This window comes from Flavobacterium sp. MAHUQ-57 (assembly GCF_051908335.1).
Taxonomy (GTDB): domain Bacteria; phylum Bacteroidota; class Bacteroidia; order Flavobacteriales; family Flavobacteriaceae; genus Flavobacterium.
In genome coordinates this window covers 1153972-1269314 of record NZ_JBPZTE010000007.1, presented here as the reverse complement: position 1 = coordinate 1269314, position 115343 = coordinate 1153972, and the positions used below count along the sequence as shown (strand labels likewise).

90 protein-coding genes, 1 tRNA gene and 1 riboswitch (2 of these 92 only partly in view) are annotated in these 115343 nt (G+C 35.7%); of the genes, 49 read left to right on the top strand and 42 right to left on the bottom strand.

Translation table 11 applies throughout. From position 1 onward, the window contains the following. The 4 genes in view from ACS8MM_RS13745 to ACS8MM_RS13730 are tightly spaced (at most 17 nt apart) and all read left to right on the top strand, a layout consistent with a single transcriptional unit that may run on beyond the window. A protein-coding gene (locus tag ACS8MM_RS13745; protein WP_379717899.1) for a hypothetical protein crosses the window boundary here: on the top strand, positions 1-3094 show its 3' portion. 1574 nt of this gene lie to the left of the window's left edge; the window shows 3094 of its 4668 coding nt (coding positions 1575-4668); its start codon lies off the left edge, out of view; the stop codon is at positions 3092-3094. A gap of 17 nt (positions 3095-3111) precedes the next feature. Then, the gene (locus ACS8MM_RS13740) at positions 3112-3483 is read left to right on the top strand and encodes a hypothetical protein (RefSeq protein ID WP_379717897.1); all 372 of its coding nucleotides are present in this window, start codon (positions 3112-3114) and stop codon (positions 3481-3483) included. Then, positions 3470-5524, top strand: a complete 2055-nt coding sequence (locus ACS8MM_RS13735; protein ID WP_379717895.1) for a hypothetical protein — start codon at positions 3470-3472, stop codon at positions 5522-5524. The genes ACS8MM_RS13740 and ACS8MM_RS13735 overlap by 14 nt, the downstream gene beginning before the upstream one ends. Before the next feature lie 6 nt (positions 5525-5530). Further along, on the top strand, positions 5531-6418 hold the full coding sequence (locus ACS8MM_RS13730; RefSeq protein ID WP_379717893.1) for a hypothetical protein: 888 nt from the start codon (positions 5531-5533) through the stop codon (positions 6416-6418). Between the two features lie 126 nt (positions 6419-6544). On the opposite strand, the gene ACS8MM_RS13725 is transcribed toward ACS8MM_RS13730, so the two are convergent. Further along, a complete protein-coding gene (locus ACS8MM_RS13725) occupies positions 6545-6841 on the bottom strand; it encodes a hypothetical protein (protein WP_379717891.1) in 297 nt (98 codons plus the stop codon). 182 nt (positions 6842-7023) lie between these two features. Here ACS8MM_RS13725 and ACS8MM_RS13720 point away from each other — a divergent pair, with 182 nt between their 5' ends. The 4 genes from ACS8MM_RS13720 to ACS8MM_RS13705 all read left to right on the top strand — a co-directional run bounded on the left by ACS8MM_RS13720 (position 7024) and on the right by ACS8MM_RS13705 (position 9990). Beyond that, on the top strand, positions 7024-7896 hold the full coding sequence (locus ACS8MM_RS13720; RefSeq protein ID WP_379717889.1) for a hypothetical protein: 873 nt from the start codon (positions 7024-7026) through the stop codon (positions 7894-7896). A gap of 316 nt (positions 7897-8212) precedes the next feature. Beyond that, entirely contained in the window at positions 8213-8626 is a 414-nt protein-coding gene (locus tag ACS8MM_RS13715; RefSeq protein WP_379717887.1) for a hypothetical protein, read from the top strand. 3 nt (positions 8627-8629) lie between these two features. Then, on the top strand, positions 8630-8950 hold the full coding sequence (locus ACS8MM_RS13710) for a hypothetical protein (RefSeq protein ID WP_379717885.1): 321 nt from the start codon (positions 8630-8632) through the stop codon (positions 8948-8950). Positions 8951-8952: 2 nt separating this feature from the next. Further along, on the top strand, positions 8953-9990 hold the full coding sequence (locus tag ACS8MM_RS13705; RefSeq protein WP_379717883.1) for a patatin-like phospholipase family protein: 1038 nt from the start codon (positions 8953-8955) through the stop codon (positions 9988-9990). Positions 9991-10014: 24 nt separating this feature from the next. Here the strand turns inward: ACS8MM_RS13705 and ACS8MM_RS13700 are convergent, their stop codons facing one another. Further along, positions 10015-10611 carry a hypothetical protein gene (locus tag ACS8MM_RS13700; protein ID WP_379717881.1) on the bottom strand — a complete coding sequence of 199 codons (597 nt, stop codon included), beginning with the start codon at positions 10609-10611 and terminating at the stop codon, positions 10015-10017. A gap of 54 nt (positions 10612-10665) precedes the next feature. Further along, positions 10666-12075, bottom strand: a complete 1410-nt coding sequence (locus tag ACS8MM_RS13695) for a hypothetical protein (RefSeq protein WP_379717879.1) — start codon at positions 12073-12075, stop codon at positions 10666-10668. Between the two features lie 76 nt (positions 12076-12151). Here ACS8MM_RS13695 and rnpA point away from each other — a divergent pair, with 76 nt between their 5' ends. Continuing rightward, positions 12152-12529, top strand: a complete 378-nt coding sequence (gene rnpA / locus ACS8MM_RS13690) for a ribonuclease P protein component (RefSeq protein WP_379717877.1) — start codon at positions 12152-12154, stop codon at positions 12527-12529. Positions 12530-12638: 109 nt separating this feature from the next. Here rnpA and pckA read toward each other — a convergent pair whose 3' ends face one another. Both pckA and ACS8MM_RS13680 read right to left on the bottom strand, forming a co-directional pair. Continuing rightward, on the bottom strand, positions 12639-14264 hold the full coding sequence (gene pckA / locus ACS8MM_RS13685; protein ID WP_379717875.1) for a phosphoenolpyruvate carboxykinase (ATP): 1626 nt from the start codon (positions 14262-14264) through the stop codon (positions 12639-12641). A gap of 68 nt (positions 14265-14332) precedes the next feature. Then, positions 14333-14719 (bottom strand): DUF423 domain-containing protein, encoded by a 387-nt coding sequence (locus ACS8MM_RS13680; protein ID WP_379717873.1) that lies wholly within the window; start codon positions 14717-14719, stop codon positions 14333-14335. 118 nt (positions 14720-14837) lie between these two features. Between ACS8MM_RS13680 and ACS8MM_RS13675 the strand changes: the two genes are divergently transcribed. Further along, positions 14838-16190 carry a saccharopine dehydrogenase family protein gene (locus ACS8MM_RS13675; RefSeq protein WP_379717871.1) on the top strand — a complete coding sequence of 451 codons (1353 nt, stop codon included), beginning with the start codon at positions 14838-14840 and terminating at the stop codon, positions 16188-16190. A 36-nt stretch (positions 16191-16226) separates the two neighbouring features. Here the strand turns inward: ACS8MM_RS13675 and ACS8MM_RS13670 are convergent, their stop codons facing one another. After that, on the bottom strand, positions 16227-16832 hold the full coding sequence (locus ACS8MM_RS13670) for a hypothetical protein (protein ID WP_379717869.1): 606 nt from the start codon (positions 16830-16832) through the stop codon (positions 16227-16229). 269 nt (positions 16833-17101) lie between these two features. Here ACS8MM_RS13670 and ACS8MM_RS13665 point away from each other — a divergent pair, with 269 nt between their 5' ends. Continuing rightward, positions 17102-17572 (top strand): Lrp/AsnC family transcriptional regulator, encoded by a 471-nt coding sequence (locus ACS8MM_RS13665; RefSeq protein WP_379717867.1) that lies wholly within the window; start codon positions 17102-17104, stop codon positions 17570-17572. A 71-nt stretch (positions 17573-17643) separates the two neighbouring features. Here ACS8MM_RS13665 and ACS8MM_RS13660 read toward each other — a convergent pair whose 3' ends face one another. Next, positions 17644-18342 carry a zinc metallopeptidase gene (locus tag ACS8MM_RS13660; protein WP_379717865.1) on the bottom strand — a complete coding sequence of 233 codons (699 nt, stop codon included), beginning with the start codon at positions 18340-18342 and terminating at the stop codon, positions 17644-17646. A gap of 139 nt (positions 18343-18481) precedes the next feature. Between ACS8MM_RS13660 and ACS8MM_RS13655 the strand changes: the two genes are divergently transcribed. Then, positions 18482-21964, top strand: coding sequence for a T9SS type B sorting domain-containing protein (locus ACS8MM_RS13655; RefSeq protein WP_379717863.1), 3483 nt, complete (start codon positions 18482-18484; stop codon positions 21962-21964). A gap of 75 nt (positions 21965-22039) precedes the next feature. On the opposite strand, the gene ACS8MM_RS13650 is transcribed toward ACS8MM_RS13655, so the two are convergent. Then, entirely contained in the window at positions 22040-25036 is a 2997-nt protein-coding gene (locus tag ACS8MM_RS13650) for a leucine--tRNA ligase (protein ID WP_379717861.1), read from the bottom strand. Between the two features lie 136 nt (positions 25037-25172). Then, on the bottom strand, positions 25173-26558 hold the full coding sequence (fumC, locus tag ACS8MM_RS13645; RefSeq protein WP_379717859.1) for a class II fumarate hydratase: 1386 nt from the start codon (positions 26556-26558) through the stop codon (positions 25173-25175). 147 nt (positions 26559-26705) lie between these two features. Between fumC and ACS8MM_RS13640 the strand changes: the two genes are divergently transcribed. The 5 genes from ACS8MM_RS13640 to ACS8MM_RS13620 all read left to right on the top strand — a co-directional run bounded on the left by ACS8MM_RS13640 (position 26706) and on the right by ACS8MM_RS13620 (position 30049). After that, positions 26706-27581 carry a cell division protein FtsX gene (locus ACS8MM_RS13640; RefSeq protein ID WP_379717857.1) on the top strand — a complete coding sequence of 292 codons (876 nt, stop codon included), beginning with the start codon at positions 26706-26708 and terminating at the stop codon, positions 27579-27581. A gap of 72 nt (positions 27582-27653) precedes the next feature. After that, entirely contained in the window at positions 27654-27884 is a 231-nt protein-coding gene (locus tag ACS8MM_RS13635; RefSeq protein WP_379717855.1) for a DUF3098 domain-containing protein, read from the top strand. A gap of 59 nt (positions 27885-27943) precedes the next feature. Then, positions 27944-28753: an undecaprenyl-diphosphate phosphatase gene (locus ACS8MM_RS13630; protein WP_379717853.1), complete on the top strand. Its 810-nt coding sequence runs from the start codon at positions 27944-27946 to the stop codon at positions 28751-28753. Positions 28754-28761: 8 nt separating this feature from the next. Continuing rightward, positions 28762-29466 carry a tRNA pseudouridine(55) synthase TruB gene (gene truB, locus ACS8MM_RS13625; protein WP_379717851.1) on the top strand — a complete coding sequence of 235 codons (705 nt, stop codon included), beginning with the start codon at positions 28762-28764 and terminating at the stop codon, positions 29464-29466. After that, positions 29456-30049, top strand: a complete 594-nt coding sequence (locus ACS8MM_RS13620; RefSeq protein WP_379717849.1) for a hypothetical protein — start codon at positions 29456-29458, stop codon at positions 30047-30049. Before truB ends, ACS8MM_RS13620 begins: the two co-directional genes overlap by 11 nt. Here the strand turns inward: ACS8MM_RS13620 and ACS8MM_RS13615 are convergent. Then, the gene (locus ACS8MM_RS13615; RefSeq protein WP_379717847.1) at positions 30046-30669 is read right to left on the bottom strand and encodes a thioredoxin family protein; all 624 of its coding nucleotides are present in this window, start codon (positions 30667-30669) and stop codon (positions 30046-30048) included. The genes ACS8MM_RS13620 and ACS8MM_RS13615 overlap by 4 nt on opposite strands. Before the next feature lie 67 nt (positions 30670-30736). On the opposite strand from ACS8MM_RS13615, the gene ACS8MM_RS13610 reads away from it, so the two are divergent. Further along, positions 30737-31294, top strand: coding sequence for a DNA-3-methyladenine glycosylase I (locus ACS8MM_RS13610; RefSeq protein ID WP_379717845.1), 558 nt, complete (start codon positions 30737-30739; stop codon positions 31292-31294). Positions 31295-31342: 48 nt separating this feature from the next. Here the strand turns inward: ACS8MM_RS13610 and ACS8MM_RS13605 are convergent, their stop codons facing one another. Then, complete coding sequence (locus tag ACS8MM_RS13605; RefSeq protein ID WP_379717843.1) at positions 31343-32692, bottom strand: LamG-like jellyroll fold domain-containing protein; 1350 nt, start codon at positions 32690-32692, stop codon at positions 31343-31345. 380 nt (positions 32693-33072) lie between these two features. Next, positions 33073-33180: riboswitch (TPP riboswitch) on the top strand. 65 nt (positions 33181-33245) lie between these two features. Between ACS8MM_RS13605 and thiS the strand changes: the two genes are divergently transcribed. The 9 genes from thiS (at position 33246) to ACS8MM_RS13560 (ending at position 40250) form a co-directional block, all read left to right on the top strand. Continuing rightward, the gene (gene thiS, locus ACS8MM_RS13600) at positions 33246-33452 is read left to right on the top strand and encodes a sulfur carrier protein ThiS (protein WP_379717841.1); all 207 of its coding nucleotides are present in this window, start codon (positions 33246-33248) and stop codon (positions 33450-33452) included. A gap of 202 nt (positions 33453-33654) precedes the next feature. Beyond that, the gene (gene thiC / locus ACS8MM_RS13595) at positions 33655-35478 is read left to right on the top strand and encodes a phosphomethylpyrimidine synthase ThiC (RefSeq protein WP_379717839.1); all 1824 of its coding nucleotides are present in this window, start codon (positions 33655-33657) and stop codon (positions 35476-35478) included. Between the two features lies 1 nt (position 35479). Beyond that, positions 35480-36046 (top strand): thiamine phosphate synthase, encoded by a 567-nt coding sequence (locus ACS8MM_RS13590; protein ID WP_379717837.1) that lies wholly within the window; start codon positions 35480-35482, stop codon positions 36044-36046. Then, complete coding sequence (locus tag ACS8MM_RS13585; protein ID WP_379717835.1) at positions 36019-36777, top strand: hydroxymethylpyrimidine/phosphomethylpyrimidine kinase; 759 nt, start codon at positions 36019-36021, stop codon at positions 36775-36777. The genes ACS8MM_RS13590 and ACS8MM_RS13585 overlap by 28 nt, the downstream gene beginning before the upstream one ends. Next, positions 36767-37402, top strand: a complete 636-nt coding sequence (locus ACS8MM_RS13580; protein ID WP_379717833.1) for a thiamine phosphate synthase — start codon at positions 36767-36769, stop codon at positions 37400-37402. The genes ACS8MM_RS13585 and ACS8MM_RS13580 overlap by 11 nt, the downstream gene beginning before the upstream one ends. Further along, positions 37377-38147: a thiazole synthase gene (locus ACS8MM_RS13575; RefSeq protein WP_379717831.1), complete on the top strand. Its 771-nt coding sequence runs from the start codon at positions 37377-37379 to the stop codon at positions 38145-38147. The genes ACS8MM_RS13580 and ACS8MM_RS13575 overlap by 26 nt, the downstream gene beginning before the upstream one ends. 1 nt (position 38148) lies before the next feature. Next, positions 38149-39261 carry a 2-iminoacetate synthase ThiH gene (gene thiH, locus ACS8MM_RS13570; RefSeq protein WP_379717829.1) on the top strand — a complete coding sequence of 371 codons (1113 nt, stop codon included), beginning with the start codon at positions 38149-38151 and terminating at the stop codon, positions 39259-39261. A gap of 29 nt (positions 39262-39290) precedes the next feature. Beyond that, positions 39291-40001, top strand: a complete 711-nt coding sequence (locus tag ACS8MM_RS13565) for a HesA/MoeB/ThiF family protein (RefSeq protein ID WP_379717827.1) — start codon at positions 39291-39293, stop codon at positions 39999-40001. Between the two features lie 30 nt (positions 40002-40031). Then, the gene (locus ACS8MM_RS13560) at positions 40032-40250 is read left to right on the top strand and encodes a VF530 family DNA-binding protein (protein ID WP_379717825.1); all 219 of its coding nucleotides are present in this window, start codon (positions 40032-40034) and stop codon (positions 40248-40250) included. On the opposite strand, the gene aat is transcribed toward ACS8MM_RS13560, so the two are convergent. The 4 genes from aat to ACS8MM_RS13540 form a co-directional block, all read right to left on the bottom strand. Beyond that, on the bottom strand, positions 40247-40888 hold the full coding sequence (gene aat, locus ACS8MM_RS13555; RefSeq protein WP_379717823.1) for a leucyl/phenylalanyl-tRNA--protein transferase: 642 nt from the start codon (positions 40886-40888) through the stop codon (positions 40247-40249). The two genes, ACS8MM_RS13560 and aat, sit on opposite strands and share 4 nt — an antisense overlap. A gap of 111 nt (positions 40889-40999) precedes the next feature. Continuing rightward, positions 41000-41377 (bottom strand): DUF3127 domain-containing protein, encoded by a 378-nt coding sequence (locus ACS8MM_RS13550; protein ID WP_379719025.1) that lies wholly within the window; start codon positions 41375-41377, stop codon positions 41000-41002. Between the two features lie 11 nt (positions 41378-41388). Next, positions 41389-42264, bottom strand: a complete 876-nt coding sequence (locus ACS8MM_RS13545) for a flavin reductase family protein (protein WP_379717821.1) — start codon at positions 42262-42264, stop codon at positions 41389-41391. Between the two features lie 53 nt (positions 42265-42317). Then, positions 42318-43205, bottom strand: a complete 888-nt coding sequence (locus tag ACS8MM_RS13540; protein ID WP_379717819.1) for an SH3 domain-containing protein — start codon at positions 43203-43205, stop codon at positions 42318-42320. Positions 43206-43270: 65 nt separating this feature from the next. Here ACS8MM_RS13540 and ACS8MM_RS13535 point away from each other — a divergent pair, with 65 nt between their 5' ends. The 5 genes from ACS8MM_RS13535 to ACS8MM_RS13515 all read left to right on the top strand — a co-directional run bounded on the left by ACS8MM_RS13535 (position 43271) and on the right by ACS8MM_RS13515 (position 48854). Beyond that, positions 43271-44416: a sensor histidine kinase gene (locus ACS8MM_RS13535; protein WP_379717817.1), complete on the top strand. Its 1146-nt coding sequence runs from the start codon at positions 43271-43273 to the stop codon at positions 44414-44416. After that, positions 44413-45525, top strand: a complete 1113-nt coding sequence (locus ACS8MM_RS13530) for an NAD(P)/FAD-dependent oxidoreductase (protein WP_379717815.1) — start codon at positions 44413-44415, stop codon at positions 45523-45525. The genes ACS8MM_RS13535 and ACS8MM_RS13530 overlap by 4 nt, the downstream gene beginning before the upstream one ends. A 4-nt stretch (positions 45526-45529) precedes the next feature. Then, positions 45530-46279, top strand: coding sequence for a monofunctional biosynthetic peptidoglycan transglycosylase (gene mtgA, locus ACS8MM_RS13525; RefSeq protein WP_379717813.1), 750 nt, complete (start codon positions 45530-45532; stop codon positions 46277-46279). A gap of 86 nt (positions 46280-46365) precedes the next feature. Next, on the top strand, positions 46366-47226 hold the full coding sequence (locus ACS8MM_RS13520; RefSeq protein ID WP_379717811.1) for a DUF4349 domain-containing protein: 861 nt from the start codon (positions 46366-46368) through the stop codon (positions 47224-47226). Between the two features lie 2 nt (positions 47227-47228). Further along, positions 47229-48854, top strand: coding sequence for a S41 family peptidase (locus ACS8MM_RS13515; RefSeq protein WP_379717809.1), 1626 nt, complete (start codon positions 47229-47231; stop codon positions 48852-48854). A gap of 74 nt (positions 48855-48928) precedes the next feature. Here the strand turns inward: ACS8MM_RS13515 and ACS8MM_RS13510 are convergent, their stop codons facing one another. The 10 genes from ACS8MM_RS13510 to ACS8MM_RS13465 all read right to left on the bottom strand — a co-directional run bounded on the left by ACS8MM_RS13510 (position 48929) and on the right by ACS8MM_RS13465 (position 76055). Further along, positions 48929-51043, bottom strand: a complete 2115-nt coding sequence (locus tag ACS8MM_RS13510) for a T9SS type A sorting domain-containing protein (protein WP_379717807.1) — start codon at positions 51041-51043, stop codon at positions 48929-48931. A gap of 137 nt (positions 51044-51180) precedes the next feature. Further along, positions 51181-51669 (bottom strand): GNAT family N-acetyltransferase, encoded by a 489-nt coding sequence (locus ACS8MM_RS13505; protein WP_379717805.1) that lies wholly within the window; start codon positions 51667-51669, stop codon positions 51181-51183. Positions 51670-51684: 15 nt separating this feature from the next. Beyond that, on the bottom strand, positions 51685-53724 hold the full coding sequence (locus ACS8MM_RS13500; RefSeq protein WP_379717803.1) for a LysM peptidoglycan-binding domain-containing protein: 2040 nt from the start codon (positions 53722-53724) through the stop codon (positions 51685-51687). A 106-nt stretch (positions 53725-53830) separates the two neighbouring features. Further along, on the bottom strand, positions 53831-55018 hold the full coding sequence (locus ACS8MM_RS13495; protein ID WP_379717801.1) for a phosphoglycerate kinase: 1188 nt from the start codon (positions 55016-55018) through the stop codon (positions 53831-53833). Positions 55019-55041: 23 nt separating this feature from the next. Beyond that, entirely contained in the window at positions 55042-56034 is a 993-nt protein-coding gene (locus ACS8MM_RS13490) for a PorP/SprF family type IX secretion system membrane protein (RefSeq protein ID WP_379717799.1), read from the bottom strand. 14 nt (positions 56035-56048) lie between these two features. Further along, on the bottom strand, positions 56049-69344 hold the full coding sequence (locus ACS8MM_RS13485; RefSeq protein WP_379717797.1) for a T9SS type B sorting domain-containing protein: 13296 nt from the start codon (positions 69342-69344) through the stop codon (positions 56049-56051). 107 nt (positions 69345-69451) lie between these two features. Beyond that, a complete protein-coding gene (locus tag ACS8MM_RS13480) occupies positions 69452-72625 on the bottom strand; it encodes a PorP/SprF family type IX secretion system membrane protein (protein WP_379717795.1) in 3174 nt (1057 codons plus the stop codon). 1 nt (position 72626) lies between these two features. Beyond that, complete coding sequence (locus ACS8MM_RS13475) at positions 72627-74162, bottom strand: gliding motility-associated C-terminal domain-containing protein (protein ID WP_379717793.1); 1536 nt, start codon at positions 74160-74162, stop codon at positions 72627-72629. 124 nt (positions 74163-74286) lie between these two features. After that, the gene (locus ACS8MM_RS13470; protein ID WP_379717791.1) at positions 74287-75567 is read right to left on the bottom strand and encodes a hypothetical protein; all 1281 of its coding nucleotides are present in this window, start codon (positions 75565-75567) and stop codon (positions 74287-74289) included. A 50-nt stretch (positions 75568-75617) separates the two neighbouring features. Then, on the bottom strand, positions 75618-76055 hold the full coding sequence (locus tag ACS8MM_RS13465) for a hypothetical protein (protein WP_379717789.1): 438 nt from the start codon (positions 76053-76055) through the stop codon (positions 75618-75620). Positions 76056-76438: 383 nt separating this feature from the next. On the opposite strand from ACS8MM_RS13465, the gene ACS8MM_RS13460 reads away from it, so the two are divergent. The 5 genes from ACS8MM_RS13460 to ACS8MM_RS13440 all read left to right on the top strand — a co-directional run bounded on the left by ACS8MM_RS13460 (position 76439) and on the right by ACS8MM_RS13440 (position 82517). Continuing rightward, positions 76439-77587, top strand: a complete 1149-nt coding sequence (locus ACS8MM_RS13460) for a DNA polymerase III subunit (RefSeq protein WP_379717787.1) — start codon at positions 76439-76441, stop codon at positions 77585-77587. Between the two features lie 4 nt (positions 77588-77591). Then, a complete protein-coding gene (locus ACS8MM_RS13455; RefSeq protein ID WP_379717785.1) occupies positions 77592-77975 on the top strand; it encodes a DoxX family membrane protein in 384 nt (127 codons plus the stop codon). A 205-nt stretch (positions 77976-78180) separates the two neighbouring features. Then, entirely contained in the window at positions 78181-78345 is a 165-nt protein-coding gene (locus ACS8MM_RS13450) for a hypothetical protein (RefSeq protein WP_379717784.1), read from the top strand. A 100-nt stretch (positions 78346-78445) separates the two neighbouring features. Continuing rightward, on the top strand, positions 78446-79597 hold the full coding sequence (locus tag ACS8MM_RS13445; protein WP_379717782.1) for a lanthionine synthetase LanC family protein: 1152 nt from the start codon (positions 78446-78448) through the stop codon (positions 79595-79597). Positions 79598-79634: 37 nt separating this feature from the next. Then, positions 79635-82517: a lantibiotic dehydratase gene (locus ACS8MM_RS13440; RefSeq protein ID WP_379717780.1), complete on the top strand. Its 2883-nt coding sequence runs from the start codon at positions 79635-79637 to the stop codon at positions 82515-82517. Positions 82518-82578: 61 nt separating this feature from the next. On the opposite strand, the gene ACS8MM_RS13435 is transcribed toward ACS8MM_RS13440, so the two are convergent. The 7 genes from ACS8MM_RS13435 to ACS8MM_RS13405 all read right to left on the bottom strand — a co-directional run bounded on the left by ACS8MM_RS13435 (position 82579) and on the right by ACS8MM_RS13405 (position 92896). Then, positions 82579-84873: a helix-turn-helix domain-containing protein gene (locus tag ACS8MM_RS13435; protein WP_379717778.1), complete on the bottom strand. Its 2295-nt coding sequence runs from the start codon at positions 84871-84873 to the stop codon at positions 82579-82581. A gap of 118 nt (positions 84874-84991) precedes the next feature. Next, positions 84992-85570, bottom strand: coding sequence for an OmpH family outer membrane protein (locus ACS8MM_RS13430; protein WP_379717776.1), 579 nt, complete (start codon positions 85568-85570; stop codon positions 84992-84994). 251 nt (positions 85571-85821) lie between these two features. After that, positions 85822-86670: a class I SAM-dependent methyltransferase gene (locus ACS8MM_RS13425; protein WP_379717774.1), complete on the bottom strand. Its 849-nt coding sequence runs from the start codon at positions 86668-86670 to the stop codon at positions 85822-85824. Between the two features lie 26 nt (positions 86671-86696). Next, a complete protein-coding gene (locus tag ACS8MM_RS13420; RefSeq protein ID WP_379717772.1) occupies positions 86697-87050 on the bottom strand; it encodes an SH3 domain-containing protein in 354 nt (117 codons plus the stop codon). Positions 87051-87134: 84 nt separating this feature from the next. Beyond that, positions 87135-89006, bottom strand: a complete 1872-nt coding sequence (mnmG, locus tag ACS8MM_RS13415) for a tRNA uridine-5-carboxymethylaminomethyl(34) synthesis enzyme MnmG (protein WP_379717770.1) — start codon at positions 89004-89006, stop codon at positions 87135-87137. A gap of 139 nt (positions 89007-89145) precedes the next feature. Then, positions 89146-89565 carry an rRNA maturation RNase YbeY gene (ybeY, locus tag ACS8MM_RS13410; protein ID WP_379717768.1) on the bottom strand — a complete coding sequence of 140 codons (420 nt, stop codon included), beginning with the start codon at positions 89563-89565 and terminating at the stop codon, positions 89146-89148. Next, a complete protein-coding gene (locus ACS8MM_RS13405) occupies positions 89552-92896 on the bottom strand; it encodes a hypothetical protein (protein ID WP_379717766.1) in 3345 nt (1114 codons plus the stop codon). The genes ybeY and ACS8MM_RS13405 overlap by 14 nt, the downstream gene beginning before the upstream one ends. A gap of 90 nt (positions 92897-92986) precedes the next feature. On the opposite strand from ACS8MM_RS13405, the gene ACS8MM_RS13400 reads away from it, so the two are divergent. Together ACS8MM_RS13400 and gltX are read left to right on the top strand one after the other, a co-directional pair. Then, on the top strand, positions 92987-94009 hold the full coding sequence (locus tag ACS8MM_RS13400) for an alkane 1-monooxygenase (RefSeq protein ID WP_379717765.1): 1023 nt from the start codon (positions 92987-92989) through the stop codon (positions 94007-94009). A 97-nt stretch (positions 94010-94106) separates the two neighbouring features. Then, entirely contained in the window at positions 94107-95609 is a 1503-nt protein-coding gene (gene gltX / locus ACS8MM_RS13395; protein ID WP_379717763.1) for a glutamate--tRNA ligase, read from the top strand. A 31-nt stretch (positions 95610-95640) separates the two neighbouring features. Here the strand turns inward: gltX and ACS8MM_RS13390 are convergent, their stop codons facing one another. Together ACS8MM_RS13390 and ACS8MM_RS13385 are read right to left on the bottom strand one after the other, a co-directional pair. Continuing rightward, positions 95641-96222 carry a hypothetical protein gene (locus ACS8MM_RS13390; RefSeq protein WP_379717761.1) on the bottom strand — a complete coding sequence of 194 codons (582 nt, stop codon included), beginning with the start codon at positions 96220-96222 and terminating at the stop codon, positions 95641-95643. Between the two features lie 152 nt (positions 96223-96374). After that, on the bottom strand, positions 96375-97031 hold the full coding sequence (locus tag ACS8MM_RS13385) for a PorT family protein (RefSeq protein WP_379717759.1): 657 nt from the start codon (positions 97029-97031) through the stop codon (positions 96375-96377). A 106-nt stretch (positions 97032-97137) separates the two neighbouring features. On the opposite strand from ACS8MM_RS13385, the gene ACS8MM_RS13380 reads away from it, so the two are divergent. After that, positions 97138-98124 carry an SPFH domain-containing protein gene (locus ACS8MM_RS13380; protein WP_379717757.1) on the top strand — a complete coding sequence of 329 codons (987 nt, stop codon included), beginning with the start codon at positions 97138-97140 and terminating at the stop codon, positions 98122-98124. 949 nt (positions 98125-99073) lie between these two features. On the opposite strand, the gene ACS8MM_RS13375 is transcribed toward ACS8MM_RS13380, so the two are convergent. Continuing rightward, entirely contained in the window at positions 99074-100759 is a 1686-nt protein-coding gene (locus tag ACS8MM_RS13375) for a glutamine--tRNA ligase/YqeY domain fusion protein (protein ID WP_379717755.1), read from the bottom strand. A gap of 110 nt (positions 100760-100869) precedes the next feature. On the opposite strand from ACS8MM_RS13375, the gene folB reads away from it, so the two are divergent. Then, positions 100870-101226 (top strand): dihydroneopterin aldolase, encoded by a 357-nt coding sequence (folB, locus tag ACS8MM_RS13370; protein WP_379717753.1) that lies wholly within the window; start codon positions 100870-100872, stop codon positions 101224-101226. A 78-nt stretch (positions 101227-101304) separates the two neighbouring features. Continuing rightward, a tRNA-Cys gene (locus ACS8MM_RS13365) sits at positions 101305-101375 on the top strand. Between the two features lie 131 nt (positions 101376-101506). On the opposite strand, the gene ACS8MM_RS13360 is transcribed toward ACS8MM_RS13365, so the two are convergent. The 5 genes from ACS8MM_RS13360 to rnr all read right to left on the bottom strand — a co-directional run bounded on the left by ACS8MM_RS13360 (position 101507) and on the right by rnr (position 106765). Next, positions 101507-102172 carry a hypothetical protein gene (locus tag ACS8MM_RS13360; protein ID WP_379717751.1) on the bottom strand — a complete coding sequence of 222 codons (666 nt, stop codon included), beginning with the start codon at positions 102170-102172 and terminating at the stop codon, positions 101507-101509. 52 nt (positions 102173-102224) lie between these two features. Then, positions 102225-102911 carry a LysE family translocator gene (locus ACS8MM_RS13355; RefSeq protein ID WP_379717749.1) on the bottom strand — a complete coding sequence of 229 codons (687 nt, stop codon included), beginning with the start codon at positions 102909-102911 and terminating at the stop codon, positions 102225-102227. A 67-nt stretch (positions 102912-102978) separates the two neighbouring features. After that, the gene (locus ACS8MM_RS13350; RefSeq protein WP_379717747.1) at positions 102979-103650 is read right to left on the bottom strand and encodes a head GIN domain-containing protein; all 672 of its coding nucleotides are present in this window, start codon (positions 103648-103650) and stop codon (positions 102979-102981) included. A gap of 221 nt (positions 103651-103871) precedes the next feature. Beyond that, complete coding sequence (locus ACS8MM_RS13345; RefSeq protein ID WP_379717745.1) at positions 103872-104555, bottom strand: head GIN domain-containing protein; 684 nt, start codon at positions 104553-104555, stop codon at positions 103872-103874. Positions 104556-104584: 29 nt separating this feature from the next. After that, the gene (rnr, locus tag ACS8MM_RS13340) at positions 104585-106765 is read right to left on the bottom strand and encodes a ribonuclease R (RefSeq protein WP_379717743.1); all 2181 of its coding nucleotides are present in this window, start codon (positions 106763-106765) and stop codon (positions 104585-104587) included. Positions 106766-107544: 779 nt separating this feature from the next. Here rnr and rpiB point away from each other — a divergent pair. Genes rpiB through ACS8MM_RS13320 form a run of 4 tightly spaced genes read left to right on the top strand, consistent with a single transcriptional unit; the run spans position 107545 to position 110943 of the window. Next, on the top strand, positions 107545-107976 hold the full coding sequence (gene rpiB, locus ACS8MM_RS13335; protein ID WP_379717741.1) for a ribose 5-phosphate isomerase B: 432 nt from the start codon (positions 107545-107547) through the stop codon (positions 107974-107976). 7 nt (positions 107977-107983) lie between these two features. After that, entirely contained in the window at positions 107984-108967 is a 984-nt protein-coding gene (locus ACS8MM_RS13330; protein ID WP_379717739.1) for a hypothetical protein, read from the top strand. Beyond that, positions 108960-110021, top strand: a complete 1062-nt coding sequence (locus ACS8MM_RS13325) for a hypothetical protein (protein WP_379717737.1) — start codon at positions 108960-108962, stop codon at positions 110019-110021. The genes ACS8MM_RS13330 and ACS8MM_RS13325 overlap by 8 nt, the downstream gene beginning before the upstream one ends. 7 nt (positions 110022-110028) lie before the next feature. Further along, complete coding sequence (locus ACS8MM_RS13320) at positions 110029-110943, top strand: cation diffusion facilitator family transporter (protein WP_379717735.1); 915 nt, start codon at positions 110029-110031, stop codon at positions 110941-110943. On the opposite strand, the gene ACS8MM_RS13315 is transcribed toward ACS8MM_RS13320, so the two are convergent. Continuing rightward, a complete protein-coding gene (locus ACS8MM_RS13315; protein WP_379717733.1) occupies positions 110940-111620 on the bottom strand; it encodes a trimeric intracellular cation channel family protein in 681 nt (226 codons plus the stop codon). The genes ACS8MM_RS13320 and ACS8MM_RS13315 overlap by 4 nt on opposite strands. Before the next feature lie 27 nt (positions 111621-111647). On the opposite strand from ACS8MM_RS13315, the gene ACS8MM_RS13310 reads away from it, so the two are divergent. Next, positions 111648-112691 (top strand): hypothetical protein, encoded by a 1044-nt coding sequence (locus ACS8MM_RS13310; RefSeq protein WP_379717731.1) that lies wholly within the window; start codon positions 111648-111650, stop codon positions 112689-112691. Here ACS8MM_RS13310 and ACS8MM_RS13305 read toward each other — a convergent pair. Further along, positions 112688-112948: a DUF1294 domain-containing protein gene (locus tag ACS8MM_RS13305; RefSeq protein ID WP_379717729.1), complete on the bottom strand. Its 261-nt coding sequence runs from the start codon at positions 112946-112948 to the stop codon at positions 112688-112690. The genes ACS8MM_RS13310 and ACS8MM_RS13305 overlap by 4 nt on opposite strands. 54 nt (positions 112949-113002) lie before the next feature. Between ACS8MM_RS13305 and ACS8MM_RS13300 the strand changes: the two genes are divergently transcribed. Next, positions 113003-115126, top strand: a complete 2124-nt coding sequence (locus ACS8MM_RS13300; RefSeq protein ID WP_379717727.1) for a Tex family protein — start codon at positions 113003-113005, stop codon at positions 115124-115126. A gap of 195 nt (positions 115127-115321) precedes the next feature. Beyond that, positions 115322-115343 carry the start of a GNAT family N-acetyltransferase gene (locus ACS8MM_RS13295; protein ID WP_379717725.1) on the top strand. 551 nt of this gene lie beyond the right edge of the window, so 22 of the gene's 573 nt are visible here — the first part of the coding sequence; it begins with the start codon at positions 115322-115324; the stop codon falls past the right edge of the window.

Below are 115343 nucleotides of genomic sequence, written 5' to 3'. Positions count from 1 at the left end.
GTTACGTGCTTTGAAGACGGTTTCTGCTGTTATCCGTTTTGAAAATGGTCAAGTAGCAAGGGTGGCTTTCAACCCAACAAGCTTAAGCTTTCTGGTAGGAACTACTTATCAAAACACTTTGGTATTCGACATCTTAGATACGGGAGGAAATTCAACCCCAATTTTAGTTCCACTTCAATATACTTTGTGTCCTGTAAATGTATCGCAAGGCACGCATAAATTGGAATTGACGTTAAACATGCCTGATCCAAATTGGGAAGTAACATCTATGACCTATACCCTATCTAAACCCAACAGTATAGCTATGATAGATGATTATTATGTGTTGACTAAATCTGGTAACCAATTACTCTTCAAAGATTTATTTGGAACAGGACTACCGGACACATCACTTATCAATGGAATTGTAAATTTCTCTATTGTATTTAATAACGGTAAAAAAATTACTTTTAAAACGGCTACGATCAATTTAAATGCTTGTATTAACGGAAATTTTATAGTGATTGACAACCCTGGTAGCGGATCTTCAGGTTCCGGAACAACTTCGGGCACAGGTAACACTGCAACTACACCTAAAAGCTTCATTCCTAAAGGATTTGGAATAAAGAGATTGGGTATTGCTGATTATCTTAAAGTAGAACAAAGTATCCAAGGGTATGTTGAAGGTGAAGTAGCACATATTGAAAATGTCATGGCTAGGGAACGCAGAGAAAAATCAACGCGTAAAACTACAAAAAGCGAAATTTCATCATTAGAATCTACAGATACCGAAAAAGAACAATTACGAGATACGGCTTCTACAGACAGATTTGAAATGCAATCTGAAATTGCTAAAGCGATACAACAAACGAAAGACATGAATATTTCGGCTCATGTTGACGGTTCGTATGGCCCAATTAGCTTTGGTGTTGCCGGAAGTTATGCTACACATTCTTCTAAAGAAGAAAACACCAAACAAGCGCTAACGCAAGCGAAAGAAGTAACACAAAAAGCGTCTGATAAAATCGTAACTAAAGTTCACAAAGAGCGAACAGAAAAAATGATCGACGAATTTGAAGAGAATAATCTTCATGAATTCGACAACAGAAAAGGAGACAAACACGTCGTGGGTGTTTATCGATGGGTAGATAAAGTATTCAAAAACCAAATTTACAATTTCGGGAAACGCATGATGTTTGAATTCATGATTCCAGAACCCGCTAAATTACACAAACTGGGCATGGAGGTTTCACAAAAAGACAGTAAATCGTTCTTGGTTAAACCAGTCGATCCACGTACTGAAGGATTATTCCGCTTGAACGATTATACAGATGTTTCTGATCCGAACAAATTAAAACATTGGCTGAAAGAGTACAATGTTAAAATTGAAGATATGTTGGAAAATAACATTACTGTTGGTGCTTCAATGAAAATGAAGTACGAAGGGAAATCCATCGGTAATTATGAAGGAAACTCAGATAAAATTGAAGTCGAAATCCCAAAAGGGTATAAAGTAAAAAAAGCGGTAGGAAACGTATTTGCTGCAAAAGATTATGATGCTGCAGTTTTCAGTGGTGTGAATGTTACTCTGGGAGCCAAAAGTTATATGATTGCTCCGAAAAGTCACTATGCGGTTACGCAAACCACACACGGTTGGTGGATATTCAGTCATACGCACTATAATGTAATTTATTATACGGATGGAAATGTTCAAATGACATTTGAAAATGTTGATTCAACCAATTATAACACTACGTTCCCAGTATCGTATACAATGTCGAATTTCTTCGATGGAAATTTAAATATTGAATTGTACTGTGAATTAACACCAGAAGGAAAAATCCAAGAACAACAACGTATTTTCAATTTAATCATTGAAGGATATGAAAAAGCATTGGCAAAATACGAACAAAAAGTAGCCGCTGAAGAAGCTAAAGGAGTTCGAATTTCAGGCGAAAATCCAGGTTTTTACCGCCAAATTGAAAACATGGTTTTACGAAAAAACTGTATTTCTTACTTGATTTCTCAAAATCAAAATGACGATTTGACCTTTGGAAAAGACCATTATTACAACCAGAACAATCAATTGGTGGAAAGTTTTACCGGAACCGATATTAAAGTAACCGACAAATTGGATCAATATGCTGAATTGGTAAAATTCATGGAACAAGCCTTTGAGTGGAACATCATGAGCTACTTCTTCTATCCTTATTATTGGGGTAACAGAAACAATTGGTCCAAAATGTATCTAAATGACAACAATGATCCAATTTTCCGTTCCTTTTTACAAAGTGGAATGGCTAGAGTAATTGTAACCGTAAAACCTGGTTTCGAAAATGCTGTACAATTTTACTTAGCTACGGGTAAATTATGGAATGGTGGTGAAGTTCCGGTAATTGGCGATCCAATGTACTTGTCTATTGTTGATGAATTACGTGAACCGGAAGGACAAAAACAAGGAAAAGCGTGGCCAACGAGAATCCCAACTACGCTGACAATTTTACAAGCGGAAAGTATCGGATTGAAAGTGGATAAGGCATTGCCGTTCAATGAAGATTTATCTGATTTTGAGAACCCGGCAGCAGTACCTCAAGGTAGTAATTTCATTCTGAATGACGCTCAAATCGGTCAAAGCGAGGAAATGACCGGAAAGAAAATACAGTTTGCTTTCAAAGGATGGGATAGTTACCAGACCATAGAAGAATTCGACGCTGATGTGTCCTTCCCTATAGTTTATGAATGTATGGGTGAAACGATTGAAGTAGATCGCGATGCAGCCTGGTTATCAAGTAGCTCTTCTCAGGTAATTTATCAGGAATTGGCAGAACAGCTTTCCGGTATAGATGGTGTAAAGGCAGATGCCTTGCCGGAAAACCAAAACGGTATTTTATTCACTGTTGATACCGATAAAATCAAAACTTTCCAATTCCGAAAACCTGGAGGTAATGATGCTTTCGATTTCTTAAAGATTGTGACCGATGGCAAAAGCTATGTGAAATTAATCTCACCGAACGATACACAGTACATTAACGTGAGATTGACAGACAAATTCGGACAACATTTAGTGGCAAACGAAATCAACAAACCTTTGAACTTCAACCGTTTTGCAGTTTAATTCTAACAAAAATCCCTATGAGTACAATAAAAAGGGAGTTTATATGGCAGCACGATCAAGTGCTGCCGTATATTCTTCATGACTTAAAAGAAGAAATAGAAAAAATCACTCCAATAGAAAAAATTTACCTTTTTGGAAGCCGCGCCAGAAAACCATTCGAAGAATGGAATACACTGGAAGGCAAAGACTGGGACATCATCATACAAACAAAATACAAAATCATCAATACTGCAGTTTGGACTTCCGCAAGAAACTACCACATTGATTTGTTTGTGCTCAATGAAAATGATACAAACCGTCTTTTGAAAAGTTCCAAATGTTGCAAAGAACTTTATCCTAAATACGAATTGGAGGTAACCTTAAACACCGAGAAACATGGCAACAATTGATAGAATCGACTTATATACACTCAATTCCAATTCCCCATTAAATCATATCATCTATCCGGTTGTCAAAAAATTTGACGCCAACAAACACCGAATTCTTTTGCGAGTGGAAAATATAATTTATGATGTTTTGGATAATAATTCATCCAAAAAAATATACCTCCCAATGGATTCCAAAAAAGGATTCCAAAACGCCATGAGTTTTAGTAAGCCGGAATTGAAAACTGTCACCATTTATGCACAGTTGTACGATTATCAGAAGGATGTCATTTTAGACACCAAAAAACAGGATTTTACTGAAGCGTCCTTCTTCAAAATGTACAATAAGACTGGAGTAATCACATCCACCTTAGCCAACACTTTCAGCACCTACTGGAATAAAACACGCAGAGTCGAAAAAGTGGAAGGTCCTTTCACAACAGCTGAATGCACCACTTTGGCCACCGATATCAAAACGGATGTCAAATACTATTTTGCCGCAACTCCCAAACAGTTTTTAAGCCAAACGGAATTACTTCTTATGAAATGGCAATATCGTTATAACGACGGAGAGTTAACCGATTTCAATCATGACATTGAAAGCACATCAATAAATCAGAATGTGATGAGCTGTGTTTTTCACAAAAACCCTTTACACATTCAAGTTTATGCATTCTTTAAAGAACCAACTGATGCTGTATCGGTGGAATTTGATACGAACAATCAACAAACTGCTGCGCCAGTCAATGAAACACCAAATACACCAAATGCAAACAAGCCTGAAACAACAGTCGAATCACCTAAAGATTGCGTTTGCAAGGATTTGTATTGGGGAAATAAATTCACCTGCGAAGAGAGAAATAAAATTGTAGCAATTTCTAAAAGACTGAATTGTAATCCAAATTACCTGACTTCAGCAATGGCTCTAGAAACAGGGGGTACTTTTGACCCTTCGATTGTTAATAGTTTAGGTTATACTGGATTAATACAAATAGGTTCGGATGCTGCCAAAGACATAAACAGAAGGAAGGGCACTAAAGTAACAGCAGGAAAAACAGGTAATTTAAGGAAAATGTCAGTCCTTAAACAATTGACTTACGTCGAATATTACTTAGAACCCTTCAAAGGAAAATTAAACACCTTGGCCGATTTCTATTTAGCGATTCTAATGCCTGTAGATTGCGGGAAAGGAAATATACCGAATCATGTGGTTTTTGATAAATCCCTTACCTTGGATTACAAATCCAATGGAGAGGTTATAGAAAACACAAAATGGGTGAGAAAAAGAGGATACAAACAAAATCCTGCCTTTTTCAAAGAAGAAAGAGAGAAAGGAAAAACGTATGTTTGGGAAATCGCCAAAGTAATCCAAAAATGGTATGAAGAAGGTAAAAGTAATAAAGAAAATAAGTATGTTTGTAATGTTTTGAATGAAAATTCTGATACCGAAAACACAAAACCAGAAACAAAACCAGAAACAAAACCAGACACTAAAAGTGAAGCGTCTGAATCAGAAACAGTCAAAAATGGAAGTGTTTTAACTGAAATGAAAAAACTTGTCGACAAGCACATCCCTTACAGTCAAGATGGAATTAGGAATAAATTGAATGAAAAAGGACTTGCAGCATTGGATTGTTCCGAAACTGTAGCCATTTATCTGTATAAATTAGGTGTAATTAAAAAACCTATGGAACTATACACCGGAACTATGACAACTCAGAAAGATTTCAGAAACGCCATAGGAAACAATAATATTGATTTTGTTGAAAACAGCAATAAAAAAGATTTCAAACCTCAAAAAGGAGATATTTTTGTTTGGAGAAATTCAAAAGCAGGACACACTGGAATTGTTTATAATTATGACGAGAAAAAAGACCTGGTAACTATTTTGGAAGCCATTGGAAAAGTTGGGAGTGCTGATGAGTCAACTAATAAAAATAACGGAGGTTATTCCGGAAAAGGCTGCTCCAGAACCGCAGTCTATAAAAGATCTGGAAAGGCTTTAGCAAGTCACGATGGATGGAAAGGTTATTTCAGACCAAAAAACTATACTAATCAATTATAATTAACCATGAAAAGTAATTTCAGATGTTTACTTCTTTTGCTCTTTGTTTCACTCGCCAATTGTAAAGAAAATCAGGTGAAAGAAAACCAAGTTGACAATATTGCTGAGTCAAAAATTAATTTTGACGATTATTTAAAATGTTCAGAATATAGTCCGGATGATAAATATTTCTTAACGGCAGATTATGGCTGTTTATATGATCCAAAGGGAAAAAATCCAAAGGGAAATCTTGCCATTTATCTTATTCCAAAGGGAAATTTCAAAGCCAAAATTGACGATCAGTACCCTATAAACAAACTCAGCAATGACGAAATAAAGGGGAATTTCAAAATTCTATTGTTTCTTATCGAACCCAACCATTTGAATTACAACCCAAAAGGCGATCCCAATTATTACCAAAAGGATACTTACGAAGAAATTTGCTATACTTTTGATAATGATAAAAAAGAATGGATTAAACTGAGCTCATTTCACAAACAGAAAAATGATACTGAAGAAAAAAACATTCAATGGAGAGATCATTTGATTAATCAAAACCTTTCAATAACGGCTAAAGATACTGACAAAACAGATAAAAATCCTAAAAATTGGATCGGTAAGTATGAAGCTATTATTGAACTGGACAGGGCTGAAGGAACTTTTAAGCTCAACTACACTTTCTTATTTTCTAGTCCAGAAGAAATCAAATTACTTACAGTCATAAACGGAGAAAAAAGCGAGTATGAACTAAAAATTAAGGAAACAAAAGAAAGCGCTATCGTTCTTATTACTGAGGACGAATACGAGGACGAATACGAAATTGTTAAAGAAAATAATAAGTACTTCCTGACCGGAAAAGCCGCTTACCAAATAAATCCTCCCAATGAAAAATACGATCTTGAAAAAGTTAAATAGCTCCTGGGATAATTCTAAATTAACTCCCGATAGCGCGGATTTGCACTCGAGCGTAGCGACAGCCGAAGGAATCCGTGCTCATTAAAACAAAAAAACCTTGCAACTAACAATTGCAAGGTTTTTTTATCATGAAATCTGTTTCAATATCTCCCGTTCCGAATGCCGTACCAAAAGCTTGAATTTCTCATACCATTCCTTCCAGGCCTGCGCACTCATTTCCCGAGCTAAATCAGTCTCAAAAGCCGCCAATGACGCATAAGGCGATTCCAGTATAAATCGGTACCCTTCTCCCGTAAAATCGGTTAGAACTCTTCCTCCTGGAGGCAATGTAATCAAACCTGATTTAGTGGCTTCATCCACTAAGGCTTTGGCCTCTTTGAAACGGCCAAACTGCAAATAAAAAATTTCCCGGACTATAAACATGGTGCTAAAAATTAAGTGAACAAAAAAAGAATGGCAACCAAACGGCGCGAAATGTATCCGTAAATTTATGGATAAAAAACTTTAAATCAATGACTTAATTTAAATCAAGAAAAATAAAGTATTGCATCACGCAACCTTTTTCATTTTTATTTACTTAATCGTATAACCTTTAAACTATAAAAATGAAAAAAATCCTGACTTGTTTCATCACACTTATAATCGCTTCCTGTTCTTCCGAAGATTCCGGAAATCAAGAAAGTGAATTAATTTCCATATCCAGAAATTATTATTCTGGAAGAAGCCAACAGCCCTACTATTTCCATAAATTGAACTTTTGCAACAATAAACTAATGAACATTCAGGAAAAAAACGGTGACCACACTGATTTTGAATACAATGACCAAAACCTGGTTTCAAAATACCAGTCGTTCAACGCTAATCCCGATTTACAGGAAACCAGAACATACCAATATGATGAGCGGGGAAGAATAACAGCCATAGACCGGAAAACACAATATCAAAACCAACATTACACCACCAATTTTGAATTCATCTATGAGCCAAACCGAATAATGATATTCCAGGACGGTGAAGCGGTAAATGAACTGGGGCTAGACAAAAACTACAACATCATAACTAATAAATTACTATCAATAAACTTAAACTATCACACCGTTTTTTCATACACTAACGGTAACTTGATGCATTTTGAACCGAATACCGAAGTTTCTCCAAACCTGATTCCTTCAACATGTACCTATTCTTATACCAAACACAAAAACAATTTCAACTATCAAAAATACCTCTTCGGAAAGGAATGGAAAAAAAACGTTTGCCTTGATTATTTCACCGGAACCAATAACATTACACAACTCCTTGACACCACTTCTGATAATGCAATAGCTGAATCCCTTTTGACAATTGGACAAACTTGGCACAAAAATAAATACTCCTATTATTTTAAAAAAAACGGGGAAATACTGAAAGAAATAACCGAAACAACCTTAAGTTTTGGCCCGATTGTACGAACCGAACTGACCTACGAATACAAATAAATAAAATAATGTCTGTACAGCCAATTATAAAACGCTATTGGTCTGTATTGACGACTTGTTCATAAAACTTAGTTTTCAATAAGTTTAAAAGCTGCCTGAGGGTGGCTTTTTTTGTAATACCACTTACAACTTTGGCAACAAACAGTGAAAAGTAAATAGTAACTATTGCAAACCCTCTCAACCATAAAGAATCAATATAAATAAGATTATTTTCTTAATATATAATTGTAAATAAGATTATTTTCAATTATATTTGTATTGTAAATGCGAAGAACTGGTAAGAAAACCCAATATACTCTAAGAAAAAAATCACGTTATGAAAACATTATTTAAAATTACTGCCGTCTTTTTGATCCTTACCTCCTGCCAAATCACAAAAATAGCAGCATACGACAGTTACTCGCACCAAAAGACAGTGGCGTTAAAAGTCAGGACCTATCAACTAATTTCGAAATCACAGGAAAACTATGCAATCCATCAAACCGAAGCCACAGCTTTATTACTGGAACTGCAACAACAGTATGCCTACGAAAAAAGTAAACCCAACAATGCTATTACGGTTGCCATGTGGTCTAGAGTCATAGGAAGCGAAAAAACATTGCTGTCACAATTATTCGCGCTCTGGCATCAAAAAGAAAAACTCCATCCTGATTTTTCCAAAGAAGCCGCAAAACAAATCAACGAAACTTTCGATCAAATCATCACCCTTGAAACTCAAAAAATAAAATAAGCCATGCACACTCCTCCATTTATCGCCGAAATTAAAACAAATATTTTACTGTCATTTGACGAAAATCATCTAACTTTTCCTCCAAAAATTGAAAGGGAAATCAACCGCTATTTGGAACAGTCGGAAGATAAACTCAACAAATGGCAGGCGTTGTACCAAGAAGGTCTATTGTCTTTGGAAGAAATCGAATGGTTAATCATCAGCCAAAAGGAATTGATCAACCTCGAAGCCTTGAAAGAAGCAGGATTGAGCCAAATTAAAATCAATGCGATACAAAACAGTATCCTTAAAATTATTTTAAAATCGATTATTATTAGAATATAAACATGACTAAAAAAATCAGAATATTAAGTTTGGATGGCGGTGGTATCCGGGGAATTATCACCTGCGTCATCCTAAAATACATCGAGGAACAACTCCAGCGAATCGACAATCCCAATGCTAAAATTGGCGATTATTTCGATTTGGTGGCAGGTTCCAGCACGGGCGGACTCATCACTGCTCTTATACTCTTCCCGGACAATAATAAAAAAGCGAAATACTCCATCACCGAAGCGCTTGAATTGTATGCTAAAAAAGGGGATTCTATCTTCAATGTTTCGTTCTGGGAACGATTAATCAATCCTTTTGGTTTATTCAATGAAAAAATCTCCCAAAAGAACCTCGAAAAACAACTCGATGAGGTATTTGGTCAATTGGAGCTTAAAGACCTTATAAAACCCTGTTTAATTACGTCATACGACATTAGTTCGCGCAAAGCCAAGTTCTTCTGTAGCCATGAAGCAAACGCACCTTTGGAAAATTTCTACATCAAGGATGTTTGTCGAGCAACCAGCGCCGCGCCAACCTACTTTGAACCTGCCAAAATCAAATCGCTTTACGGCCAGGAATACACTTTCGTTGATGGCGGTGTCTACGCCAACAATCCTGCAATGTGTGCTTATGCTGAAGCTAGAAAAATTCCGTTTTCGAAAAAAATACAGGAAAGTGACAAACCCGACTACCCGAGTATCAAAGACATGATCATAGTTTCCATTGGAACCGGACAGGTATTAAAACCTTACTCTTTTAAAGAATTTGAAAATGCCGGAAAAATCAAATGGGTGTCTCCGTTAATTGATATCTTACTAACCGCCAATGCCGAAACCGTAGACTATTACCTCACCAAAATGGCACAGACTTTAGGGCCAAGAAACCGTAAAAACTATTACCGTATCATGCCAGATCTAAAAAATGCTTCTTCGGAAATGGATGATACTTCCAAAATGAATATTTACGAACTCATTCAAGCAGGCTTGTTTTATATCGATAACAACAGAGAACAACTCAATGAAATCGCAAAGAAACTGGTTAAAAACAAATAAGAGGCTCAATTGAGCCTCTTATTTTTAAAGTAATTTAATACCTCTGATCGTATAAAATACGCGGTACGTGTTTGTTTTGTTATCGAAGAAAGTCTCTTCAGCAAAAGAAATTTCAACTTTATCGCCTTTGGCCACTTTGTTTTTCAATAGTAAAGAATCTCCTTCAAACTGTGTCAACCAAATGAAATCTCTAGACATATTGCTTTCATCTTTCAATTTGATGGTTTTAAATTCATTCGCAACTACGTCTTCAATTACTCCTGAAGCAGTAAAAGTAGAAGCTCCTCCATCTTCAAAAAGAGGCTTTCCTTCATCATCTTTCATGTTTTTAAAAACTTGAGGACATGTTAATGCCATCTCGATACCCACACCTTCAGCAATTTTTTCAATGGATTCCATTTTTTTGTTAGGGTTGATTCCCATGATTTTTTGCTCTTTCTCATCCAAAGTACCTACCGCTTCGAAAATACAAAGCCCTAATTCCATATCACCGATATTAGGTCCTTTCTTAATGGAACAATCACACGTTTTCTCTGCTAATTTTTTATAGATAGCGTCTTTCTTTTGAGCTGAAACAGTTACAGATCCCATAACTGCTAATAAAAATAATATTTTTCTCATGTCAATTTTTTAGATGGTCGAAAGTAATTATAAATTCTAGAATAAAAAACTATTTTAAAGCTTTTCAAAAGATATGTTAATTGTTTTTGATTCTTTATCCATGTACATATATCTGAGTTCATTTTTCACAAAACCAAAAGAAAGTTTCTTTTTCCCTTGATCATCTTTATACTTATCAGTGTATTTTTCTCTTTTTATTTCTGGAAAAACCGTTTCTTCTGTAGCCGATTCCATAAGATTGAGATTGGGGTCAATTACAATTTGTATCGATTCGTCTTTTGTTTCTTCATTATAAAAATAACTGTCCTTTTCTTCATCATGTAAACCTGGACCAAATCCTCTGCCTGGCATCATATTCCTGTTCATGTCAATCATCTGCTGACGGAACATCTGTTGATGAAACATCTGTTGTTGAAAAAACCAATGGTGGAGCCACCAATTATTATAATAGGTATATGTATTGGCGTCTACATTATCCAGGCGCAATACATAATTCCCCTTTGCACCTTTATTTGCAGTAAGGGTTGATTTAAAATTTACTTTCGAAGATATTTTAAGAAATTGCTTTAGTTTGACAGCATCTACAAACTGCGAAAAGGAAAAGTGCTTTAAGGCTTTTAATGTGGTAATATCATAAACAGAAACGATGGCATCTTCTTTCAGAGTGCCCAATATTGCAATCTTATCATCGAAAACAAAATTCGAAAAATCCCTTATGGAAGTAGCCGCTTTGGCAATCGACAACTTGTTATGCGTAAGAGAAGCTGTTTTTAAATCAAACTTCAATAGCTCTATTTCTTTATTTTCGTCTTCATAAGTCACAATATAGTTTTCTCCAATAAGATAACTTTTTGCTTTGGCAATTGAACCATTTCTCACAAATTCATTCTGGTTCACGGCATCAGGCGATGCGTTAACAATTGTTTTAAATAACTTTAAATCTTCTGCCGGAACTTCTATTTTTTGGGTCGCAATGTTCGAAGAGTTTGTTATCTCTTTAACTGAAACTCCACTTTTCTTGTCAAGAAAAATTAAAGTTGTTTTATCGTTAGATCTAAAAACATTGTTGGGTCTCTCATCAGTTTTTAAATAAGATTTCACACTCTGCCCAGTTTTCAAATCAAAATCTAAAATACATAACAATTTTCCTTCTTCATCATAATTCACAAGAGTAACTAAATTATTATTCAGATGGTGTGATAATAATGCTAATTTCTGAACATATCCGAAAACTTCGCATTTCAAAACCTTACTGTCAGCATCCACCAAAAAAGGAGTATAAAAATACCTGTTGTCACCACTTTTCTTAGTGATGGCAATATGCATGGTCATATCAGAATGGAATTCAATGGTTTGGGTTGCTTCTAGTTTTTCATTCTTTTCCAATTTCAATTGAAATATTTCATTGGAAAAACTCAGCACAGAACTCAATAAAGCCAGTGTTGTAATAATTATTTTATTCATATGGGGTAATTTTTTTGTAAAACTACAACATAAACTTAGAATTTATATATTGATCAGATTATTTACCTTTGCGGTAATGAAAAACACTTACCCCAAACACGAAAAGCTGAAAAGCAAAAACACGATCGACTTACTTTTCTCGGAAGGAAAGTCGGTATCAAAATATCCTTTGCGTTTGGTGTATGCGGCAACTCCACTAGAAGACGGTGCCAAAATTAAGATGGGCGTATCCGTATCTAAAAAACATTTCAAAAAGGCAGTAGATCGAAATTATTACAAACGTGTCTTACGTGAAACGTATCGCTTGAATAAACAAATCATTATAGAGAATTTGGACCAATCGTATGCCGTCATGTTTTTTTATCAAACCAAAGACCGATTGACCTACCAGGAAATCAATGAAAAAACAATCCTCTTATTCGAAAAATTTATTGCGGAAATCAAAAAGGAATAACGTTGAGGTTCGCAATCGATTCCTTTATCCTAAAACTAAAGAAGTAGTATAAAAACAAAAAAGAGTTGCCTTATGAGCAACTCTTTTTCTAACAATAATAATAACCGTATTATAATTGCGGTCCAGCTTTAACTAAGCTTTGACCTTCTTCATTGTCAGTATATTGAACGAAGTTCTTAATAAATCTTCCAGCAAGATCTTCTGCTTTTGCATTCCATTCAGCAGCATCTGCATAGGTATTTCTCGGGTCTAGAATGTTAGTGTCTACGTTCGGTAATGCAGTCGGTACATTAAAATTGAATACCGGTACAATAGCTGATTCTGCATTTTCAATAGAACCATCCAAAATCGCATCGATAATCGCACGGGTATCTTTAATGGAAATACGTTTTCCAGTACCGTTCCAACCTGTATTTACCATATAGGCTTTTGCATTGTGCTCTTCCATTTTCTTCACTAACTCTTCACCATATTTGGTAGGGTGTAATGATAAAAACGCCTTACCGAAACATGCTGAGAAAGTAGGCTCTGGTTGCGTTACACCTCTTTCTGTTCCTGCTAATTTAGCTGTAAATCCAGACAAGAAATAGTATTTAGTTTGCTCTGGTGTCAATTTAGAAACCGGTGGCATTACACCAAAAGCATCTGCCGTTAGGAAGATTACTTTCGTAGCATGTCCCGCTTTCGATACCGGAGTCACAATATTATTAATGTGATGAATTGGGTAAGAAACTCGTGTATTTTGTGTTACCGAACCATCTTTGAAATCAATTTTACCATTCGCATCAACCGTTACGTTTTCTAGCAACGCATCTTTTTTAATGGCTCCGTAAATATCAGGCTCGTTTTCTTTACTTAAATCAATTGTTTTCGCATAACAACCACCTTCAAAGTTGAAGACACCATCATTGTCCCATCCGTGCTCATCGTCACCAATCAATTCACGTTTAGGATCTGTTGATAAAGTCGTTTTTCCTGTACCAGATAATCCGAAGAATACTGCTACATCACCATCTTTACCTTTATTTGCCGAACAGTGCATTGAAGCCATTCCTTGTAATGGCAAGTAATAGTTCATCATTGAGAACAATCCTTTTTTCATCTCACCACCGTACCAAGTACCACCAATCAATTGGATTTTTTCAGTAAGATTGAACGCAATATATACTTCCGAATTCAATCCGTGATTTTTAAAATCTGCAAACCCTTTTTTCGAAGCATTCATTACCACGAAATCAGGCTCACCATATGTTGCTAATTCAGCTTCTGTCGGACGGATGAACATGTTTTTAACGAAATGCGCCTGCCAAGCTACTTCAACAATAAAACGCACTTTCAAGCGGGTGTTTTCGTTAGCACCACAAAAAGTATCTACAACAAACAATCTCTTTTCAGACAATTGCGATACTGTGTTTTCTTTTAATGCATTCCACGTATCCGTAGAAATGGGTTTGTTATCGTTTACTGCTTTTTCAGAAGTCCACCAAATCGTGTTTTCTGTAACGGCATCTTTAACAATGTATTTGTCTTTAGGGGAACGACCAGTAAATTCTCCAGTCATTACATTTACAGCACCAAGCTCGGTTAACTGTCCTCTTTCAAATCCTTCTAAGTTAGGATTTAGTTCTTCCTGATATAATAGCTCGTATGAAGGATTATATACAATTTCTTTAACGCCTTTGATTCCGTACTTTTCCAACGAAATCGTTTTCGTAGTTGGGGTGTATGTTTCCATAAATTACTAGTTGTGTTGCACTATAATATTTGCGCAAAAGTATAAATTTATTTTTAATGCTTAACAGATTACGCTCTTTTTGTGATAATGTAATAGAAAAGCATTGACCATGAAAGGATTAACAATAATCCGCCAATAGGCGTAATCGGACCCAAGAACTTTAAATTCAAACCTGTTATTGCTGTTGTAGAAAGTAAGAAAATAGACACAGAGAAGAACAAAACGCCAAACAAGGTCAGTGTAAATACTATGTTTTTTTGTTCCGGTAAAATCAGTTGTGTGGTACCCAAAAACAACAAAAACAAAGCATGGTACATCATATAACGTACGCCTACTTCAAAAGAGTTCAATTGATCTGCATTCAATACTTTTTTTAAAGCATGCGCCCCAAAAGCACCCAATACAATCGAAACCATACCAAAAACCAAAGCGGTTAATACAATCTTCTTTTCCATTAAGATATTTTTCTTCAAAAATACGACAGGATCATTAATTTATTTGCTTTTCTAACAACAATACTTTCATAAATATAACATTTTGCTACTTTTGTGTGATTTTTTATAGCAACCAACCATGAGAAACGTATTAATTATTGGAGCAGGACGCTCGGCGTCGTCGCTTATTAAATATCTTTTAGAGAAGTCGGAAAGTGAAAACCTACATCTTACCATTGGCGATTTGTCACAAGAATTGGCCTTACGCAAAACAAACGGTCACAAAAATGCCACTGCCATTGCATTGGACATTAACAATGAATCACAACGTCAAGCCGAAATCCAAAAAGCCGATATCGTAATATCCATGCTTCCGGCTCATATGCATATTGAAGTAGCTAAAGATTGTATTACTTTCAAAAAACATATGGTCACTGCATCATACATCAGTGATGCCATGCAAAGTCTGGATGAAGCAGCCAAGGAAAACGGATTGGTTTTTATGAATGAAGTCGGTCTTGATCCAGGTATAGACCACATGAGCGCCATGAAAGTATTGGATGAAATCCGTGAACAAGGCGGAAAAATGATTTTATTCGAATCTTTCTGTGGCGGTTTAGTGGCTCCTGAATCTGACACTAACCTTTGGAATTATAAATTCACGTGGGCGCCACGAAATGTAGTACTGGCAGGACAAGGTGGTGCTGCGAAATTCATTCAGGAAGGTACTTACAAATACATCCCGTACAATAAATTATTCCGAAGAACAGAATTTCTTGAAGTGGATGGTTATGGCCGATTTGAAGGGTACGCCAATCGCGATTCGTTAAAATACAGAAGTGTGTATGGTTTAGACGATGCGTTAACCGTTTTCAGAGGAACCATTCGCCGTGTTGGCTATTCTAAAGCATGGGATATGTTCGTACAACTTGGAATGACTGATGATACGTATGTTATCGATGATTCTGAAAACATGAGCTACCGCGAATTCATCAACTTGTTCCTTCCCTATCATACCACGGATTCTGTGGAAATCAAATTACGCCACCAATTGAAAATCGATCAAGACGATGTAATGTGGGACAAATTAGTCGAATTGGACATCTTTAACCCGAATAAGACACTTGGCCTGAAGAATGCCACTCCAGCGCAAGCTCTCGAAAAAATCCTAACCGATTCGTGGACATTACAACCGAATGACAAAGATATGATTGTGATGTACCATAAATTTGGGTATGAAATCAATGGTCAAAGAAAACAAATAGATGCCACTATGGTGTGTATTGGCGATGATCAAACCTATACAGCCATGGCCAAAACAGTAGGTTTACCGGTAGCAATGGCAACTCTGCAAATCCTCAATGGAACAATTAAAACTCCGGGTGTACAACTGCCAATCAAAAAAGAAGTATACCAAACTATTCTGGATGAATTGGAAGACTATGGTGTCGTTTTCCACGAAAAAGAAGTACCATACAAAGGATACAATTAATAAAAAAGCCTATTTCATTTGAAATAGGCTTTTCTTTTATGAGGCATTCAATGCTTTGCTATTCTTTTGCTTATTAATCTCATCTTGTAACAACCGACTTATTTTCTGTTCTCTTTCAATCGATTTCTGCTTGTAGTTTTGGTATTCTTCTTCCAATTCGGCTAAAACACTTTTTGAGTGCGCGGTAACTGCATTCGATTTTTTGTACCGTAACGCAAAAAACAACACCAAGGCTACCGACCCGAAAAGCAACAGTGCAAATGTCGTGGCAAAAACTTTCTGATTGAATTCAATGCCCAAAAAGGTAACTGTAGGACCAGCATTCGTATAGGTCGAAAGTGCAGCATTCAAACTTGTCATTTTTGCTTGTAAACTTTGAATTTGACTTTGCTGTTCAGACAGCGTGGTTTTGGAACTATTCAATTCCGTTTCAATTTTTGAAAGAGATCCCAACACATCCCGTTGTAAACTCTCAATCAATTTTCGCTTGACAATTTTTAAATCCTGATAACTCTCCGATTTTTGCAAGATATAGTCAAACTGAGTAGCAATGCGATTAGATGTGGCATTCTCCTGTCCGTGTGCCATTGCAATTCCTATAAAGGAAACCGCAAAAAGCAATAGTTTTTTTAGTGTATTCATTTCTTTTTGATTTGAAGATTAAACATAGTAGGTTGATAATGAAACGTTAACCTATTTCGTTTTATTGCTTTATTGCCAATTTTAACACAATTCACAACTTTCAATACTACATTATCAATTCAAACAAAATTTGTACTTTTAACTATCAAATTTTAAGTCATGAAAATAAATCACTTACAGATTGAAATTGACGATTTGATATTAAGAGGAGAATGTCCAGTGGACATTCGGTAAATATTTAATCATAAAATTGCTTTTAATTTATTCCTATGAAAATAAATCATCTACAAATAGAAATTGACGGTATAGATAAAGAGATTCTTCGCTACCTGATGGATGATGCTCGAAAACCCATTTTACAAATCGCCAACAAGATTGGTATTTCGGGGGCAGCCATTCATCAAAGACTACGCAAACTGGAAGAAGCCAAAGTAATTTCCGGTTCAAAATTTACGGTAAACAATAAAGTTTTGGGTTACAGCACCATGGCTTTTGTGGGAATTTATCTTGACAAGGCCGCACGTAATCCTGAAGCGGTGCGTGAGTTGAAAAAAATTCCCGAAGTATTGGAATGTCACTACACCACTGGAAATTGGAGTATTCTAATTAAAATCATTTGTAAGGACAATGAACATTTAATGAACTTGCTCAATACAAAAATTCAGGCAATTGAAGGTGTTTCCAGAACCGAAACCTTTATTTCCCTTGACCAACAAATTGAGAGACAAATACAATTGTAAAGTGTCCAAAAAAATCCCAAACTCCATTCTTGGAATTTGGGATTTGTATTCATATTTGTATACGTTTAAAATTAATCGCGTCGGCCGAAAACTTGCATCGCCCAATACAACATCGAAGCCACAGCACCAATAGCCGCTACCAAATAAGTTCTCGCAGCCCATTTCAAAGCATCTTCAGCACCGGCATATTCTTCCTGACCTAACATATGTTTATTTTTCAACCAAGCCAAGGCACGATTACTAGCATCGTACTCAACAGGTAAAGTTATCAATGAAAAAGCCGTAGCTACACCCATTAAAACCAAACCGATAACGGCAACTATATAACCTAAATTCAAACCTTGAGAAGCGATTCCCAATATCAAACCACCCATAATCAACCATTGTGACAATGTTGATGATACATTCACCAAAGGTACCAATTTCGAACGCATCGTTAACCAGCTATAAGCAGTAGCATGTTGAACGGCGTGGCCACATTCATGTGCCGCAACCGCAGCCGCAGCCGCATTGCGTTGATTGTAAACCGCTTCCGACAAATTGACTGTCTTATCCACAGGATTATAATGGTCCGTCAATCTTCCTGGTGTCGAGATTACTTTAACATCACGAATCCCATGATCCGCGAGCATTTTTTCAGCTATCTCCGCTCCACTCATCCCATTGCGTAATGCTATTTTGGAATAATGATCAAATTTACGCTGTAAACGATTACTCACTAACCAACTTAACAAAGCAATTCCTCCGATTATAATATAATATCCTAACATAATAAAATTCAATTAATTAATACTAAAGCTACAAATTTTGAACCAATTTTAAAACATGTCATTATGACATTTTTACTGTCCTTTTTTAGATAATTTATAGATTTGCATTCAAAACAATAAAAAACCGACGTAGCCAAAAATGAGGAAACTATTATACCTTACACTTATACTACTTTTTTCAAACCAAACTCTTGCCAATACAATCTTCGTAAACAATGCAGCAACAGGAAGCAATAATGGTACTTCTTGGATCAATGCCTATACCGATTTGCAAAACGCAATAAACAATGCTGCTGACGGTGATGAAATTTGGGTTGCCAAAGGAACCTATTTCCCAACACGACCCGCCGATAATTTAAATACCGTAGATCCCAACAATAGAAAAAATTCATTTACTGTTTTAACGAATGTAAAATTATACGGAGGATTTATTGGTAATGAAACACTACTGAATCAAAGAGATTGGAATACAAATCAAACGATTTTAGATGGAAATATTGGTAATAGCTCTAATCTAGACAACTGCTACCATGTTGTAATATTGGGAAACACTTCTGCAACCCTCGATGGATTTATAGTACAAAACGGAAGGGCAGACGACTTTATCAATAGCTTTATTCTAATTCGTTCAACAGCATTATATGCTGATGAAGGTGCCGGAATAGCATCCTATGCAATTGTTAATTCGTTTAAAAATCTTATCGTTCGAAAAAACTATTGTGTTAAAAGAGGAGGTGGAATCTATTGCCATGGAGCAGCAGATAATAACTTTGATAACCTAGTGGTTGAGGAAAATATTTCCAACAGTGGAGATGCGGCCGGAATCTTTGATGATGCTTATTCTTCAAGCAATTATTCCAATCTTAAAATCATTAACAATACTTCCTACAGAGATCCTGGTGGAATCTATATTTTCCAAAGATTTTCTGGTAATCGGTATTTGAAAAACTTAATTGTGCAAGGAAATACAGGCGGGATTTATATTGATGCTCCAAGTGCCACGATTTCTAACTCACTATTTACAGGAAACATGGGTAGTGCAATCTATTCTGACAATGCCAATATTACCTTATCCCATATTACAGTCACTGGAAATAATAGCAATTCAATGGGAGCTGTCCATTTATTTGGAAATTCACACAAAGTATACAACTCGATACTTTGGGGAAATTCTTATCCTGATATTACTGTATATGTGACTTCGACTATAGATTATAAAAACAACACTATCAATTTTGGATTACCCATTACAGCGACCAATAGCAATCAAAATCCGTTATTTATCAATCCATTACCCATCGGATTAAATTCTGGAGGAGATTACCGTCTTTCTTGCGGAAGCCAATGTATTGATGCAGGTAATAATGCTTACATCATCAGTGGTACTGTAACTGATTTGGACAACACCAATAGAATTTTAGGTAGTGCTACTGATATGGGTGCTTATGAGTTCAATGGGACCAGCAAACCTATTATACCCAACCCTTTTCCTTTCTATTGTCAAAACGAAATTGCCTCGGCACTGTCTGTTTCGGGAACCAATGTTTTATGGTATACTACACCAACCGGTGGCATAGGATCTACAAGTGCACCAACACCCAACACTTCTATTACAGGAACAACCACCTATTATGTCACACAAACCGTAGCAGGTTGTGAAAGCCCGAGGACTGCAATATCCGTTGAGGTAAAAGCACCGTCTGCAATGCCAACAGTAACACCTAGCGTCAACTATTGCCAAAACCAAACGGCTTCAGCTTTATCGGCTACAGGAACTACACTTTTATGGTATACAACATCTGCCGGAGGAACGGGAACCGCAATTGCTCCAATACCTGATACATCCATTGCTGGAACTACAACATATTATGTAACCCAAAACAGCAATGGTTGTGAAAGCGCCAGAGCTCCTATCAACGTAATTGTTGACAACGCACCTGTAGCTCCTTCTGTTACGCCGCAAATCACTTATTGTCAAAATGAAACTCCTTCAACACTGACCGCTTCGGGAAACAGCTTGTTATGGTATTCAACACCTACTGGAGGATCAGGTAACACAACGGCTCCAATTCCTAATACATCAACTTCAGGAACCACCACCTATTACGTAACGCAAACCGTGGGTTGTGAAAGTCCAAGAAGTGCTATCACAGTTACTGTAAATGCTCAACCGCAATCACCGGCTGCAACATCTTCTTTAAGTTATTGCCTTAATGAAACGTCCAATATAGTAACTGCAACAGGAACGAACCTTTTATGGTACACTACACCAACCGGTGGCACAGGAAGCACTATAGCTCCAACTCCGTCTACTACGACTGCAGGAACTACCGTGTATTATGTTTCTCAAACTATTGCAGGTTGTGAAAGCCCGAGGACTGCAATATCCGTTGAGGTAAAAGCACCTTCAACAATGCCAACGGTAACACCTAGCGTCAACTATTGTCAAAATCAAGCAGCTTCGGCTTTATCGGCAACAGGAACTACACTTTTATGGTATACAACATCTACCGGAGGAACGGGAACTACAATTGCTCCAATACCTGATACTTCCAATGCCGGAACCACAACGTATTATGTAACCCAAAACACGAATGGTTGTGAAAGCGCCAGAGCAGCTATCTCCGTAATGGTTGGCAGTGCTCCATCAGCACCAGTAACTACTTCAACTGTAAGCTATTGTCAAAATCAATCTGCTTCTCCGCTAACCGCTACCGGATCCAACCTATTATGGTATTCGACACCTACCGGTGGAACAGGAAGTACAACAGCTCCAACACCCAATACTTCTAATCCAGGAGTGACTACGTACTACGTAACACAAACCGTGGGTTGTGAAAGCCAAAGAAGTCCAATTGCAGTAACCATTGTACCACTCCCAAAACCAATTTTGGCTGGCGGTAGTATCTGCAAAGACAAAAACAATGCTCTAGTTCCATTCGTTATCAATACCTATTTGGATCCTGCAACCTATTCCTTTCAATGGTATTCGATTCAATCGGGAATTGCGACAATTATTCCCAATGCAACGCAAAACAACCTTTCAGTAACACTTCCTGCCGAATACGGTGTAATTACAAAAGACAGGAGCACAACACTCGGATGTGAATCTGATATGAGCAAAACAATCGTGAACCTTGAAAACGAACCTATTGCCATAGCCGTAACACAATCCGATTATTTCGCTCAGCAAACTTCAATTAAAATTGAAGTGCTACCTGCAGGAAATTACAATTACCAACTAGACAATGGTGCACCACAGTCCAATAATGTATTTACCAATGTAAAACCAGGTGAACATATAATTACAGTAACCAATGCTTGTGGAAGTATAACGGAAAACGTTTTATTGGTTGACTACCCTAAATTTTTTACTCCCAACGGGGATGGTTTCACCGAAACTTGGAACATAAAAGCACTCCAAGACCAACCGGAAAGTAGAATCGAAATCTTTGATCGTATGGGTAAACTTTTAAAAGTGATCCAACCAAGTGGATTAGGCTGGGACGGTACCTACAATGGAAAAGAATTACCTTCGACCGATTACTGGTTCGTAGTACATTATTCCGACGCGAACGCAATCCCGAAAACCTTCAAAGCGCATTTCACCCTGAAACGCTAAAAAAAGAAATCCCAAATTCCCGATCTCTGATCTTGTCAGAATGGGAATTTGGGATTTTTATAGTAAATAGAAAACCTATCCTACTAAATTGATAATCTTTCCAGGAACGATAATCACTTTATTAGGAGTTCTTCCTTGTAACTGATTTTGAGTTCGTTCATCGGCCATAACGATTGCTTCAATTTGAGCCGCTGTCAAGTCCAATGGCAATTTAATCGTGAAACGCATCTTCCCATTGAAAGATACCGGATATTCTTTTTCAGATTCCACTAAGTATTTTTCTTCAAATTGAGGAAAAGCCACGGTCGAAATCGATCCTTCATGACCCAAAGCACTCCACAGTTCTTCAGCAATGTGCGGCGCATAAGGTGAAACTACAACAGCCAACGGTTCTAAAATAGCTCTGTGATTACACTTTTGCTGTGCCAGTTCGTTTACACAAATCATAAACTGTGATACTGAAGTATTGAAAGAGAAATTCTCGATATCTTCAGTTACCTTTTTGATGGTTTTGTGTAACGATTTGTACATGTCAGCAGTCGGTTCGTCGTTAATGACTATCAAACCATTATCATCGAAGTACAAACGCCATAGTTTTTTCAGGAATCCTGAAACTCCAGTAATACCAGCTGTATTCCATGGTTTCGCTTGTTCCAATGGTCCCAAAAACATTTCGTACAAACGCAACGTATCGGCTCCGTACTGTTCGCAGATATCATCAGGATTAACTACGTTGTATTTTGATTTGGACATTTTTTCTACCTCTCTATGAACAGAAAGGACTTCGATTTTATTACCATCTATTATTACATTTCCATCATAATATGAAGAATTCAAAATGTCATTTTTATATCTATTGTTATTATCTAATTCTCCAACTATAATTTCATTTTTTAGATTTACATAATTAACATCAATTGGAGTTTTGTAACAAATAAAATTAAATGGTAAACCTTTTAAATCTTGGTTAAACTCTAAATGTAAATTCATTCTTCCAACAAGAAAATCAGCCAATGTTTTAGGCAAAATATCAATAGAGCCTCCATTTATGATTTCAGAATATAATTCTTTTGTAATTATAACTTGAGTTTGTCCACTTTTCTCCCCAAACCTTGTCTGTAATATAAAAAGAAAAGCACTTTCACCCAAAATCATCCCCTGGTTGATCAGTTTTTTGAAAGGTTCTTCCGTAGGCGCAAAACCTTTGTCTTTTAAGAATTTATTCCAGAAACGCGAATACAACAAGTGGCCGGTTGCGTGCTCGCTTCCACCAATATATAAATCCACATTTTCCCAGTATTTCAAGGCATCTTGGCTTGCAAACTCATCTGCATTGTGTGCATCCATATAACGCATCCAATACCAAGACGATCCTGCCCAACCTGGCATAGTGTTCAATTCCAATGGAAATACAGTGACATGATCGATCAATTCATTACTCACGACTTGATTGTTCATCGTATCCCAAGCCCAAACCGTTGCATTTCCTAATGGTGGCTGCCCGTCTTCAGTTGGCAAATATTTCTCCACTTCCGGCAATACAACTGGAAGGTGTTCTTTGGCAATCATTTGAGGCATTCCGTTCACATAATATACTGGGAATGGTTCTCCCCAATAACGTTGACGCGAGAAAACAGCATCACGCAAACGGTAGTTCACTTTGGCCGTTCCTGCGCCTATCTTTTCCAATTCCTCAATAACTTTCTTCGTACCGGCCTTATAATCCAATCCGTTTAAGAAATCAGAATCGACCAACTCAAAACCGGCTTTTTCACCGTAAGCGGCTTCGGAAATATCCTGATTGAAAATATTTTTAATGACTGGCATGCCCTTCGTTCCTTTAAAGAAATTCGCAAACGCATAATCACGCTCATCACCACATGGTACAGCCATTACAGCTCCGGTCCCATATCCAGCCAATACATAATCTCCAATCCAAACCGGAATCGGTTCTTGGGTAAACGGGTGCACTGCATACGCTCCGGTAAACACTCCCGATATAGTTTTCACATCGGCCATACGCTCACGCTCAGAACGTTTAGCCGTAGCTTCAATGTAACCATCAACTGTTTCTCTTTGTTCTGGAGTGGTAATTTGAGCTACCAAGTCATGTTCCGGTGCTAACGTCATAAACGTGACACCAAAAATGGTATCAGGACGCGTGGTAAACACATCAATCACCGCATCGTGATCTTTCACTTGGAAAGTAACCGCAGCACCCACCGATTTTCCAATCCAGTTGCGTTGTGATTCTTTCAATGATTCGGTCCAATCAATTGCTTCTAATCCTTGTAACAAACGTTCTGCATAAGCTGAAATACGCATCGACCATTGGGTCATCTTTTTACGAATAACCGGATGTCCTCCACGTTCTGAAACGCCGTTTACGATTTCGTCATTCGCCAAAACCGTTCCTAATGCCGGACACCAGTTCACTTCGGTTTCCGCCAAATATGTTAAACGGTATTGTAACAGTATTTTTTGTTGTTGTTCTGTAGAAAAAGCATTCCATTCCGAAGCTGAAAAAAGAGCAATGTTGTCATCACAAACGGCATGCACATTTGCATTTCCTTCCGTTGCGAAAATAGCCGTCAAAGTTGAGATATCTTCAGCTTTGTCGGTATTTTTGTTATACCATGATTCAAATAACTGGATGAAAATCCACTGGGTATGTTTATAATACTCTGGATTTGAAGTACGTACTTCACGGCTCCAATCGAATGAAAAACCAATTTTATCCAATTGCTCACGGTAACGGGCAATATTCTCCTTAGTGGTTTTTTCAGGATGCTGACCAGTTTGAATAGCATATTGTTCTGCTGGCAAACCAAATGAATCATATCCTTGTGGATGCAACACATTGAATCCTTTGTGTCTTTTATATCGCGCTACGATATCCGAAGCGATATAACCCAGCGGATGCCCCACATGGAGCCCAGCCCCTGAAGGGTAAGGAAACATATCCAACACATAGTATTTCGGTTGATCAGAATTAGTTGCAGCAGCAAACGTTTGATGGTCTGCCCAGTACTTTTGCCATTTGGCTTCGATTTGTTCGTGAAAGTATTTCATCTTAAGAGTTACAAAGTTTCAAAGTGGAAAGTCGCAAAGTCCTTCCGCACTTAAAATTTAAGTCGCAAATTTACATTTATTATAAGAAACTGGAAATTTTGAAGGCTATTAAGTTCATTTAAAGCAATTCCTTAATTCACACCATGTCTTCGGGTTTGACCCATGCGTCAAAATCTTTGGCAGAAACATAACCGAGGCGGATGGCTTCTTCTTTTAGTGTTGTTCCGTTTTTATGGGCAGTTTGTGCAATTTCTGCGGCTTTATAATAACCTATTTTGGTATTCAAAGCCGTAACCAACATTAATGAATTATCAACCAATTCTTTGATTCGGGCATGATTGGGTTCTATTCCCTGTGCGCAATGTTCATCAAAAGACACACAGGCATCGCCCAACAATCTCGCCGACTGTAAGAAGTTTGCCGCCATAACCGGTTTGAAAACATTCAGCTCGTAATGTCCTTGCATTCCTCCCACAGTAATCGCCACATCATTCCCTAATACCTGCGCACATACCATTGTGAGTGCTTCACATTGGGTCGGATTGACTTTACCCGGCATGATAGAGGAACCCGGTTCATTCTCGGGAATAAGAATTTCACCAATACCCGATCGCGGACCTGAGGCCAACATTCGGATATCATTGGCTATTTTGTTCAAGGAAACAGCCAACTGCTTCAAAGCGCCATGTGTTTCAACAATGGCATCGTGCGAAGCCAAAGCTTCAAATTTATTGGGAGCGGTCACAAAAGGATGACCTGTAAATTGCGCAATGTACGATGCAACTTTCATGTCATACCCTTTCGGAGTATTTAATCCGGTACCAACGGCAGTTCCACCCAAAGCCACTTCCGAAAGATGAGGTAGGGTGTTTTTAAGAGCTTTCAATCCGTAATCCAACTGGGCCACATAACCGGAAATCTCCTGACCCAGAGTTAACGGAGTGGCATCCATCAAGTGGGTACGTCCTATTTTTACGATAGTGGTGAAGGCTTCTGCTTTGCTTCGCAGTGTGTCACGCAATTGCTCAATTCCTGGTATCGTAGTTGTTACAATCATTTTGTAGGCGGCAATGTGCATTGCTGTTGGAAAGGTATCGTTCGAGGATTGCGATTGATTCACATCGTCATTCGCCTTGATGATTGGATCTCCTTCCCCAATCTTATGTCCGGCCAAAACCTGAGCCCGATTGGCAATCACTTCATTCACATTCATATTGCTTTGTGTTCCGGATCCGGTTTGCCAAATTACCAAAGGAAATTGATCGTCTAATTTTCCAGCCAATAGTTCATCGCAAACCGCGCTTATAGCATCTCTTTTTGCTGAAGAAAGTACACCCAAATCACAATTGGCATACGCGGCCGCTTTTTTCAAATAAGCAAATCCTTCAATGATTTCTTTAGGCATAGATCCCGAAGGACCGATCTTAAAATTATTTCGAGAACGTTCGGTCTGCGCACCCCAATATCTATCCGCAGGAACCTTTACTTCACCCATGGTATCTTTTTCGATTCTGTATTCCATTTTTTGTCTGTTATGCTTTATTTTTAATTTTCCGAGGATAAAACGGCTTATAAATTTACATTTATTATAAGAAACATGAAACTTTGAGCGTTATTAACTTTATATAAAGAAATTCTTTGTTATTTTTACCCCAAATAATTTTATTGTATGAGTTCATCTTTTGAAAAATTTCAAAAACGCAGATTAATTACGTCGTATTTTTCTGTGGTATTGAGTGTGTTTTTAGTACTTTTTATGTTGGGTTTATTGGCACTTTTCGTCGTAAATTCTAGAAAACTGTCTAATGATTTCAAAGAAGGCATTGCGATGTCTATCTATTTCAAAGATGAAGCCCAAGACACTACATTACAAAAATTCGGCGATAGCATTAAAGCAACGAAATTTGCAAAAACCGTTGATTTTGTAACCAAAGAACAAGCCGCAAAAACCCATTCGGATATTATTGGTGAGGATTTCATGGAATTCTTAGGCGTAAACCCATTACAAAACTCTTTCGATATCCATATCAAAGCAGCCTATGTGGAAAGCGACAGTATTGCTAAAATCGAAGCCAAACTAAGAGAAAACAAATTGATTTCGGACATCATCTACGACAAACAGTTGGTAAAAATGGTGAACGAAAACGTGAAAAAAGCCAGTATGTGGATTTTAATCATAAGTGGATTTTTAACGGTAATTGCTGTTTTACTCATCAATAGTTCATTACGATTATCGATATATGCCAACCGCTTTATCATCAAAACAATGCAAATGGTGGGAGCTACAAAAGCTTTCATCAGAAAACCATTCATCTGGAGAAGCGTAAGACTGGGTATGATTGGTGCTGGTGTGGCCATCATCGCCTTACTGGGTGTATTGTTCTATGTTGATTCTAATTTTCCAAACTTAGGCATCATGGAAGACAAATTCTCCATCATCATGATTTTATTAGGTGTTTTCGGAGTTGGAGTACTAATAACGTGGATAAGCACCCATTTTGCTACACAACGTTTCTTGAATTTAAGAACAGACGATTTGTATTAAAATAAAACGTGACTTCGAGAACCTAAGCCAAAATGGTAAAAGGCAATTGTAAACAACACAAAATAGAGTTAGATGGAAGATAAAAAAAATGAATTTCTTTTCGAAAAGGTCAATTATAAATTTCTCTTAATTGGATTAGCGGTTATTACCATTGGTTTCATACTAATGACTGGAGGTGGAAGCGATGATCCGAAAGTGTTCAATCCTGATATCTTTAATTTCAGAAGAATCCGATTAGCGCCTACAATGGTTTTGGCTGGATTTGGAATTACAATATATTCGATCTTTAAAAAAACTAAATAACTACAGTAATTGGTTTGGTTTCTTGACCAAAATGCTCCACTGAAATTTAAGACGTGTCTATGGATATCCTACAAGCCATACTTATTGCTATCGTAGAAGGCCTAACCGAATATTTACCGGTTTCTTCTACTGCACACATGATATTTACCAGTTCGTACTTTGGTATACAAGAAGATGATTTTGTGAAATTATTCCAAGTATCCATTCAATTTGGGGCTATTTTGGCTGTTGTTGCTTTATACTGGAAAAAGTTCTTCGATTTTTCGAAATGGAATTTCTTTATCAAACTAGCATGTGCCGTGGTTCCAGCCCTGGTTTTAGGTAAATTATTCGATGATAAGATCGAAGCCGTTTTAGGCAATCCCATCCCTATTGCTATTGTTTTGATTGTAGGCGGAATTATCCTATTGTTCATTGATAAGTTCTTCCAAAACCCAACTGTAGCTACCGAAGAAGAAATTTCAATCAAAAAAGCGGTAACTATTGGTTTCTGGCAATGTTTAGCAATGATGCCGGGAACAAGCCGAAGTGCAGCCTCTATCATTGGCGGAATGCAACAAGGATTGAGCCGACATGCTGCCGCTGAATTTTCTTTCTTTTTAGCCGTTCCTACCATGTTGGCCGTTACGTGTTATTCGGTACTGATCAAAACTTACGAGCACAGCCAAATGAAAGGCTATGAATTAATTCTACAATCCAAAGAAACCATCACCATGTTTTTGGTGGGAAATCTGGTTGCTTTCATAGTAGCTGTTATCGCTATCAAATTTTTTATCGGTATTATCAAAAAATACGGATTCAAACCGTGGGGCTGGTATCGTATTATTGCAGGTACTCTACTCCTTTTCTATTTCACTTATTTTAAATAATTATTACTTTGTATTCGGCGGAAGATATATTAAACGGTCAGGTTTTACTGATTGACAAACCACTGACTTGGAGTTCGTTTCAAGCTGTCAACAAACTAAAGTACGCGCTAAAAAACCGATTAGGCTTACCAAAGAAATTTAAAATTGGTCATGCCGGTACCTTAGATCCTTTGGCGACCGGGCTATTGATCGTTTGTACCGGGAAATTCACCAAAAAAATTACCGAAATTCAAGCTCAAACCAAAGAATACACAGGAACAATAATGGTTGGTGCTACAACTCCTTCCTACGACCTAGAAACCGAAATTGATGCCACTTTCCCAACAGAACATATCACCGAAGCACTAATTCAGGAGACTGTACATCAGTTTCTAGGGGAAATCGATCAAAAACCACCGGTGTTTTCAGCCATAAAAAAAGACGGAAAACGCTTGTATGAACACGCCCGTGCCGGTGAAGAAGTGGAAATTGCATCACGAAAAACCACTATTTACGAATTTGAAATTACCCGTATTGCACTACCTGAAATCGATTTCAGAGTGCAATGCAGCAAAGGCACTTATATTCGTTCGTTAGCTTATGATTTTGGTTTATCTTTGCAATCTGGAGCGCATTTAACAGTATTACGCCGAACCAAAATTGGCGATTATTCGGTTGAAGAAGCGGTTACTCCTGAAGCATTTGATAAATTGATACCAAAAAATGAAAAATAAGTTTTTATTTCTTTTTTTACTTTTATCAACACTCGTCTTTTCCCAAGACACAATACCTTATGGTTTAAGCCTTAAAGACTCCATAAAACCGAAATACGAAAGAACCAAACCGATAAGTCCTGTTTTTAAACAGTTTGAGATAACAACATCTTTTAGTATTAATGATGAGGATGATAATCCAATGACAGAGGATGACGAGAGTAAGCCATTATTCATTCCAAATAGTTTGGGATTAAAATATGGTGTAGGGCTACAAAAAAACAAATGGCTTGGAATTAGCGTCAATACCGGCATCGACATTCGATTAAAACTTAAATTAGTGGCGGTACCTGTTTTTGGAAATTTACGTCTTAGTCCTTTTTTTAGGGATGAAAAAAGCAGAATAGCCCTTAATTTGGGTTATGGAAGAGGTTACGCCATAGGACGAGGCGATATGCAAGGCCGATATCGTAGGATAAACTTGTCTTTTGAAAGCTACGATGATGTTGGTCTTTTAATTGAACTGTCTGAATACAACTTTAATTTTAACAACAAAACATCAACTGTAATCTTTAGTATAGGTGGTTATGTACGGATATTTTAAAGCTTCTGATGCCCCAAATGCTCTAAATGCTCTAACAAATTGGCCAACTCCATTTGGGTACTCAAACCTTTATCTTTCAAATACCAAAGTTGTAATTCCGTCTTAGCCGTTTCATCCACCACACCATACTGCGCTTTGTAACTTTTGATAAGATGGGTGGCTCCCTCTGGTCGTGGTCCCCAACTCGATTTTACTTCTAAAGTCTCAGCATCCAAAATAATGACTTTAGGGATTGATTTACTGCCATTGGTAAGGAAATGGTTCATTAACGTCTCATTCTCGTCTCTAAAGACCAATTTCAACTGTATGCGGTCCGATACAGATGCCATTTTAAACAAGATAGGAACAATTTGTGCCGCATCACCACACCAGCCTTCTGTCAACGTCAACCAAATGTACTTTTTCTTCAGTAACTGGATTTTATGAACAACTTCATCAGGAACCTGAATCGTTTTGTCCAAGCGATTCATGCGAGTTTCATTCAATTGACTGTAATGCAACAATTCTTCCGTTTGTTCATTACCCGACGATTTTCCTTCCGCCAGTAAATTAGAAACTCTCTCACGATATTCGGGATACGAATAGCTATTCAAAAAACACTGCGCAATTTCCGTTTTCATTTCCATCATAATTTGATGTAAATTTACGATTAATTCAAAATTCAATTGGTAACCAAAGACACAAAATATGGAAAAAAAACGCTGCGGTTGGTGTGAAAAAGACGATTTATACCGCAACTATCATGATAATGAATGGGGTAAACCGGTGTATGATGATGCAACTATCTTCGAATTTCTGGTTCTGGAAACCTTTCAGGCTGGACTAAGCTGGTACACCATATTGGCCAAACGCGAAAACTTCCGAAAAGCTTTTGACAATTTCGATTATAAAAAAGTAGCTGCTTATAACGAAACCAAAATGGAGGCTTTAAAAGAAGACGCTGGTATTATTCGAAATGGACTCAAAATCAAAGCTACAGTAAGCAATGCGCAGGCTTTCATAAAGGTACAGGAGGAATTTGGAACTTTCTCCAACTACATCTGGGGCTTCGTAGGTGGCAAACCGATAGACAACAAACCCAAATCCTTACAAGATGTGGTGGCAACGAACGAAATCTCTGACAAACTAAGTAAAGACTTGAAAAAACGCGGATTCAAATTTGTGGGTTCCACAGTAGTTTATGCCCATATGCAAGCCACCGGAATGGTGAACGACCACGTGGAAGATTGCTGGTTACGAAACTAAAAAAGGAGGTCAAAATTATTGACCTCCTTTTTTATACTATTGTACCAATTACTCTTTTATCAATTGGATTGTTTTTACATTTCCAGTAGTGGTAACCGCTCGTAAAATGTAAATCCCTTTCGAGAAGCGACTTAAATCTATAGAATTTGATCCCATAGATAAATTAGATCTATAAATTGATTGACCAAGTACATCAAAAATTTCCACCTTCAATGCTTCGTTAAAATTCAATGTAAAACTATGCTTGGAAGGGTTCGGATAAACCAATAACTCTTTGGAAGTAAAATTATCGGTATTTAATGCAGTACATTCATCAGAAGAAAAAGTACTACTTGCATTCGTATCAGTAAAAACCCAGCCGTCACATGGTCCAAAAGGAAGAGTAGCCGAGTTCGTCCCATAATTATCTGGATCAAAATCGTCAACATCTACACAGGAAGTGAACAACCAAAAACAACCTACTGGTTTTAAAACCCATGTACTATTATCCCAAACTATTTCATACGACTCCGGTAAAGTACAGCTTGATTCAGCAGTAAAAAAACTACAGTCAAGGTCATTGTCTGTAGCATAACGAGGTTTACCGTTTACTTCTCCTGAATAATAGTATTTACCCGCATAATTTCCTGTTACAGTAATCGGTGGATGTGCAGGAGTTGTACTACAACCTGAGCCAGTAACAAAAGAAAAATTTCCATATCCAAAACCGTGCTTATAGGTTGAGTTTACCGCTCTATTGAGAATTACACCATTGTTGGAACCGTCAAAATTCACATCCAATTCCAATCCTTGTTCAGTGTTACTTACACAACTAGAATAATTGTCAAAGATCTCTGTACTGGTTCGTAAATCGTTCCAGATTCGTAAATTATCGAATTTACAATTATTAGTGCCACTAAATGAACCAAGATTTATTCTCGTATAATTAGAATTATTATCATAAAATTCAATAGGTTGTGTAAAAACAGCATCCAATACTTGAATTCCGTTGACATACATTTTTATACTTTTAGTAGCGGTATTGTTCACTACAAATGCAACGTGATACCATTGTCCAACAGCAAACGAAGGAGTGCCGGCAATGGTCTCGAAAGTAGTACCATTACCCAATTTTAAAACCGATACTCCTGAAGCATCAACATAAAATTCAATCGGTTTTGCAACTGAAGAAATACCTGGCGCGCATAGGAATCTACCGTTACCATCGCTCGCTGAATTCAAATAAAAGTCATACTCAAAGGTAAACGAAGTTATATTAAGTGGAAATTGCGGACATCCGTTACAACCGGAAATCGTAAATGCCGAATTGGTAGCTAAATTAATCGCATTATTTTGTGCATTAGAGCCCAAAAAAGTGAAGAAGAAAAGAATAAGGCTGAAAAAATAATGTTGCTTCATAGATTAAGATTTATATTCGGGTGTAAAAATAAGAAAATTGCAAGGAAAGAGATTACTTATTATAAATCAAATTGTTAACGATTAAAAAAGACGTAAGATTTCTCCTAAATACGACAAATCGGAATACGTTAAAACCCTTTCTTTCCTTCCTGAAAAAAAAACAATCCATTTTTAAAAAGTGGGAGATGTAGCACTGATGTAGCACTGATATAGCACTGATATAGCACTCTTTTAGCACATTACCCTTCAACAAGAGGGTTAGATTATTCGGTTATTGGGTTACTATAACTTTAAGATAACCTCAACAACCATAAACCATAAATAATAAACTCCTAAATTCTAAAAAGTCGAACCATCTTAAATAAAAAAAACATACATTTGTCTCGCTTTAGGGGTGTCTACTCTCGTTTTAGGGAATGTAGGCTGAGATTTTACCCTCTGAACCTGATCTGGTTAATACTAGCGTAGGGAAAAGTAAGATGACTTCATAATGTGCTTTTAGGCACCATTGTAGCCATTCCTAAAGTAGTACGCTATACTAAAACTAACAGGAATGGAACTAAAAATCAACAACAAACCCAAACATTTCGAAGCAGCAACGCTTTCTGTTCAGGCTTTGCTTGACCTCGAATTTCCCAACAAACAAAACGGAATCGCTTTTGCCATCAATAATTCGGTAATACCCAAAACCGACTGGGCAACTACGGTCCTATCTGAAACCGACGATATTCTAATCATCACAGCCACACAAGGCGGATAGTAAGGCTGCACGGGCGGGCTGTTCGCTGCAAGTCCGCAGTCAAAAGCCTCAAAACATAGCCTTGAAAGCCGCTTCCTCCGGTCGCCACTTTCAAAACCTGTTTCTTACGGCTTTTACCTTTACGGGCTATCCGCTTCCATCCCTGGCAGGAAATCAACGCTTTTAAGAACTCATAACATATCATTCATAACGCATAACAAACATGACCAACGAAGAAAAAATCTCCAGAAAACCCTTTCCCAACTCAACAAAAGTCTATATCGACGGTGAAATCCACCCGATAAAAGTCGCTATGCGCGAAATTCAGCTACACGATACGAAATTATCGAACGGTGGTATCGAAAAAAACCCGCCGGTTACCGTTTACGATACATCCGGCCCCTATACCGATCCCAATGCCGATATCGATGTGCGCAAAGGCTTACCACGCATCCGAGAGCAATGGATCTTAGACCGTAATGATGTGGAAGAATTATCCGAAATCTCTTCAGACTATGGTAAAATGCGTTTGAACGACGAAAGTCTGAATCATTTGCGTTTTGAATACCTACACAAACCGATGCGTGCTAAAAAGGGAGCCAATGTAACCCAACTATACTATGCCAAGCAGGGTATCATCACTCCGGAAATGGAATATATCGCCATTCGTGAAAACCAACGTATAGAACAACTGGAAACTGCACAAAAAGCAATGCAATGCCAACACGCCGGAAACAGTTTTGGCGCCAATACACCGAAAAGCAAAATCACACCCGAATTCGTGCGTAGTGAAGTAGCCGCCGGTCGTGCCATCATTCCCAACAATATCAACCACCCGGAAAGCGAACCCATGATTGTGGGAAGAAATTTTTTGGTGAAAATCAATGCCAACATCGGGAACAGTGCCGTAACCTCATCTATCGAAGAAGAAGTGGAAAAAGCAGTCTGGGCTTGCCGTTGGGGCGCCGATACCATCATGGATTTATCTACAGGTAAAAACATACACGAAACCCGCGAATGGATTATACGTAATTCTCCGGTGCCTATCGGAACTGTGCCTATTTACCAAGCGTTGGAGAAAGTAAAAGGAGTGGCCGAAGATTTAACCTGGGAAATCTTCCGTGATACACTGATTGAACAAGCTGAACAAGGAGTTTCCTACTTTACCATTCATGCCGGAGTTTTATTGCGCTTCATCCACTTAACAGCCAACCGTGTTACCGGAATCGTTTCTCGAGGTGGTTCTATCATGGCCAAATGGTGTTTGTTCCATCACAAAGAAAACTTCTTGTACACGCATTTCGAAGAAATATGTGAAATCATGAAGCAATACGATGTGGCTTTCTCATTGGGCGATGGATTACGCCCGGGATCTATAGCTGATGCCAATGATGCCGCTCAATTTGCCGAATTGGAAACCCTAGGAGAACTAACCAAAATAGCATGGAAGCACGATGTGCAAGTATTCATCGAAGGACCAGGTCACGTACCTATGCACATGATCAAAGAAAACATGGACAAACAATTGGAACATTGTGCCGAAGCACCGTTTTATACATTAGGTCCATTAACAACAGATATCGCTCCAGGTTATGATCATATTACCTCAGCCATCGGTGCAGCAATGATTGGTTGGTACGGATGCGCCATGTTATGTTATGTAACACCGAAAGAGCATCTGGGATTACCCAACAAAAAAGACGTAAAAGACGGGGTAATCACATATAAGATCGCAGCTCATGCTGCCGATTTAGCCAAAGGGCATCCCGGCGCACAATACCGCGACAATGCCTTAAGTAAAGCCCGATTCGAATTTAGATGGGAAGATCAGTTCAATTTGGCTTTGGATCCCGACACCGCAAGAGAATTTCATGATGAAACACTACCTGCCGATGGCGCTAAAGTTGCGCATTTCTGTTCGATGTGTGGACCGAAGTTCTGTTCGATGAAAATCTCTCAGGAAATCCGCGATGTAGCCGCCGCTGAAGAAGGCATGAAAGCAAAGTCAGAAGAATTCATAGAAACCGGTAAAGAAATTTACATCTAAGATGATTGTAATCACTAATCCAACGGCTGTTGACAACGAAATCAATCACATCCATTCACTTTTTGACAATGGATTGAGGTTGCTACATGTCCGAAAACCTGATTATTCAGAAACATCAATGATCGCGTTGCTGACAGCCATTGGAAATGATTACAGCAATCAATTGGTGTTGCATAGTCATCATCATTTGGCTGAAGCCTTCGGAATTACCCGATTGCATAACCCGAAAACAGGGACAGATGCGTCTGCATTTAGTTTCTCGATTGCAACACATTCTATCGAAGAATTCAATGCCTTGCACAACGATTATGACTATGCTTTTCTAAGCCCTGTCTATCCCAGTATTTCAAAGCCAAATTACCAATCACAAACCAATCTCTTGACTGATGTCAAACACCGAACCAATTGGAATACCAAACTAATAGCCTTGGGCGGAATAGCGCTTGAAAACATATCCGAAACCCTACAATCCGGTTTCGATGAGGTAGCCCTTTTAGGATACATTTGGAACAGTAGTAACCCTTTAGAAAGTTTTAAAAAATGTCAGCAAATCGCCCATTCGTTCTAACAATTGCAGGTTTTGATCCCTCTGGGGGCGCTGGTATCTTAGCCGATATCAAAACATTCGAACAACACCAAGTATACGGCTTAGGTATTATGAGCGGAAATACCCTTCAAACGGAAGAAGCATTCCACGCAATGCATTGGACCGATATCGATTTTGTGCTTCAATCCATTCAAACTCTTTTTAAAAAATACGAGATCAAAGTGGTCAAGATTGGCATCATGCCTTCTTTGGAGTACTTGCAATCTTGTATTGCTGAAATCCGAAAACAGTCAACCCAAGTCAAAATAATCTGGGATACGGTTTTGAAATCTACCACCAATTTCAACTTCATTACAGTTGAAAGTCAAGCAGTACTTCTCGGAATTTTAAAACAAATCGATCTAATTACACCCAATTATATCGAAATTCTGAAATTGACATCACAACAAAATACACCGGAAAATAATGCCCAAATGCTTTCAAACTACTGTGCTGTTTTACTCAAAGGAGGTCATAATTCAGCAGCCTTAGGAACCGATTATTTATACCGTCAAAACAACCGAATTACGTTATCTCCAAACGTTTCCAATGTAATAGAAAAACATGGCTCAGGCTGTGTATTATCTTCAGCTATTGCTGCTAATATGGCCTTAGGCTTTTCATTAGAAACTTCCTGTCAAAAATCAAAACAATATATAGAAAACTATTTAAACACCAACAACACATTATTAGGATACCATCATGCTAAGTAAACTACAATACATTTCTCAAGGAGATTCCTTCGAAGAGCAAACCTACAATATCAGGCAAGCACTAGACCACGGTTGCGACTGGATACAATTACGATTTAAAAAGGCACAGAAAGAAGAATTATTGGAACTTGCCGATACGGTAAAACTACTTTGTGACACTTACTCCGCGACATTTATCATCAATGATCATGTTGATATTGCTCATGAAATCAATGCTGATGGAATCCATTTAGGGTTAACCGACATGAAAATAGAAGCAGCCCGAGCAATTTTAGGAAAGGATAAAATAATCGGCGGAACCGCTAACACACTCGAAGAGGTCCTGCAAAGAGTAGAAGAAAAATGCGATTACATCGGTTTGGGGCCGTTCCAATTTACCACAACAAAAGAAAACCTTAGTCCGATTTTAGGGTTGGAAGGCTATAAAAAAGTGGCTTCAAAACTAGCGACGAAAAAAATCAAAACACCAATCTATGCCATCGGAGGAATCCAACTCGATGATGTGCGTCCTATACTAAAAGCGGGTATTTACGGCGTTGCCGTCTCCGGTTTACTCACTCAAAATCCTCAACTCGTTCCTCAACTCAACTCAAAATTATATGACAACATTAAAAATCGCCGATAAAGAATTTAGCTCCCGCTTGTTTTTAGGAACAGGAAAATTTGGTTCCAATACACAAATGGAGGGAGCGATTTTAGCTTCTGAAAGTGAATTAGTCACTGTGGCATTGAAACGTATCGATTTAGAAACCGAAACCGATGCTATTTTGTCCCATATCAAGCATCCGCATATCAATTTATTACCCAATACTTCGGGAGCACGAAATGCCAAGGAAGCCATTTTTGCAGCGCAATTGGCTCGAGAAGCATTAGAAACCAATTGGTTGAAACTGGAAATCCATCCCGATCCAAAATACCTGCTTCCCGACCCGATAGAAACTCTTAAGGCAACAGAAGAATTAGCCAAACTAGGATTTATTATATTACCCTATATTCATGCCGATCCTGTATTGTGTAAACGATTGGAAGATGCCGGAACAGCTGCGGTTATGCCTTTGGGTTCCCCCATTGGAAGTAATAAAGGAATAAAAACCGAAGACTTTCTAGAAATCATCATTGAACAAAGTAAAGTGCCTGTAATCGTTGATGCGGGAATTGGTGCGCCATCACACGCCTCCCGTGCCATGGAAATGGGCGCTGATGCTGTTTTAGTAAACACCGCAATTGCTGTTGCTGGTAATCCAAAATTAATGGCAGAGGCATTTAAAGAAGCTGTAATTGCAGGTCGTAAAGCGTATCAAGCACAATTGGCACAATCTATCAACCGAGCAGTTGCATCTAGTCCGTTAACTGCTTTTTTAAATGAATAATATGGCCCATTTTGCATCCATTTTTGAACTGTACGATTGGGATGAGGTACAAACTTTGATTTATCGAATGACTTCAAAAGAAGTTGAATCGGCATTGGCAAAAAACAAACGGAATCTCAATGATTTTATGGCATTGCTATCGCCTTCCGCACAACCCTATTTGGAACAAATGGCACAAATGAGTCATCAATTAACCCAAAAACGTTTCGGTAAAACCATTCAGATGTATGCGCCTATGTATTTGAGCAATGAATGTCAAAATATCTGTACCTATTGCGGATTCAGTCTCGATAACAAAATCAAAAGGAAAACCCTGACCGACAAGGAAATTAAATTAGAAGTAGCCGAACTGAAAAAAGCTGGATTTGAACATGTTTTATTAGTAACAGGAGAAGCCAACTATACCGTAAACATCCATTACTTTCTAAATGCAGTTGAACAAATTAAAAATGATTTTGCCAATATTTCGGTAGAGGTCCAACCGCTTTCACAAGAAGAGTATGTACAATTGCATGAAGCGGGCGTTCACAGTGTATTGGTCTATCAGGAAACCTATCATCGAGACGTTTATAAACAATATCATCCGAAAGGGAAAAAATCCAATTTTGATTACCGACTTGAAACTCCGGATAGAATTGGAAAAGCGGGTATCCACAAAATCGGTTTGGGTGTTTTATTGGGATTGGAAGACTGGCGCACCGATAGTTTTTTCAATGCATTACATTTAAATTATCTGCAGAAAACCTATTGGCAGAGTAAGTATTCGGTTTCATTCCCGCGTTTGCGTCCTGCCGAAGGCATTATCGAACCGAATTTCATTATGGACGACCGGGATTTACTCCAATTGATTTGTGCTTACCGTTTATGGAATGAAGATTTAGAGATTTCTATATCAACGAGAGAAAATGAAAAATTCCGTGACAATATAATTCCAATCGGAGTTACTGCAATGAGTGCCGGTTCCAAAACCAATCCGGGTGGTTATGCAGTCGATCTGCAGTCATTGGAACAATTTGAAACCAGTGATGAACGTTCCGCCAACCAAATTGCGCAAATTATAACTCAAAAAGGCTACGAGCCGGTTTGGAAAGATTGGGACAAAATGTACATGTAGTAATTTCAAACGCTTAATTAAAATTGACAATGCTTACAATCACTGATATTTTACGTTATGGAAAACCTATGCTTTTGCCGGAAGTAGGCGAAGCTGGACAATTACAAATAAAAAAAGCCAAAGTGCTGGTTATTGGTGCTGGCGGATTGGGCTGCCCCATACTACAATACTTAGCTGCGTCCGGAGTAGGCACCATCGGAATAGTTGATTTTGACAAGGTGGAGTTACACAATTTACATCGTCAGGTTTTATATACCGAAGAATCAGTGGGTTTATTAAAAACACAATGTGGAAAAGCAACATTAGAACGTTTGAATCCAAATGTGAATTACCTAGTGTACAATGAAAAACTAAACGTTGATAATGCAGATGAAATAGTATCTTCTTTCGATATCATTGTAGACGGTTGTGACAATTTTACAACCCGCTATCTGGTAAATGACACTTGTGTGAAACTAGACAAGCCTTTGGTATATGGTAGTATTTTAAGATTTGAAGGACAGATGGCTGTTTTTAATCATAGCGGCTCCAAAAATCTACGGGATCTATTTCCTATTCCACCCAACCCGGAAGATGTCCCAAATTGCAGTTTAAATGGTGTTTTGGGCACGTTCCCCGGCATTATAGGAACAATGATGGCACAGGAAACATTGAAATTGATTTTGGATTTACCTGTATTAGATAATGAACTGGTACTTATCAATACTCTAGACTGGCAATTCCATAAGTTGAAATTTTAATACCTTTGTCGTTAAAATTAAACCATTGCAATGAATAAAGACCCACTACATGGTGTTACTTTAAAAACAATCGTTGAAACCTTAGTCGATTTCTATGGTTTTGACACTTTGGAAGAACTGATTCCGATTAATTGTTTCAAAATAAACCCATCAGTAAAATCTAGTTTGACGTTTTTACGCAAAACCGATTGGGCCAGAAAAAAAGTGGAGGAATTATACATCAGAACCCTACCGAAATTAAATGCTTAAACGTGTTCTTTCAGTATATCTAAAAAATCTTCACGATCAATTTCTCGACATCCCAAACTAGCCAAATGATCATTATATACCTGACAATCCAATAGTTTATAATCATTGGCTTTTAGATATTGAACCAAGTAGGCAAAAGCAACTTTGGAAGCATTACTGACTTTCGAAAACATACTTTCTCCACAAAAAACATGATCCATATCTACTCCATACAAACCACCAACTAATTCATGATTCAACCAAACCTCAACCGATTTAGCGCGACCAATTTCATGTAGAAAAGTGTACGAATCAATCATTTCATCGGTAATCCAAGTTCCGTATTGATCCGGACGGTACACTTGTTGGCAATATTGCATCACCTGTTTAAAGCACTTGTTCATCGTTACTTTAAAAATTCCTTTATTGATAAGACTTCGCATACTTTTGGAAGGTTTGAATTCGTCTGGAAACAAAACCATACGATCAGCCGGACACCACCACATTATGGGATCACCGTCATCAAACCAAGGAAAAATACCACTTTTGTAAGCTAAAAGTAGTCTTTCAGGAGATAAATCACCACCTACAGCCAATACGCCTTCTTTGGACGTTTGCTCCACAGGTGGAAAGTACAATTCTTTATCGATTAAATACATTCTAATAAATTTTCAAATCCCAATATATGAAAAACTTAAAATAAAAAATCCCAAACCTTTTAGAATAGAATTTGGGATTTGAAATGATTTTTGTTCTTTTTCAATCAATGATTAGAATGGAAGATCATCATGCTCTTCTTCGTTAAAAGAAGTTGCCGGTTCAAAAGCCTGAGCTGCAGGCATTGGAGGCATTTGTTGTGCCGATGGAGCTTCCTGTTGTAAACGTTCAATTCTCCAACCTTGGATTGAATTGAAATATTTGGTTTCACCTTGAGGGTTTGTCCACTCACGGCCTCTTAAGTTGATCGAAACTTTCACTTGCTCACCCACTTGGAAGTTATTCAAATCATCCACTTTTGCTTGAGTGAATTCAATCATAATGTGTTGTGGATACTGCTCTTCGGTGGTAACCACCAACTCTCTTTTCTTGAATGATGCGCTAACGTCCTGTGTAGGGTTAATCACTTTAATTCTTCCTGTTACTTCCATTTTCTCTAAATTTATTGCTTTGCCAATAATACTTTCCATGCCGAAAGTATGTCTTGTTTGTCTAAATATTCTTTCGCTAACTGATTGACCTTCTGACGATCATCTGCACTCAAAACCGCTTTTACGGTAAAATTTTCTTGGACAAAGATAGCAATTTCTTCTTCAGTTGGCAATGCTTCTATATTTCCAAGCATGCCCAAATCATTACCCGAAAAATCGCTACTTTTCTTAATGAAATTAGGAATAGCATCTACACCAACTCCTAATGTTACCAAGGGTTTTGGCACTTCAAACAAACCTTGGTTCGAACGCGAATACCAATTGCCACCTAAACGGGATACCAAGTCAATTTTGTATTGATCAATCACGCCGTTTTCGTCCAAAACGTCTTCATTCACATGCACACGCACCACTTCACAAATGATTAGGTTTCCAGCACCACCTTCGGTTCCCAGATGAATAATTTCATTTACTTTACACTCAAATTGAACTGGTGATTCAGCTACACGAAATGGTTTTACTTCATCCGAAGGAATAGGCGTTAATCCTGCTTTTTCAAATTCATTAACACCTTCAGCATATTCCGTACTCGATAAAGACATTTGCTGTACAATATCATAGTTTACCACGTTGATCACCACTTCTTTCGTTCCCATTGCATTTTCCAATGTATGCTTTGTTGTATTCCCTCTTACTCTTCTGGCTGGAGAAAAGACTAAAATGGGAGGATTGGCACTAAACACATTGAAAAAACTAAATGGGGATAAATTCGGTCGTCCTTGTTCATCGATTGTACTAGCAAAAGCAATGGGTCTTGGCGCAATAGCACCTTGTAAATAGCCTTGTAATTGTGGTGTTGGAATATCTTTTGGAGAAAAACTTTTCATTTTGTATTGGTTTGGAACAAAAGTACTAAACGATTTTGTTATCAGAAAGATTATTAATTATAGGTTTTTCTGAATTTCTTAAATTTTTGGGTCTTGGTTAATGTTGCTTTTTTTCCATCCCATGTATACGTTTCTTTTGATTTTGTTATATCATAGACTTCAAAAGTAGATTCGACACCTTCCACTACCTCGCCTTCTTCAATATTTTTAAAGATCGAATTGGGTTTGCCTCCGGGTTCATTTGGAAAAACAAAAGTTTCAGAATGATAAAATACACCGGCGTCACTTACTCCCATCTTTTCGGGCAATATCAAAAATTCGATTCCTGTCCATCCAAAATAAAAGTAGTAACTGGGAACGCCACAAGCCTCACCGCTAAAACTGATTCGGTAAATATCTTTCAGATTATCCATCCCCAAACTTCCTATAGCTTTATTCTCAAAGTAACGACTTTCAAGTATCGGTTTTTCTATTGCCTTTTCTGCAACAATCCTCCTTTCCTTATCAAGAAGAAAAACATTTATTGATAAAACCTGTTCTGTGTAATTATCTTTGTCCTTCTTTTGTCTAATTTTAGTGATGTTGGTCAAAAAAGTCCCTTCCTTTCCAGATACAAATCCCAAGGCTATAAATCCTTTCCAGACATACCCAATTTTCGAATCACCTCTTGGTGTTTTGTATTGAATTTCAGCCCAATTCGTAGTAATTCCTTTTATTTTTAACAGATTTTCTGTACTCCTTATTACTTTAACTTTGTTGCCAATTTGAAGCGAATCCAAAAGCAATCCAGATGTACTAGGCTCACTTCGGATGTAACAATTTTTAACTCCTATTAAAGCTTCTTCCGAATCGTTTGGCCAATAACCACTGTGATCGAAATCTTCCTGCCCATAGCTTATTAATTGACACAAACCAAAAAATAGAATAAGTTTTATTTTCATTACCGTTGGTTTTTAACAAAGATAACAATTGCATTTTTACTATATTTAACCACTCAATAAATTCTATGAATTTCTCAGACAGAAGTAATACTACACGCTGGATTTTAATAATCGCTTCGTTCCTAATCACGGTGCTGATTTTGTGGAACACGTACACCTTTTTTCAAATCTTTAAGAACGAAGAACGCAACAAAATGGAGCTTTGGGCTACAGCGCAAAAAACGCTTCAAAATGCCAGCGACAACACAGACGTTGACTTACCGTTGCAGATTATTACGAACAATAGTACCATTCCCAATATTCTAACTGATGCCAATGATAGTATACTAGGCGCCAGCAACATTGATGAAGAAATCATTAGTAATCCGAAGAAAATAAGAGACTTACTGAATGTCTATAAAAATTCGAACAATAAAATTGCCATTGAATACGACAAAGGAAAGTTCAGGTATTTGTATTATGCCAATTCACCGTTATTGACCAAATTAAAATACTACCCAATCGCTTTGTTACTCATCATTTTGCTATTTGGTGGATTGGTATACAATTATTACCGCGCAAGTAAAGTATCTACCGAAAATAAACTTTGGGCAGGTATGGCAAAAGAAACGGCACACCAAATTGGCACACCATTGTCTTCATTGATTGGTTGGTTGGAAATTATGAAAGCCGACAACATTGATCCGGTCATGATAGAGGAAATTGAAAAAGACATTGACCGACTTCAGAATATCACCGACAGATTTTCTAAAATTGGTTCGGAACCCATATTGGAAAGCCGAGATTTAGTTGAGGAAACTCGAAAATCGTTTGATTATTTACAAACCCGATTTGCCGGTCAGGTCGAATTTACCTTTAAGGCACCAGAGTACGAAATCCCAATCAAAATGAATCATACACTTCATGGCTGGACGATTGAAAACTTGGTAAAAAACGCCATCGATGCCATGAAAGGAAGAGGTAATATTGATATACAAATCGATGACGATGGAAAAGTAGCGAAAATCAAAGTTAGAGACAATGGAAAAGGGATTCCAAAAAACCAATTCCGAACAATTTTTGAACCGGGTTTCACTACCAAAAAAAGAGGTTGGGGATTGGGACTTTCTTTAACCAAACGTATTGTAGAAGAATACCACAAAGGAAAAATCAGAGTTTTGCATTCGGATATTGGAAAAGGCACAACATTTCAAATTAGTTTTAAGCGATGAATTTAAGTTATTGGGAATTAAAAAATTGGTTTACAAATGTCGACTATACAATTGTGGGTAGCGGCATTGTTGGTCTTCATGCTGCTATTGCCTTGAAAGAACGATTTCCACAATCGAAAGTTTTGGTACTGGAAAAAGGAACTTTACCAGAAGGTGCCAGCACAAAAAACGCAGGTTTTGCATGTTTCGGAAGTTTATCGGAAATCATTGACGACTTAAAATCACATACAGAAGAAGAAGTGATAGAACTCGTTAAAAAAAGATGGACCGGCCTTCAGTTGTTACGCAAAAACTTAGGCGATGAAGCGATCGATTTGAAACCACATGGCGGATATGAATTGTTTTTAGAAAACGACGACAGTACTTACAATGAGTGTTTGCAAAAATTACCATTCATCAATACTATTTTGCGTCCATTATTTAAAAGCGATGTATTCGAAAAAAATGTTGATCGCTTTGGATTTAAAAACATTAAAGAATATACCATTTTCAATCCGTTTGAAGCCCAAATTGATACCGGAAACATGATGCAGTCTTTACTGAAAAAGGCGCAAATAAATGGTGTACAGATTTTAAACCATCAGAATGTAACGAATTTTACTGATTCTGGAAATGGAGTAACAATAGAAATCAACAACTTCGAGTTCAAAACCAAAAAATTGTTATTTGCTACCAATGGTTTTGCAGGAGATTTGACGCAAGGAGAAGTAAAACCAGCCAGAGCTCAAGTCTTGATTACCGATCCGATTCCGAATTTAGATATCAAAGGTACATTCCATTTGGACAAAGGATATTATTATTTCCGAAATATTAATGACCGTATTTTGTTTGGAGGAGGCAGAAATCTGGATTTTGAAGGTGAAACTACTACTAGTCTTGCACAAACAGAATTAATACAAAACAAATTGGAGGAATTATTAAAAACTGTAATTTTGCCCACCACCGAATTTACTATTGCTCACCGTTGGAGCGGTATCATGGGCGTTGGTTCGCATAAAAAACCTATCGTAAAACCGCTTTCTGAAAATGTGTACTGTGGTGTACGAATGGGCGGAATGGGTGTCGCAATCGGAAGTTTAACCGGACAAGAATTAGCAGATTTAGTATAAAGTAATGGCAACAAAAAAAACAACCAAGTCAAATTCAAAACCAAAAGCAAAAGCAAAAATAGCTCCAACGACTTTCTGGGGTAAAGTAAAACGCTTTCTTTATAAGGCTTTCATATGGTTTAATATTATTTCTGTGGCATTGGTTTTGTTGTTCAAATTTGTACCCGTACCCATTACGCCATTAATGATTACCCGTGCCATTGAACACAAATTAGCGGGTAAAGAAATGGTTTGCAACCATGATTGGGTTCCGTTAGAAAATATATCCATGAATTTACAAAAAGCGGTTGTGGCCAGTGAAGACGGAATGTTTTTAAAACACAGCGGTTTTGATTTTGGTGCTATGAACAAAGCCATGAAAGGGAATTTAAAAGGAAAAAAATTGAAAGGCGGAAGCACCATATCGCAACAAACGGCTAAAAATGTTTTCCTGTGGCAAGGTAGAAGTTACATCCGTAAAGCTTTTGAAGCCTATTTCACCATGCTTATCGAATTGATTTGGGGTAAAGAACGTATCATGGAAGTCTACCTAAACAGTATTGAAATGGGAGATGGTGTTTACGGTGCCGAGGCAGCGAGTAAATACTGGTTTCACAAAAGTGCCGATAATTTGACCAAATATGAAGCAGCTTCTATTGCTGCAATTCTACCCAACCCTAGAAAATATAAAGCGATTAATTCTTCGTCTTATGTGGAACGCCGCAAAAACAAAACATTACGTGTAATGCGCCACGTGGGGAAACTGAACTATTAGAAATCAAATTCGGGATTCACTCCTTTTTTTTGGCTAAGTTTTTGATATAGACATTTGTAACTTAAACCTTATAAATTCTATATCTTATGCGTATTCCATTTTTATTCCTAACAATGGCCGTAGTTGCCATTTCTTGTCAAGAGAAAGCTGAAAGTTATGATGAAGCTGTTATGGTTTCTGAAGTGAGTCTTATGAAACCAGATGCTAAAGCCAAAAACTACGAAGCGGCGGCTGACTATGAAATTGCTGTGGATTCTGCTGCTGCAGCTGTTGAGGCCTCTCCACAAAAAGCATCAGTTAAAATCATCAAGACGGCCAATTTAAGTTTTGAATCTTCAGATTTGAATGCTTCCTATGAAAACCTTCAGAAAGGCATATCGAAATACAATGCCATTGTTCAAAATGACGAATCGGGCAAAAATGATGCTTCGGTTTATCGTAATTTAACCATCCGCATACCGAATCAACATTTTGATGCTTTTATTGCTGATATTAGTAAAGGCGTACAACATTTCGATCGTAAAGAAATTTCACAACAAGACGTTACAGAAGAATACATCGATGTGGAATCAAGAATGAAGTCAAAAAAGAAGCTCGAAGAACGTTATTTGCAATTGCTTTCAAAAGCCAATAAAGTATCTGAAATGTTGGAAATAGAAAAAAAATTAGCAGAAATCAGAGAAGAAGTGGAAGCAAAAGAAGGCCAATTAAAATACATGCAAAATCGAATTTCAATGAGTACAATACAAATTGAAATGTATACTAAAAATGCTTCCGAAAGTGGTGCAACCGTTTCCTACGGAAGTAAAATTTGGAATTCTATCAAAGAGGGTTTCAATGGTTTATCCAATTTTATGTTAAGTATCATCAGTATTTGGCCGTTTATTCTTATTTTCGTAGGAATGTTTGTGTTCATTAAACGAAGATTCTTCAAGAAAAAAGAGTAGTTATGTTAGCTTCAATCAAAAAAAGATATATACTTCCTGTTATTGCGGGAGGATTTTTATTTGTGGGTGTAAGTTTTAAAGAAGATTTCTTCGAAATCGCCAAACAAATAGAAATCTTTACGACACTTTTTAAAACGGTCAACATGAATTATGTGGATCAGACCAATCCGGCCGATTTAATGGATAAAGCCATTAAAAGCATGCTGAATGATTTGGATCCGTACACCGTATATTTCAATGAAGCCGATGTGGCGCGTTTTAAAATCAACAATACGGGAGAATATACTGGTATTGGAGCAATGACCACACGCAAAGATGGTAAATTAATTTTACGCGAAATCTATAAAAGTTACCCAGCTGACAAGGCAGGACTTAAAGCCGGTGATGAAATCATTCAAATTGGAGATGTTTTATTATCTGATTTCAAGGAAGACGCTTCACAGCTCTTGAAAGGAAGTCGAAATACAAAAATTGATATTAAATTCAAGCGCAACAATGAAACGAAACAGGCGCAAATTATTTTGGATGAAGTAGATATCAAAGCTGTGCCTTATTTTGGGAAAGTAGATGACAAAACAGGATATATTGTACTTACACAATTCAATGCCAAAGCATCAACCGAAACCAAAGATGCGTTGGAGAAACTAAAAGATCAGGGCGCAACACAAATCATTCTAGATTTGCGTGGTAACCCAGGCGGATTATTGGGCGAAGCCGTGAATATTTGTAATTTATTTGTACCCAGTGGTGAAGTGATTGTTACTACAAAATCGAAAATTCAAAAACACAATAATACCTATAAAACCAACAGAAGTCCGGTGGATACCAATATCCCATTGGCCATATTGGTTGATGGTAAAAGTGCTTCAGCCAGTGAAATTGTTGCGGGTGCACTTCAGGATTTGGACAGAGCGGTTGTAATTGGTTCACGAAGTTTTGGAAAAGGATTGGTACAACGTCCTTTGGAATTAACTTACGGAACTCAGCTAAAGGTAACCATTTCGCGATATTATACCCCATCGGGCAGATGTATTCAGGCCTTGAATTATTCTAAAAAAGACGCCAACGGCAAGGCCATCAAAACCGATTCGAAAAATTACAATGCTTTCAAAACCCGTGCTGGACGAACTGTTTATGATGGTGGAGGAATTCAACCGGATGTCGAACTGGAAGAAAGTAAAAAAAGTGCAGTTATAGAGGCGTTACAGAGAAATGATGCCATATTTGATTTTGCGACGCAATGGGTGAACAAAAATTCAGCTTTCAGAGAATTGACAGAAACCGATTTTAATCAATTTAAAGCCTATTTAAAAGCGAAAAACTTCAGTTTTGACACCAAGACCGAAAAATTATTGAAAGAAACCTTAGAGCAGGCTAAAAAGGATAAATTGGATGGCGCTATCAAATTACAATACGAACAATTATTAGCCGCAATTCAAAAAGCGGAAGAAATCGAATTGGACAAAAATAAAACCGAAATTTTAAATCAACTTCGAGATGAATTGATATTAAGATACCAATACAAAGAAGGATTATATCAGTATTATTTGAAAAGCAATTCGGAAATTAAAAAAGCAACGCAGTTGTTAACTAATTCAGCCGAATACAACAAAATACTAGTAAAATAAGAAGTTAATCATTTTACTATCTAATAAAAAAAGCCACACTAATACGTGGCTTTTTTTATTGTTCAAAATTCATATTAATTCTTGATAATTCTTTTTACCATTTTTGAAGTGTCTGAGGAAACTTCAATTAAATAAATTCCTGATGATAGGCTTTCCAAACCAACTATTGTTTCCAGTGAAGTGATGGCATTGGATTGTAATTCACGTCCATTCAAATCGTATACTTTGTATTTCATGTTTTCTTTAAAATCTTGTTGATTTAAAGCAATAGTCAATTTATCAGAAGCGGGATTAGGGAATAATCTGGCATTAAATTTTTCCGAAAAATCATCAGTTGACAATAAAGACTCCTTGTAAGCATAAATATCATCAATAGCCACACCTGCCAATTGAACTGTAGTATCTGTTATCAAATTAAACTTTAAAACAAATTTAGAACCATTGAAAATGGATACATCAGCATAGTTCACACTCCATGCATTCGAAAGTTGTATCGTTCCACCAGCAGTTCCTAAAGTAGTCGTTTGTGTTGCTCCATACCAATTGAACAATTCAACTACACGGTTTAAACCGCCAACCTCTTCAGCTGTGATTTTAAAAAAGTCAAAAGAAGCACTTTCAATCTGTGACTTCATAGCCCATTTTACATAACTAGTCCCAGTTGAAACTCCTGTTAAGTCAATTTCAGGAGTCACTAATGTATTTGTAGAGGAAGCAGGATAGGTGCCGGTTAAATTCGTTTTCCAACATTTCGTTCCGCTGAAAGCGGTTGTTAATGGAGCCGAAGTTGGAGTTCCATAAGCCCAAGAATCCGCAGTTCCAGAATGTGTCATTCCTCCATCGTTGGCTTCAAAATCATTCCCATACACAAGGGTTCCACCAAATAAGTTATCCGGTTCGGTTAATATATCGATACTCCAACTATTCAAAGTACCAGTACTAGTATTATTAGTATCATCATGAATTGTTAGTGTCCAAGTGCCTTGGCTATTGCTGTTTTTAAAACCACTTAACCAGGAGTTATTTTCCGGTGTAAAGACAACGCCATCCAATAATGTAAACACTGGAGGTACTGCGGCATTATCATTGAATCTTGCTCTCATCGTTGGGAAAGTCGCTGAACAAATATCCGTCATCAGTGACATTACTGTTCCATCAGGCCCAGTAAGTAAGATGTCCAAATCCCCCATTGCTGAACTCGTCAAATCAATATTAATAGAAATATCTTTAATACGTCCACTTGTTGGAATTGTTATACTTGAAGAAACATTGGAATTGGCTGCATTTGGAATAGTCAAAGGAAGATTGGTTGCACCAGCATAATTGGAATAACCTGGAGTAGCAGCAAATCTAGCTACCGCCAATTGATACGTTCCAACAGTCGTCACGCCAGATGGTGCATTCACAACGAAATAATAGGTTCCGCTATTCAAAACTGTAAAAGGTAAAGCTTCTGAATTGGGTGAAGTCGTGCTTGCATCATTGACAACAAAAGAGGTATTTCCACTACCAAAAACACCAAACAATACTTGTCCGTTCCAGGTTGTTGCATCTCTTTCTGGATCCAAATCCAAACTAATGAAAACGGTTTCACCCGCAGTTAAAGACATACTGTAAATATCTGCATCCGTAGGAGAAGATAAACTTCCACTTACCAACATATTACCACTCATAGGTGTTGCAGATCCTGCAACATCATTAGGTTCAACTTCTGGTGTTGCTGCTCCTCTTACAGCATTCAAATACAAAATATAAGGTCGAATACCCGCTGATGTTGAATTACCGGTAACTCTAATGTAATACGTTCCTGAACTGGGTATTACAGCACCAGCTATACTTGGTGAGAGAGTAGATATTGAACCATCATCATTGTCTGTTTCAATAACTGTTACTCCATCTGATGCAAATAAAGTCAAAATAGCATCCTGATTTCCTGGAGAAAAGGATGTCATACAATTAGCAAAAATTTTATCACCAGCCTGAGCGGAAAAAGAATAATAATCAACATCAGTAAACGGATTATAGATTGATCCTTTTACTTTTGCAGGTAGCGTAGTAATGGCTACCGCTAATGCTGGTGAATCATTGGAAACACCATCTACTTCAGTCACAGTTGGTAACGTCTGACCAAAAACTGAAATAACACTAAAGAAGCTGATTAAAAAAAAAGAAGTAGTTTTAAATCTCATAGAATATGGTTTTAGTTTATTTCCTACAAAGAAATACTTCGTAGGTCATTAAAAAAAAAATATCCTAATCTAACGTTGAAGTGTTCGAAATAATCGGCAAAAAACACAAACCACTTATTTCAAAGAAGATACGTTATTTATTGTCTTTTCATTTCGATATGTGGTATATCATCTTCAAGATACATTTCTGAGGTTTTCACAAAACCATGGCCTTCATAAAACTTTTGCAAATACAGCTGCGCTGAAATCGTAATTGCATTTGTATTAAATTCTTTGTTGATGACTTCAATGGCGACTTTCATCAGTTCGTGTCCCAACTTCTTATCGCGATGTTTTGGTGAAACAATTACTCTCCCGATAGAACTTTCATCAAAATAATCACCTGCTGTAAACAAACGACAATAAGTAGCTAAATCTTCCCCAAGATATCCTAATACATGAATAGCCTTTTGATCTTTACCATCAATATCTTGATATACGCAGTTTTGCTCCACTACAAAGACCTCACTTCTCAGTTGAAGTATCTCATATAGCTCATGTATTGAAAGTTCGTTAAAACGCTTTATTTTAAATTGCAATCCCATTCTTTTACTTTTGGACAAAATTATAATAAAAAAGGGAATCATACGATTCCCTTTTTTTTAGATTTTTAACTTCATGCCAGGTTGAAGATCATTATCCTGTATGTTATTTTTCTTTTTAATTTCTGCAACGGTTGTGTTGTGCTTTTGAGAAATCTTAAACAAAGAATCTCCTTTTTGTACAACATACAATACTTGCTCTTCGTATTTACCAACTTTCTTCTTAGTAGTTTCAGCAATAGCGTTTTGTTCTTTATTAATTTTCAGCTCATCACCCACATTGATATTGGTAGTAGTCAAATTGTTCCATTTCAAAACATCATCAACCGTAACTTTATAGGTTTTAGCGATAAGAAAAATACTTTCTCCTTTTTTTACTGTGTGAGTTATATCTGCAGCAGCAATGGACTCTTCTTTAACATCTGTAAAAACTTCAGTTGATGCTTTTAACTTCAACTTCTCACCCACTTTAATATTTCCGTCTTTCAGATTGTTAAATTTCTTCAAATCGGCTACATACATGCGGTGCTTTTTTGCGATAGTTACCAAAGTTTCACCTTCGGCAACAACGTGTTCAGGAACGATATTCGATTCAGCATCCGAAATCTTCGGCAATTTCTTATCTGCCGGTTTTTCAACTGTCGCGATTCCATCAGATTTGATTGGCAAGTCCGCTTTTTTAACTTTTTCGGCTACTACATCTTGATCGTCTACTTTTATTTTAAGTTTTCTACCTGCCTGCAATGAACTCGATTTGATATTGTTCCAATCTTTTACTTCTCTGATAGTAACACCATACTTATTAGCAATTGAAGCTAAATTATCTCCTCTTTTAACAGTATGGATTTTTGTTCTACTGAAAGATTTGGCCTTCTGGTTTGATGCTGCAATAGCTTCTTCTGAAGATGCACCTGTTACCAAAGTATCGCGAATAATTTTTGACTTCACTTTAGGAGTAGGTACAAAACGCTTTTCGCGTTTGCTTTCTTCATAATCAACATACGCATACAATTTGCTTTCATTCGATGCAAATACAGCGATTTTTTTCTTTGGTAATGTTACAAAATTAGTTTTTCCAGTTACATAAGGAATCACTTTCATTTTGTAAGATGGATTCAAAAACTCGATGTCTGAAGTGGGAATATCCAACAAATCAGACAATTGTTTGAAAGAAATTTTTCGTTTCACAGCAATAGTATCCACTTCCAAATGGTTTGCTACTGGCTTTTGTGGAACGATTCCGTGCTCTTTATGGTATTCGAAAATATACATTGTTGCTAGGAAAGCAGGAACATAACCTTGTGTTTCTCTAGGCAATTTATTTTTAATATTCCAGAAGTTTTGGTGACCACCCGATCTACGAATGGCTTTTGAAACGTTTCCAGCACCCGAATTGTACGAAGCCAAAACCAATTCCCAATCACCAAATATTTTGTACATCCCAGCCATATAACGTGCAGCTGCATCTGAAGCTTTATACGCATCGCTTCTTTCATCAACATATGAATCGATTTTCAGACCATATTGTTTACCTGTTTCATACATAAATTGCCAAAGACCTGTAGCACCGACGCGTGAAACCGCTTTTGAATTTAGAGCCGATTCAACAATTGCAAGATATTTGATTTCCAAAGGGACATCATATCGCGCCATAGCCTCTTCAAACATAGGGAAATAATATTGTGATAAACCCATCAAACGCTCGTACGAACGCTTACGGTTTTTAAGAAAACTCTTTACTAAATTTTCCAATTGAGGATTATAATCGATGTTAAAAGGTGATTTCTCATCCAATAAACGCAATCTTTCTTTGAATACATCAGTCGGTAATTCAAAATCTACTGGAGTATTTAAATCCAGTGTTTTAATATCAGTTAATAGTCCATCAAAAATTTCTTGTGTTGAGGTTAGTTCCTTGATATATTGATTTTCGATACAATCTGTAGTAGCATCTACCACGAATGTTTTCTTAATCGAATCCAAATAGGAAATCTTTATAACTGGCTTAACAATAGAATCTTTCTGAATTGTTTCTTGTGAAAATGCACTATAAACTGGCAATAGAAATAGCAGCGTTAGGGCAAAACCTTTTTTAATCATAAGCTTATTTATTGTAAGTGATTATGAATCAATTAATTGTGTTACGTTTGCAAACATAAGAAGTTAAAACGTAAAAAATCGATAAAAAGTGTTAAAAATCGGATAATTAACACATTATCGCGGAAATTCCAGGTAAATTCTTACCTTCTAGCATTTCCAACATGGCACCTCCACCGGTTGAAACATAACTCATTTTTGCTTCAAAACCGAACTGTTTTACCGCAGCTACACTATCGCCACCTCCTACAAGAGAAAATGCGCCTTTTGACGTAGCCTCAGCGATAAAATTACCCAATTCAATTGTTCCGTTAGCAAAAGAATCCATTTCAAAAACACCCAATGGGCCGTTCCAAAGAATAGTTTGAGATTCAAGGATAACCTCTTTAATAGCAGTTAAAGATTTTGGGCCTGCATCCAGACCCTGCCATCCATCAGGAATGGCATTTACGTCAACGATTTGAGTTTGAGCATCGTTGGCAAAAGCGTTAGCAGCAACAACATCAACAGGAAGAAGAATTTTTACATTTTTCTCTTTGGCTTTTGACAAAATATCCAATGCCAATTCTAATTTATCATCTTCACAAATGGAGTTTCCAATTTTACCGCCTAAAGCCTTAATAAAAGTGAACGTCATTCCACCACCGATAATCATGTTATCGATTTTATCCAAGATGTTTTCGATAACTGTAATTTTGGAAGAAACTTTACTTCCACCTAAAACTGCGGTAACCGGCTTAACGCTATTATTAAGTACTTTATTTAAACTTTCAATCTCTTTAGCCAACAAAGTACCAAAACATTTATTATCGTTGAAAAATTGCGCTATAATTGTTGTTGAAGCGTGTGCTCTATGCGCCGTACCAAAAGCATCGTTCACATAAATGTCTCCCAAAGAAGCCAATTGCTTTGCGAAATCTACATCTCCAGCTTCTTCTTCTTTGTAAAAACGGAGGTTTTCCAACAAAAGGATTTCACCAGGTTTTAAATTCTGTGCAGCATTTTGAGCAATATGCCCGATACAATCTGAAGCAAAAGTAACAGGTCTGCCGAAAATCTCGGCAGTTCTGTCAACTATATGTCGTAATGAAAATTCATCCTGAACCCCTTTAGGACGGCCTAAATGCGAAATTAAAATTACGCTTCCACCATCGGCTAGAATTTTGTCTATGGTTGGTTTTGCAGCATCGATACGAGTAGTATCGGTTACTTCAAAGTTTTCATTAAGCGGAACATTAAAATCTACACGAATAATGGCTTTTTTGTCTCTAAAGTTGAAGTCTGATAAAGTTTTCATTTTGGCATTTAAATTTATTTGAATTAATCTTCTGCAACAGCAGTTTGAGTACATGGACAGTTACTAATTCCTTGGAAGAAATCCCATCCTAAAGTTAACATATGAGTACCTGATGAATAAGCTTGAATTTCACCAGTGAAAATCTGGTAAGAATACCCTACATAGAAGCCTCCTTTTTTCAAACCTAGCATTGGACCAATAGATAACGGTTTTAATGGTTGATCATTCAACATACGGTAGGTAACACCTCCCCAAAAATAACCGGTACGTTGATAATCCAACCAACGCGCTTTTAAGTTGATATCCGTAGAAGAACGTCCGTCACTTTCAAACAATTGAAAATAAGCCGAAGGTTCAAACTCCATTTTACTGCTGCGATTTCCTCTGAATGTATATCCAGTGTAAATTTGATAATTTCTTAAAAGATTCGGTTCATTAAGACTTGTTGCAAACTTCTTGATGTCTTTGTTAACTAAGTTACTTGCATTGAAAGCTGCAAAGAAACCACCTCTTCGGTAAAGAATACTGGCATCAAAGTTCGTATTCGAAGTATAACGGTCATTGGTTACACTTGGATCAACAGTCGTGAAATTCGGGTCAATTCTAAAGTTGTTCAAATTTACCGACATACCAAACGAAAGGTATTGTTTCGTTGGATAATCCAAAATGATATGGTGAGCAAACGAGATTTTACCTCCCGTTTGCTGCGTATTACCATTCTTATCGTTATATAAGTTAAGTCCAACTCCAGATTGATCAAATATCCTAAAATCAGCATATAATGCTTGATTGGCTGGAGCATCATCAATTCCTACCCATTGGAAGAAACCGTTCAATCGCAATCTAAAATTATCACCAATACCTGCATAAGTAGGAGAAATCACATAGGGATTATCAGCTAAATATTGTGTAGCTGCAGGTAAGTTTAACTCTTGAGCATAACCATTAGAAAAAGAAGCGATCAAAACTGCTAAAAAGAGTCTTTTCATGTTGCCTGTTATATTATTAAAATTCATAGCTCTGAGTTAAATTATCTATACAATGTGAAATGTCCAACAAATTCGTCGTCATCATTACCATTAATTTTGATTACATACCAGTAATCTCCAGATGGTAATTCTTTTCCTTCATATTTACCATCCCAAGACTGACCTTGTTTCAATTCAGCAACCTGACGTCCGTAACGGTCGTAGATGCGTGTTTTCAAATTCGGATAAATATCGGCACATCCTGGTTCCCATGTATCGTTGTTTCCGTTACCGTCAGGTGTAAATACATCTGGAATACAGATAGGAACAAATGTTACTGGAATATTCGCCGTAGCATTACAGCCTGAACTATCGGTTACTTCAACAGTTACAGTGCCTGACTCACGGTAAACGAATACATTCTCAGATCCTGACTGACCAACATTGCCATTCAGATAGAAAACATACGTGTAATTTCCAGATCCACCAACCGCTGTCGCTGTTACAGTATTTAAAGCAGTTTGTGCTAAAGTAACCTGTAACGGAAGTACTGGAGTAATAGTAAATTGTGGAGTGTCTTTCTGACAAGCATTTGGTCCAGTAACCGTAATGGTAAAGTTTCCACCTGCAAGCAATGTAGCTCCATAAACCGGATTAGTCGACTCAAATACTGGGCTTGATTGTGCAGGGAAAGCACCCAAAGCGAAAGTATATCCAGGACCGAATGTATTATTAGTGGTTAATGTATTCAATACAGTCACTTTAACACCTGGAGTGTTATTGTAACATTCTTCCTCAACAAGTGCAACAGCATCAAAACTATCACCACTTCCGATGATTTGATCGAAGTTAGTAGCACATCCGTTGGCATCGTTTACGTAAATCACATAGATACCACCATTCAAATTCGCAAACTGATACGTTGAAGTACCTAAAGGTAAATTCACAGTTGAACCAATCACCGGTGTAGAAGAACCAGGATACAACACTTCATAATGTAATGAATAAGGACCTGTACCACCTGTTATTGCAACATCAATACTTCCTAAGTCTTGTTCAGAACATTCTTCGTCCATGAAACCAGTAGCACTAGCATTTAATGGTGCCAATGGCTGACCAACAGTCACTATCGATTGAACACTACAACCGAAATCTTGATCGATAACATTCACTACATAAGTTACCCCACCGTATAAACCAGTTATTACATATGGTTGTGCAGGATTTGTTACTGTAAATGTTTCCACAGGATCTGTTGTTCCTTGAGGACGAATATTGAATTGAACTGTTCCTCTATATCCAGAGAATGTCATCGTAATCGTTCCATTTGGTTCACCGAAACATTTAGCATCACTAGGTGTAAATACAACAGCGAATGGCTGAGTTGGTTCAGTAATTGTTATATTTCTAGTAACCGGAGTACAGTTCCCACTAATTACGCTCACCACATAGTTACCAGCAGTTAAGTTAAGGAAATCACCGTTCGTTTGAGGACCAACAGTTCCGCTAGGACCAGTCAATGTATATTGGTAACCACCAATTCCACCACTTGCTAAAACGTGAATGTTTGCATCATTATCACCAAAACAGTTGATTACAGTATCAGTATTTGCTGATATACTCAATGTTAATGGCTCTAATTGATCAATTTTCACTTCATTAGTTACAAAACTGATACATCCGTTAGCATCTTGAACATAATAACTGTGAGTACCTACAGGAACGTTAGTCAACGTAATTGATGGGTTGAATGAACCAGTAAATGGACCAGTAGCCGAAGTACTGTAGCTGTAAGGTGCAACACCTCCAGAAGCAGTAATTGTTAACGAAGCTGAGCTATCAGCACATTGCTGTGAATTTGCAACCATAGCAACTGTAGCTTGTACTTGTGTTCTTGGTAAAATGGTTACCGGGATAGGATTAGAAGCACAGTTGTAACCATCGTTGATGATAACTTCATATGTTCCAGCACCTAAATTACTGAATACATTTGATGATTGTGGTCCAGATGATGAAACCACAGGAGTCAATGTATTCAATGTATACGTATAATTAGATCCTTGACCACCTGTTACACCAGTTACAGTGATCGTCATATTTTGATCTCCAAAACAATTTACAGTTTGAGTTGCAATTGCATTTGCTGTAATTTGAGTTGGTCTCACTAATGTGATTGTAACATTATCTGTACAACCATTAGCGTCAGTTACAGTTATTGTATATGTACCTGCCGGCATGCCTGAGAACACATTGTTTGTTTGTGTAGCACCCGCTGGTAAAGTATTAATTGTATAAATATAGTTAGTGTCCCAACCACCTATAGCTGTTGCTACAATTACACCTTGATTATTATCACAAGTTACGTTAGCCGTTTCTTGTGCCGTGATATCAAGTGGTAAAGATGGTGTTGCCACTGTTACACTATTTGACGTTGCAGAACAGAATGGAGTAGCTGACTCAGTTACTAGTACAGTATAACTTCCACCAGTCAATCCAGTAATTGTCAATGGATTTGCTGAAGTATTTCCTGTACCGCTCAACACAGCTGTGTTAGTGCTGTCTAAAACTTGATAGCTGTATGCACCTGTATAACCAGTAACATTGATAGAAATTGAACCGTTAGTTCCTCCAAAACAAGTTACAGGACTAACTGCAGTAGCATCAACTACAATCGTATTAAATGGAGTGATTCCATAAACTGGTAAGTCTAAATAACATCCCGTTACAGCATCTGTAACTCTTAAGTAATATGAACCTGGAGCTGTAATAGTGAAAACATTATCGTTAGGAGCAATACCTTGAGTAATATTTGCAGCGCTAGCAGGTAAATAAGAATAAGTATAACTTCCAGAACCTCCTGACGCAGTAACAGTAACTGTTTCTGGTCTTGTACAGTCGATTGTTACAGTCGAAGTTGTAGCAGTCAATGGTACAATTGGGTTAACTGTAGCCGTACTTGTTTCGATACATGCATTGAAATCTTTAACATAAACAGTGAAGTTTTGAACCGAACCGTTATCTGCGATTTGGAATACATTCGATGCTGTATAGTTAGTTCCATCAATACTGTAAGTGTATGGTGTTGTACCTCCACTCGCGGTTACAGTAATGGTAGCCACATTTGTAGTATTGTTCATTGCACAAGTAAATGGCGCAACTACCACACTATCAATAACTAAATCTGTTGGTTGATTTACAGTAATAGTTTGAGTAGCAGAACATCCTCTTCCAGAATTCACCTGAACTGTATATAAACCAGTAACTAAGTCTGTAAATACATTTGACGTTTGTGGAACAGCTGGTATTGGAGCACCAGGTCCCGCAATAATCTGATAAGTATAAACAGGATTATCATTACTAGCGTCTAAAGCAACAGTTATTGTACCGTTGTTACCACCAAAACAACTAACCGGAGTACTTGCTAAAGTAAAGGTTACCGGAGTTGGAGCACCTAAAGTGAATGTTGTAGTAGCAGTACAAGATGTTGTTGTATCTGTTACAGTAACAGTATAAGTACCCGCAGCTAATCCTGTAATAGTATTTCCAGCAATGATACCAACAACTGGAGTGATTGAGTACGAATAATTTCCTGATCCTCCATTTGCATTGATTGTAATGCTACCATCATTGTTCGCACAACTTGGTAATGCAGTAATCGAAGTTGTAACTCCAAGAGCTGGGTAAATCAAAATAGTATCTGTTGCTGTACAACCGTTTGCATCTCTAACAGTCACAGTATATGGTGTTGCAGAAGCTACCACGGTAAATGTTGGACTGCTTTGGAAAGCACCTCCAATACTGTAAGTCAATGGAGCTACACCAGTACCAACAACAGTGAAAGTATAACTTGCACCAGTTGACGTACATTGGTCAGCCGCGAAATTTGGTGCAGTTACTGTTGGCGAAGGATCTGTTGTGATTGTTACATCCAACATTGCTCTACAACCATTCGCGTCTTGTACCCAAACATCCCATTGCGTATTCGTTAATGGATTTAATGATGCGCTATTTGCAGCAGCAAAATCAGCTGGAGTTGGAGCAACACCATTTTGCATGAATGCATAGGTGTAACCCGGAGTTCCACCTGTACCAATAACGGTAACTTGTGCATTAGCGTTACAATTCGCGTTAATATTAGAAACTAATTGAATACCAACTGCTGTACCCGGTGTTGTTACATTGATTACACCAGTAGTATCTTGACAGAATGGCGTCGCAGTTTCTGTAATTTGAACCGTATAATTTCCTGCAGGTAAACCTGTTGGAATAGTAAATGGATTCGTAGCTGTATTACCAGCACCTCCTGCTACAGGAGTACCAACAGCATCGAAAACTGTATAGTTATAAGCACCTGAGTAACCCGTCACATTAATTGAAATAGCACCATTAGTACCACCTAAACATGACACTCCATTTACAAGTGTTCCAGTTACATCAAGTGTATTGAAAGGGCTTACTGTATAAGTAGCTTGAATAGTACATCCCGTTGTAACGTCATTGACTTGGATTGTATATGTACCAGGAGCTGGCAAGTTGAAAATATTCGAAGCTTGCGGAGTTCCAGATGGTAATAATTGATACGTGAATGTACCAGAACCTCCAACAACTGTAACATTTACTACCTCAGGGTTAGTACATGTAATCGCTGTTACTTGGTTAATTGTAGCAGATACTAATCTTGGTAAACGATTAACGGTAATAGTATTAGTTGCAATACATCCATTGTTATCTTTAACATAAACAGTAAATGTTTGATTTACGTTCGTGTTGACAACTTGGAAAGTATTACCTGTAAAATAGTTAGTACCATCAATACTGTAAGTGTATGGAGTTGTTCCACCACCACCTACTACAGTTATTGTTGCTGTATTTTCAGAATTATCAGGAGCACAAGTAAACGCAGTCGCCGAAGCAGATGCAGTTACCGCTGTAGGTTCATTCACCACAACATTTTGTTGTAATGAACATCCTCTTCCTGAGTTAACCTGAACTGTATAGGTTCCTACTGGTAATCCTGTGAAAACATTAGATGTTTGAGGACCAATAGCAGGTGAAATAATTTGATAGGTATAAACTGGGTTGTCATTACCCGGATTTAATGTCACTGTAATAGTACCGTCACTTCCACCATTACAACTAACATCTGTAGAAGTAGCTGAGAATGATACCGGAGTTGGAGCTCCTAAAGTAACTGGAATATTAAACGTACATGATGTTGTAGTATCAGTAATTGTTACAGTGTAATTTCCTGCAGGTAATCCCGAAATAGTTGCAGGATTTGTACCAGTGATTGATCCAGCAACAGGAGTAATTGAATAACTATAATTACCCGAACCACCATTTGGCGTGATTACAATAACACCATCGTTATTTGCACAAGTTGGTAATGCGCTGATTACACTTGCACCAGATAAAGGAGTTAAAATGTTTATAGTAACAGTTTCACCACAACCATTTGAGTCCTGAACAATAACAGTGTGAGAACCAGACGACAATCCATTAATCATATAAGGGAAAGTAACCGTTTGGAAAGCACCGCCATCAAGACTTAAAGAATATGGAGCAACACCTACTGTGTTCAAAGTAACGTTTAGTGAGAAGTTACCTTCAGCCGCACAAGCGTTGATTAAAGTAACATCGATATTTGGCGTAGCATCAAGATTCACAGTAACTGTCGTGCTTACTGTACATCCATAAGCATCTCTTACATATACTGTGTAAGTACCTGATTCTACATTAAATGTATTAGGGGTATTGAAAGTAACACCATCTAAACTGTAAGTATAAGGAGCTGTACCACCTTGTCCTGATGCAGTAATTACACCAGCATCTGGATTACAATTGTCGTTTTTAATAGCACTAGCCACAATAGTTAACGGAGTTAACGATTCAACAACATTGAATACAGGCGTTGAAACTGAACATCCGTTATTCGGGCCACTAGTCTCAGTTAGTAATACAAAGTAAGATCCTGGTGCTAATGGACCTATATTATTAATTGTAAATGCACCTCCAGGTAAACCTACAACGTTTGTAGGACCTACAACAGGAGCTAATGTTACAGAATTGTAAACTGTCCATGATACTGAAGTACCACTGTAATTGTTAATTGTTACACTCACATTTGCGTCAGCACTTCCTCTACAAGTAACATTATTGACAACTAAAGTTGAAGTGGTCATGTTGGAATTTGAAGCTGTAGAAGTATCCGCTTGCGCATAATAGTAACAGTTGCTCGATTGATCCCAAACTACAAATGAATACGTAACACCTGTTAATAAACCTGTGAAAGTAGATGTTCCGGAACCAAGTGGCGATTCTGGTTGCCAACCTGCACCTGCTGGTGGCAATGTAGAAGTTGGATACAATGAGAAATAGTATGGACCACCAGCTCCGAAAGTTGAAACTGCATTCACTACAACTGATGCACCAGACAAACAGTCACCTGGTGGTAAAACTGTAGTAGTAATATCTAAACCTGATACAGGTGATGCAATCGCAATGTTGCTATTTGTAATCTGACATCCATTGGCATCTGTAACGGTAACATCATAGAAACCGAAATCTAAGTTGGTGAAACAATGGTTAATACCCGCTGTTGCAGCATTGAATGTTTGAGGTGGATTACCGTTTGAAAGATCTGTTAAAGTATATACATAAGGTGCTACACCTCCAGATACACCTTGAACGCAAATCTGACCTAATACTGTACCACCAGCCGTACACTGAATCGGTACAGTAGTTATCGTATAGTTAATTTGAGGGTTTTGAGTAATCGTAACTGAACCAGAAACTGTACACATTTTGGTGTCTCGAACTACATAGGTATAAGTACCAGCTGCTAAGTTAGAGTAAGTGAAGTTAGACGTAAATCCACCTCCGTTGAAATTGATTTGGTATGGACCTATTCCACCACCAGGTGTGAATGTTACCGAACCAGTAGCATCTCCGAAACATAATACATTTACTTGAGTAGTAGAAACTGTTACCGGTAGCAAAGGTGGTATAGTAATTACACCAGATTGTACCACACAACCTCTACTGTCAGTAACTCTTATCACATATGTTCCAGGATTTGCTGTAGATACTGTATATGTAATGTTTGATCCTGCTACTGCAACTGGAGCACTGAATGCACCAGCATTGTAACTCACTTGATAGGTATAACCTGGATAACCACCTGTAATGTTTGCAGTAATCACCGCGTTTGGTGAAGCAGTACAGTCGAAATCTTTAGTCAATACTGTATTAAGAGTTAACTGAGGATTAATTGTTTGTGTAAATGGTACAGCATTAATACAGCCAAAAGAATCTCTTACTGCAATGGTATATGTACCTGGTGTCAAGTTAGAGAAAGTATGACTGTTAACCGGAGTATTACTCGGATTGAATGCGCCTCCATTAATACTGAAAGAATATGGTGCCACACCTCCTGAACCAACTACTACAAGTGATGCTCCGTTAGTTGTATCATAACAAAAATCTGAAGTAGCACTTAAAGCAATATTCGGTTGTACAGGAGCTGTTAATGTAAATGGTCTAGTAATAGAACAACCATTTGCATCAACAATTGTAATATTATATGAACCCGCAGGAATATTGGTAAAGGTATTACCGGCCTGAGTACCTGCAATAGGAGAAATTGCATAAGTATAACTTCCCCAACCACCTGAAGCATTAACTGTTACAGTTCCATTTATAGCACACGTAACCGGAGTCGTTGTTAAAGTAGCTGTTAACGGAGAAGCAGGACCACTTATCGTTACAGTAGTACTAGCGGTACATCCGGTTGTTGGATTGACAACATTAATAGTATATGTATTTGCAGTTAAATTATTAACTGTAACTGATGATGTACCAATATTGGTTCCTGAATCACCAGGGAAACCATTTGGAGTTATTGTATAGTTGTAAGTTGGACTGAATCCAGAAACCGTGAATCGAATAGATCCTGTTGCACTTCCTGCACATTGAATATTACTATTCACTACAGCACTAACAGTTAAAGCAGGTAGTGGGCTAATTGTAAATGACTCTTGATAGTTACAATTTCTACTATCAGTCACTAAGAAAGTATAAGTGCCAGGCGCTAAATTGTTAAATACATTTGATGCTTGAGGAGCAACAACTGTTGGTGCAATAATTTGATAAGTTAACGGAGCAGATCCACCAGTAACGGTCAAAGTAACATTTGAAGTATTACCTGAAGTACATGTAACTGCAGTAGCAGAGAATGTAATGTCTGTTGGTGGAGTCAATGGGGAAACAATAACTGAAGTAGTTGCTGTACATCCATTAGTATCTCTCACTGTAATGGTATAAGTCCCAGCGCTTGTAACTGTGAAAGTGTTTCCTGCTTGGAAAGTGGTACCATTTATGCTATAAGAAAGAGTTCCCGTACCTCCAGAAGCAGTTACAGTTATAATACCATTTGAACTACATGTATATGGAGTAGTCAATGCAGCTGAAACAGTAATTGCTGTTGGCTGTGTGATAGTTACTGAACCATTAAATGTACATTGTTTCGCATCACGTACAATATAGTTATAGGTGCCCGCAGCCAAACCGCTATAAGTAGTTGTTGCTGTAAAAGCGCTTCCGTTGAAACTGATTACGTAGGGAGCTGTACCAGATGAAGGTGTAATAGTAACACTTCCGTTAGAAAGACCATTACAAGTAACATTTGTAGCAACATGAGTTGCAGTTGGTAAAGTAAGTGCTGGGATTGTGATAACTCCCGATTGTGCAATACAACCTCTTGTATCTGTCACTTGGAATTGGTAGGTGCCTGGATTAGCCACAGGAACTGTATAGGTAAAAGGGTTTCCAACTGGAGCAGGAGTAATAGCGGTATAACCAGTATTATTAATGTTCACTTGGAATGTATAACCAGGATATCCATTTGCAGCGGTTACTGAAATAGTTCCGTTAGGTGAAGCCGAACAGTCGAAGTCTTTCGTTAAAGAGGCATTGATTGTCAGCTGTGGATTGATAGTTTGTGTAAACGCAGCAGCATTAGTACATCCATAAGCGTCTCTTACAACGATAGTATAGGTACCTGGAGTAAGATTAGCATAAGTATGGCTGTTAGCAGGTGAACTTGTATTACCAGCTACAAAAGCGCCACCATTGATGCTAAATTCATACGGAGCAACGCCACCTGAAGCGGTAACAATTAATGTTGCTCCATTGGTAGTGTCATAACAGAAATCTGAAGTCGCATTCAATGTCAATGTTGGTCTTACTGGTGTAGTAAACGTAACCGTATCTACATCTTGACAACCATTCGCATCTGTAGTTGTTATTGTATAAGTACCTGCCGGAACATTTGTGAACACATTTCCTGATTGGCTTCCTGCTACTGGTGAAATCGTGTAGGTATAAGCTCCCCAACCTCCTGTAGCGTTTACAGTGATTGAACCATTAGATGAACAAGTCACCGGAGTCGTCACTAAATTGGCTACCAATGCCGAAGCAGGTCCACCAATAGTTACTGTATTAGTAATTGTACATGTTTCATAAATAAGAGTTAACGTGTACGTTCCTGCAGGATAATTGTTCAACGGAATTGTTAAAGTTGTTGAACCACTATTCGGAGTAGTACCACTTCCTGAAGTTCCTGGTGAAGGAGTGATTGTATAAGAATAGTCTGCTCTATTTGGTAAACCTGTGATTGTAAATGAAGCGTTACCAGTACTTGTACCGAAACATCTCACATCATTAATCAATTGTGGAGTGATAACAGGTGGAGCAACAGATTCAAGAATAAATACTTCTTGGTATTTACATCCGTTTCTATCCGTTACTTCGAAAGTATATGCTCCTGGTGATAATCCTGAGAAATTACCATCCGCTTGAACTGTACTTGTAATAGGTGCAATAATTTGGAAACGCAAAGGAGGTTGTCCTCCAAAACCTGGAACTACGTCTACATTTAATTGACCCGTTACATTTTCACAACTTACTTTCACTTGATCTTTTAAGTACAAATCACTTGGACCAACTGGAGTTACCGCAGTAACAGTTGTTGTTCTAGTACAGTTATTGATATCTCGAACTGTAACAGTATAGGTTCCTCCCACAGTAATATTAAACACATTACTAGATTGGAAGTTAATTCCATCGATGCTATATTGTAAAGCACCTGTACCACCTGAAGCTGTAACAGTAATAACTCCTGGAGCCACACATGTAATTTGTGGATCTAGTACTGCAGCAATAGTTAGTGGACTTGGATTAGTTATTGTAATAGTTTGTGGAGTAGTTGTACATACTGCAGTTCCTGTAGTATATTGAACTACCGCAGTATATGTACCAGCAGCTAATCCTGTAAATACATTTGAGTTAGACCAAGTGGTACCATTATTGATACTGTACTGAAGTGCATTGCCATTAGCATTAGTAACATTGAAAGTAATGGTTCCGTTGTTTGCACCATTACATAAAATATTGGTTGAGGCTACTGTATAAACAGGAGGCTGTACTTGATTTACCACAATTGTCGTAACTGCCTGACAGTTGTTAGCATCTACAACTGTGGTTGTATAGGTACCCGGAGTGTTTACCGTTATCACATTGGAAGTTTGGAAAGCTCCAGCTGGTGGTGTAGTATTTACATAATATGCATATGGAGGTGTGCCTCCAGTAGCGGTAATAGTAACTTCACCTGGATTACAAGACAATGGTCTTGTTAAAGCAGATGTTGCCACTAATTGAGCAGGATTATTGATAGTGAATGTTGCGTTTTGAGTACATCCATTATCTGTTCTAACTACCCAAGTATAGGTTTGACCCGGTGTTAAATTCGGGAAAGTATAAGTATTAGAAGCTTGAGGACCTGCACTAGCCACTAATGGACCTGCTGGACTTGCTCCAGAATGTAATTCGAAATAATATTGTGGGTTCACGTCATTAACACCTAAAGTAATGCTTCCTCTGTCACCAAAACATAGTGGTTGGGTAACATTAGCAGTAACTGTAAAGTTTCGTAAACGAACTTGAACATTTGGCACAGAGAATAAACATCCGTTAGTAAATCCTGTTTGTCTAATGAATACAGTATAATTACCCGCCGTCATTATATTACAGAAAACATTACTTGTTTGCCATACACCTGTTTGAGCACCTGCTGGTGTCGATAAACTGAATTCGTATCCAGAAGATGGCACATTGTTTACGGTGATACATCCAGGAGTTGTACATATAATATCTGTAGCTACAGCTTGTGGGTCCAACAAGTTTTTGAATACATTAAAATAGAAAACACTTTGACAGTTATTTCCAGGATATGTAATCACAATCTTATATTGTCCAGCATCTGTTACTGTAAAATTGGGTCCTGTACCAACAGTTGGCCATGTACATGCTCCTGTATTAGCACACGTTGGCGGTAAAGTGGTAGCACAAGGCTCATTCAATTTCATCCAAGTTATGGAAGTAGCATCTGCAATATTTGTCAAAATCGTTTCGGAATCTGTAGCACCACATAAATAAATATAAGGTAACTGCTCCCCATCATTCGGACAAATTACAATCTCATCGGCATAAGGCAAAACAGGATTCGTAACGCCGGCTCCGAAAGTAATTACATTAAATGTTACAGGAATATCAATACAAGGATCTGGGGCATTACACATAACCGTGTATGTTCCAGGTTGAGTTACCGTAACCACTTGGCCTCCAACCGGAGTTACCGGAGCAGGACCGCTCCATGTATAAGTGGTATATCCATTAGGTGCGGTTAACTGAACACTAGCTCCACAAAGAATTACATTTTGAGAATATACACAATCGTCTATGTTTCCAATGAAATTCGTTGGAGATGGTGTTCCCAAATTACATGCAGTGAATGATGACAAACTCGGGTCATCTGTAATTGGTGTAGTATTAATTACCCCTTGGTAACTTGCAAATGCTTGATTGATAATTCTATTTTCACAAGCATCCACTAATTCATAACAATTTTCAACAACACGAACCCTAATTCTGATAACACTTCTTGGATCGCCTACATTAACAATAGACGGATCAACATTAAAACGAATCTCTCTTGTTGTTGGATTGTAAGAAGCAACTGTTACGCCTGGTGGTAAAATCAAATCAGCAGGGTGATTGTAAATAACGTTGACCGGTAATACGTCTCGGATGATTACATTAGTCGCATCATCATTACCGATATTTTGGAAACCGATAACATAAGTTAGGTATTGTCCTAAATTAACAGCCGATCCATCTGCAACAGGATTACCTGCGCTATCTTCTACAGTTTTAGTCAATACAATTTGTGGTTCGATGATATCAACTGCAAAAGCATTGAAGAAGTAAAAAAACACGTCTTGTGTACTTCCCAAACGTATCGTTGCAGAAGTTGCATTATTTGCTAAAACTGAATTACTGGGATTAAAATTGGTAATAATTCCGGCATCATATCCCAAAGTATTATCACTCGCTGGATTTCTTGCAGCCGCTATACCATTTAAATCGGTTATCGTACTATTGAAAAAGTTATTAGTTGCTCTCGGTCTTGTTCCAGCTGTAGTGGAAATCGTTGTACCGTTTATTCTAAGGTAATCCCCTGTAATATCATAATCTCCTTCCAAACAAGAAAAAGCAAACTTTGCCCTAACCGGCCCTGCTGGGATAGTTCTAAATCCTGTGATAGGAATATCTAAAGTTGTTGCTCCACCAATACCACTAAATCCATCAAAAGTCACAATTGACTTTGAAGGTAAAAGTGGATCTTCATAAACGATAAAAATGGACCAACCAGCACTTAATCCGGTTCCTCCATTACTACCTGTACTTGACAATACATTTGCAACTGTATACGTCCCTTGTGGATTTGTTAGCCCTGTCACAAGAGAGGTGATATCGTAATAACATGCGTATGCTTTATTTTGATCCGTTCCGATAGGTGCATTCGGATCATCATGAACAATTGTTCCAGTAATATCTGTATAAGTAGAAGAACCCGGTAGTTTTAATTTAACCTGATTAATCCCTGTTCGTGTATTGCTTTGCAATATTCCTGCCCAATACAATCCAGCATATCGAATTCGATAACAGCTTGCACTTGTTGGTGGAATAACTAAATTAGCACTACTGGAACTAAAAGTAGACGCATCGGAATCGACATCAATAAAACCCATATTGATACTTCCGTTTTGTCCTGTTCCATTGTATGGGACATTCGGACCGTTACTTCCGGTACTTCTATTAATGGTATTGTTACCAATCAACAAAATATCACCTTTCAAATCCTGATCAAATCGCGGCGTGAACGGCTTCAAATTTTGTGCAAGTGCTATACTGTTGAAGAGCAACAGTATGGCAAACAGTGAGTAGATCTTTAACTTCATAGGGCTAGGGTTTTCTTTATTTAATAAAGGTATTCATTTTTAATCAGTTAACTTTTTTTTAAGAATATAAAATCGATATCCTGCATAATTGTTAACGAATTTTCTTGTTATTTTTCCACTTTTACAACTACCATTTTACCATTGTACGGTTTAGTACCTTTCGTTTCCATTGCTGTGTTGGCATCACCAATTTCTTCGAATTTTTGATAGTAAATATAGTACGAGCTTGTCGCTACATTATAGAAGAAATCTATATTGGTTTGACCTGCCTGAATTGCCTTTTTCAAGAACTCATCACGTTTTGCTGGATCTTTATGAACCGCCAATACCAGATAGAAACCAGGCTCTATATTTTCTACATTTTTAACAATCTGCATGTTTGCCTGATCTTCATCGCCATAGTTGAAATCTTCTGGTTTGAACGTTTGTCCTGTTGGTGATGTTGTTTCTTTAATTTGTTTTAACGATGCTCTATCTTTCAGATATTTATCTTGGTTGCTATCGAATTGAGCACGTTTAATTCTACGTTTTTTCTCAATCTCGATATCCGCCTTAATTTGATCCAATTGTGATAATAAAGCAGCATTTTGTCTATCTGAAACTGCCTTTTCCGCTTTCAATTTAGCCAAAGCTTCTGCATAGTTTTTATTCACTAAATCATTTTTATTCGGCACTGTTTTCAACCTTGCTGCAGCTAAAGTTTCAAATTCTTTAATAAATCTGTCCTGTTCTTGCGTACTTTGCGCAATTTCTGCTTTCAAGTTCTCGATAGCTCTGTTTGCTGCCGCTGAACTTTGGAACTCAATTTCTTTAGGTTGTGTAACGACACCTTGCTCAGACAAGTCGTTTTCCTTTCTCAAATCCAACAACTCTCTTTGTTTCGCATCAACCATAGATTTGAATTTATCCACATTTTCGTTTTGGATTTTCTTCGAATCGTCAATTACTTGAGTTAAGTTATCTATCTCTTTATCCTCTGCTGTTTTTGCAGCATCTGCTAATTCTTTTTCTTTACGTATACGTTCTTCTTCTTTCGCTTTCGCTTCCGCTGCCAATCTTTCTTGTTCAGCTTTTAAGCGTGCTGCTTCGTCTGCTTTCGCTTTCGCATCTGCAGCTTCTTTTTCTTTACGTAAACGTTCAGCCTCTGAAGCTTCTTTTGCTTTCGCTTCCGCTTCCGCTTTCAAGCGTGCTGCTTCCTCTGCTTTTGCCTTAGCATCAGCCGCTTCTTTTTCTTTGCGTAAACGTTCTGCTTCTGCTGCTTCTCTTGCTTTCGCTTCTGCTTCTGCTTTCAAGCGTGCTGCTTCGTCTGCTTTTGCCTTAGCCTCTGCAGCTAAACGAGCATCATTTTCAGCTTTTAAGCGAGCTGCTTCTTCTTTTGCTCTAGCATCTGCTTCCGCTTTCAAACGTGCTGCTTCATCCGCTTTCGCTTTCGCTTCTGCTGCTAAACGAGCATCATTTTCAGCTTTTAAACGTGCCGCTTCGTCTGCTCTTGCTTTAGCATCTGCAGCTTCTTTTTCTTTGCGTAAACGTTCTGCTTCTGCAGCTTCTCTTGCTTTAGCATCTGCTTCTGCTTTCAAGCGTGCTGCTTCGTCTGCTTTAGCCTTAGCCTCTGCAGCTAAACGAGCATCATTTTCAGCTTTTAAACGAGCTGCCTCATCGGCTTTGGCTTTGGCATCAGCCGCTTCTTTTTCTTTGCGTAAACGTTCTGCTTCTGCAGCTTCTCTTGCTTTAGCATCTGCTTCTGCTTTCAAGCGTGCTGCTTCATCTGCTTTTGCTTTCGCTTCTGCCGCTAAACGAGCATCATTTTCAGCTTTTAAGCGAGCTGCTTCGTCTGCTTTTGCTTTCGCATCTGCTGTTGCTTTTTCTCTACGTAAACGCTCGGCTTCAGCCGCTTCTTTTGCTTTTGCATCAGCTTCTGCTTTTAAACGCGCCTGAGCTGCAAGACGATCTTGTTCCGCTTTACGTGCAGCTTCCGCTTTAGCACGTGCATCAGCTTCCAATCTTGCTTTTTCAGCCGCTTCTTTTTCACGACGTAAACGTTCTGCTTCCGTAATTGCTTTATTTTTATCCGCTTCCGCTTTTGCTCTTGCATCGGCTTCTGCTTTTGCACGTGCTTCTGCCAATGCTTTTTCTTGTTCTGCTTTAATTCGAGCTGCTTCTTCAGCTTTTGCTTTGGCTTCCGCCAATTCTTTTTCACGACGTAAACGTTCGTTTTCAAGGCGTTCCTTATCTTGTTGTGCCTTAAGCGCCAATGCTGCTTCACGTTCTTTTTGAAGTTCAGCCAACGATTTTTTCTTAACTGGTGTAGCTTTTACACCTGGATTAGTTTTCTTGGTAGCTTTAACGATAGGTTTAGATTCTTCATAATCGCCATATCCTCTTAATTTATAAGCCAAAGTAACTTCATGAGACAAGCCAAAATCGGTGAAATTGCCCAATCCTTTTTCAACATTATAACCAACAAAGAATTTTTTGGCCAACACGAATCCGACACCACCAGATACACCATTAACCGAATTGTATCCGGCTTGAGCCCAAAGACCTTTGGGTGCATAAAAAGAAACCAATCCAGAAACAATCGTTTTTTCTTTGGCCATTTCACCTTTAACCAAAGTAGAAAATCTTCCGTTTTCGAAGAAGCCATTATTGTATAAATAACCGGTATACATTAAGTGAGCACTGATGCTTTTCATTGGATCATCAGTCACTAGCCCGGAATTATTAAAATTGTAGTAAAAAATATTGTTTGCCGTTAATCCTAAATCAATCATTCCTGTACTGTAATTAATACCCGGATTGACAGAAACTAATGAATTCTTGGCGATATTTTGTAAAGAAGGATCTGGTTCATTGGTAATAATCTTACCTTCATTCAGTCCGCTATTGATGTATGCTAAGTTCAAACCAAAAGTAAAATTATTGTCACGATTGATTTCAACATTACGGGCAAAGTTCCCAACTACACCAAAAGAAGTTAATACGCCTACATTTCTCTGAAACGCACCAAAAGCCAAACCATTTTGGTCTCTGAATTTACCAGAGTAACTGAAAAAATAAGAAGTAGGTGCGTCCTCAAAACTAGCCCATTGTCGTCGATTCATAAACGTAATGAAAGATTCATCCTCTCGAATAAAACTGAAAGTTGGGCTAATTAAGAATTTATTGAACATTAATGAATTTCTTCCTGTTACGTCAAAAGAAGTCACGCCATCACCCGTTTGGGCATTAACAATGCCAAACGAATTAAAAATCAATAAAACACCTAATAATCTTCTTTTCATGCTACTTTATAACTGTAATAGATCCTTTTTTAACGGGGCTTCCTCCTTTAGAAATTACATAGTAGAAAATGGGATTTACTGACTTGAATTCTATACTATTTTGGGGCCAATCGTTTTGATAATTTGTCGTTTTTAAGATTTCTTTTCCAAAAGCATCAACGATAAAAATTTCGTGTTCTGCTGTTTGATAATCTTGTGGAATTTCCCATAGATCGTTAATCGAATCACCATTTGGGCTAATTGTATTTGGAATCTGAGTAGGATTAATTCCGAATTTTACTCTGAATAATATTTCTTTTGAAAAAATACAACCCGTTGTTTGCGTCACTACCAAACGATAGTCACCATCAATCGGTGTGCTGGTACTGAAAGTATCGGTTGTATTTATCGGTGATGATGAACCGGGATTATACCACTCATAGGTTGCATTTGCAGCAGTTGTCGTAACTGTTACTGAAAAAGTTCCCCCTTCAGGTATTTTATTGATACTAGGGGATTGCAATGCAGGGAAAGTGACATCAAAATCGAAACCATTCACCTGAATTGTATTCGTAAATACTTTTGGAACACAAGAACCTTGGTCCACCTGAACTTTATAATTACCCGTAATTGCTGTAACGTAACTATTGGTCGTAACATTAGGAATCTCCACATCGTTTCTGAACCATTTATACACATAACCCGGAGACGTACTTAAAGTAGTTGGATTAGATGGACAGATATTATTTGGTGGATCTATACTTGATGTTAACGTAAAAGTGGCAGAAGGTGATGCAATGATAACATTTACCTTTTGTGATTTTTCAATTTGATCGTCTAGAAAAGTAGAACATGGTCCATAATCAATGAATGCTTGATAAACACCTGTACTGTTTACTACCAAACTTGACCCTGTTTCTCCAACAATTGGGTTACCATTTTTAAACCATCTATAGGTAATATTTGGTATACCTAAAGGAGAGAGGTTTCCTGGTGTACTTGGATCAACGGATAATGTAGCTGAACCGCCGCTACAAATTCTAACATCGGTAGCATTATTATTCAATGTAAAATCTTCAAGGAATGCCTGATAATAGGCAGATATACCTGTTCTACCAGGTAATTTTGGATCAGGATTTGGTATTGCCCCTGTCGCAGGACCATTTACATCCGGTTCTGGAGCTGTATTTTTTATTCTGAATTTGTATTTATCACTTCCTTTTAAATCACTAGGTAATCTAAAAGTAAAATACCCTGGACTAGTAACTGTCTGTGACGCTAGAATAGTCAACGTTGGCATTGGAGAAACAAAAAAACCGTCTTTATTGGACATTTCCAATACGTAAGTTCCAGGCCCTGCAAATGAAAAATTTACAGTAAACTCGTTAAAATTTGATTCGGCTGGGTCATAAGGAAAAGTATATGGAGGCGGCTCTGCACACATTTTAGTAAAAGTGAACGTAGGCGCGCTCATCTGAGCATATACTCCGTCATGTATAAAAAACGGAATTAGCAGAGCCAAAAATAACCTGAATTTAAATGGTATAGTTCTCTTCATATTAACTTTTACTTAACACAAGATTGTTATAACGAGAAAGTGAAAATATTATTGTATAAAAATCTAGAAATCCATTAAAAGTTTTACCCTTTAATGGATTGTATTCTAGCTTATACTTATTAACTTATTTAGAAGCGGTAATTTTACCGATTTTAACTCTGTAGTCAGGTGTTTTTGCATCCCATGCAATAAACATTTCTGCGTTTGGAGTAGTTTCGTAAAGATTTGCGAATTGTGGATTTCCGTAATAATCTTCTAAGTCTTCGTTATTTGTAGTATTTTCAACAAAAATATTCCCCTTACAATTATTGAAATACATCTCCTCTAACTTAATTTTTTTAAGACCACCAGCTTCTGGTTTGATGTCATCATCCAAAACCACTGCTGGGCTGAATCCAGAAATAACACTTTTCTTAAGAGTTAACCCTGTGCTTTCTGCAACGAAAACCGATTCTTTTACTAAACCACTAGCTGAGTCTCTGTTAAGATCATCAGTTGAATTTACTAAAGTACAGTTAGTAGCAACTACATTCGTTAATGCTTTTGAAAAATCAGCCTCTTCTTTTTTCTCGTAAGAATTAACATTTAAACATCTAGCTCTAGTTGAACCAGAAGAGAATGAATGTCTAACTGCTAAAGAGTTTTCTAATCTAGTTTGAGAACCTTGAGTAAATCTGAAATCATCACCATTTGAGCGTAAAGTAACAGCATTTTTCATTGTAAGATCACCTCCTAAAATTTCAAAAGCATTACCTGCTGAAAAACTTGACATTACGTTTTCAATAACTGTTTTGTTACCAACTGCTGCCAAAGAGATTGCATTGTAATCTTTGTATCCTTTGATTTTCTTACCTGCAAATTCAACTCTCAAGAAACGTAATACTCCTGAGCTTGCTGTTGGGTTAGTTCCACCATAGATTGTTTGAGAAGGATCTCCTTCAAAATTTAAAGAAGCAGTTCCACCAAATTTATTGATTGGCGCATCACCAAGGATTACTAATCCTCCCCAGTCACCTGGTTTTCTTTGAGCTCCATTTGATGTAAATACAATAGGATCTGTTTCAGTACCTTCGGCCATTATCTTAGAGCCTTTAGTAATGATTAACGCACCATTTGTACCTGTGTCCCCTTTGATAACTGTACCTGCTTCAATGGTTAAGGTTGCTCCATTCGTTACGTATACCGGCCCTTGAAGTAAATAGGTATTTCTCTTCAATAACGTTGTATTCGTAGTAATCTTTCCGTACAAAATCTGATTGGTTTCGTTATATTCTACCTTCTTCGGGTTGAATTCTGTCCAGTTGTTTAACCAGTTACTAGCACCAATTATACCTTTTTCTTGTTGAGCATTTGCAGCGAAAGCTACAAATAGCGCAATCCATTTTAAGTTAGATAAGTTTTTCATGGGGATTTGGTTTTAGAAATTATTAACTAAAATTAAAAAATTAATTTATATTATTCACTAAAATTATATAATTCTTTTAACATCGCCTCGTAATATAGTATTGACGAAACTAAGTTCCCTTTGTCTGCATATGGTGTCATCAATCTTTGGAATTCAACAGTTGCAGTTAAGAACGTTCTTGTATTTTCCTGCTGAGCATCAAGAGCTTTGATGTTCTCAGAGTTATCAGGTATACCTACATCTTGCATGGTAATACCCGGTTTGTGTGTCAATGCAATATACGGAAGTGTATTTACTAACGAATTGATTCTTTCGATATATAACTCAAGTAATTGTCCTTTAGTCATCCCTTCCAATTCACTTTTTTCGTGAAATTTACGGATAGCAGAGTTAGTGCTGATGATGCTTTTGGGCTTTCCTTTAGCTTGAGCATTAATATTACCTACTGCGAAAAGCATAAATAGGCCTAAAAAGATAATTTTTTTCATGGTTGATTCAAAATTTTAGTTTAACTCTAATTATTCAAAAATATGTTTTTAAATTTAATTGACAAGTTTTTGAAAACATTTTTACGATATTTTGTAAAAACCTGTCTTTTTAGTTTAAAAACTTTAACAAAAAATTAATGCATTCATTTTTTATCATTCATACCAAAAGCGTGCCAAAATTTTGTTGCCTGTTAATTTTTTGTGAAATTTATTTGAAAAACCCTTATAAATAAAGCTTTTATAAAATTTCATTCGTGAGCAAAAATATTAAAATTTTTCTAATAAAAAATATTTATCAACAATATTTGGTTAAAAACTTATTGTTTTTCAAGTTTTAGAGAATCAAAAAACCAATTAAGGCATAGAAATTTTATATTTGCAACATGCTTTTTAAACAAATTGTAGGTCACGAACATTTAAAAAATCACTTGATTCAGAGTGCTTCTTCAGGTAGAATTCCTCATGCTCAATTATTTGTGGGACCTGAGGGGAGTGGAGTACTGCCAATGGCAATTGCGTATGCACAATATGTTTTGTGTGGTAATTCGGACAAAGAAAATACCGGAGGCAATGAAGCTTGTAATCTGAAATTTGATCATTTTGCGCATCCCGATTTGCATTTTATATATCCTACAGTAACGACTGAGGAAGTAAAATCCAAACCAAAAAGTCTCGATTTTTTAAATGATTGGCGTCAGTTTTTACAGGAACAACCGTATGGCTCTCTTTTTGATTGGTACACACTCCTTAATGTTCAAAACAAACAAGGAGAGATTAGAGTAGAGGATGCTCAGGAAATTTTAAAATCGCTTTCTTTAAAATCGTATGAAGGTGGCTATAAGATTATGATTATTTGGATGGCGGATAAATTGAATATAGCCGCATCCAATAAATTACTTAAACTTTTAGAAGAACCCACCGATAAAACCGTCTTCATATTAATAACTGAAAATGAAGAAGATATTATCCAGACTATCCGTTCGCGTTGCCAAGTTTTGCATTTTTCTCCATTGAGTGAAAATGCTATTACGTCTCATTTGACGGCATACCAGAACGTAGACGAGAAGAAAGCTAACTTAATTGCACATAAAGCACAAGGTAATTATAACAAGGCTTTACGATTATGTGAAGATAAAAACGACAATCAATCGTTCGAAGAATGGTTTGTCATCTGGGTAAGAGCTGCATTTAGAGCAAAAGGGAATGCTTCGGCAATCAATGATTTAATTTCCTGGAGTGAACAAATTGCAGGATTAGGGCGAGAGACTCAAAAGAAATTTTTACATTTTTGTATCGAAATGTTCCGTCAAGCTTTATTACTCAATTATCAAGCCGATAAATTGGTATATTTGGAAACATCTGTCGATAATTTCAATTTGAATAAATTTGCTCCTTTTGTGACCGGAAATAACATTACTACTATATATAAAGAAATACAAGATGCAATCTATCACATTGAACGTAATGGAAATGCTAAAATTATTTTAACCGATTTATCAATCAAATTAACCCGTTTAATACACAAAAACTAAACTTATGCACAATTTAGCTGGCTTACTGGTATTGCTGTTTTTAGCGATTACATTTTTACAATCTGGTTACGACAAATTCACAGATTATCAAGGAAATTTAGGATGGTTAAAAGAACATTTCGCCCAAACCTTTCTAAATGGAAAGGTCGATTTTGCCTTAAAAATATTATTGGTTTTTGAATTAATAGCCGGTTTACTTTGCGTGGTGGGTAGTGTTGAAATGTGTGTCAACGGTGATACTACTTTTGGAAAATATGGAGCCGTTGTTTCATGTATCACATTATTGATGCTATTGTTCGGTCAACGCATTGCCAAAGATTATGATGGTGCAAGAACTATTGCCATTTACTTTATAACTGCTGTTTTTGGTGTGTTTTTATTGCAATAATTTGGTTTACTTATAGTTATACTAAAAATGAAAGTTCGAAACTGTTAAAGTAAAAAAAAACTTATTAAATCCTCTTTTTTTTTAATCCAAATATATATATATTCGTTTTCCAATCGGGTATTAACAAACATATACTTATTGTTTTTTGGGGGGAAATAAGTCGAACAGGTACCTTACGATAGTAGACAAATCTAAATTATTACTTATGAAAAAGTTGGAGTTAAAAAACTTGACAGTTAAAAAATTAACAAACGAAGAAAAAGAAAACATTAACGGTGGATACTTGGCAAAAACAAATCCATCATCTAAAGCTAGTAACGATTCATCTTGTTATCCAATCGCTTGTATAACTACACCTTCTAACTGGTAATCAACCTAGTTTTTAAATTCTTTAAAAGAGTAATTTCCAAAATTTGGAAATTACTCTTTTTTACTAAATACAATAAAACCAATTAGTTAGGCTTTTAAATATGGAGAATGTTCTACTGACGATTGAAAAAAAAATATGGGAATCTATTGATAATGAAGAAAGGATTGGTTTATTTAACGGATTATCTGGCGTTGCACTTTTCTATGATAATTTGTTTCTCCATGATAACAGGGAAGAATACAAAGAAAAATTAATAACCTTACTTGACAAAATAAATACAATTATAGCGGAAGAACTCAGTTCAGTTAGCTTAAATAGTGGTCTTGCAGGTTTTGGATTGACGTTATTAAAGTTAAAAAATGATTTTGTTTCAATAGATGATTCCTACTATACAGATATAGATGCTATTCTTGAAGAGGAACTTGAAGAAGAAGCAACCAATAGCAATTATGATTATTTGAATGGATCACTAGGTATAGCGATGTATTTCCTTGAAAGATATAAAAAGGATAAAAATAGCGGAACTACAGCCATTTTAAACAATTACATAGGTAAATTTATCTCAAAAATAAATACCGATTTACTACTAATCTTAAGAAAACCAACACTAAACGAAGGCCATTGCTATTATTTTGGGATGGCTCATGGTGTAGCAAGTTTCATCAATTTTTTACTTTATGCTAAACTTCATTTCACCGATCTCTCACATCAAATTGATGAACCTTTAAAGAATTGTATCGCATTTTTACACTTCCATAAATACAAGAATGACAACAGTAAACAATTGTATCCTAATGTGTTCTTGATAGAGGAGAATAAATTCATAAATCCTTTACTATCCTGGTGTCAGGGTGATTTAGGAATTGCAAATGCACTATACAATGCCGGAGTATTTCTAAATGAAGATCGCATAATAAAAGAAGCGCAAGAGTTGATTGAAAATACCTGTACGATTTCTTTAGAAGAGTCGGGGATAGCCGATTATTCCTTTTGCCATGGTACAATTGGAATACTGATTCAGTACCATTTGGCTTCGATTAAATTTAAGAATGATTATTCTGAAGTATCCGAAAAATGGATGGAAATACTTGTAAAACAAACCAATAACTTCTTGACTTTTGAAAATTTTGAACAAAAAGAGAAAACTCAGGAAACAAACCTTTTATATGGCTTGACCGGATTAGGGTTAGGGCTATTGTCAATTGATAAAAAAATAAATACAGACTGGTTAGAAATAGTAAACTTGCACTAGTTTTGTACTCCAAATAAATAATAAATACCCAATATAAATGACTTTTTTTGATATTATAGTTAAAAGAGTAACCAATTTTCCTGTGCAATCGTATGAGAAAAACAGAGAGGATTTACACCGTTTTTTTAAAGAAAATAAACTTTTTAAACTTTCTGTCCTTTTATCTTCCATAAGCTTATACAATGATATTGAAAAGGATAAAACCGATAAAATCAAAAATGCGCTGAAAAAATATTTTATCAGGGCTCATTTTAATCCCACTCCATTTGGCACTTTTAATTCTGTTGGTACTTTACAATGGAATGATAAAACCCACATAATCAAGAAATCAACTATTCATTTGAATGTAAAGTACGACAATACTTTTCTTACATCGGTTTATGTGAAAGATTCAACTAAAGACTTATTATCAAGAACTTACACTTTAAATCCGACGATTCATTTCTTACAAAAAGGGAAAATATGCTTTTATAAATCAGAAATTCTAACCAACGACAAAGTAGAAATTAAATTTGTTGAAATTGATTACGATGAGGACTTGCAATGGTTGATGGATCAGTTTAAAAAAAATACTACTATTGATGAATTGGTAAAGCAAATAATGCTGGATGGATTTGAAGAATCCGATATTAGGGATTACTTACTAACTGTTATTGATAGTGGTTTGATAATTGATCAATTCATATTCAATTCATTTACCAAAAAGTTAAGCAATCATAATCCTTTATACCCTTCTTCAATAGTTGAAAAGAACAATCACCTTTTAACTACAACAGAAGCTTTAGAACACTTTACGAATCAATACATTAGCAATCAGGAATCTTTATTAAAAGACAATCCAGATCAGAAAAATTTCTTTGCCATCAACGCATTTGATGAAGAACAAGGAACAATGGATGCTGCGCTTCAAGAAAAAATAAGGAAATTTATTGATTTCACCATTACTTATAATTCCCATACTACATACATTAATGAAAGCCTTACGAAATTCATTACCAAAGTTTCGGAAAAATATAATGATGGTTTAATACCTCTAGTAAAGGTATTTAACCCAAACTCTGGTTTGAATTACACCTCAAATATTTCAGAATACAAGCTAAAACTTGCTGATGAAATTGTTCTAAAAATAGTAAATGCGAAAGATAATAATCTGTATCTGAATTTACCGATCACCGATGATAAAGAAAGGAAAAGAAATAATCTTCCTAATACTTTTACCGTGGTTGTAGAATTATTAACCTGCAAATCAACAGGTAATAAGATAACTTACATACGAAATTTAGGTGCAAATTCCGCATTGAATTTAGTGGCAAGATTCAGTAAAGTAACGAATCCTTTATGCCAAGATATTATCAATTATGAAAAGAAAGTACACGATGGTAAAATCATAGCCGATATAAGCTGCATCGGTTTGTTCAGAAGTGTAAATATTAATGCTGTAGAACAATTATACGACTACAGCTTACCCATAAATACTTCATATACTGATGAATCTAAAACCCTTTTATTATCTGATATCTATATACATCTCTCTAATGGGAAATTAAATTTAGTTTCTAAAAAACATAAAAAGCAAATACTTCCAAAATTAACAACAGCAATTAACACAAAATTGTCAGATTCGGAAATGTATAGATTCTTAAGTGATTTAGAGTTTTACAATCAGGAGCTTTATGATATCAATTTTAATTTTAATAGTTACGATTACTTAAAAAGCTATGTGCCAAGAATTTACTTGGATAAAGAAACATTGCTTCATCCGGCTCAGTTACTTTTGGCTTACGACAATTATACTTTGGAAGAATTTACCGTGTATTTAAATCAACGAATCAAGGAATCCGATTTTTCTACAATAGTAAATTTGAATACGCCTGAAGGTAACTTAACTCTTGACACAACCGATAATGAAGATGTTTTAGTGTTGTTCCAACAATTAAAAACCACTAAAAAACTGTATATCAACGAGTTTATCTATCAAAGTTTTAGTCCGGCAATTGTAGATAATGACGGGAACAATTATCCACATGAATTGGTTGTAAGCGTAAAAAACACCGACTATTTTAGAGACAGTTACCAATACGATGAAATCATTGAAGATACCACAAACCTGTCTGAAAATGTACCCATTGTATCGGACTGGTTGTATTTGGATTTATACCGAAATACCTACTCAAATAATGATATTCTAAAGCATATTCATGAAACTATCATTTCGAAAAATATCGTAAATAAATTCTTTTTCGTAAATTATAAAAACACCGAAGATCATATTAGAGTTCGATTCCAGACAACTTCAATTGAAGTGAAGGAATTAATAATTCAAAGCATTAATCAATTAAAAATAAACAGTATCATCAGTAAATATCATATTGTTCCTTATGAGCAAGAAATTCACCGATACGGAGGTTTAGAATTAATGGAATATGCTGAAAGTATTTTTGATTTGGATAGTCGTGACTTCATCGAAAAAATAGTTCTAGACGAATGTGATGATGAGACCAGACGTATACTATCTATTTTAAAAATCAAAAATTACTTGGAGTTCTTTGGTTTTACGCCTGATGAGATGATAAATCATTGTGAAAGATCTATCGAATCTTTTTCAAGAGAATTTGAACTTACACCTCAATTAAGAAAGACTTTTAATAAAGATTACGCCGACATCAAAGCAAAAATCGACAACTTAGACTATTCAAATTTTTTAAATAACAACAGTCTGAAAGGAAGGTTAGGTGAAAACTTACCAAAAATGAGACCAACTGCTTCCCATTATGCTTGGATTCTAATCCATATGAGTATGAATAGGCATTTCAATGAAAATCAAAGATTTAATGAATTCAAATCCTATTACATGACTAAATCCTATTTGAATCAGATAAAATATTCGAAAAAGAATATTGAGATAGCATTGGTATCGTAATTCTACAATAAATACGTTTTATCTTAATCTATTTCAATAAGATAACGATAAAAAAAGCCTCTTATTTTGAGGCTTTTTTATCATTATCCAATGTATTTCTTTCTTTGAAAGCTTTATAGATTTTTAATTCATTCCAAGTAAATTGATCTCCATATTTTTCTTTTAACGGAGTAAGAGTTGCATCAGTAAAACCTTCAAATGCTTTTGCTAATTCGTCTAAAATATCCTTAGGAAGTACTTCTGTAATGGCAATAGTTCCATTTTCAATTAATTTAGCAATATGACTACCAATGGTTTGAACGGATAGCTTTCGCACACCAGCTATCTCTTCTATAGAATGATTGGACTTCCAAAGTTCCAACGTTTCTTCATAAGTAGATTTTTTGGCAACCTTTTCCTTTTTTGATTTTTTTAAACTTGAATCATGATCGAAATCCTCATCCATTAAGCTTGAATTACTAGTTTTAAATTCTTTTTTTACAAGTGCTACTACATTCGCTTTATAGTTTTTCATTTCTTCAGATGACATATTCTCTTTTGAAATAGTTACGCCTGAAGTAATGTGTTGGATCATCAATCTTGCTTTCATCATCCCGAATACTGCTTTAATTTGTAATTCTTCCAAAAGCTGTAACTCTTCTAAAATACCTTTCGTTTTCTTTTTTCTTTTGAATTCTTCTTGTTTCCAAAAGATTTCGAAAACCAATCCGTCTAGAATCTTAAAAAAATAATCATAGGCTGCTGAAATTCGTTGTTGAATGTACTGGTAATCCTTTGTTTCACGTGAAAAAAGAAAATCCAATTGATTTCTAAATTTTTTAGCCGACTCCTGGATTCCTTCTAAAACTTCGGTTTGCTTCTTAGCCCATTGAAAATGCACAGATTGCTTCTTATTATCTCGAACGCCATATTGATGATTGCGCCATTCTTGTGTTAAATTCTGCCAATCAAAACTAGCTTTAAGGTATTCCAATAGGAATTTTTGAGTTTGTAAAGCCAAAGATTCAGCTAAAATGGTATTGTTTGCTTTATGATTTGAATAACCAACCACATCAGCGTCATTCAAAACTCCATTCAAATTAAGCGGAGAAAGCAAAATAAGGCCATTTAAGGAACGCAAACGCGATAAAGCAACATAGGCCTGCCCGGGTAAAAAAATATGCGACATATCCAACGCTGCTTTGTCAAACGTTAATCCCTGACTCTTATGGATCGTTATCGCCCAAGCCAATTTAATTGGGTAGTGCACATAAGTTCCCATTATTTCCTCTACAATCTCTTTAGTATCAGGATGTAATGAGTATCGAATATTTTGCCATTCGTAGCGTTCAACTGTAACAATTTTTCTTTCATCTGGAAAATCAACAACAATTTCTTCTTCAGACAAAGCTTTGATAATTCCCATTTTACCATTATAAAACCTCTTTTCAGGAGACAAATCGTTCTTAATGAACATAACTTGAGCGCCTTCTTTGAGTTCTAACTCGCTATCAATGGGATAAATTTTTTCGGGAAAATCACCCACTATTTCAGGAAGGTATTTGAAAACTTTAGCTGGTAATTCGGCCAATGCTTTCGAATTCATTGCATCAGCTTTAGTGTTATGTGTTGTTAGTGTTATATAACCAGGATGCTCTTGCAAATTAAACTCCCGATTTACATACTGGTTCAGAAGTTGAATATTTTCATCTGTAATCTGATTTTGACGTAAATTATTGAGTAACGAAACGAATAGGCTGTCGGTTTGTCTAAAAATTTTAGACAATTCAATGTATAACGGAGGGTTTTGACGAATAACCTGAGAATGAAAAAAATACCTACCATTGTAATGATTTCGCAATACTTTCCACTCTTCTTCTTTGATTACTGGAGGCAACTGAAGTAAATCCCCAATAAAAAGGAGTTGTACACCACCGAAAACGCGATCCGATTTTCGAACAATACGCAGCATAAAGTCCATAGCATCCAATAAATCGGCACGAAGCATACTGACTTCATCGATAATCAGTAATTCCATGTTTCTGATAACCGATTTCTTTAGGTTGTTCATTTTGAAATGCCTAGAAAGCGTACTTTTGGTTTCAAAACGAACGAATTCAGAGAATTGCGGCGAACTGTAGTCAGGAATAAAGGCTGAAAAGGGGAGTTGAAACAACGAGTGAATTGTTACCCCGCCAGCATTTAGTGCTGCAATACCTGTGGGTGCAACAACGACAACATTTTTATGAGTCGTTTGAATGATTTCGTGGAGTAGGGTAGTCTTTCCTGTTCCCGCTTTTCCGGTAAGAAAGATGTTTTGTTGTGTTTGATTGATGAATTGTAAAGTGAATTTGGCTTCTTCTGAAATTGTGTGCATATGGCTTATATTAAAAGAACTAAAGTATTGAATTTTAGTAAATAAGTTTTGAAAACTAGTGACCAATCCAAAAAAAAAGCCTTCAATACAATTGAAGGCTCTATATTTTTCGAAGCAATTATTTTTTTACTTCCTCTTTCTTTTCTTCTTTCTTCTCTTCTGTTTTTCCTTTAGCGGCATGACGATCGTTCAAAGCTTTGATAACATCTTTTGTGATATCATACGAATCTTTCGCATAAAGCACTGTAGCTGCATCACCCGTTCCATAGATATAATCGTAACCTTTCTCTTTCCCATAGCCTTTGATAAAATCTCTTACATCTTTCACGATTGAATCTCTCTCAGTTCCACCTTCCATTTGCAATTGTTGTGCAATCGCTTGTTCAGCATATGCTAATTGTTGGCTTCTTTGTTGTAACTCTCCGTATTTTTGTTGTGCCCAAGCCTGACCTTTAAGTTGCGCATTTTTTTGAAAGCTTTGCTTTTCTGCTTCCAATTTTTTGGCTTCAATTTGGATTTCTCTAGCTTTTACTTGGCTTTTGGTTTTAAATTTTTCCTCCAACTCTTTGTACTGAGTATATTCTTCCATTAATTTAACGGTATCAATATAGGCAGTTTTGAATTCTTTCACTTCGGGAGCTTTGTTACATGCAAAAACAGAAACAACGATAGCTGCTACAACAACAATTTTTTTCATTTTATTCTTTTCGGTTAATTTTTAAATTTTGGTAAAAATAACATTTTTTTAGAATGTTCGTTTGATTCGCATTTTAATTCTTTTTTGGATAAAAAAACGATCATAAATTTTATCTATTAAAATCAAATTTTAATTATTTTCAACAATAAAAAACGGCGCAAATGCCTTTTATTTCTGCTTAAAACTAAAATTAGAAAGGTATTTTCCTTACAAACACCTTAAAACCCTTTTAAAAGGGCTTAAAATGCGTTTTACTGGTTTTTTAGAAGATAAATGTGCGAAGAATATTCCTTCGAAACATTTGCTTTCCAATTGGAACGAAATCCAACCCAAAAAGCTCTCAAAAAATTCATTTTTCCATTTTTGTATTTTTCAGAGAGAAGAGCAACATAAAAACTATCAAAAACCATAGGAAGCACTTTTACCAGTTTCAGGTTTTCTTTAGCAAATAATTTTTCAATGCTTGTTTTGGAAAAATGCCAAAGATGTCTCGGAACATCATAAGCAGCCCAAAATTCTCCATAATACGTTGCATCATAAGACTTGAAGTTGGGAACAGCAATAATGATGGTTCCGTTAGGCTTTAGTAATCTCTTTAATTGTTGAATTTGGTGTTCCACGTTGGGCACATGTTCCAAGACATGCCACATAGTAATAACATCAAACTGCTGATTTTCAATACTTTCTATGCTATTTTCAAAGCTAACACCTTTAGAAACAGCTAATTTTTTTGCATTTTCATTAGGCTCAATACCCGTAATTTGCCAACCGTTTGCCTTGGCTGTCACTAAAAAGTCACCTGTTCCTGCGCCAATATCCAATAAACTTCCTTTTTCATGGTGTAAAGAGTTAAGTAAACTCACTTTTTTATTCAAGGAATAAATTTTTACCCAATGATACATTTTTTCAAACAAAGAGCGTTTAGCATCTGTATGTGAAATGTAATCTTCACTTTCGTAATATTTCCCTAAGTTTTCCAATTCGGGTTGTGGATGCGTTTTTAACAATTGTAACTCTTCGTCCAAGAGTAATTCAAATTTTTCTCCCGATACGGAGTGATCTTTAACTTTGATGTAAACGTTTTGATTTGAAAAATTCATTATATCTGTAACTGTTTTTATTTTATTTATAGCGCTATGCATTCTGATGGAATCCAGCCTTCATCTTGGGATACATTATTTTTAACCCAAGACCATCCATTCAATGATTCCAATAACTCGACTTGCTCATCTTTCTGCACTGTTAATTCCTGCGCCGAATATTTCTTTACTATGATTCCAGTTTTTTTATTTTCTGAAAATTGAATTATTTGATTGGGAATCCAGCCTGCATTACTTCGGTCTGACAATTCGGCCCAAATCCAACCTTTCCATTTTTCTTCAGTTTCTTCCATTCCCAAAAAAACAACATCTCCAACATTCAAAAGAATAGGGTTGGTGTACTGTTTTGTATAGGCTTGAGTAATTCTAAAAATTTTCATTGTATCCGTTCCACGTGAAACATTTTAATAAAATAAAATACGAAGTAAAAAGAAAATCTTTATACTTCGTAATTAATTTGTAATTTATCTACCCATGAAAACCAATAATACAGAAATATCATTTGGAGATACTCCACTAATTCGTGATGCCTGAGATATAGTCACTGGACGGATTTTTTTTAATTTTTCACGCGCTTCATACGAAAGCGATTTCAAAGCATCATAATCAAAATTATCCGGGATGCGAATATTCTCCAAACGATGCAACTTTTCAGCATTAGTTCGTTCCTTTTCAATATAACCAGAATATTTAACTTGTATTTCTGCTTGTTCTAAAATTTCAGTGTCCAATTGATTTTCATTAGCATATTCTCTCACTTTTTCAAACTTCATCATATCATCCATATCAATTTGCGGGCGTGAAAATAATTTAAACATTTTATCGCCCTGTGAGATTGGCGAACTTTCTTTGGCTTCCAAAACCGGATTCGCTTCACCGATAGAAACCGAAGTTTCTTTAAAGAAGGAAACCATTTTTTCAGCTTCATTAAATTTATACTCCATGCGACGCATTCTTTCATCTGAAGCCAAACCAATTGCATTCGACATTGGCGTTAAACGATAATCGGCATTATCCTGACGCAACAAAGTTCTATATTCGGCACGAGAAGTAAACATGCGATACGGTTCTTCTGTACCTTTTGTAATTAAATCGTCAATTAACACTCCAATATATGCTTCATCACGTTTTAAAGTAAATTCATCACGTTCTTGTGATTTTAAAGCTGCATTAATACCAGCCATCAAACCTTGTGAAGCAGCTTCTTCATAACCCGTCGTTCCATTGATCTGTCCTGCGAAATACAAACCTTCCACCAATTTAGTTTCTAATGTATGCTTTAATTGGGTAGGAGGGAAGTAGTCGTACTCGATGGCATAACCCGCACGGAAAAATTTTACGTTTTCAAAACCTTCAACCGAACGTAATGCTTTGAATTGAACATCCTCAGGAAGTGAAGTAGAAAAACCATTTACATACACTTCAACCGTATTCCAACCCTCAGGCTCAACAAACAATTGATGTCTGTCTTTATCTGCAAATCGATTGATCTTATCTTCGATAGATGGACAGTATCTTGGTCCTAGTGATTTGATTCTTCCGTTAAACATAGGAGAACGTTCAAAGCCTTCGCGCAACAAATCGTGCACTAAAGGCGAAGTATAAGTCATATGACAATCACGTTGAACCGTCAAAGGTTTTGTTATATCTGAATAGGAAAATTTTGCAGGAGTAACATCACCTGGTTCAACACGCATTTTAGAATAATCCAACGATCGTCCATCCACACGGGGAGGAGTTCCAGTTTTCATTCTACCGGCTTGAAAACCTAATTGAATCAAATCTTCTGTAATACCATACGAAGCACTTTCTCCCGCACGGCCACCTCCGAATTGCTTGTCTCCAATATGAATCAAACCATTCAAAAAAGTACCATTAGTCAAAACAACCGTTTTAGCATAAATAGACAAACCCAAGGCAGTTTTGATCCCAATTACCTTACCGTTTTCTGCAATAATTCCAGAAGCCATTTCTTGGTAGAAATCCAAATTAGGAGTTTGTTCTAACATCAAACGCCACTCTTCAGAGAAACGCATACGATCACTTTGAACACGTGGAGACCACATGGCAGGACCTTTCGATTTATTCAACATCTTGAATTGAATCGCTGTTTTATCTGAAACGATTCCTGAGTAACCACCCAACGCATCAATTTCACGAACAATTTGTCCTTTTGCAATTCCACCCATTGCGGGATTACAAGACATTTGCGCAATATTCTGCAAACTCATCGTAACCAACAATGTTTTACTTCCTAAATTGGCGGCAGCGGCAGCAGCTTCACAACCTGCATGTCCAGCACCAACAACTATTACATCATACTTATCTAAAAACATTTTCTTATCTCTTTATTGTTTCACGTGAAACAAAATATTCAATTAAATTAAAAAGTTTAAAATTGTTTCACGTGAAACAATTTTAAAAACCCACCATCAATTTGTTTCACGTGAAACAAATTGATGGTGTAATAGAATCTTAATGTTTCACGTGAAACATTTGTAATTTTTCATCTTCCTTTAAACGCATTAAATTCGCTTCTTCTTCCGATTTGTCTTTATATCCGCAGTAATGTAAAACACCGTGGATAACAACACGCTTTAATTCTTCTTCAAAAGCAATAGCTAAATCATTAGCATTATCCAGAACACGCTCAATAGATATAAATATATCTCCACTTATTACATTGTCTTCAGAATAGTCGAAACTAATAATATCCGTTAAATCATCATGGTTTAAGTACTGTTGATTGATTTCTAAAAGATATTCATCATCACAAAAGATATACGTGAGTTCACCTAGAATCTTCCCTTCAGAAACAACAACATTTTCAATCCATTCTGTAAAAACAATTTCATCTTCTAAAGTAAAATCTATTTCGTAATTATAATCTATCATTCTCTTTAAAGTATTCTTGTACGCGTTTATTAAATTGAGAGCGCAAAGGTAATGTTTGTCTATTTAAAATTTCTATACTCTTTAAATATTCTTGTAATTTTAAAGGTAGGGCAGGAGCAATGTTTTGAAAATCTTTTTTATTGGTTGTAGCCTCTCTTTTATTGTCTTGCTTCTGTTCTTGAACGGCTTGTTCTAATTTGAGCAATTCGTATTTTAAATTCAATGCTTTTTGGATCACATCTTGTGTAAAACCTTTGTTAATTAATTGGCGTTCGATCTGTTTCATTTTATCCAAAGTTCCCTGACCTGCACCTGTTAAACCATGTTTTTTTAATTCGTTTTCCAAAGCTTCTCGCAGTTGACGTTGTTCTTTAAGTATATCTAAAACTGCTTTTGCGTCACCCTCACCATCGCTTCCTTCGCCTTCATTACCTTTTCCATTATTGCCTTTGCTTCCAGATTGACCACCTGATTTGCCTCCCGGCTTTTCACCTGGTTTATCACTTGGCTTTGCTCCAGGTTGTTCTCCTCCCTCTTTTTGTCCTTCTTGCATTTTTTTTCCTAAACCCTCTTGCTTCTTAATAATATCTGGTAATTGCATACCACTACCTTGTCCTTTTCCTGGTTTAGGCGCTCCTTGTCCAGACCCAGACATCGCCATCTGCATGTTGTTCAAAGCGTCTGCAAGAAGGTTGGCTAATGTATTGGCACTAGTTAAACTATACTGTTGACTTGCCGTGCCACGGCCCAATTGATTTTCGGTAAAATAATCAATACTCTTGTCGATGTTATAATATACATTTCCAATTTCATTAGTAATTTTTTCTCCAATTTTCGGGTTACGAAGTGACATGGCAAATAAACTATCATCAACATGTTTGAATTGAAATTTTAAATCTTGTTGTTCTTTCAAATACTTTGTAAAGGTTGAATTACCTCTAGATGCTTTAAAATTATTCATCAATTTTTCTTGTGAAAAAGAGAATTCTAAAAGATTATCCAAAATTTGACGGAGCATTTTTACATCTTCTTCCATTTGTTCTTGCTCACCACTTTGCATTTCCTGCTGCATACTTTGGCTCATTTGTTGCATTTTTTTGGCAGCACTCTTTTGTTTAGGCGACGCCTTAGATGGTGAATTTTTCTTTAATTCATCGGAAGCATTTTTTAAATCATTATCAATACTTTGTTCCTTTTCTTTATCATTAGGTATATCCAAAGGGGATTTTAATTCTTTATTCTCCTTCTGTAATTCCTCTAAATCTTTTTGAATTTTATCAAACTCCTGGTTGATTTGATTTTGCTTTTGTTCTAAATTCCCTTCTTTTTCTTCAGAAAGCTTTTCTTGTTTTTCAGCTAACTGATTTAATTTATCGGCAATTTGTTCCGCCTTCTTTTCTACATAATAACGCTTCGTTAGTTCAACCAATTGTTCTAAACTTTTAGTTTGGTTCTTGCTTTTTTGCTGGAACTTTTCTATCTTATCCAACAAATCTTCTTGTTCTAACTTATTGTTTAAATCTTTTAACTCATCCAAAAGTTTCTGATTCTTTTCAGCATCTTTATCCACTTTTTCCAAACGTTCTTTTAATAATTCCTTTTCAGGATCTACTTCATTAGGGTTAAACTTTTCCAAATTCTCTTTCATTTTTTCTGAGAATTCTTTCATCATTTCTTCCTGCTGTTTTTGACGCTTAATAAAATCATTTATCTTTTGTTGATCCTTATAATCCAATTCTTTTTTCTCTTTATTGGTATTTTGGATCTTATCCAATTCATTCAATTGTTTGTCTTGTGCCTTGAGTGCCTTCTCCAAACCTTGAATACTTTGGTTTTGATTTTCTAAATACTGATCTTGCTTTTCACTTTCTGTATCTTCACGGTGTGAGAAAACTACCGATTTTGAACTCTTAAAATTATGAATAGCATCATTATCGAAAACCTCAAAATAGTATTCATAATTAACCCCAGATTCAATTGGTAAATTACTAGGGAAAGCAAAAACAAATTGATCATAAATATCTTTTTTGATACCAATCGTACCACGTTTGGCAGCCAGTGGATTGTTCTTAGGATAATAAATAATTGAAAGTTTAGATAAACCATAATCATCAGATATCTGACCTAAAACAAAATTAGTTTTACTCTTCAAACTGTCTGGTGCCATCTCAACTTTAATTGTTGGATACTGATCTTTGACAACATTAATAGCATAGCTTAGCTTTTCATAGTTTTTTACCAACTTATTCGAAGTAACTATTTGATATTCTGAATTTTGATATAAATTTCTTGCTAAAACAAACGAATTTTCAACATTTCGAAAAGAAAAGTGTTGTTTACCTTCCAACATAGACACAAAATCAGTTGCAATTGTATTCATTTTCCAAGTAATAAAAGTTCCTTCAGGAACAATAGCATTACCCGTACCTTTAATAATTTCTGATTTCTTATTGAGATACTTTGGATAATTCAGCACCATCTCGAAATTAGCAATCGATGGTACAGTCGTTACTTTTAAAGTAAAATCCTCAGAAACTACATCATTGGCTTCGATATGAAAAGAAACATTATTGCTTGGTTTTTCGAAAACGTATTGGAAAACACCTGGCTGGATACTTTCCATAAAATAACTCTCATCATTAATAAAAATCATTGCTTTATCGGGAACAACATTGCCAACAGTTGTGATACGTAATGTGAAATCTTTATTCTGTTCGGTAATCAAATTTCCAGAAACAAGAAAGTTAAATGGGGCAGGTGGGGTGTAATGATTTTGATAATGCAAGACACGCCCCATACCATCAGTAATTAATTCTTGTCGTCCTGAAATCATTAAAAAGAATATAATCAACAAAGGAATCAGGGCCAATGGCAAAAACTTTTTGTTTTTTTTAAAGTCAATGGCATTTGAAAACGGAATGGGTTGTAATGAATTCGCTTTTTGTTCGATGGAAGCTAAAAGTAATTCCGATTGATTGACATCATTACTAAGCTGTAAAAAATTGGTCAACTTATCATTAACAGTCGAAAAGTGATTACCGATAATAGCCGAAGCTTCATTATAATCGATACCTTTTTGCAACTTAAATAATTTAAGAACCGGAAAAACGATAAACCTTCCTAGTAAAAAAAGTTCAACCAAAATAAACAACCAAAAAAGAATGGTTCTTCCAGAAGGTTGTAACCAGAGGAAATATTCCACAAAACTCGTAAAAAGAAAATACAACAAACCCAACCCGACGAAAAACAAAGTTCCACGTAAAAGCTCATTGGTGTAGAATTTCTTTATGAACTCTTCTAATTTAGTAAATATGATTGCTTTAGAATCCAAGGTAAATTATTTAAATATAACCTATAAAGTTACGATTTTTGCTGAATATCAAAACAATTAGTAATTTTAGTAGAAACTAAAACTAAAATTATGAAGTACTTATTGGCATATACGATACCACTTGCAGCATTTTTAGGAATTTACTATCAAGGTATTTGGGCCTATTCAGCTTGGGCATACGCATTTCTATTGCTGCCAATTTTAGAAATACTGATGCCATTAAATGAAAAAAATTATTCAGAATCAGAAATACAAAGCAAACTTTCCAATCGATTTTATGATATTCTATTGTATTTGAATGTACCGATTGTTTATGGAATGTTATGGTTTACTTTAAATAAAGTCACTACGACTGAATTAACAGTAATAGAATTTATAGGAACAATTTTAAGTTTAGGAATTGTTTTAGGTTCAAACGGTATTAATGTAGGACATGAATTAGGACACAGAGAGCAACGCTATGAAAGAATTTTAGGTAAACTATTACTCATTCCTTCACATTATACTCACTTTTTTATTGAACATAATCATGGACATCATTTACATGTGTCAACACCGGAAGATCCTTCTACAGCAAAATTGAATCAAAATTTGTATGCTTTTTGGATCCAAACAGTTACAGGAACATATACCAAAGCATGGAAGATTCAGAAAAAATTAAATGAAGTAAACCAAATCAACTTTTTAAATATAAAAAATGATATGTTTTGGTTTACCCTAATTCAAATAGGCTATCTAGTAACGATAATTTCAATTTTTGGAACCAAAGGATTTCTAGTCGCATTATTTTCAGGCATTGTTGGCTTGCTATTATTAGAAACAATCAATTACATTGAACACTATGGTTTAATGCGCAAACAGACACCATCTGGAAGATATGAAAGAGTTACAGAAAAACATTCATGGAATTCAAATCATATTTTAGGTCGAATCATATTATATGAACTAACAAGACATTCGGACCATCATTACAAATCACAAAAAAAATATCAAATCTTAGAGTATCACGATGTTTCTCCACAAATGCCCTATGGCTATCCTACGAGTATGGTTTTGTCATTTTTTCCACCGATTTGGTTCAACATTATGAACAAAAGAATTCCAAAAGAATAAATTACAAAACTAGAGAAGAACATCACAGAAAGTTAAAGTCTAAAATAAGTCTATTGTAGGTAACTCTTTTTATCTTTGTAATCTAATTTTTAGTAACATGTCGAAGCCAGTTAGAGTGCGTTTTGCACCAAGTCCAACAGGACCTTTACATATAGGCGGTGTACGAACAGCCTTATTCAATTATTTATTTGCCAAAAAACACAATGGTGTTTTCTATTTACGTGTGGAAGATACAGATCAAACTCGTTTTGTTCCAGGTGCAGAAGCCTATATTATGGAAGCATTAGAATGGTTAGGAATTGCTCCTGATGAAACTGTGGGTAAAAATGAGAAGTTTGGTCCATACCGTCAAAGTGAAAGAAAAGAGTTATACAAGCAATATGCAGACCAGCTGATAGAAAATGGTTGGGCTTATTTCGCTTTTGATACCGCAGAAAAATTAGATGACTTGCGTAAAGCAGCAGAAGCAGAAGGTAAAACATTTATATATAATCATTCTGTTCGTGAAACTTTGGATAATTCATTAACTGTTTCACGTGAAGAAGTAGAAAAAAGAATAGCAAACGGTGATGCTTATGTTGTACGTTTCAAAACTCCGGTCAATGAAACTTTGCATTTACAAGATATCATTCGTGGGGATATAAAATTTGAAACCAATTTATTAGACGATAAAGTATTGTTTAAGAGTGATGGTATGCCAACCTACCATTTAGCAAATATTGTAGACGATCATCTGATGGAAACATCTCACGTTATCCGTGGAGAAGAATGGTTACCTTCGATGCCATTACATGTCTTATTGTACAAAGCTTTTGAATGGGAAGCTCCTGAATTTGCCCATTTACCATTGATACTGAAACCTATTGGAAATGGAAAATTATCCAAACGAGATGGAGACAAAATGGGATTCCCAGTATTTCCATTAGAATGGAAAACCGAGGAAGGCACTTCTATGGGCTATCGTGAAAATGGTTTCTTTCCTGAAGCAGTAGTTAACTTTTTAGCATTACTAGGTTGGAATGACGGAACAGAACAAGAAATTTTTTCTCTAAACGAATTGATTCAAAAGTTTGATCTAAACCGTGTTAATAAGTCGGGTGCGAAGTTTGATCCTGAAAAGAACAAATGGTTCAATCATCAGTATCTGCAAAAAGAAAGTGATGCCAATTTAGCTAAATCATTTGAAGCTATTCTTACTGAAAAAGGGATTTCAACTTCATCAGATATTACAAGAATTGTTTCTTTGAACAAAGAAAGAGCCAACTTTGTAACTGATTTATGGGATTTAACCGATTATTTCTTCGTAGCACCAACGTCTTATGACGAAAAGGCGGCTAAAAACTGGAAAGAAGAAACTCCTGCGTTGATGAAGCAATTAATCACAGTATTAGAAGCCATAACAGACTTTACTAGTGTAACTATTGAAAACGAAGTAAAAGAGTGGTTAACATCAAACGAAATTGGAATGGGTAAAGTAATGCAACCTTTCCGTTTAAGCTTGGTAGGGAAGATGATGGGACCCCATTTATTTGATATTGTAGAAATTCTTGGTAAACAAGAATCTATTGCACGAATAGAAAAAGCGATTGCAACATTATAAAAAGAAACCCCCGGATAACCGGGGTTTTTTATTATTTGGAGGTACAGTTGTAATAAATAGGCGTTTTAAAAAACAAAACAATTCTACTATGACTCATATCTGTCGAATACTGATCGTACAATTCCAATCGTTGAATCATATCTGTACAATCGGCAAAATAATAACGGATTTTTAAGAAAATTTCTGAACGTTGTGTTATACTCTTTTTACTTGTACCATTATCAAAAGAATGATAATCTAGAATCTTATTATTATTGTCAATTACATAAAAAACATACTTAATTAAACTGGAATCTTCGTCCTGAGTCGTTCTAAAAATTAGTTTCTTCGTCGCAGTTTCTGATAAAACAAAATAACCTTCGGAAACTGATGAACCTTCTAAGATAAAGGATTGAAATTTATTAACACCAACTGTTACCCAATCAAAATCCTTAAAATGTAGGGTTACCTCTTTATTGCTATTGGTTTGATAACTGATTTTTCTTTCGTTATAATCCACTTTAAATGTGTTGGTTTTAATAGTTTCCTTAATACCGGATTTTAAAAGAATTTCATCTTCGTCTAAAGCAGATAAAGACAATAAGTAACAAAAAATAAGTAATAGTTGTTTCATAGTTTTTAGCAATTGATTCTGATTCAAAACTACTTCTTACGTGTTAAATCAGCTTTACTATAAAACTATGAATGGTTTAAAAAACCAGTATAGTAAGGTTGTATTTGTAAACTAAATAAAAAGAAAAACTCCCAAAATTGGGAGTTTGTTTACTATAAGTTAATTAGAATCTGACCGGATAACATTCCTATGTGACCTTTAAAATCATCATTATTATTTTTAATTCTAAGATCGTCAAATTTATTTAAGTTGTTGAATATATTGTTTAAACCGTACTGATAAAAGATAAAAGCACGAATATGTTTACCACCTGCAGAGGCACCAATGTAGAAATTTCCATTAACTTTTGTAATATCTACAATGTCTTCGGCCAACAAGGCAGTTCCTTTAATCACATTATTTTTTTCGCCTTGATTGATTTTAAGTTTGCCATTTACCTGTAATACAGGACCAAAGTCAATTGAAACATGATTCTCAACTAAGTTAGCACTTAATAACAATCGGATTTGAGCTCCGGATAATTTGTAACAAACATTTTCGTTTTGCAATAAACCATTCAATGTTTCCACAGAAAAATTACTTTCAGTGAACTCCATTCCAAAAACCATACTCCAGTCATTGTAAAAGTTACCTCTAACAGAAAGACCACCAATCCATCCAATTTCCGGTTTGGTATTAAAATTAGATGTATAAAGCGAAGTATGAGTTACACCACCTGAAAAACCGATATGATTTCCATCATTCTTACGGTATTGTGAAAACGAAAGGGTAGTGCTCAAAACGAAGACAATCAATAGGATGCGTTTCATATATTTAAAAATTTCGGCGAAAGTAAACATTATAATTGTAAAACGGTTTGTAACATTTAAAATTATTTAGCGTATAACTTATATAACAAACTAATCTTTATAAATCATGAACCCATTTACAATTGCTATTCTCCTTTTCGGATTTATCCTTCTGATGTCTAGTTTTTTTACTGTTAAACAACAAACGGCAGCTGTTATTGAACGTTTTGGTAAATTTCAAAGTATCAGAAATTCCGGTTTACAACTTAAAATTCCTATTATTGATCGCATAGCAGGAAAAGTAAATCTTAGAATTCAACAATTAGATGTAATCATCGAAACACAAACGAAAGACAATGTGTTCATTAAAATGAAAGTTTCAGTACAATTTAAAGTAATACAAGAAAATGTATATGATGCTTTTTACAAATTAGAATATCCTCACGATCAGATTACTGCGTATGTATTTGATGTGGTTCGTGCTGAAGTACCGAAATTAATTTTAGATGATGTTTTTGTACGTAAAGATGATATTGCTATTGCTGTAAAACGAGAGTTGAACGAAGCAATGACTACTTATGGTTATGATATTATCAACACTTTAGTAACTGATATTGATCCGGATATCCAGGTAAAAAATGCCATGAACCGAATCAATGCTGCTGAAAGAGAAAAAACTGCTGCCATGTTTGAGTCTGAAGCACAACGTATTCGAATTGTAGCCAAAGCCAAAGCAGAAGCAGAAAGTAAAAAATTACAAGGACAAGGTATTGCTGATCAACGTCGAGAAATTGCTAAAGGATTAGTTGAAAGTGTTGAAGTGCTAAATAATGTGGGAATCAATTCGCAAGAAGCTTCGGCACTTATTGTAATTACTCAGCATTATGACACATTACAAGCAATTGGTGCTGATACCAATTCAAATTTAATTTTATTACCAAATTCTCCACAAGCAGCAACCGATATGTTAAATACAATGGTTGCAAGTTTTGCAGCATCAAATCAAATTGGAGAGTCGATGAAAAATCAAAAGAAAATTAGTAAAAAATCAAACGATACTACTTCGACAGATTTTAATCCATCTGATACTTCAAATCCAACTGACCTTTCGTAAGATTTTAAAAATACAATTTAAAAGAGTTCATTTCATGAGCTCTTTTTTTTTGTGATTAAAATGGTAACTAAAAAAAGTAAAATTTAAGCTTTCTGAATGTAAAATTAAAATAAAGTGATTTAAGCAATTTTTAGAGTTATAAACAATAAAATACCTTACCACATTTTTTTATACGCTTACAATAAAAATATGAAAGTCAACTATAATAAATAAAATCTATTCAATTTTATAAAAACATAGATTATTTCTAAATAAACTATTTTAAAGTAACTAAAAAAGTAGAAAATTCAAATAAGCTTATTAAAGCGATTTTTAGGTGTTTAAAAGTAAAATCACCTTGCTTAAAAAATAAAATCCCTTAGAATTAAAATATGAAAGTCAATGTTAATAGATATAAACTATTATTTTAAAAATAAAATAAATTTAACATATAATAATAAAATTCATTCTATATTTTTTTTTCTATTAATAAAAACTATATTATCAATTAGCTCTAAAATTTTTAAGCAAAATAAATTTGATTGGATATTCATTAGTATCATTTTGTGGCTGATGAAAATTTAGAAATACTAATTTCTCTACATAAACTTTTTCCAATTGTACTTGTATGGAATTTCTCTTCGAAAATATACAAGTTTCAATGTTTCAAACCTGAATAAGTAAAAGCGCTTACTAATTTTAGTAGTTAACTAGTTGATTAATGATCCATAGTGTTGATAAACCAATTTTAAACCTTAGTTGTTAACATCTTTAACGTTAACTTGGTTATCCTTTTACTTCAAGTAACAGAACAAAACTAGCAGTAACATAGAACAATTAATAGTGAGAAAAGCCTATATTTTAAGAGGAAATACAATCAATTTATAAGAACTTTTTTTTATCAAAAAAAACAAAAAACCCTCTCAGTACTTTTACTAAAAGGGTTTTTAATCTATTGAAAATAAAATAGTTATTCTTTATTTTCCACTTTTGCCCAAGTATCTCTTAAACCAACCGTTTTATTAAATACCAGTTTTTGAGCAGAGGAATCACGATCTACACAGAAATAACCTAAACGTTGAAATTGAAATTGATCCAACTCTTTAGCTGATTGCAAACTTGGTTCAACAAATCCTGTAATTACTTTTAAAGAGTCAGGATTAATAAATTCTTTAAAGTCAACTTCTTTATTTCCATCAGGACTTTCATGCGAAAATAAACGGTCATAAATGCGTACTTCAGCTGGTAGAGCATGTTGTGTAGAAACCCAATGAATCGTTCCTTTAACCTTACGTTTACTAGCTTCTGTACCACTTCCAGAACGAGAATCTGAGTCATATGTAGCATGAATTTCAATGATATTTCCATCGGCATCTTTAACTACAGATTCACCTTTTATGATATATGCATTCTTTAAACGAACCTCTGTACCAAGTGTTAAACGGAAGAATTTTTTATCAGCTTCTTCTTTAAAATCTTCTCTTTCAATATAAATCTCTTTAGAAAAAGGTACTTTTCTATAGGTTAATACCTCTTCTTCAGGGTTATTTTCAGCTTCTAACCATTCATCCTGACCTTCTGGATAATTAGTAATTACCAATTTTATCGGATCTAAAACAGCCATTACACGTGGTGCAGTCTTATTCAAATCTTCACGTACACAGAATTCTAAAAGCGAAACATCAATCAAATTGGTTCGTTTGGCAATACCAATTGTATAGGCAAAATTACGAATCGAAGCCGGTGTATATCCTCTTCTTCGCATACCTGAAATAGTACTCATTCGAGGATCATCCCAACCAGTAACATGCTTTTCTTCAACTAATTGCAATAATTTTCGTTTAGAAACGACTGTATGCGATAAATTTCTTCTGGCAAATTCACGTTGTTTTGGACGTACCTTATTTTCATCATAAATATTATCTAAAAACCAATCGTATAACTCTCTATGCGGTAGGAATTCTAAAGTACAAAATGAGTGCGAAATTTGCTCTAAATAATCACTTTCACCGTGTGCCCAGTCGTACATTGGATAAATACACCAATCATCACCAGTTCTGTGGTGATGTTTGTGTAAAATACGATACATAATAGGATCACGCATTAACATATTAGAAGAAGCCATATCGATTTTAGCACGTAAAATATGCGTACCTTCTTCGAATTCTCCATTTTTCATACGTTCAAAAAGATCTAGATTCTCTTCAATCGAACGATCTCTGTAAGGACTATTTGTTCCAGCTTGTGTTGGAGTTCCTTTTTGTTTTGCCATTTCTTCAGAAGATTGGCTGTCTACATAGGCTTTTCCTTTTTTGATTAATTCTACTGACCAATCGTAAAGTTGTTGAAAATAATCCGATGCATAACATTCTTCCGCCCATTTGAAACCCAACCATTCTACATCACGTTTAATAGCATCAACATATTCCTGCTCTTCTTTAGCTGGATTGGTATCATCAAAACGTAAATTTACAGGTGCTTGATAATCAATACCTAAACCAAAATTTAAACAAATTGCACTGGCATGACCCACATGCAAATAGCCATTAGGTTCTGGTGGAAAACGAAAACGTAATTTAGCGGGAGACAAACCATTTTTTAAATCTTCTTCAATGATTTGTTCTATAAAGTTCAATGATTTTTCTTTTGTAGACATTGTATATTTTTATCTTTTGAACAAAGATAAAAAAAGTTTAAGGTTTAAGGTTTAAAGTTGTTTAATAAACCTTGAACTTGTACCTTTAACGTTCAATTTTTTACAGATAAATGGGAATAATTAGATTACAAAACATACGTACGTTTTCATACCATGGGTGTTTAGTGGAAGAAAGTAAAATAGGTAGCGATTACCGAGTTGATTTAGAAATACATGCCGATTTAACAAAATCATCAGAAAGCGATAAGCTTTCAGATACTGTAGATTATGTCCATTTGAATAAAATTGTAGTGGAAGAGATGGCGATTCGTTCCGAATTATTGGAGCACGTAGCGCAACGAATTATCAATAGAACACTTCAAGGGTTGCAAATGGTAACCCAAGTTACGGTAGAAGTTTCTAAAATTAACCCTCCAATTGGTGGTGACGTTCAACAAGTTACTATAGTGATCACAAAAAATAGGTAAAAGAAGAAAGAAAATAGACAAACTTTTAACTTTTGACTTTTAAAATTTAAACTTTTTACTATATTTGCAATCCACAATGGCGTCGTGGCCGAGCGGCTAGGCACCGGTCTGCAAAACCGTCTACCCCGGTTCGAATCCGGGCGATGCCTCAAAAAGAGTTACAGTAATGTAGCTCTTTTTTTTATGTTCTTTTTTTAGAAAAACTTAAGTTAAAGAGAACTAAACTAAATGGTATTATAATAAAAAAGAGCAACAAATGTTGCTCCTTATATAATTTATTTTAAACCTTCTTAATCTTGATCACCGGTGTTTTGGCAACCGATAAATTCAAGTCGGAGGTAAAGGTAATTTTATGAATGATAATCAAGTTTGCTTTGTCATTCTTAATAATTTCATCATACACATCTTGTGGAATTTTATTTCCAGTAATTTCGTAACTGGCCAAAGTATCGCCATTAGTATTCGTTAAATACAAACGAAAACCTGTTATTGAAATCGTGTAATCCAAAAAGAAATCAATCATTTTAATAGAAACTTCCGCATTTAAAAGTTCTTTGGTAGGTATTTCAACCACACAATCCGTATTAAGACAGCCTTTTTGATTTACTAACAATGCAGCTGTAGGTAATGGTTTTACTTTAAAAACATGTTCTTCAACAACCTTAGTACTGTCTAAACTTTCAATTTCTAAAGTAATTTTAGTCTCGTTTCCTGATCTAGGTTTGATACTATAAGTTCCGTCTTCATTCTTTGTTATTTCCTGACCTTTTATTTTAAATGATTTTGCGTTGTTTACAGCAATCGAAATAGGATTGGGGATACCACGGTAAAGAATATTCATTTTATCCGCGGAAATAACCGAAATTTTAGGTTTGATAGCAACTACAGAATCTTGTTGCGCATAAAAGGTAGAAGTAAACAGAAGTAGGAATAGTAGTTTTTTCATAGGGTTTTAAATTAAAAAAGACACTCGTTTTGGAGTGCCTTAATATAGTAAATTATTTGTTTTCAATCTTCTCAATCGTATCTTTTACAAACTGCTTATCGGAAGGGAACCAACCTTGACTTAATAAAATAGCTCCGAATATGATTAAAAGAATGCTACTTACTTTTTTGATTTTGATAATGTTGGGAGGTGTTAATTTGTTTCTCAACTGTTTTGCTAAAAGTATTTTACACACATCGGTAGCCAAATAAGAAAGTATTACCGTAGTAAAAAACCAAACAATATTCGAGGTTTCCATATGTAGTCTCGGTCCGAAAGTAATAATAATCAATAACCAGAAACCTAACACACCAATGTTAATAAAGTTCAATAAAAATCCTTTAATGAATAAGCTGAAATAATCCTTTTTTATCAATTCAACCACTTCCTGATCCTCTTCGATGTTTTTACTTGCTTTACGTAGCTTAAAATACGAAATAAGGCCATAAGTTAACATAATAATCCCACCGAAAATAAATAAAGCAGGGTCGTCTTTTAAACTTTGGATTAATCGGTAACTTCCTAAATAAGATACACCAATAAAGAAAATATCACCAAGGACAACACCAAGGTCAAAAACAAAAGCAGCTCTGAATCCTTTGGTAATACTGGTTTCTAACAATACAAAAAAAACGGGTCCGATCATAAAACTCAAAAAAATACCTAGCGGAATTCCGTTACTTAAAATGTATTGTATCATAGAAATAATTTAGATACCGCAAGTTACTCTATATTCTTTAAAAATCTAATTTTTGTTCGCATCTATTTTATTTCATAATGATGTCGCCTCCTAGAATCATTTGTTTGTTGACTTTTTTGGGTTTTCCGTGGATAAAAATACTACCACCGGCACGTACTTTAGCATCAACCAATTGTGAAGCATTTACATAAATTTCTCCTCCAGCATTCGCATTTACATTGGCTTGTTTCACCAAACAGTCTTTTGCAAAAACCTGTGAAGCATTATTAGCCACCACTTCTAGATTTTCGGTACTACCCAATAAATCCAATTTAGAACCCTGAGAAATTCGGGCAGTAACCTTGTCTGATTTTAAATTCAATTTAATTTTAGAACTCTCTTTACCAATGATTTCAAAGCTAGGTGCAGTAATTAAACCACTAGCTCCAAAACTTGAACCATCATTCGCTTCTACCGCTATTAATTTCGTAAAATACACTTTGGCAAGAATATCATTGCTTTCCGATTCATTTTCAGAAGGAAATTTAATTTTGAGTTCGTTATTTTCAATAGTTACTTCCACCTTTTCAGCGTTAAAACCTGAAACTTCTACTTTATTTTCAGAAGAAGGAATTAAAAAAACAGCAATTTGATTGTATGCGGTTACTTTGGAAAAATCACCCACTTTTTGAGTAATTTGACCAAATCCCACCATTGGAAATCCTATCACAAAAAGTATAAAAAATAGTATATTTTTCATTTTTACATGGTTTTAAAAATTAGTAAAAGAAAAAAAAGAAATAGGCTAAAACCTTTTATACCATTAAGTTAGGGTTTATCTAGTGAGAATGGATAAAAAATCGATGAAGTGTATAAATACTATGTAAGAGGACAAAAAAAAAGATTCCCAACTCATTTTCAAAAGAAATGAATTGGGAATCGTGCTATTCAAATAGTAAATTCTATGCTTAACTAAAAGACTTAATTAGTATCTTTTTTAATTACAATAGTACCACCTAAAATGGTTTTTTGATTCACTTGTTTCGGTTTTCCATAAACCGTAATATTTCCTCCGGCACGCGCTTTGGCTTCTACCACATCATACGCTGAAATTGCGATAGTTCCACCTGCGTTAACAGTAACAGTTGCTTGTTGTGTTTTACAATTTTCGGCTTCCAAAATACCACCAGCAGTGGCAACGGCATCTATATTTTGTGTAGTACCTGATAAATTAACAACAGCGCCACTAGAAGTTTTTACCGAAATTTTAGAAGCCTCTACAGTAATTCGAACAGCTCCACCTTCTTTAGCAATGATATCGAAAAGATTGGATTTGAATGATTTTTCGCTACGAATAAAACTTCCTTCATTTGCTTCTACAGCTTCCAATTGCTTACAATACAAAACTGCAACCACATCGTCACCTTTCAACATTTTCCCTAAAGGCATTCGTACTTTTAGTTCATCGTCTTTAGTAACTAATTCCACCTGATCCGAATTCGTACCTGATAATTCTATTTTATTTTCATTGGAAGGAATCACATGCACTTCTATTTTATCAAAAGAAGTGACTTTCGTGAAACTCCCTAATTCTCTTTTCGTTTGCGAATATCCCGATATTGATAATGCAGCAAAAAGGGATACCGCTAAAAATTTGATTCTCATGATGATCTATTTAATTGATGATTAAAAAATTACTCATTTCTACGGATGAAATGATAATCCAATTGTTTCTTAACCAAATCGGCATTTTTCACTTTAACAATCACTTCATCTCCTAATTGCAGTAAACTTTTGGTCATTTCTCCTACCAATGCATACTGTTTTTCATCAAACGTATAATAATCATCTTTTATTTCACGAATGCGAATCATTCCTTCACATTTGTTTTCAATAATCTCAACATAAATACCCCATTCGGTAACACCTGAAATCACACCTAAAAACTCCTGGTCTTTATGATCCTGCATGTATTTTACTTGCATGTATTTGATGGAATCGCGTTCAGCATTAGAAGCCAAACCTTCCATATTCGATGTATGGACACATTTTTCTTCATACACTTCTTCGTCTACGCTTTTTCCTCCATCCAAATAATACTGTAATAAACGGTGCACCATTACATCCGGGTAACGACGTATAGGCGAAGTAAAATGAGAATAATAATCGAAAGCCAATCCGTAATGACCAATATTGTCGGTAGAATATTTTGCTTTACTCATGGTTCGAATGGCTAAAGTATCAACCATATTTTGTTCTTTCTTCCCCACAACTCCTACTAATAACTCATTCAAGGATTTAGAAATAGATTGTTTGCTTTTGAAATTGATACTGTAACCGAATTTAGAAATGACACCTTGAAGGTTCATCAATTTATTCTCGTCCGGTTCATCATGAATACGGTAAACAAAAGTTTTTTGTTGTTTTCCTATATATTCCGCTACTTTACGATTCGCTAAAAGCATGAATTCTTCAATCAAATGATTGGCATCTTTTGCAATTTTAAAATACACACCAACGGGTTCGGCATCTTGATTCAAATTGAATTTAACTTCCACTTTATCAAAAGATATCGCACCATTATTCATACGATTTCTTCGGAAAATTTTAGCCAATTCATCCAATTTTAAAGTAGCATTGACAATAGCATCATCAACTACATATTCGTTTCCTGTAATTGAAATTTCGGAAGGAATCGTATTCGATCGAGTTTCTATAATGTGTTGCGCTTCTTCGTAAGCAAAACGTTGATCCGAATAAATCACTGTTCTTCCAAACCATTGATTTGTAACTTGTGCTTTTTCGTTGATTTCAAATACTGCAGAAAATGTATATTTCTCTTCATTTGGGCGAAGTGAACATGCAAAATTGGACAAAACTTCGGGTAACATTGGAACAACTCTATCTACCAAATACACCGATGTTGCTCTTTGAAAAGCTTCATCATCCAAAATAGTTCCTTCTTGCACATAATGCGAAACATCGGCAATATGAATTCCAATTTCATAATGACCGTTTTCTAACTTTTTGAAAGACAAAGCATCATCAAAATCTTTAGCATCTTTCGGGTCGATTGTAAACGTCAGCGTGTCGCGCATATCACGACGTTTTGCGATTTCACTTTCTTGAATTGAAGTGTCTAACTTTTGAGCATAGGCTTCTACTTCTACTGGAAATTCATAGGGTAATCCGTACTCAGCCAAAATCGCATGAATTTCCGTATTGTGTTCTCCAGGTCTTCCTAATACTTTGATTACTGAACCGAATGGTGAATCTGCTTTTTTTGGCCAATCTTCGATTTTAACTAAAACCACATCACCATTTAAGGCATTACCAATTTTATCTTTAGGAATAAAAATATCCGTATACATTTTTGCATTGGCCGTGGTAACAAAAGCAAAATTCTTTTGAATGTCAATTACACCCACAAATTCGACTTTTTTACGTTCCAATACTTCAATCACTTCAGCTTCAGGTCGTTTTCCTTTTCTCCGGTTATAGACATATACTTTTACCGTGTCGCCATCCAATGCATGATTCAAATTGTTCGTTGGAATAAATACATCTTCTTCAAATTCTTCGCTAATAAAATAAGCCGTTTTACGAGAAGTCATATCAATTACACCTTCGTAATAATCTTGACTTTGTGCTTTGATTACATATTTACCCGGTTCAATCTCAACAATCTTCTTTTTAGACGCTAGTATTTTTAAATCTTTGATTATTTCGTTTCTGCTTTTAGTGTCATCAACTTCAAGTTTAGCGGCAATCTGTTTGTAGTTAAAAGGCTTATTAGGGTCTTTCGAAAGAATTTTCAAAATCTTTCCAGAAAAATCTTTTACACCTTTACTAAACTTTTTAGGTTTCTTGTTCATTATCTCTTTTCTAAATTATTCCTGAAAATTACAAAATACTTTACAGTAATTTCTATTCTGATAAAACAATTAAGTAAAAGATAACTTTTAATTTTTTTTTATTTTTTAAAAACCAGAGTTTTCAACAATTACTAAAAACAACAAAAAAATCTTTTTTTAAAAATTTAATTTATGATGGTTATGATAGGGTGTTAATAATGGGAATAACTTTTATGTGTTTTCTTTTTTTTGGAAGTTATACGGAGTTATACAACGATATTAACATACTTATACAAGGTTAAAGTATTGTAAATGAATTGTAAGAATATGGTTATTAACAATTGTTAACTACTGAATTTTACTTTCTTTTTTTGAAAACTTCCTTTGTGAATAACTGTTGAAAAGTCTGTTTTTTTGTTGAATAATTTTACAACAAATCGACGAAACTTTTCTTGTATAATCCAAATCAATTTTGGATTACACATTTTATCAATACAACCAAAAAATAGTTCTTATTTTCTTTACGAAGTTGTTAACAAAAGTTGTTAAACGCTAACAAGCTGATTTTAAACAGCTGTATGATTTTTATTAACAACGGTTAATAATTCACAAGAAAAGATTACAAATTATTGATTTATAATGAATTAAATTAATTTAACTGCTTTTGCACTATTCAAAAATAGTTGAGTAAATGTTACATAAATTAAAATAGAATTGTAATTAAATACCTAGACATCTTTTTTGCGCTTTATATAATTCTGTATTTTTGTAGAATACAAACACAACACAATCTTTATATTATGATTATCTCAATAGGTAACGATCACGCAGGTCCAGACTACAAAAATGCTATTGTAAAATACTTAGAAGCAAACGGGCATACTGTTATTAACCACGGAACAGACACTTTTGAAAGTGTGGATTATCCAGATTTAGGCCATCCTGTTGCCTATGATGTAGAAAGTAAAAAAGCTGATTTCGGAATTGTAATCTGCGGTAGTGGTAACGGAATTGCCATGACAGCCAATAAACACCAAGATATTCGTTGTGCCTTATGTTGGACAGTAGAGATTGCAGAATTGGCACGTCAACATAATAATGCCAATGTAATCAGTATTCCAGCCCGATATACATCGATCCAACAAGCGGTTGAAATGGTTGAAGTTTTCCTTATAACAGAATTTGAAGGAGGAAGACACGCTAACCGTGTTGATAAGATTGCTTGTAAGTAAATCGACTATGAAAAAACTATTATTCACATTCTTAACTATTTCTACTTCTCTTTTTTCTCAATCGGATTCTCAAAAAAGAATAATAGAAGAGAATTTACCAAGTAATAAATATTATAAGAAGGAATTTGGTCTAAAAGAAAATGTAAAAGATCTTAAAATAATAGTTTCTATTCTTTCAGATAACAAAGAATTGTACGAATATAAAAAGAACAAACTTTTTTATCATGATTTTCATTTTGATAAAAAGGGAAAGTTAATTACTAAAGGCATTATTGAAACCCCACCATTTATGCCAATTGAATACATTTCTAAAGATACTTTGATTTATTGGGAAAATAATAAACTAAAAAGTATTTACACTTATGGATCAGAAAAGCATAATAGGAGGTTTGATCAAGAAGGGAATGAAATAGAATTTAAAGAAATAAGTAATGAGGATGCTATGACTTACACCAAAAAGTATGTTTATAACAATCTAAAACAAATTACCAAAAAAATTGAATATTCTCCATTTGAGACGAAATCTTTAGATAAAAATATTGATAATGAGACACTTTATTTTTATGACAAAAATAAAAACGTTATCAAAACGGTTGAAAAAAATCCAGCAGAAGAATTATTCTATACATTTCCTCTTAAAAACAGACAATATGAACAACCTTTGGTAACAGTGTATTCCTATAATGTTACTAAATTAAAAAAAGTAATAGCAAGTATTGGGGATTGGCAAATTCATAGTACCAATTATAATTATGATAGTAATAACGCATTAAGTTCTATAGAATTTGAATCAGCGCAGATTACAACGAAAAGTTTTTTTAAAGATGATTTAATTACAGAAATTATCATAGCAACCAAAAATAAAGAAGAAAAGATAAAAATTCAGTATGAGTTCGATAGTAAATCGAACTGGATTAAAATGATTTGTAATTCTAGTTTATTGCCTCAAGAGACTTTATTAATTGAAAGAACCATTTCTTACTATGAATAAACTATTTATTGTATTTTTTTTTTGGCAAATCAGTCAAGCGCAGAATGACTTAAGTAAGTCTAATACCAAAGGTAATATAGTTTCTATAGATTACTCTATTGAAGTATTGTTTAAAAATGATAATCCCAACGCCTATTTTTACAAACAGATAATCAAACAATGTAATCCTTTTTACTCAAGTTGTAATTCTTCTATAGTTAGGTTAGATTTAGAAGCAAGTAATAGTTTTGAATCAATCCCTCATTATTTTCATGAATTTGATAAAAGTGGTCATCTTATAAAGTTTAGAAATAAATCGGAAAATAATTTCACAGCAGTCTTCTTTAAAGAAATAAAAGAAATAGATAAGTTACCTTTTCCAAAGTATCCCAACTATTTGGTCAATAGTCCAATTGCTAAACCTACTAAAAGGTTTTATAAATCTGAATATGGAGAACAAAATTTTTATTCGGATTTTACTAGTTATGAAATCAAAAATCAACAATTATTAAAAATGATAGAGTTTGATACGTTGATATATCATGACAAAAAAATAGGCAAATTGAATATAGTACAAACAGGATATGTATATGATTCCAATGGAAATGTTGTAAAAAGAACATTGACAAAAAAAGATGATGAGAATGACAAGGGTATTGCTAAAAATGAATTTTATCAAGAGCAATCCTTTGATGATATAAAAGAAGAAAAATCAATTTTTTACTACGATAAACAAAACCGAATACAAAAAGTACAATCCTTCAGAAATAGAAAGTTCAATTATCAAGAATTTTATTTTTTTAATTCAGAAGGTAAAATTGCTTCAATTGAAAGACATGGGGTATTTGATTCGGGTTATGAAAAAATTTGTAAAAAAAGAATGATCTATACTTTTGATGATAAAGGAAATATCAATAAAATAGAATTTTATGACAATGATTTTGGTATACAACTGATGAATACCTATGTATTTGAATATGTATATGATGATAAAGAAAATTGGTCATCTGCAAAATTAATTGCTGATGGAAATGAAATCGCTGTATTTAAACGAGTATTGAACTATTATAATTAGTATCTAAATGTCCCACAATCACAATCACATCCACATCCATAAACATGAGGTAGAAGGTAAAAATTTGGTAATCTCTATCATTTTAAACATGTTGATAACCGCAGCACAGGTAGTGGGCGGAATCATTTCAGGAAGTTTAGCTTTGATTTCGGATGCTTTGCATAATTTTTCAGATGTAATTTCCTTAGTTTTTAGTTATGTTGCACACAAGTTGTCAAGAAGAAAAGCTTCAATTAACAACACATTTGGTTACAAAAGAGCGGAACTTATAGCCGCCTTTGTGAATGCGTTTACACTTATTTTAGTTGCCGTTTATTTAGGCTATGAAGCGGTTGATCGTTTTTTAAACCCGCAACCAATTAAATCAGGAATGGTGATATGGTTAGCACTATTAGGAATTGTTGCGAATGGATTATCGGTTCTTATGCTTAAAAAAGATGCTGATCATAACTTGAATATGAAATCGGCTTATTTGCATTTATTGACCGATATGATGGCTTCGGTAGCCGTATTGGTTGGTGGTTTGTTAATGAAATTTTATGGATGGTTTTGGGTAGATAGTGTAATGACATTACTAATCTCAGTTTATTTGATTTATGTTGGTTATGATTTGTTAATCCGTTCCACTAAAATGCTGATGTTGTTTACGCCTGAGGAAATTGATATTAAAGAAATTGTTCGAGAAGTGCACAAAATCCCTGGAGTTGGAAAATTGCATCACATTCACGTTTGGCATTTGAATGAAGAAGAACTGCATTTGGAGGCCCATTTGGATTGTGCAGAAAATATTTTAATGAGCGAATTCAATGATTTACTCCATGAATTGGAGATTGTGTTGTTTACTAAATTTGGTATCAACCATATTAATATTCAACCAGAATTCAAAAAAGAAGATCCGAAAGATTTTATCGTACAGGATTAAATTCTAGGTAATTGTAGTTTTTTTCGAATGGCAAAAATCCGAATGGAAGCAATGATTACTATTCCGATCAACATGCTCATTTCCGATTGAAAATTATACGTCAGCATTAATAAATATAAACTTCCTCCAATCAAACAAGCTGTGGCGTACAATTCGCCCGGTTTCAAAATACTTGGCACTTTATTGCACAAAACATCAGCTAATAGTCCTCCAAATGTTGCGGTTATAATTCCCATGACCAAAGCATAACCACTCGAAATCCCATACCGTAAGGCTACTTGGATTCCAACTATTGTGAACAAACCAATACCAAAGGCATCAACCCAAAAAATTAGTTTTTTGATAATATTAGTATTCATTTTGAAAAAAAAGGCAACAACTGTTGAGGCAAGGACAATAAAAATGGCCACATTATCATTAACCCAATTGACAGGTCTGATTCCAATCAGTAAATCGCGTATAGTACCACCCCCGTAAGCGGTCACGAATGCCAATACCGAAGCTCCAAAAATATCAAAGCGTTTGGTTCGGGCTTTCAATACTCCGGTTACGGCAAACACAAAAACCCCAGTATAAGTTATGATTTGTAATGCATCCATGGAATCGATTATTGATACAAAAGTAATACGTATTTCTTTTGATGAACCTAAAATAATTGAAGTAACTTTACTTTTCACAAATTTGTTTGAAACTGTCACTTATTTATGAACGAAGACGCACCATTGTTTAAAAAGCAATACTATCCAATATCTGAAAACTTATTTCAGTATCTTGAAAAATACAAAAGAGTTACCAAAACCAATGTGTTTTACGATGATCTGCTTCGTTTTCAAGGATCAGTGGCTGTGTACGATTTAAAAGGAGAAGATACTTTGTGGCTTCGGGTGTTTTATAATGAATTCGACCAAAAAGAAATCGATTTGAGTCTGAAGAAAATTTACACCTTACTACATTCTGATGGCGACGAACGAGTACTGAATCATCTTACAGTCGACTATATCGACTTCTGTGCCTTTGGGAACTCGAAACCGTTCCGAGTAAAAGTCAGAAATATTTTAAATGACAACTACACCCATTTTTATGTCAAAAAAGCCGACGCTTCGCGTATTTTCGGACTGGAATTGGAGCATATTTTATCGCCCAACCGGATCAACTTTTTGGTCTATGGAAATACATTAATTGAAGAACATATTATTGGTATTCCAGGTGATATGTTCTTAAAAAACCACCTCGAAAAATGTACCGAAGCCGAAAAATCGCAAATAGCGAAAGAGTTTGTCAAGTTCAATGAACGCTGTATGATTGGACTGTTGGGCGATATGCGTTCCTATAATTTTGTGGTGATTCCTATTTATGATTATGATCATATAGTTTATAAAATCAGAGCGATAGATTTTGATCAACAGTGCTATGAAGGGAGTTTTAAACTCTATAAACCGCATTTATTCAAAGAAAACTTCCAGTTCACCCAATTGGTGAAAGACAAACTGGAACCGGATTCGATCGATCAGTATCAAAATGAAGAACGGTCATTGTTGGTCAAACGTTTGGCCGATTCCGAAGAAAGACTAACCGATTTGTTACAAGTCATGAAGTCAATGAGTCTGTCACCATCCTTCCATATGGAACAACTGCGTAAAGAAACCTATGAGTTTACCAAAGACAAGAATTTCAAGAACGCGAAATCAATGGGTGAAATTATGGAAGCGGCGTTACTATTTATGAAGCGCAATTACAAGACACATTAAAAACGCATGAAGTAGAAAAGCAAAATCTGACAGACTAAAATAAAGACAAAACGCAACAGAAATGAAGGTTTTGCTGTTTTGTGACGGAAGATAAACATTCCCAATAGACCACCGATGGCACCGCCTACAATACAGAAAGCCAATAAATCCTTTTCAGGTATCCGCCTTTTATTTTTTATAGCGAAAAACTTATCGGTACCAAACAAACCGATAGTCAAAATATTAATACAGAGAATGTAAAGTAATATGATTTTCATTTCTTATAATTGCGCCAAAGATACTATTTTAGCATCCTTATTTTATTTTACAAAATGACAAATTTAGAATACATTTTAAAAGTAGTACCTACTGCTCCCAAAAATATAGAAGCAACATTACAATTGCTTTCAGAAGATTGCACTATTCCTTTCATCGCACGTTACCGTAAAGATAAAACAGGTAATTTAGATGAGGTTGTAATTGAGCAAATTGCCAAACTGAATAAGCAATTCGACGAAATTGTGAAACGTAAGGAAAGCATTTTAAAATCGATCGAAGAACAAAATGCTTTATCACCTGAACTGAAATCAAAAATTGAAAACAGTTTTGACTTACAGGAAATAGAAGATTTATACCTTCCGTACAAAAAGAAAAAGAAAACCAAAGCGGATACCGCCCGCGAAAACGGATTGGAACCTTTGGCTAAAATCATCATGTTGCAACGCAATGATGATATCGAATTTTTAGCTTCAAAATATCTTAATGATAAAGTCGGCAATGAAGACGAAGCATTGCAAGGTGCACGCGATATTATTGCCGAATGGATTAATGAAAACATATATATCCGTAAAAATCTGCGTCGTATGTTTCAACGCAAAGCGGAAATCACAACCAAAGTGGTTAAAACGAAAAAAGACGATGAAGCCGCTCAAAAATTTTCACAGTATTTTGACTGGGCCGAGCCTATAAGTAAAGCGCCATCTCATCGTTTATTGGCAATGTTGAGAGCAGAAGCGGAAGGTTTTGTCAAACTGAATGTAGAAATTGAAAAAGAAGAAGCTATTTCATTTATTGAAGATAACATCATCAAATCGAATAATGATACTACTGAACATTTAGAATTGGCTATTAAAGACAGTTACAAGCGTTTATTGGAACCAGCTATTTCAAATGAAACTTTACAGGAAGCTAAAGAAAAAGCAGATATCAAAGCGATTGATGTTTTTGCAGGAAACTTGAGTCAGTTGTTATTAGCACCGCCTTTAGGTGAAAAACGAATTTTAGCGATCGACCCTGGTTTTAGAACAGGTTGTAAAGTGGTATGTCTGGATGAGAAAGGCGATTTGTTGTATAATGAAACTATTTTTCCACACGCACCGCAAAACGAAACGACTATGGCGATGAAAAAGGTAAAATCGATGGTGAATGCGTATAATATTGAAGCGATTTCCATCGGTAACGGAACGGCGAGTCGTGAAACCGAATTTTTTATCAAGAAAATTGCTTTTGACAAACCGGTGCAGGTTTTTGTGGTATCCGAAGCCGGCGCATCAGTATATTCAGCTTCTAAAATTGCAAGGGAAGAATTTGGAAGTTATGATGTAACAGTTCGTGGCGCCGTTTCCATCGGTCGTCGTTTATCTGATCCATTGGCCGAATTGGTTAAAATCGACCCTAAATCAATCGGTGTAGGACAGTATCAACATGATGTAGATCAAACGAAATTGAAAGAAGAATTAGACACTACAGTAGTACGTTGTGTGAACTCAGTCGGAATCAACATCAATACAGCCAGCAAATCATTATTGAGTTATGTTTCGGGTATTGGTGAAAAAATGGCCGAAAATATCGTCGCATACCGAAGTGAGAATGGTGCTTTTGAAGAACGAAGTCAATTGAAAAAAGTACCGCGATTAGGAGATAAAGCGTTCCAACAAGCGGCAGCTTTCATCCGAATCAAAGACGGAAAAAATCCATTGGATAATTCGGCTGTGCATCCTGAATCGTATAAAATGGTCGAAAAAATGGCTAAAGATTTGGGTGTTAAAGTCAATGAATTAATCGGTAACAAAGAAAAAATAAGTCAAATTAAACCGGAGAATTATATTACTGAAAACGTGGGTATTTTGGGTATCAAAGATATCTTGAAAGAATTGGAAAAACCGGGATTGGATCCTCGTAAAGCCGCTAAAATTTTCGAATTCGACCCGAATGTAAAAACCATTGCCGATGTGCGCAGCGGAATGATTGTACCCGGAATTGTGAATAATATAACAGCTTTCGGTTGTTTTGTCGACATCGGAATCAAGGAAAGTGGATTGGTTCACATTTCGCAACTCAAAGACGGTTATGTAAGCGATGTAAACGAAGTAGTAAAACTGCATCAACACGTACAAGTCAAAGTCGTTGAAGTGGATGAAAGTAGAAAAAGAATTCAATTGACAATGATTTTATAATAGGTTTCATTATTTATAAAAGCCCTGATTTCAAATCGAAATCAGGGCTTTTTATTTGGATAAAATATCTGATAATCAGAAATAAACAGGTTAAACGAGTTGTTATATTTATTTATAAAGATAAAACATCTGTTAAATTTTATTAAAAAAAGATATTATATCTATTTGTTTGTATATTTGCGCAAAAATTAATCTATGTTTAGTATTCAAATTGCAA

Coding starts and splice junctions, on each gene's coding strand:
- ACS8MM_RS13740 (WP_379717897.1), top strand. CDS start 3,112: ATGAGTACAATAAAAAGGGAGTTTATATGGCAGCACGATCAAGTGCTG.
- ACS8MM_RS13735 (WP_379717895.1), top strand. CDS start 3,470: ATGGCAACAATTGATAGAATCGACTTATATACACTCAATTCCAATTCC.
- ACS8MM_RS13730 (WP_379717893.1), top strand. CDS start 5,531: ATGAAAAGTAATTTCAGATGTTTACTTCTTTTGCTCTTTGTTTCACTC.
- ACS8MM_RS13725 (WP_379717891.1), bottom strand. CDS start 6,841: ATGTTTATAGTCCGGGAAATTTTTTATTTGCAGTTTGGCCGTTTCAAA.
- ACS8MM_RS13720 (WP_379717889.1), top strand. CDS start 7,024: ATGAAAAAAATCCTGACTTGTTTCATCACACTTATAATCGCTTCCTGT.
- ACS8MM_RS13715 (WP_379717887.1), top strand. CDS start 8,213: ATGAAAACATTATTTAAAATTACTGCCGTCTTTTTGATCCTTACCTCC.
- ACS8MM_RS13710 (WP_379717885.1), top strand. CDS start 8,630: ATGCACACTCCTCCATTTATCGCCGAAATTAAAACAAATATTTTACTG.
- ACS8MM_RS13705 (WP_379717883.1), top strand. CDS start 8,953: ATGACTAAAAAAATCAGAATATTAAGTTTGGATGGCGGTGGTATCCGG.
- ACS8MM_RS13700 (WP_379717881.1), bottom strand. CDS start 10,611: ATGAGAAAAATATTATTTTTATTAGCAGTTATGGGATCTGTAACTGTT.
- ACS8MM_RS13695 (WP_379717879.1), bottom strand. CDS start 12,075: ATGAATAAAATAATTATTACAACACTGGCTTTATTGAGTTCTGTGCTG.
- rnpA (WP_379717877.1), top strand. CDS start 12,152: ATGAAAAACACTTACCCCAAACACGAAAAGCTGAAAAGCAAAAACACG.
- pckA (WP_379717875.1), bottom strand. CDS start 14,264: ATGGAAACATACACCCCAACTACGAAAACGATTTCGTTGGAAAAGTAC.
- ACS8MM_RS13680 (WP_379717873.1), bottom strand. CDS start 14,719: ATGGAAAAGAAGATTGTATTAACCGCTTTGGTTTTTGGTATGGTTTCG.
- ACS8MM_RS13675 (WP_379717871.1), top strand. CDS start 14,838: ATGAGAAACGTATTAATTATTGGAGCAGGACGCTCGGCGTCGTCGCTT.
- ACS8MM_RS13670 (WP_379717869.1), bottom strand. CDS start 16,832: ATGAATACACTAAAAAAACTATTGCTTTTTGCGGTTTCCTTTATAGGA.
- ACS8MM_RS13665 (WP_379717867.1), top strand. CDS start 17,102: ATGAAAATAAATCATCTACAAATAGAAATTGACGGTATAGATAAAGAG.
- ACS8MM_RS13660 (WP_379717865.1), bottom strand. CDS start 18,342: ATGTTAGGATATTATATTATAATCGGAGGAATTGCTTTGTTAAGTTGG.
- ACS8MM_RS13655 (WP_379717863.1), top strand. CDS start 18,482: ATGAGGAAACTATTATACCTTACACTTATACTACTTTTTTCAAACCAA.
- ACS8MM_RS13650 (WP_379717861.1), bottom strand. CDS start 25,036: ATGAAATACTTTCACGAACAAATCGAAGCCAAATGGCAAAAGTACTGG.
- fumC (WP_379717859.1), bottom strand. CDS start 26,558: ATGGAATACAGAATCGAAAAAGATACCATGGGTGAAGTAAAGGTTCCT.
- ACS8MM_RS13640 (WP_379717857.1), top strand. CDS start 26,706: ATGAGTTCATCTTTTGAAAAATTTCAAAAACGCAGATTAATTACGTCG.
- ACS8MM_RS13635 (WP_379717855.1), top strand. CDS start 27,654: ATGGAAGATAAAAAAAATGAATTTCTTTTCGAAAAGGTCAATTATAAA.
- ACS8MM_RS13630 (WP_379717853.1), top strand. CDS start 27,944: ATGGATATCCTACAAGCCATACTTATTGCTATCGTAGAAGGCCTAACC.
- ACS8MM_RS13620 (WP_379717849.1), top strand. CDS start 29,456: ATGAAAAATAAGTTTTTATTTCTTTTTTTACTTTTATCAACACTCGTC.
- ACS8MM_RS13615 (WP_379717847.1), bottom strand. CDS start 30,669: ATGAAAACGGAAATTGCGCAGTGTTTTTTGAATAGCTATTCGTATCCC.
- ACS8MM_RS13610 (WP_379717845.1), top strand. CDS start 30,737: ATGGAAAAAAAACGCTGCGGTTGGTGTGAAAAAGACGATTTATACCGC.
- ACS8MM_RS13605 (WP_379717843.1), bottom strand. CDS start 32,692: ATGAAGCAACATTATTTTTTCAGCCTTATTCTTTTCTTCTTCACTTTT.
- thiS (WP_379717841.1), top strand. CDS start 33,246: ATGGAACTAAAAATCAACAACAAACCCAAACATTTCGAAGCAGCAACG.
- thiC (WP_379717839.1), top strand. CDS start 33,655: ATGACCAACGAAGAAAAAATCTCCAGAAAACCCTTTCCCAACTCAACA.
- ACS8MM_RS13590 (WP_379717837.1), top strand. CDS start 35,480: ATGATTGTAATCACTAATCCAACGGCTGTTGACAACGAAATCAATCAC.
- ACS8MM_RS13585 (WP_379717835.1), top strand. CDS start 36,019: ATGTCAGCAAATCGCCCATTCGTTCTAACAATTGCAGGTTTTGATCCC.
- ACS8MM_RS13580 (WP_379717833.1), top strand. CDS start 36,767: ATGCTAAGTAAACTACAATACATTTCTCAAGGAGATTCCTTCGAAGAG.
- ACS8MM_RS13575 (WP_379717831.1), top strand. CDS start 37,377: ATGACAACATTAAAAATCGCCGATAAAGAATTTAGCTCCCGCTTGTTT.
- thiH (WP_379717829.1), top strand. CDS start 38,149: ATGGCCCATTTTGCATCCATTTTTGAACTGTACGATTGGGATGAGGTA.
- ACS8MM_RS13565 (WP_379717827.1), top strand. CDS start 39,291: ATGCTTACAATCACTGATATTTTACGTTATGGAAAACCTATGCTTTTG.
- ACS8MM_RS13560 (WP_379717825.1), top strand. CDS start 40,032: ATGAATAAAGACCCACTACATGGTGTTACTTTAAAAACAATCGTTGAA.
- aat (WP_379717823.1), bottom strand. CDS start 40,888: ATGTATTTAATCGATAAAGAATTGTACTTTCCACCTGTGGAGCAAACG.
- ACS8MM_RS13550 (WP_379719025.1), bottom strand. CDS start 41,377: ATGGAAGTAACAGGAAGAATTAAAGTGATTAACCCTACACAGGACGTT.
- ACS8MM_RS13545 (WP_379717821.1), bottom strand. CDS start 42,264: ATGAAAAGTTTTTCTCCAAAAGATATTCCAACACCACAATTACAAGGC.
- ACS8MM_RS13540 (WP_379717819.1), bottom strand. CDS start 43,205: ATGAAAATAAAACTTATTCTATTTTTTGGTTTGTGTCAATTAATAAGC.
- ACS8MM_RS13535 (WP_379717817.1), top strand. CDS start 43,271: ATGAATTTCTCAGACAGAAGTAATACTACACGCTGGATTTTAATAATC.
- ACS8MM_RS13530 (WP_379717815.1), top strand. CDS start 44,413: ATGAATTTAAGTTATTGGGAATTAAAAAATTGGTTTACAAATGTCGAC.
- mtgA (WP_379717813.1), top strand. CDS start 45,530: ATGGCAACAAAAAAAACAACCAAGTCAAATTCAAAACCAAAAGCAAAA.
- ACS8MM_RS13520 (WP_379717811.1), top strand. CDS start 46,366: ATGCGTATTCCATTTTTATTCCTAACAATGGCCGTAGTTGCCATTTCT.
- ACS8MM_RS13515 (WP_379717809.1), top strand. CDS start 47,229: ATGTTAGCTTCAATCAAAAAAAGATATATACTTCCTGTTATTGCGGGA.
- ACS8MM_RS13510 (WP_379717807.1), bottom strand. CDS start 51,043: ATGAGATTTAAAACTACTTCTTTTTTTTTAATCAGCTTCTTTAGTGTT.
- ACS8MM_RS13505 (WP_379717805.1), bottom strand. CDS start 51,669: ATGATTCCCTTTTTTATTATAATTTTGTCCAAAAGTAAAAGAATGGGA.
- ACS8MM_RS13500 (WP_379717803.1), bottom strand. CDS start 53,724: ATGATTAAAAAAGGTTTTGCCCTAACGCTGCTATTTCTATTGCCAGTT.
- ACS8MM_RS13495 (WP_379717801.1), bottom strand. CDS start 55,018: ATGAAAACTTTATCAGACTTCAACTTTAGAGACAAAAAAGCCATTATT.
- ACS8MM_RS13490 (WP_379717799.1), bottom strand. CDS start 56,034: ATGAATTTTAATAATATAACAGGCAACATGAAAAGACTCTTTTTAGCA.
- ACS8MM_RS13485 (WP_379717797.1), bottom strand. CDS start 69,344: ATGAAGTTAAAGATCTACTCACTGTTTGCCATACTGTTGCTCTTCAAC.
- ACS8MM_RS13480 (WP_379717795.1), bottom strand. CDS start 72,625: ATGAAAAGAAGATTATTAGGTGTTTTATTGATTTTTAATTCGTTTGGC.
- ACS8MM_RS13475 (WP_379717793.1), bottom strand. CDS start 74,162: ATGAAGAGAACTATACCATTTAAATTCAGGTTATTTTTGGCTCTGCTA.
- ACS8MM_RS13470 (WP_379717791.1), bottom strand. CDS start 75,567: ATGAAAAACTTATCTAACTTAAAATGGATTGCGCTATTTGTAGCTTTC.
- ACS8MM_RS13465 (WP_379717789.1), bottom strand. CDS start 76,055: ATGAAAAAAATTATCTTTTTAGGCCTATTTATGCTTTTCGCAGTAGGT.
- ACS8MM_RS13460 (WP_379717787.1), top strand. CDS start 76,439: ATGCTTTTTAAACAAATTGTAGGTCACGAACATTTAAAAAATCACTTG.
- ACS8MM_RS13455 (WP_379717785.1), top strand. CDS start 77,592: ATGCACAATTTAGCTGGCTTACTGGTATTGCTGTTTTTAGCGATTACA.
- ACS8MM_RS13450 (WP_379717784.1), top strand. CDS start 78,181: ATGAAAAAGTTGGAGTTAAAAAACTTGACAGTTAAAAAATTAACAAAC.
- ACS8MM_RS13445 (WP_379717782.1), top strand. CDS start 78,446: ATGGAGAATGTTCTACTGACGATTGAAAAAAAAATATGGGAATCTATT.
- ACS8MM_RS13440 (WP_379717780.1), top strand. CDS start 79,635: ATGACTTTTTTTGATATTATAGTTAAAAGAGTAACCAATTTTCCTGTG.
- ACS8MM_RS13435 (WP_379717778.1), bottom strand. CDS start 84,873: ATGCACACAATTTCAGAAGAAGCCAAATTCACTTTACAATTCATCAAT.
- ACS8MM_RS13430 (WP_379717776.1), bottom strand. CDS start 85,570: ATGAAAAAAATTGTTGTTGTAGCAGCTATCGTTGTTTCTGTTTTTGCA.
- ACS8MM_RS13425 (WP_379717774.1), bottom strand. CDS start 86,670: ATGAATTTTTCAAATCAAAACGTTTACATCAAAGTTAAAGATCACTCC.
- ACS8MM_RS13420 (WP_379717772.1), bottom strand. CDS start 87,050: ATGAAAATTTTTAGAATTACTCAAGCCTATACAAAACAGTACACCAAC.
- mnmG (WP_379717770.1), bottom strand. CDS start 89,006: ATGTTTTTAGATAAGTATGATGTAATAGTTGTTGGTGCTGGACATGCA.
- ybeY (WP_379717768.1), bottom strand. CDS start 89,565: ATGATAGATTATAATTACGAAATAGATTTTACTTTAGAAGATGAAATT.
- ACS8MM_RS13400 (WP_379717765.1), top strand. CDS start 92,987: ATGAAGTACTTATTGGCATATACGATACCACTTGCAGCATTTTTAGGA.
- gltX (WP_379717763.1), top strand. CDS start 94,107: ATGTCGAAGCCAGTTAGAGTGCGTTTTGCACCAAGTCCAACAGGACCT.
- ACS8MM_RS13390 (WP_379717761.1), bottom strand. CDS start 96,222: ATGAAACAACTATTACTTATTTTTTGTTACTTATTGTCTTTATCTGCT.
- ACS8MM_RS13385 (WP_379717759.1), bottom strand. CDS start 97,031: ATGAAACGCATCCTATTGATTGTCTTCGTTTTGAGCACTACCCTTTCG.
- ACS8MM_RS13380 (WP_379717757.1), top strand. CDS start 97,138: ATGAACCCATTTACAATTGCTATTCTCCTTTTCGGATTTATCCTTCTG.
- ACS8MM_RS13375 (WP_379717755.1), bottom strand. CDS start 100,759: ATGTCTACAAAAGAAAAATCATTGAACTTTATAGAACAAATCATTGAA.
- folB (WP_379717753.1), top strand. CDS start 100,870: ATGGGAATAATTAGATTACAAAACATACGTACGTTTTCATACCATGGG.
- ACS8MM_RS13360 (WP_379717751.1), bottom strand. CDS start 102,172: ATGAAAAAACTACTATTCCTACTTCTGTTTACTTCTACCTTTTATGCG.
- ACS8MM_RS13355 (WP_379717749.1), bottom strand. CDS start 102,911: ATGATACAATACATTTTAAGTAACGGAATTCCGCTAGGTATTTTTTTG.
- ACS8MM_RS13350 (WP_379717747.1), bottom strand. CDS start 103,650: ATGAAAAATATACTATTTTTTATACTTTTTGTGATAGGATTTCCAATG.
- ACS8MM_RS13345 (WP_379717745.1), bottom strand. CDS start 104,555: ATGAGAATCAAATTTTTAGCGGTATCCCTTTTTGCTGCATTATCAATA.
- rnr (WP_379717743.1), bottom strand. CDS start 106,765: ATGAACAAGAAACCTAAAAAGTTTAGTAAAGGTGTAAAAGATTTTTCT.
- rpiB (WP_379717741.1), top strand. CDS start 107,545: ATGATTATCTCAATAGGTAACGATCACGCAGGTCCAGACTACAAAAAT.
- ACS8MM_RS13330 (WP_379717739.1), top strand. CDS start 107,984: ATGAAAAAACTATTATTCACATTCTTAACTATTTCTACTTCTCTTTTT.
- ACS8MM_RS13325 (WP_379717737.1), top strand. CDS start 108,960: ATGAATAAACTATTTATTGTATTTTTTTTTTGGCAAATCAGTCAAGCG.
- ACS8MM_RS13320 (WP_379717735.1), top strand. CDS start 110,029: ATGTCCCACAATCACAATCACATCCACATCCATAAACATGAGGTAGAA.
- ACS8MM_RS13310 (WP_379717731.1), top strand. CDS start 111,648: ATGAACGAAGACGCACCATTGTTTAAAAAGCAATACTATCCAATATCT.
- ACS8MM_RS13305 (WP_379717729.1), bottom strand. CDS start 112,948: ATGAAAATCATATTACTTTACATTCTCTGTATTAATATTTTGACTATC.
- ACS8MM_RS13300 (WP_379717727.1), top strand. CDS start 113,003: ATGACAAATTTAGAATACATTTTAAAAGTAGTACCTACTGCTCCCAAA.